Annotated in this window: 86 protein-coding genes and 1 pseudogene; 63 read left to right on the top strand and 24 right to left on the bottom strand. The window is 37.4% G+C overall.

Annotated features, from left to right (window positions below; translation table 11 throughout):
• Positions 1-111: 111 nt before the first annotated feature.
• The 3 genes and pseudogenes from TP70_RS06940 to TP70_RS06930 all read left to right on the top strand — a co-directional run.
• A pseudogene (locus tag TP70_RS06940) lies at positions 112-441 on the top strand (MetQ/NlpA family ABC transporter substrate-binding protein); the annotation flags it as partial.
• A gap of 261 nt (positions 442-702) precedes the next feature.
• On the top strand, positions 703-1,905 hold the full coding sequence (locus tag TP70_RS06935; RefSeq protein ID WP_044360566.1) for an AAA family ATPase: 1,203 nt from the start codon (positions 703-705) through the stop codon (positions 1,903-1,905).
• Entirely contained in the window at positions 1,905-2,441 is a 537-nt protein-coding gene (locus TP70_RS06930; protein ID WP_052502887.1) for a hypothetical protein, read from the top strand. Before TP70_RS06935 ends, TP70_RS06930 begins: the two co-directional genes overlap by 1 nt.
• Positions 2,442-2,515: 74 nt before the next feature.
• Here TP70_RS06930 and popT read toward each other — a convergent pair whose 3' ends face one another.
• The gene (gene popT, locus TP70_RS06925; RefSeq protein WP_044360565.1) at positions 2,516-3,364 is read right to left on the bottom strand and encodes a polyprenyl-phosphate transporter PopT; all 849 of its coding nucleotides are present in this window, start codon (positions 3,362-3,364) and stop codon (positions 2,516-2,518) included.
• 301 nt (positions 3,365-3,665) lie between these two features.
• Between popT and sufC the strand changes: the two genes are divergently transcribed.
• From sufC to TP70_RS06830, 19 genes are all read left to right on the top strand, one after another.
• The gene (sufC, locus tag TP70_RS06920; RefSeq protein ID WP_044360563.1) at positions 3,666-4,433 is read left to right on the top strand and encodes a Fe-S cluster assembly ATPase SufC; all 768 of its coding nucleotides are present in this window, start codon (positions 3,666-3,668) and stop codon (positions 4,431-4,433) included.
• A gap of 27 nt (positions 4,434-4,460) precedes the next feature.
• Positions 4,461-5,768, top strand: a complete 1,308-nt coding sequence (gene sufD / locus TP70_RS06915) for a Fe-S cluster assembly protein SufD (protein ID WP_044360562.1) — start codon at positions 4,461-4,463, stop codon at positions 5,766-5,768.
• Between the two features lie 18 nt (positions 5,769-5,786).
• Positions 5,787-7,037, top strand: coding sequence for a cysteine desulfurase (locus TP70_RS06910; RefSeq protein ID WP_169743613.1), 1,251 nt, complete (start codon positions 5,787-5,789; stop codon positions 7,035-7,037).
• Positions 7,027-7,485, top strand: a complete 459-nt coding sequence (sufU, locus tag TP70_RS06905; RefSeq protein ID WP_044360560.1) for a Fe-S cluster assembly sulfur transfer protein SufU — start codon at positions 7,027-7,029, stop codon at positions 7,483-7,485. The genes TP70_RS06910 and sufU overlap by 11 nt, the downstream gene beginning before the upstream one ends.
• A 69-nt stretch (positions 7,486-7,554) precedes the next feature.
• Positions 7,555-8,952 (top strand): Fe-S cluster assembly protein SufB, encoded by a 1,398-nt coding sequence (sufB, locus tag TP70_RS06900; RefSeq protein WP_044360559.1) that lies wholly within the window; start codon positions 7,555-7,557, stop codon positions 8,950-8,952.
• 184 nt (positions 8,953-9,136) lie between these two features.
• Entirely contained in the window at positions 9,137-9,331 is a 195-nt protein-coding gene (locus TP70_RS06895; RefSeq protein WP_044360556.1) for a hypothetical protein, read from the top strand.
• A 10-nt stretch (positions 9,332-9,341) separates the two neighbouring features.
• Complete coding sequence (locus tag TP70_RS06890; protein ID WP_044360555.1) at positions 9,342-9,635, top strand: hypothetical protein; 294 nt, start codon at positions 9,342-9,344, stop codon at positions 9,633-9,635.
• A 77-nt stretch (positions 9,636-9,712) separates the two neighbouring features.
• Complete coding sequence (locus TP70_RS06885; protein WP_044360554.1) at positions 9,713-10,909, top strand: MFS transporter; 1,197 nt, start codon at positions 9,713-9,715, stop codon at positions 10,907-10,909.
• A gap of 94 nt (positions 10,910-11,003) precedes the next feature.
• Positions 11,004-11,510 (top strand): GNAT family N-acetyltransferase, encoded by a 507-nt coding sequence (locus tag TP70_RS06880; RefSeq protein ID WP_044360553.1) that lies wholly within the window; start codon positions 11,004-11,006, stop codon positions 11,508-11,510.
• A 13-nt stretch (positions 11,511-11,523) separates the two neighbouring features.
• On the top strand, positions 11,524-12,135 hold the full coding sequence (locus TP70_RS06875) for an FMN-binding negative transcriptional regulator (RefSeq protein WP_044360552.1): 612 nt from the start codon (positions 11,524-11,526) through the stop codon (positions 12,133-12,135).
• 110 nt (positions 12,136-12,245) lie between these two features.
• Positions 12,246-13,934, top strand: a complete 1,689-nt coding sequence (locus TP70_RS11805; RefSeq protein ID WP_052502886.1) for an accessory Sec system protein Asp2 — start codon at positions 12,246-12,248, stop codon at positions 13,932-13,934.
• A 142-nt stretch (positions 13,935-14,076) separates the two neighbouring features.
• Positions 14,077-15,678, top strand: coding sequence for an accessory Sec system protein Asp2 (locus TP70_RS06865; protein ID WP_244914285.1), 1,602 nt, complete (start codon positions 14,077-14,079; stop codon positions 15,676-15,678).
• A 473-nt stretch (positions 15,679-16,151) separates the two neighbouring features.
• Positions 16,152-17,150, top strand: coding sequence for a hemolysin family protein (locus TP70_RS06860; protein WP_044360551.1), 999 nt, complete (start codon positions 16,152-16,154; stop codon positions 17,148-17,150).
• Positions 17,151-17,173: 23 nt separating this feature from the next.
• The gene (locus TP70_RS06855) at positions 17,174-18,244 is read left to right on the top strand and encodes an NAD(P)H-dependent flavin oxidoreductase (RefSeq protein ID WP_044360550.1); all 1,071 of its coding nucleotides are present in this window, start codon (positions 17,174-17,176) and stop codon (positions 18,242-18,244) included.
• Positions 18,245-18,341: 97 nt separating this feature from the next.
• Entirely contained in the window at positions 18,342-19,190 is an 849-nt protein-coding gene (locus tag TP70_RS06850) for a DUF72 domain-containing protein (protein WP_044360549.1), read from the top strand.
• A gap of 12 nt (positions 19,191-19,202) precedes the next feature.
• On the top strand, positions 19,203-20,027 hold the full coding sequence (locus TP70_RS06845) for a sulfite exporter TauE/SafE family protein (protein WP_044360548.1): 825 nt from the start codon (positions 19,203-19,205) through the stop codon (positions 20,025-20,027).
• 16 nt (positions 20,028-20,043) lie between these two features.
• Entirely contained in the window at positions 20,044-21,363 is a 1,320-nt protein-coding gene (locus TP70_RS06840; RefSeq protein ID WP_044360547.1) for a bifunctional metallophosphatase/5'-nucleotidase, read from the top strand.
• An 85-nt stretch (positions 21,364-21,448) separates the two neighbouring features.
• Positions 21,449-22,366, top strand: a complete 918-nt coding sequence (gene lipA / locus TP70_RS06835; protein WP_044360546.1) for a lipoyl synthase — start codon at positions 21,449-21,451, stop codon at positions 22,364-22,366.
• Positions 22,367-22,384: 18 nt separating this feature from the next.
• The gene (locus TP70_RS06830) at positions 22,385-22,753 is read left to right on the top strand and encodes a YutD family protein (protein ID WP_044360545.1); all 369 of its coding nucleotides are present in this window, start codon (positions 22,385-22,387) and stop codon (positions 22,751-22,753) included.
• Between the two features lie 61 nt (positions 22,754-22,814).
• Here TP70_RS06830 and TP70_RS06825 read toward each other — a convergent pair whose 3' ends face one another.
• A complete protein-coding gene (locus TP70_RS06825; RefSeq protein WP_044360543.1) occupies positions 22,815-23,081 on the bottom strand; it encodes a DUF3055 domain-containing protein in 267 nt (88 codons plus the stop codon).
• 101 nt (positions 23,082-23,182) lie between these two features.
• Here TP70_RS06825 and TP70_RS06820 point away from each other — a divergent pair, with 101 nt between their 5' ends.
• Genes TP70_RS06820 through TP70_RS06810 form a run of 3 tightly spaced genes read left to right on the top strand, consistent with a single transcriptional unit; the run spans position 23,183 to position 25,373 of the window.
• Positions 23,183-23,617 carry a DUF86 domain-containing protein gene (locus TP70_RS06820; RefSeq protein WP_044360541.1) on the top strand — a complete coding sequence of 145 codons (435 nt, stop codon included), beginning with the start codon at positions 23,183-23,185 and terminating at the stop codon, positions 23,615-23,617.
• Positions 23,618-24,403, top strand: coding sequence for a TIGR01457 family HAD-type hydrolase (locus tag TP70_RS06815; RefSeq protein WP_044360540.1), 786 nt, complete (start codon positions 23,618-23,620; stop codon positions 24,401-24,403). It begins immediately after the preceding gene.
• 4 nt (positions 24,404-24,407) lie between these two features.
• On the top strand, positions 24,408-25,373 hold the full coding sequence (locus TP70_RS06810) for a 2-hydroxyacid dehydrogenase (RefSeq protein ID WP_044360538.1): 966 nt from the start codon (positions 24,408-24,410) through the stop codon (positions 25,371-25,373).
• Between the two features lie 50 nt (positions 25,374-25,423).
• Here TP70_RS06810 and TP70_RS06805 read toward each other — a convergent pair whose 3' ends face one another.
• Complete coding sequence (locus TP70_RS06805; RefSeq protein ID WP_044360537.1) at positions 25,424-25,759, bottom strand: YuzD family protein; 336 nt, start codon at positions 25,757-25,759, stop codon at positions 25,424-25,426.
• Positions 25,760-25,862: 103 nt separating this feature from the next.
• Here TP70_RS06805 and TP70_RS06800 point away from each other — a divergent pair, with 103 nt between their 5' ends.
• Positions 25,863-26,105: a NifU family protein gene (locus TP70_RS06800; protein WP_044360536.1), complete on the top strand. Its 243-nt coding sequence runs from the start codon at positions 25,863-25,865 to the stop codon at positions 26,103-26,105.
• Between the two features lie 69 nt (positions 26,106-26,174).
• On the opposite strand, the gene TP70_RS06795 is transcribed toward TP70_RS06800, so the two are convergent.
• Positions 26,175-27,239, bottom strand: a complete 1,065-nt coding sequence (locus TP70_RS06795) for an NAD(P)/FAD-dependent oxidoreductase (RefSeq protein ID WP_044360535.1) — start codon at positions 27,237-27,239, stop codon at positions 26,175-26,177.
• A 285-nt stretch (positions 27,240-27,524) separates the two neighbouring features.
• Here TP70_RS06795 and TP70_RS06790 point away from each other — a divergent pair, with 285 nt between their 5' ends.
• The 6 genes from TP70_RS06790 to TP70_RS06765 all read left to right on the top strand — a co-directional run bounded on the left by TP70_RS06790 (position 27,525) and on the right by TP70_RS06765 (position 33,163).
• Positions 27,525-27,761 (top strand): YuzB family protein, encoded by a 237-nt coding sequence (locus tag TP70_RS06790; RefSeq protein WP_044360534.1) that lies wholly within the window; start codon positions 27,525-27,527, stop codon positions 27,759-27,761.
• Positions 27,762-27,773: 12 nt separating this feature from the next.
• Positions 27,774-28,133: a HesB/IscA family protein gene (locus TP70_RS06785; RefSeq protein WP_044360533.1), complete on the top strand. Its 360-nt coding sequence runs from the start codon at positions 27,774-27,776 to the stop codon at positions 28,131-28,133.
• 293 nt (positions 28,134-28,426) lie between these two features.
• Positions 28,427-29,629 (top strand): NAD(P)/FAD-dependent oxidoreductase, encoded by a 1,203-nt coding sequence (locus TP70_RS06780; protein ID WP_044360532.1) that lies wholly within the window; start codon positions 28,427-28,429, stop codon positions 29,627-29,629.
• Between the two features lie 162 nt (positions 29,630-29,791).
• Positions 29,792-31,273 (top strand): leucyl aminopeptidase, encoded by a 1,482-nt coding sequence (locus TP70_RS06775; RefSeq protein WP_044360531.1) that lies wholly within the window; start codon positions 29,792-29,794, stop codon positions 31,271-31,273.
• Positions 31,274-31,450: 177 nt separating this feature from the next.
• A complete protein-coding gene (locus TP70_RS06770; protein WP_044360530.1) occupies positions 31,451-32,764 on the top strand; it encodes a Na+/H+ antiporter family protein in 1,314 nt (437 codons plus the stop codon).
• Between the two features lie 24 nt (positions 32,765-32,788).
• Positions 32,789-33,163 (top strand): PaaI family thioesterase, encoded by a 375-nt coding sequence (locus tag TP70_RS06765; protein ID WP_044360528.1) that lies wholly within the window; start codon positions 32,789-32,791, stop codon positions 33,161-33,163.
• A gap of 104 nt (positions 33,164-33,267) precedes the next feature.
• Here the strand turns inward: TP70_RS06765 and TP70_RS06760 are convergent, their stop codons facing one another.
• The 8 genes from TP70_RS06760 to kapB all read right to left on the bottom strand — a co-directional run bounded on the left by TP70_RS06760 (position 33,268) and on the right by kapB (position 39,548).
• Positions 33,268-33,624 carry a Na+/H+ antiporter subunit G1 gene (locus TP70_RS06760; RefSeq protein ID WP_044360526.1) on the bottom strand — a complete coding sequence of 119 codons (357 nt, stop codon included), beginning with the start codon at positions 33,622-33,624 and terminating at the stop codon, positions 33,268-33,270.
• Complete coding sequence (locus TP70_RS06755; RefSeq protein ID WP_044360525.1) at positions 33,602-33,895, bottom strand: Na(+)/H(+) antiporter subunit F1; 294 nt, start codon at positions 33,893-33,895, stop codon at positions 33,602-33,604. The genes TP70_RS06760 and TP70_RS06755 overlap by 23 nt, the downstream gene beginning before the upstream one ends.
• A complete protein-coding gene (locus TP70_RS06750; protein ID WP_044360524.1) occupies positions 33,885-34,373 on the bottom strand; it encodes a Na+/H+ antiporter subunit E in 489 nt (162 codons plus the stop codon). The genes TP70_RS06755 and TP70_RS06750 overlap by 11 nt, the downstream gene beginning before the upstream one ends.
• A gap of 1 nt (position 34,374) precedes the next feature.
• On the bottom strand, positions 34,375-35,874 hold the full coding sequence (locus tag TP70_RS06745) for a Na+/H+ antiporter subunit D (RefSeq protein ID WP_044360523.1): 1,500 nt from the start codon (positions 35,872-35,874) through the stop codon (positions 34,375-34,377).
• Positions 35,864-36,211 carry a Na+/H+ antiporter Mnh1 subunit C gene (mnhC1, locus tag TP70_RS06740; protein WP_044360522.1) on the bottom strand — a complete coding sequence of 116 codons (348 nt, stop codon included), beginning with the start codon at positions 36,209-36,211 and terminating at the stop codon, positions 35,864-35,866. The genes TP70_RS06745 and mnhC1 overlap by 11 nt, the downstream gene beginning before the upstream one ends.
• The gene (locus TP70_RS06735) at positions 36,211-36,657 is read right to left on the bottom strand and encodes a Na(+)/H(+) antiporter subunit B (protein ID WP_103369460.1); all 447 of its coding nucleotides are present in this window, start codon (positions 36,655-36,657) and stop codon (positions 36,211-36,213) included. The genes mnhC1 and TP70_RS06735 overlap by 1 nt, the downstream gene beginning before the upstream one ends.
• Complete coding sequence (locus tag TP70_RS06730) at positions 36,620-39,037, bottom strand: Na+/H+ antiporter subunit A (protein ID WP_044360520.1); 2,418 nt, start codon at positions 39,035-39,037, stop codon at positions 36,620-36,622. The genes TP70_RS06735 and TP70_RS06730 overlap by 38 nt, the downstream gene beginning before the upstream one ends.
• Before the next feature lie 130 nt (positions 39,038-39,167).
• Positions 39,168-39,548 (bottom strand): sporulation phosphorelay system protein KapB, encoded by a 381-nt coding sequence (kapB, locus tag TP70_RS06725; RefSeq protein WP_044360519.1) that lies wholly within the window; start codon positions 39,546-39,548, stop codon positions 39,168-39,170.
• A 72-nt stretch (positions 39,549-39,620) separates the two neighbouring features.
• Between kapB and TP70_RS06720 the strand changes: the two genes are divergently transcribed.
• Positions 39,621-40,214 (top strand): peptidylprolyl isomerase, encoded by a 594-nt coding sequence (locus TP70_RS06720; RefSeq protein ID WP_044360517.1) that lies wholly within the window; start codon positions 39,621-39,623, stop codon positions 40,212-40,214.
• A 21-nt stretch (positions 40,215-40,235) separates the two neighbouring features.
• The gene (locus TP70_RS06715; protein ID WP_044360516.1) at positions 40,236-40,496 is read left to right on the top strand and encodes a DUF1871 family protein; all 261 of its coding nucleotides are present in this window, start codon (positions 40,236-40,238) and stop codon (positions 40,494-40,496) included.
• A gap of 133 nt (positions 40,497-40,629) precedes the next feature.
• Here the strand turns inward: TP70_RS06715 and ygs are convergent, their stop codons facing one another.
• Positions 40,630-41,019 (bottom strand): S1 domain-containing post-transcriptional regulator Ygs, encoded by a 390-nt coding sequence (ygs, locus tag TP70_RS06710; RefSeq protein WP_044360515.1) that lies wholly within the window; start codon positions 41,017-41,019, stop codon positions 40,630-40,632.
• 638 nt (positions 41,020-41,657) lie between these two features.
• Here ygs and pruA point away from each other — a divergent pair.
• From pruA to TP70_RS06695, 3 genes are all read left to right on the top strand, one after another.
• Entirely contained in the window at positions 41,658-43,202 is a 1,545-nt protein-coding gene (pruA, locus tag TP70_RS06705; RefSeq protein ID WP_044360514.1) for an L-glutamate gamma-semialdehyde dehydrogenase, read from the top strand.
• Between the two features lie 158 nt (positions 43,203-43,360).
• On the top strand, positions 43,361-44,563 hold the full coding sequence (locus TP70_RS06700; protein ID WP_044360513.1) for an ornithine--oxo-acid transaminase: 1,203 nt from the start codon (positions 43,361-43,363) through the stop codon (positions 44,561-44,563).
• Between the two features lie 102 nt (positions 44,564-44,665).
• Complete coding sequence (locus TP70_RS06695) at positions 44,666-45,910, top strand: Glu/Leu/Phe/Val family dehydrogenase (protein WP_044360512.1); 1,245 nt, start codon at positions 44,666-44,668, stop codon at positions 45,908-45,910.
• 274 nt (positions 45,911-46,184) lie between these two features.
• Here TP70_RS06695 and TP70_RS11800 read toward each other — a convergent pair whose 3' ends face one another.
• A complete protein-coding gene (locus TP70_RS11800) occupies positions 46,185-46,823 on the bottom strand; it encodes a Crp/Fnr family transcriptional regulator (protein ID WP_052502884.1) in 639 nt (212 codons plus the stop codon).
• 393 nt (positions 46,824-47,216) lie between these two features.
• Here TP70_RS11800 and TP70_RS12390 point away from each other — a divergent pair, with 393 nt between their 5' ends.
• Positions 47,217-47,390: a hypothetical protein gene (locus tag TP70_RS12390; protein ID WP_169743612.1), complete on the top strand. Its 174-nt coding sequence runs from the start codon at positions 47,217-47,219 to the stop codon at positions 47,388-47,390.
• 56 nt (positions 47,391-47,446) lie between these two features.
• Positions 47,447-48,085: a hypothetical protein gene (locus TP70_RS06680; protein WP_044360510.1), complete on the top strand. Its 639-nt coding sequence runs from the start codon at positions 47,447-47,449 to the stop codon at positions 48,083-48,085.
• Positions 48,086-48,170: 85 nt separating this feature from the next.
• Here the strand turns inward: TP70_RS06680 and TP70_RS06675 are convergent, their stop codons facing one another.
• The 3 genes from TP70_RS06675 to TP70_RS06665 form a co-directional block, all read right to left on the bottom strand.
• Positions 48,171-49,115 carry a glycerophosphodiester phosphodiesterase gene (locus tag TP70_RS06675; RefSeq protein ID WP_044360509.1) on the bottom strand — a complete coding sequence of 315 codons (945 nt, stop codon included), beginning with the start codon at positions 49,113-49,115 and terminating at the stop codon, positions 48,171-48,173.
• Positions 49,116-49,271: 156 nt separating this feature from the next.
• Positions 49,272-50,645: an argininosuccinate lyase gene (gene argH, locus TP70_RS06670; protein WP_044360508.1), complete on the bottom strand. Its 1,374-nt coding sequence runs from the start codon at positions 50,643-50,645 to the stop codon at positions 49,272-49,274.
• Complete coding sequence (locus TP70_RS06665) at positions 50,638-51,840, bottom strand: argininosuccinate synthase (protein ID WP_044360507.1); 1,203 nt, start codon at positions 51,838-51,840, stop codon at positions 50,638-50,640. The genes argH and TP70_RS06665 overlap by 8 nt, the downstream gene beginning before the upstream one ends.
• Before the next feature lie 192 nt (positions 51,841-52,032).
• Here TP70_RS06665 and TP70_RS06660 point away from each other — a divergent pair, with 192 nt between their 5' ends.
• From TP70_RS06660 to TP70_RS06635, 6 genes are all read left to right on the top strand, one after another.
• Positions 52,033-53,364 (top strand): glucose-6-phosphate isomerase, encoded by a 1,332-nt coding sequence (locus TP70_RS06660; RefSeq protein WP_044360505.1) that lies wholly within the window; start codon positions 52,033-52,035, stop codon positions 53,362-53,364.
• Positions 53,365-53,677: 313 nt separating this feature from the next.
• The gene (gene lepB / locus TP70_RS06655; RefSeq protein WP_044360504.1) at positions 53,678-54,256 is read left to right on the top strand and encodes a signal peptidase I; all 579 of its coding nucleotides are present in this window, start codon (positions 53,678-53,680) and stop codon (positions 54,254-54,256) included.
• A gap of 168 nt (positions 54,257-54,424) precedes the next feature.
• Positions 54,425-57,889, top strand: a complete 3,465-nt coding sequence (gene addB, locus TP70_RS06650) for a helicase-exonuclease AddAB subunit AddB (RefSeq protein WP_044360503.1) — start codon at positions 54,425-54,427, stop codon at positions 57,887-57,889.
• Positions 57,886-61,524 (top strand): helicase-exonuclease AddAB subunit AddA, encoded by a 3,639-nt coding sequence (addA, locus tag TP70_RS06645; RefSeq protein WP_044360502.1) that lies wholly within the window; start codon positions 57,886-57,888, stop codon positions 61,522-61,524. Before addB ends, addA begins: the two co-directional genes overlap by 4 nt.
• A gap of 82 nt (positions 61,525-61,606) precedes the next feature.
• Positions 61,607-62,509 carry a fumarylacetoacetate hydrolase family protein gene (locus TP70_RS06640; RefSeq protein WP_044360501.1) on the top strand — a complete coding sequence of 301 codons (903 nt, stop codon included), beginning with the start codon at positions 61,607-61,609 and terminating at the stop codon, positions 62,507-62,509.
• Between the two features lie 158 nt (positions 62,510-62,667).
• Entirely contained in the window at positions 62,668-63,057 is a 390-nt protein-coding gene (locus tag TP70_RS06635; protein ID WP_044360500.1) for a YisL family protein, read from the top strand.
• Between the two features lie 63 nt (positions 63,058-63,120).
• Here the strand turns inward: TP70_RS06635 and TP70_RS06630 are convergent, their stop codons facing one another.
• Both TP70_RS06630 and TP70_RS06625 read right to left on the bottom strand, forming a co-directional pair.
• A complete protein-coding gene (locus tag TP70_RS06630) occupies positions 63,121-64,446 on the bottom strand; it encodes a CoA-disulfide reductase (RefSeq protein ID WP_044360499.1) in 1,326 nt (441 codons plus the stop codon).
• Positions 64,447-64,471: 25 nt separating this feature from the next.
• Positions 64,472-65,290 (bottom strand): Cof-type HAD-IIB family hydrolase, encoded by an 819-nt coding sequence (locus TP70_RS06625; protein WP_044360497.1) that lies wholly within the window; start codon positions 65,288-65,290, stop codon positions 64,472-64,474.
• Between the two features lie 110 nt (positions 65,291-65,400).
• On the opposite strand from TP70_RS06625, the gene TP70_RS06620 reads away from it, so the two are divergent.
• The 6 genes from TP70_RS06620 (at position 65,401) to TP70_RS06595 (ending at position 74,497) form a co-directional block, all read left to right on the top strand.
• A complete protein-coding gene (locus TP70_RS06620; RefSeq protein ID WP_044360495.1) occupies positions 65,401-65,709 on the top strand; it encodes a metal-sulfur cluster assembly factor in 309 nt (102 codons plus the stop codon).
• Between the two features lie 188 nt (positions 65,710-65,897).
• The gene (locus TP70_RS06615; RefSeq protein WP_174221464.1) at positions 65,898-67,724 is read left to right on the top strand and encodes an acyltransferase family protein; all 1,827 of its coding nucleotides are present in this window, start codon (positions 65,898-65,900) and stop codon (positions 67,722-67,724) included.
• Between the two features lie 189 nt (positions 67,725-67,913).
• A complete protein-coding gene (clpB, locus tag TP70_RS06610) occupies positions 67,914-70,526 on the top strand; it encodes an ATP-dependent chaperone ClpB (protein WP_044360493.1) in 2,613 nt (870 codons plus the stop codon).
• Between the two features lie 261 nt (positions 70,527-70,787).
• Entirely contained in the window at positions 70,788-72,824 is a 2,037-nt protein-coding gene (locus TP70_RS06605) for a DUF1430 domain-containing protein (RefSeq protein ID WP_044360492.1), read from the top strand.
• Entirely contained in the window at positions 72,817-73,440 is a 624-nt protein-coding gene (locus tag TP70_RS06600) for an ABC transporter ATP-binding protein (protein WP_044360491.1), read from the top strand. The genes TP70_RS06605 and TP70_RS06600 overlap by 8 nt, the downstream gene beginning before the upstream one ends.
• Positions 73,441-73,603: 163 nt before the next feature.
• Positions 73,604-74,497, top strand: coding sequence for a 5'-nucleotidase, lipoprotein e(P4) family (locus TP70_RS06595; RefSeq protein WP_044360490.1), 894 nt, complete (start codon positions 73,604-73,606; stop codon positions 74,495-74,497).
• A gap of 73 nt (positions 74,498-74,570) precedes the next feature.
• Here TP70_RS06595 and TP70_RS06590 read toward each other — a convergent pair whose 3' ends face one another.
• Positions 74,571-74,765, bottom strand: a complete 195-nt coding sequence (locus tag TP70_RS06590) for a DUF2929 family protein (protein WP_044360489.1) — start codon at positions 74,763-74,765, stop codon at positions 74,571-74,573.
• A 148-nt stretch (positions 74,766-74,913) separates the two neighbouring features.
• Between TP70_RS06590 and TP70_RS06585 the strand changes: the two genes are divergently transcribed.
• Together TP70_RS06585 and fabF are read left to right on the top strand one after the other, a co-directional pair.
• Complete coding sequence (locus TP70_RS06585; RefSeq protein ID WP_044360488.1) at positions 74,914-75,855, top strand: beta-ketoacyl-ACP synthase III; 942 nt, start codon at positions 74,914-74,916, stop codon at positions 75,853-75,855.
• Positions 75,856-75,871: 16 nt separating this feature from the next.
• Entirely contained in the window at positions 75,872-77,113 is a 1,242-nt protein-coding gene (gene fabF, locus TP70_RS06580; protein ID WP_044360487.1) for a beta-ketoacyl-ACP synthase II, read from the top strand.
• A 51-nt stretch (positions 77,114-77,164) separates the two neighbouring features.
• Here the strand turns inward: fabF and TP70_RS06575 are convergent, their stop codons facing one another.
• Complete coding sequence (locus TP70_RS06575; RefSeq protein WP_044360486.1) at positions 77,165-77,542, bottom strand: DUF3899 domain-containing protein; 378 nt, start codon at positions 77,540-77,542, stop codon at positions 77,165-77,167.
• Between the two features lie 240 nt (positions 77,543-77,782).
• Between TP70_RS06575 and opp3b the strand changes: the two genes are divergently transcribed.
• The 6 genes from opp3b (at position 77,783) to TP70_RS06545 (ending at position 84,291) form a co-directional block, all read left to right on the top strand.
• Positions 77,783-78,709 (top strand): oligopeptide ABC transporter permease, encoded by a 927-nt coding sequence (gene opp3b, locus TP70_RS06570; RefSeq protein WP_044360485.1) that lies wholly within the window; start codon positions 77,783-77,785, stop codon positions 78,707-78,709.
• Positions 78,709-79,770: an oligopeptide ABC transporter permease gene (gene opp3C / locus TP70_RS06565; protein ID WP_044360484.1), complete on the top strand. Its 1,062-nt coding sequence runs from the start codon at positions 78,709-78,711 to the stop codon at positions 79,768-79,770. The genes opp3b and opp3C overlap by 1 nt, the downstream gene beginning before the upstream one ends.
• A gap of 150 nt (positions 79,771-79,920) precedes the next feature.
• Positions 79,921-80,994, top strand: a complete 1,074-nt coding sequence (locus TP70_RS06560; protein ID WP_044360483.1) for an ABC transporter ATP-binding protein — start codon at positions 79,921-79,923, stop codon at positions 80,992-80,994.
• Entirely contained in the window at positions 80,995-81,936 is a 942-nt protein-coding gene (locus TP70_RS06555) for an ABC transporter ATP-binding protein (RefSeq protein WP_044360482.1), read from the top strand.
• A gap of 22 nt (positions 81,937-81,958) precedes the next feature.
• Complete coding sequence (locus TP70_RS06550; protein WP_240627023.1) at positions 81,959-83,623, top strand: peptide ABC transporter substrate-binding protein; 1,665 nt, start codon at positions 81,959-81,961, stop codon at positions 83,621-83,623.
• A 116-nt stretch (positions 83,624-83,739) separates the two neighbouring features.
• Positions 83,740-84,291, top strand: coding sequence for a DUF4256 domain-containing protein (locus TP70_RS06545; protein WP_044360480.1), 552 nt, complete (start codon positions 83,740-83,742; stop codon positions 84,289-84,291).
• A 64-nt stretch (positions 84,292-84,355) separates the two neighbouring features.
• On the opposite strand, the gene trpS is transcribed toward TP70_RS06545, so the two are convergent.
• Entirely contained in the window at positions 84,356-85,348 is a 993-nt protein-coding gene (trpS, locus tag TP70_RS06540; RefSeq protein ID WP_044360478.1) for a tryptophan--tRNA ligase, read from the bottom strand.
• A gap of 316 nt (positions 85,349-85,664) precedes the next feature.
• Here trpS and spxA point away from each other — a divergent pair, with 316 nt between their 5' ends.
• The 4 genes from spxA to pepF all read left to right on the top strand — a co-directional run bounded on the left by spxA (position 85,665) and on the right by pepF (position 90,011).
• On the top strand, positions 85,665-86,060 hold the full coding sequence (spxA, locus tag TP70_RS06535) for a transcriptional regulator SpxA (RefSeq protein WP_044360477.1): 396 nt from the start codon (positions 85,665-85,667) through the stop codon (positions 86,058-86,060).
• A gap of 279 nt (positions 86,061-86,339) precedes the next feature.
• On the top strand, positions 86,340-87,041 hold the full coding sequence (gene mecA / locus TP70_RS06530) for an adaptor protein MecA (protein WP_044360475.1): 702 nt from the start codon (positions 86,340-86,342) through the stop codon (positions 87,039-87,041).
• A 125-nt stretch (positions 87,042-87,166) separates the two neighbouring features.
• Positions 87,167-88,123 carry a competence protein CoiA gene (locus tag TP70_RS06525; protein WP_044360473.1) on the top strand — a complete coding sequence of 319 codons (957 nt, stop codon included), beginning with the start codon at positions 87,167-87,169 and terminating at the stop codon, positions 88,121-88,123.
• A 76-nt stretch (positions 88,124-88,199) separates the two neighbouring features.
• Positions 88,200-90,011, top strand: coding sequence for an oligoendopeptidase F (gene pepF, locus TP70_RS06520; RefSeq protein ID WP_044360471.1), 1,812 nt, complete (start codon positions 88,200-88,202; stop codon positions 90,009-90,011).
• A 328-nt stretch (positions 90,012-90,339) separates the two neighbouring features.
• Here pepF and TP70_RS13045 read toward each other — a convergent pair whose 3' ends face one another.
• Positions 90,340-92,217: an LPXTG cell wall anchor domain-containing protein gene (locus tag TP70_RS13045; RefSeq protein ID WP_459348702.1), complete on the bottom strand. Its 1,878-nt coding sequence runs from the start codon at positions 92,215-92,217 to the stop codon at positions 90,340-90,342.
• A gap of 219 nt (positions 92,218-92,436) precedes the next feature.
• Complete coding sequence (locus TP70_RS06510; RefSeq protein WP_156962264.1) at positions 92,437-93,402, bottom strand: YSIRK-type signal peptide-containing protein; 966 nt, start codon at positions 93,400-93,402, stop codon at positions 92,437-92,439.
• Positions 93,403-93,520: the final 118 nt, after the last annotated feature.

Genomic DNA, 93,520 nt, shown 5'->3' with positions numbered 1-93,520 from the left:
CTCATCAATTTGCACCTCTCAGTCATTAGAGTAGTTACTCAAATTATACATTAAAATAACCCTATAGACCGACACTCTTTTTTTAGTGTCTAATCTATAGGGTCCAGTTTAGATGCGAAGTTAGATGATATTGTAGAAAATAAAAAGCATTTAGAATTTGATAATCAACAAGGTGCAGAGTTCTTACCGAAAACATATAACAACAATGAGGGCGATGCAGTGATTATGAACTCAAACTATGCGATTGATAATGGCTTGAAACCGCTGAAAGATTCTATTGCGGTTGAAGATGAATCATCACCATTTGCAAACGTGTTAGTTGTTCAAAAAGGGCATAAAGATGATCCAAAATTCCAAGCTTTAATCAAAGCATTGCAATCAGATGAAGTCCGTGACTTTATTAAAAAAGAATACGATGGTGCGGTAATTCCAGCCAAGTAAGAAAATAATTTCGAACCCTGTAAATGCAATATTTATGGGGTTTTTATACTTGATGATTAATATATCGTAGTTATAGGTTTATTTGATAATAGAATATAAAGATATTTATATGATAGTAAACTCATCGTTTAATAATAATCAAAATATCGGAAAATCCGTCTTTAAAATACCGATACATATTTAATAAGTAGATAAATGTAGTGAATTGACGAAAAATACGTTATAATATGATTAACTTAATTATGAGAAGAGGATGTCATTATGAAAGCTTTGAAAATAGTGGTAAATGGCTTGAGTAATTTTAAAAGTAAGACATTAGATGTTGATTTTATAACCAGTAAAAAAGTAAACTCCTACGAAGCAAATAATAATGTTAAGCCTTTATTTAACAGTATTTATAAGCAAAATTCAATGTCATTCGTTGGTATCAATGCCTCTGGTAAAACAACAACATTAGAGATTATTGAAAGTTTATTATCAATCTATATAGATAATGATAGTATTTCATTCCATGGTAATTTAGCGAAGAATTTCAGTGATGAATTGAAAGTGACAATGTATTTGTTAGATGAAAAAAAAGATAATATCTATTTAATCAATTCGACTATCATGAAAGAGAATAATGATAGTACCGAGCCTAAATTATATTTCTATGACGAAGATTTGTATTCGAGAAAAGTTAATAAAAGAGTAAACAGAAAAAATATTTTTAATGTTGAACTATATAATCATCTTCAGAATAGAAAAGCGTTGAACAACTCATACTTAAAAAATGAAGATTCGATTTTCTCTGCAATCTTAAATGAAAGAGAAGATAAGAGAGGTAAAGTATTTGAATTGATTAATTTAACAGACATGAATGTTTTTACATATTACATGAGCAATATGACTAATGAATCATTTATAAGGTATTTAGATCCTAGTGTCGAAATATTTAGAATTAAAGATGAAGAAAACTATAGAATAAAAAAACATACTTTACCGAAATTTGAAATTAAATTTAAAAATTCGGATTTAGTTCACACTTCAGATCTAACTGATTTAGGAGATATTTTGTCTTCAGGTACAATTAAGGGCTTAAATATATTTGCAAATGTAGTAAAAGTGCTGTTAAGAGGTGGATATTTAATAATTGATGAAATTGAAAATCATTTAAATAAGCGAATAGTCACATCTATTTTAGAGTTTTTCTTATCTGATATTAACGAAAATGGAGCAACCTTGATATTTAGTACTCATTATGTAGAAGTCTTAGATGAAATTGATAGAAGTGATAGCATATACATTTTAAACAAAGAAGAAGTTATTAAAGTGAAAAAGCTATCTGATCGGCTAGGTGAATACGATAGAGCCGATAAGAAGAAAAGTGAAATATTTTTAAGTGGAGTAGTTGATACTGTTCCTGATTACCAAAGTTACCAAAATATCAAAAAAGATATTAGTCAGTTTTTAAGGGGGAAGTAATGCGTAACAAAATTGATGATAATAATTATATTGCTCTTATATGCGAGGGAGAATGTGAGAAATATATAGTTGATAAATTACTTGATGAGAATCTGTTGTTTTTTAAAAGAGAACAACTAATTGACGAAAAAGTACTAGGGGGTGAATTTAGGAATGCTAATAAATTCACACAAAAGTACCTCACTTTAAAGTATGAAAACAAAATAACGATTATTTTGGTAGTCGACAAGCACTATCAACTTAAAATAAAGAAGATGTTCTCACGCAATATTGATAAGCAAATTTGTGTCATAACTCGTCCTGAAATTGAAATGTTGATGATTCTGGCTATGGATAAATACAAAGATTATCAAAAAGTTAAAAGCTCACAGAAACCCTCATCGTTTATGAATCATCTTACCAAACAAAATGTTAAGACTATAAAGTTTGTGGAAAACTTTTACAACGAGCATAATTTAGTGGATGCTATAAAACAATATCATCATATTAGACCTGATAAATCTCAATATTCATTGTATAACCTGTTGAAACATTAAAAAAATTTGAAAGAAAAAGCAGTATGGCAAGTGACTAATTAAAGTCGCCTGATCATACTGCTTTTGTTTGTTGCTTATGCTTCAGTGTAGCGTCCTAACACATAACTAATGATGAATCCAATCACGAGTGTCACAAACGACACGACTGCTGTAAGTATGTTTGTTGGTAGGCCTGGGAACACTGAGAAGAGTGACCCGATAACGAGACCGAGAATAGCTGCGTACGTCATATACGTATAATGTTCTAGTAAGTACGTTATGAGTTTACTTGCCACGAGGAATCCAACAACGATGCCAAGTCCAACTGTAATAATGACAGGTAAAGCTTGGAAGTTAAAGCGCACGATTTCTGAAATACTGTATGTTACAGTGCTATAAACACCAAACAGTAACAAAATAAATGAGCCAGAAATACCAGGCAGTAACATTGCACTTGAAGCACAAATACCTGCAACAAAAAATTTAATTAACATCGGTAATGACAAGTCGATGTATGATGGGGCACCGTGTGCAGAGTCGCCTTTAAAGAATGCCATCACAGCTAGAAATACAATTGCTGCTACCATGATTGCCCAGTGTTTTGCTGTATACGTTTGTTTAACTTTTGAGATGCGTACTAAAAATGGAATAATCCCTAGTATTAAACCGAAGAAGAAAAACATCGTTGGCATTGGATGTTCTGCTAATAAATAATTAATAACACTGCTTAAACCGCCGATTGCAAGACCCATGCCAATAACAATAGGTAATAAGAAGGCGATACTTTTCTTGAAATTTTTAGAGAAGACACCACTCACAGATGCGATAAAGTCATCATAAATCCCTAATAATAGGGCGATTGTCCCGCCACTCACACCTGGGATAAGGTCACTAATACCCATGGCAAAGCCGCGTGAAATGTTTGAAAGTTTAAATTTAGACATAAAAGCGAATCCTTTCTTGTAAGTCACTATATCATAACATAATAATGCCATAATGGTTATGTGATAATCATAGGACTTAAGACCGATTGAGAACAGGACGTCACTTATTATCAATAACATTTCTTAAATTGGATTTATTCGCGAATCGTTTGGTGCGCTGAACTGCAATCTTAAATGGTTTATAAAACAGATAGTTTCAGTTATAATAAGGCTTGTACATTCGAAAAATGATTTTGACGTTAGATTAAAATTATTATAAACTAGTATGAGGAATCAAACATTTACTTTGGAGGGAATATCAATGCCATCAGTATTAGAAATTAAAGATTTACACGTATCTATTGACGATAAAGAAATCTTAAAAGGTGTTAACTTAACAATTAACACTGGTGAAATACATGCAATCATGGGACCAAACGGTACAGGTAAGTCAACGTTATCTTCTGCAATTATGGGACATCCATCATTTGAAATTACTAAAGGAGAAGTATTATTAGATGGTGTGAACGTTCTAGAATTAGAAGTTGATGAGCGTGCCAAAGCAGGTCTTTTCCTTGCAATGCAATACCCATCAGAAATCACAGGTGTAACAAATGCCGACTTCTTACGTTCAGCAATCAATGCACAACGCGAAGAAGGTCAAGAAATCAACTTAATGCAATTCATCAAGAAGTTAGACAAACAAATGGACTTCTTAGAAATGGATAAAGATATGGCACAACGTTACTTAAACGAAGGCTTCTCAGGTGGGGAAAAGAAACGTAACGAAATCTTACAATTAATGATGTTACAACCTAAATTCGCAATCCTTGATGAAATTGACTCAGGTCTTGATATCGATGCGTTGAAAGTCGTATCAAAAGGGATTAACGAAATGCGCGGCGAAGAATTCGGTTCATTAATTATCACGCACTATCAACGTCTTTTAAACTACATTACACCTGACCACGTACACGTAATGTACAACGGTATTGTTGTAAAATCAGGTGGCGCAGAATTAGCGAAACGTCTTGAAGAAGAAGGTTACGAGTGGGTTAAAGAAGAATACGAAGCGTTAGAAGCGAAGTAATAATCATCAATATAGGAGGAAATAATTATGACGACTGAAACATTAAATATTTCTGAAGCGCAACTTGTTGATTATTCACAGGCTCAAAACGAACCTTCTTGGATGACAACGCTACGAAAAGAAGCGTTAGCGCAAGCTGAGTCTTTAGAAATGCCAAAACCAGATAAAACAAAAATCGATAAATGGGATTTCGATTCATTCAAACAACATCACACAGCTGGTGTGGCGTTTGAAAATCTTAACGACTTGCCATCAGAAATTGATCGCATTATCAACGTTGAAAATACAGAAAATCTCATTATTCAACATAACAACGCATTAGCTTTCACAAAAGTGAATGAACAAGCACAAAAAGATGGTGTGATTATTGAACACATCAGTGAAGCGTTGAAAAATCACAGCGAGCTTGTTGAAAAATATTATATGAAAGACGCTGTAACAGTAGATGAGCATCGTTTAACGGCTTTACACACAGCGTTAATGAATGGTGGCGTATTCGTTTACGTACCTAAAAATGTTGTTGTAGCAGACCCAATCCAATATGTTGTGTTACATGACGATGAAAATGCAAGCTTCTTCAACCACGTATTAATCGTGACAGAAGAAAGTGCTGAACTTACTTACGTTGAAAACTATCTTTCAACAACGAGTGGGGAAGGCAACCAAATCAACATTATTTCAGAAGTGATTGCAGCACCAAATGCGAAAGTATCATATGGTTCTGTAGACTTTTTAGATAAAGGTTTCACAGGTTACATCATTCGTCGTGGTGTAACAGCAGCAGATGCATCAATCAACTGGTCACTTGGTTTAATGAACGAAGGAGACCAAATCATTGATAATACAACAAACTTAATTGGTGACCGTTCAACATCAGACTTGAAGTCAGTTGTAGTCGGTCGTGGCGATCAAACAATCAACTTAACATCTAAAATCGTACAATACGGTAAAGAAACAGATGGTTACATCTTAAAACACGGTGTAATGAAAGAAAACGCATCGTCAATCTTTAACGGTATCGGTCACATTAAACACGGTGGTAAAGGCTCAGCAGCGAACCAATCATCTCGTGTGTTAATGTTGTCAGAAAATGCACGTGGAGATGCAAACCCAATTCTATTAATTGATGAAGATGATGTAGAAGCAGGTCACGCAGCATCAGTCGGTCGTGTAGATCCGGAACAACTTTACTATTTGATGAGTCGTGGTATTTCTCAAGAAGAAGCGGAGCGCTTAGTTATCCACGGTTTCTTAGATCCAGTTGTTCGTGAATTACCAATTGAAGATGTACAACGTCAATTGCGCGAAGTAATCGAACTTAAAGTCGGTAAATAACATTACTTAGAAAGGTCTGTGATAGCAGTGGCTGATTCACAATTCGATGTAAAATCAATCATACAAGACTTTCCAATCTTAAAACAGCAAGTGAACGGCAAACGCCTTGCTTATTTGGATTCTACGGCAACAAGCCAAAAGCCAAAACAAGTGATAGCGGCGTTAGACGACTACTATGAACGCTATAACTCTAATGTGCATCGCGGTGTGCATACACTCGGTTCATTAGCAACAGATGGATATGAAGGTGCGCGAGAAACCGTTCGTCGCTTTATCCATGCACGTTACTTTGAAGAAATTGTGTTCACACGTGGCACAACAGCGGCGATAAACCTTGTCGCACATAGTTACGGTGATGCCAATATTGAAGCGGGTGATGAAATTGTCGTAACAGAAATGGAACACCATGCGAATATTGTCCCTTGGCAACAATTAGCCAAACGTAAAGGCGCAACGTTAAAGTTCATTCCGATGACAGATGACGGAGAACTCACACTTGAAGCAGTCAAAGCAACAATTACAGACAAGACGAAGATTGTTGCTGTTGCACACGTATCGAATGTTTTAGGGACAATCAATGATGTGAAAGCAATTGCCGAAGTGGCGCATGCACACGGTGCGATTATTTCTGTAGATGGTGCACAATCAGCACCACATATGAAAATTGATGTTCAAGATCTCGATGTGGACTTCTATAGTTTTAGTGGTCATAAAATGCTTGGTCCAACAGGTGTTGGTGTGCTATATGGTAAACGCCAATATTTACAAGATATGGAACCCATTGAATTTGGTGGCGATATGATTGACTTTGTCGGACTTTATGAAAGTACATGGACAGATTTACCAACGAAGTTTGAAGCAGGAACACCACTCATTGCACAGGCGATTGGTTTGCAAGCAGCAATTGAGTACCTTGAAGCAATCGGATTTGATGCAATTCATGAACATGAGCAAGCACTGACACAATATGCATATGAGCAATTGTCACAAGTTGAAGGAATTACAATTTATGGTCCTTCAGCAGACAAACGTGCAGGTGTCATTACATTCAATATGGATGGCGTGCACCCACATGATGTTGCGACAGCACTTGATACAGAAGGTGTTGCTGTACGTGCAGGACACCACTGCGCACAACCGCTAATGAAATGGTTGAATGTATCATCTACAGCACGTGCGAGCTTCTATATTTACAATACAAAAGAAGACGTTGATCAACTCGTCGAAGGATTGAAGAAAACGAAGGAGTTTTTCTCATATGAATTTTAATAACTTAGACCAATTGTATCGTTCTGTGATTATGGATCACTACAAAAATCCTCGTAACAAAGGTGTTATTGAAGATGGTACGATGACGGTAGATATGAATAACCCAACATGTGGTGACCGCATTCATTTAACATTCGATATTGTAGATGGCATTGTGCACGATGCAAAATTCGAAGGTGAAGGTTGTTCAATTTCAATGTCAAGTGCATCAATGATGACAGAAGCGATTAAAGGACGCAGTCTCAAAGAAGCGATGCAAATGAGTCAAGAGTTCACAAAAATGATGCTTGGTGAAGATTACACAATCACTGAGGAAATGGGAGATATTGAAGCACTGCAAGGTGTGTCACAATTCCCAGCACGTATCAAATGTGCAACACTGGCGTGGAAAGCATTGGAAAAAGGAACTGTTGAAAAAGAAGGTAAAGGCACGACAGAAGAAGAATAAGTGTCTATGAAGTGATATAAAGTGTGCTGAGGCATACAAGATGTTAAGAATATAGAGGAGTGATGATTGATGGCTAAAAAAGCACCTGATGTGGGCGATTACAAATACGGTTTCCATGATGAAGACGTATCAATTTTTAGATCAGAACGCGGCTTGACAGAAAATATTGTACGTGAAATCTCAAATATGAAAGGTGAGCCGGAATGGATGTTAAACTTCCGACTCAAAGCATTGAAATTATTCTACAAAATGCCAATGCCACAATGGGGCGGCGACTTGTCAGAATTAGACTTTGACGATATCACATACTATGTTAAGCCATCAGAACGTTCAGAGCGTTCATGGGATGAAGTACCTGAAGAAATCAAACGTACATTTGATAAGTTAGGTATTCCTGAAGCAGAGCAAAAATATCTAGCAGGTGTTTCTGCACAGTACGAATCAGAAGTTGTTTATCACAACATGGAAAAAGACCTTGAAGAAAAAGGAATTATTTTCAAAGATACAGATACAGCATTAAAAGAAAACGAAGACTTATTTAAAGAGTACTTCGCATCTGTTATTCCAGCAGCAGACAACAAGTTCGCTGCATTGAACTCAGCAGTTTGGTCAGGTGGTTCATTCATCTACGTACCAAAAAATGTGAAGTTAGATACACCATTACAAGCATATTTCCGTATCAACTCTGAAAACATGGGGCAATTCGAACGTACGTTGATCATTGCGGATGAAGGTTCATCTGTAAACTACGTTGAAGGTTGTACAGCACCTGTTTATACGACAAACTCATTACACTCAGCAGTCGTTGAAATCATCGTACACAAAGATGCACATGTACGTTATACAACGATTCAAAACTGGGCAAACAACGTTTATAACCTTGTAACAAAACGTACACTCGTTCATGCCAACGGTAATATGGAATGGGTTGACGGTAACATGGGTTCTAAACTAACAATGAAATACCCAGCATGTGTCCTTGTAGGTGAAGGTGCGAAAGGTAGTACATTATCAATCGCATTTGCAGGTAAAGGACAAGTTCAAGATGCGGGTGCAAAAATGATTCATAAAGCACCAAACACATCTTCAACAATCGTATCAAAATCAATTTCAAAAGATGGCGGTAAAGTGGTATACCGCGGTATTGTACATTTCGGAGGTAAAGCGAAAGGCGCACGTTCTAACATCGAATGTGATACATTGATTCTCGACAACGAATCAACATCAGATACAATCCCTTACAACGAAATCTTTAATGACAACATTTCATTAGAGCATGAAGCGAAAGTTTCTAAAGTATCAGAAGAACAACTCTTCTACTTGATGTCACGTGGTATTTCTGAAGAAGAAGCGACAGAAATGATCGTAATGGGCTTTATCGAGCCATTCACAAAAGAATTACCAATGGAATACGCGGTAGAAATGAACCGTTTAATCAAATTTGAAATGGAAGGGTCTATCGGATAGGCTTTATATGAGTGGTATCAAGCAATTTAAGTACTTACTTGAATGGTTTGATACCATTTTTGATACCGTTTTTTAAGATTCTCTCTTCCTAGTTATGTGGGGAAGTGTTTTGTCAGAAGGTAAAAATTTTTTGCAACAGTAAAATGTACATATTATTATAGACTTACAATGTGAGGGGATCGTTATGAAAAATGTATTGAAGACAGTCGCTAAAGCATATATGATTTCTGGAGATATGAATGGTTACAATGGCATCAAAAAAAATAAAGACAGAAAAACGTATAAAGCGTCAAATGATGATAGATATAGAGTTGCTGAAGATTGGACAAATATAGGTGTAGACATCCAAAATGCCTTAGATTTTTACTCTAGAAGATAGGGATTAAAAGATGTCTCGTAAAAAAGTTTTAAATGATGTTAAAGTACTAGATCAAAAGTTGGAAAATGCAGACAATACAGAAGAACGTCAAAAAATTATTGCAAGAGAAATCTTTTTAACTAGAAGTGGCCCTTTACCAGATCCTGAATATTTTCATAGATATGAAAAAGTATTGCCAGGTTCAGCACTAAATAAGATTATGGCGTTTTCAAATATGATTAAAAGCATGAGTTTTATCACAATTATATGTGATAAAATTCGTGCTTTTTTGCGTTTATATAATTTGAATATTGCAAAAATATAATAACTACGAAATAATGGTTTTATATAAATAATGTGGGAGATTTATATTTACTAAATATTTTTTAAGGGGACATTATGATGATTAATAAAAACTATACGTTATTATTTTTAGCGTCTTGTGTGTCGACGTTAGGGGCGTCTATGACATATATTGCGCTGTATTGGTATTATTTTGAACAGACAACAGTGACTTCCCTGACGTTGTTAACGACAGCAACGTTTTTGGCGGGATTTGTATTTAATTTATTTTTAACGCCAATTTGCGATAAATACGATCCAAAATTATTGATGCGAACAACGATGCTGATTCGTTGTATTTTATTACTTTCTGTAGGTTTGGCAATGTATTTTTTCGACATCAGTATTTATTATATGGTAGCTATGATGATCTTGTTAGTTGCGTTGGAATCTGTTTATGACCCATCATCGATAAAAATAATTACAAGAATTGTAAAAGAAGATGACTATGTGACAGCTAATTCTTGGATTTCGATACTCGATCGTATGGGGTTTTTAATGGGCATGCTATTAGGTGGTATCATTATTGCGCTTATTGATATTGAAATGATTTTGTTCATTGAAGCGATTTCGTTTTTTATTGGCTTTATTTTACTTTACTTTGTTCAAGAAACATATAAGGTAAATGAAGCACAAACAGAAGAAGCAGATAACTATTTTGTACTTTGGAAAAATGGGATTACGTATATTTTTCGAACTAAATGGTTGTTATGGATTGCTGTCATTGCAATCGCTGCGAATTTGGCGATAACGCCTACTGTTACGTTATTAATTCCATATACTTCTGAAATTTTGCATGGTCAGTCTTTTCATTATTCAATTTTAGAAGTTTCTAGTATTTTAGGCGGTATGATGATGGCATATGTGATTGGTAAGTTTAAAATGCAGCAACTGTTTCGCTGGTTTGTTATAGCTGCTTTACTACAAAGCATGTGTATCATTTTCTTAAGTTTTAATCGTACGATCGGTATTGCAATTGTATTACTATTTTTATTAGGTACGTTTATTTCATTATTCAATGTGCCGTTTACGACGATTTTACAGAAATATGTTCCTAATTCTTATCTTGGAAGAGTTAGAGGCGGGATGATCGCTTTATCAACAAGTTTATCGAGTATTGGATATGCTTTTTCAGGGATTATTTCAGAAAAAGTAGGGATTGTACAAGCGATACTGATTTATGGCGTGTTAGGGATGGTAGTGATTGTGGGGATGGCATTACTGAAGCCATTTAAATATGCATCCATTGATAAATAACTTTTAGTAATGTAAACTGATTTTACATTTTATATACTGATAATTCAGACAAAAAATCCTAATACAAATTATAAAGAGAAAGGTGTGTAAACAAATGATCAGAACATGCACGAAACAAGACCTTGAGGCGTTACAGAAGATTTCTCGTCAAGCATTTGATGAGACATTCGGGCCTTACAATAAAAAAGAACATATGGATCAGCATTTGGCGACAGCTTATACATTTGAAAAGTTAACAAATGAATTGGACAACCCGAATTCATATTTTTATTTTATTTATGCAGAAAATGAATTGGCAGGTTATTTAAAGTTAAACACTTTTGATGCGCAGACGGAACCATATGATGATACACATTTAGAAATTGAACGTATTTACATTTTGAAGCAGTTCCATAAACAAGGACTAGGCGCGCAATTATACCAACAAGCAGTTGACCTTGCAAAATCACTAGGTTGCCAATATATTTGGCTTGGTGTATGGGAACATAATGATAACGCTATTGGATTTTATCAAAAAAATGGTTTTGAAAAAGTAGGGGCACATACATTTTATATGGGAGACGATCCACAAACGGATTATATTATGAAGAAGGCATTGTAAGGGGGACATTGCGATGTATATTCCAAAATATTATCAGATGACAGATTATGAAGAAATCAAAAAGTTTATGCGTGCACATCCTTTTGCCACACTTGTTACGATGAACGGCGTGAAACCTATTGCGACACACATCCCTGTGATGGTAGAAGAACGAGAAGATGGCTTGTATCTATTGGGACATTTAGCAAAAAGAAATGAACAAGTTAAAACACTCCATGAAAATGATCAAGTTTTAACCATTTTTCGTGGACCACATGACTATATTTCATCGACATGGTATGCGGAAGAAGATGTACCGACTTGGGATTATCAAAGTGTGCACACATACGGGACAAGTAGAATTTTAAGTTTTGATGAATTAGCGACTGCGTTGGAAAAGTTGCTCGATTATTATGAAGGGCATAAAGAGAATGGTGCAACTTGGGATCGTTTATCTGAACAAACGAAAAAACAAATCCATGGCATTCAAGGGTTTGAAGTGAAAGTAACAGAAATTGAAGCGGCATATAAATTGAGTCAAACACGCAGTGAACAAGATAAAGACAATATTGCCAATCAATTGATACAGACAGGGAATGATGACGCCGTAAGACTCGCAGATGAAATTAAAAGGCAGTATGAATAAACAAGAGATATGTATTATTAATATTTTAGTTTACTAATTTAATGATTATATTGTTTGTAGTGCGGTTTTTAATTATACTTGAATAAAGTATATTGCCGAGGTGTGAGTTGATGACAATAAATATTGCGACAATAGGTTCATTTATAACGAATGACAATTTTAACTCAAGATTTAATCCTTACTACAAGCAATTTTTTAATGTGGTTGCGCAAGAAACTTATGCACCTATTACGAATGACGAAATGAGCTGTGATTTCTTTAATCAATTGAAAGACAAGCAGCCAAAGTATTTAATATTAGACTTTTTGTTAGATGTTTTTCATTGTTGGCGGAATGATAGTTCGAACTTTGATAGGTATTTTGAGCATTGGAAAATATCCGTACAGCAATTAATGACCTTTTTAAAAAATGAAATGTCTGACTGTCATGTCATTTTAGTTCAAGGGCATTTGCCGGATACATTTATAGATGGTAGTTCAATGACGACGTATTGTGAGGAAAATAATATCGCTCAATTGAATATTGAAAAAATGAATAAGCAGTGGGAGACGTTGAACAGGTATTTTTGTGAGCAATGTGATGTTGAAGTATTGAATTTAACAACAAATTATCAATTAGATAAAATGTACATGACAACAACACATGGTTTTCATTTTGAAACGAAATTTTACAATAGCTTTTTAAATCAACTGATCTCAATGACATATCAAAGACCCGTTATGGATGTGAATCAAGCTCTTACAACGCAAAGAATTTATTTGAACGAAGATTATGAATTGCTACAGACAAAACAAGTTGAAGTTGTATTGAACTCTGACGAGAATATAATCAAACTTGCAAGAGAAGGTCAAAAAGAAAAGAATGACGTGTATCGACTTTATAAAACATTATTAAAAAATGATTATATGTTACATGCGCATGAAAATGGTGTTTCCAAGTTGTATCAGCGTCGCTATGTTGATGAATTATGGGATCGAAATGATTTGAATAGGGTTGGGGATGTATATTATACGTTGGATGAACCTATAAATGCTAAAGACGGTAAAGCGATAAAAAACAAAAAGCTGATTGTCATTTTTCCGTGTATGCCGAAATGGGAAAATTTCTTCAATCCTAGTATCACGGAGAGAATGTTTAATAAATTCTACAATGGTATTGAAAGTAAGCTCACTAAAAATGTCTATACGATGCGTATTATGGATTTAAATGTGACCTATGGATCTCATTTCATAAATACTGACAACAATGAAACATTAGAACGAGATATTAGTCATGCAATTATTGAAGTGAAGGAGAAGTTAAATCTTCAAGATAATGATATCGTGTTATATGGTGCCTCGAAAGGTGGTACGGGGGCATTGTATTATGGTGCGAAGTTAGATTTGAAATGCTTGGCAGTTGATCCAATCATTCATCTTGGACAGTACAATGAAAATGACACGCATTTTCTCAGAGGTATGAGAACGGTGGATTTGAGCGATCAAATCAATGCGTACTTAAGCCAAGGTTCAAAGTTAGAAAAATATATTATCGGCTCAGAAAATATCGCGTTTAATTTTAAATACATTTCAAAAATAACAGGTACAAATGTTACTAGATTGAATAAAAAGGATGAAAAAATCAAGATACATTCAGATGTTTCACGCAATACTGTGATGGAAGCTTTGATGTTTTTGAATAAGATGTTATTAAACAAGAGATTGTTTACTGCAGTATTTTACCTTTCGGGTATGGAAAAAAAGCTTAGATACTTAAAAGGAGTGGCTTTATTATATAAAACCATGACGAAGATTAAATAAGCGTGCGAGGCAGATTTTTTACTATACTAATCGTTTATATATTTTTAAGCAAGTAGTATTATATTTTATTAATTAACTTATTTGGTTGTTTATGGTGCATGCTTTAATTATAATTGAATAAAATAAAAATCAGAGGTAAACAATGATGACAATTAATATTGCAACAATGGGATCTTTTATAACAAACGATAATTTTAATACGTCATACAATCCATATTACAAACAATTTTTTAATGTATTAGAAGAGATACAAAAGCCATTTGTTGAACACCGTGATAAAGTGGCGCTTTTCAAACAATTAAAAGATAAAAATCCACAATATTTCGTGCTTGATTTTTCGTTAGATATTCTTCACTGTTGGCGTCACGGTCATCAAAAGTTTGATGATTATTTTGAAGTATGGAAAGAATCTGTACAGCAATTAATTCATTTTTTGACAAATGAGTTACCAAACTGTCGCGTTATTTTAATTCAAGGCCGTTTTGTGGATACATTTAGAGACGGTACAACGATAATTGATTACTGTGAACAACAAGGGTTAAGACCATTAAACATTACTGAGATGAATGTGCAATGGCATACACTTAATAAGTATTTTGTTGAGCAACGTGATACGGACGTTATCGATATTACACAAGCGAACTATCGACTAGACAAAATAAATATGACAGCACCTGATGATTTCCATTATGAAAAGAGATTTTATAATCACTTTTTAAATAAACTTATATCACTCACTTATGAAAATAAAGTGATTGATATCACACAAGAAAAAACGATTCAAAAAATCTATTTAAATGATGATTATGAACTATTGCAAACGAAACAAATTGAGGTTGTTATCGGTTCTGATACGAACTTAATTCAACTCGCTAGAAAAAATGATAAAGCATATCAACTTTATAAAAATTTATTAAAGAATGACTATATTTTATATTTTCATAAAGATGGTATTTCGAAGTTATATAAACGTCGCTTTGTTAATGAATTGTGGCAAAGAAAAGATTTGAATCAAGTGGGGGATATTTTCTACACGTTAGATCATCCTAAAGATAGAAAAGATAATACGAGCATATCTGATAAAAAACTCATTGTTATTTTTTCATGTATGCCAGGCTCAGACACATACGACAGTCATTTAATTGGTGATAGAATGTTCAAGAAGTTATTTGACAGCATTGAACGAAGTCTTGTCAAAAATGTCTATACGATGCGCATCATGGATTTAAATCTGTCACACGGTTCTCATTTTATCAACTCGGTCAATTATCAGTCGATGTCACAAGATATAAGTGATGCGATTATTGAAGTAAAAGAAAAGCTAAATCTTCATGATAACGATATTGTACTTTATGGTGTTTCAAAAGGCGGGACAGGCGCACTATACTATGGTGCAAAGTTAGATTTGAAATGTTTAGCGGTGGATCCGATTATTAATCTCGGTGAATATAACAGAAAAGATGTTCATTTTCTGAGAGATTTGAGACAGGTCGATGTGAGTGATGATATTAATGCGTTTTTAAGTCAAGGGTCACATTATGAGAAGTACGTGATTGGTTCAGAAAATGTGCCATTTAATTATGAACATATTTGTAAAATTATTGGGGCAAACGTCGTTAAAATCAATAAAAAAGATAGCCATATTCAAACACATCCAGATGTTTCACCAAACACAATACCTGAACAGTTAATGTTATTGAATAAAATGTTGTTGGATATGAAATTTATGATGGTTAATATATAGGTATGATCAATAATGACTAGACGTGGACACATTTTTCGGTGCGTGTTAACGTCTAATTTTTTGGTTCTGGGATATACGGAAAATCACTAAATGGCAGTAGGTGACTAGAAGTGAAAATGCGTTTTAGTAAACTTTGCGAGCACTACAGAAGCCTTAGTTTCTCCGTAGCGTCCCTACAAGACTGATTAGATATGTGGCATACTTGCAAAGTGTAGGCACATATCAAACTGCTACTCTTAATAAGCCGAATGAAAACTGTAGTGTATACACTAAGATTCTAATCTACTCAAACTCTAAGCGCTTTTGTCCCAACCTCGAACCTGTTGCTTGCTTTTCAGATAGACATATTAGAAAATATAAGTGTGATGCTTCAATTTTAAAGGTTGGGGCTTTTTTTATCTATAAAGGAATTGAAAACATAATTCAAAAGCACTTGTAGTAGTAAGTGTATTTTTGATGAGGAGGATTGCTTAGTGATCATTGCGATCATTTTATTAATCTTTGTGTCATTTTTCTTTTCAGGAAGTGAGACAGCGCTGACGGCAGCGAACAAAGTCAAGTTGAAAGCAGAAGCGGATAATGGCAACACGAAAGCTGCAAAACTCTTAAAGTTATTAGAAAAACCGAGTGAGTTTATTACGACGATTTTAATTGGTAACAATATCGCCAACATCTTATTGCCAACTTTGGTAACGATTCTTGCGGTTGATATGGGCATCAATGTCGGTGTCGCATCAGCGGTTTTAACGGTTGTTATTATTATGTTTGCCGAAGTGATTCCGAAGTCGATTGCGGCGACATTTGCAGATGCGATTGCACGACTTGTATTTCCAATCATTCGATTTTTTGTGATCATTTTTAAGCCGATAACCGTTATTTTGAATGCGATTACGGATGGTTTGACACGCTTTTTGTCTAAAGGACGTGAAGTGGAAAAAATGTCGAAAGAAGAAGTGCGAACGATGGTTGCGATTGCAGGGACGGAAGGTGCCTTTAATGAGATGGAGCGCAACCGAATTCAAGGTGTTATGGACTTTGATCGTTTGAAGATTGATGATGTCAATAATACGCCACGTGTCAATGTGACGTCGTTGTCGGTGGAGGATACGTATGATGAAGTGTATGATGTTGTGATGAATCATCCGTATACACGTTATCCGGTTTATGAAGGGGATATCGATAATGTGGTCGGTGTGTTCCATTCTAAATATTTGTTGGCATGGAGTAAAACACCGGATAAAACGTTAATGGATTTCTGCTCGGAGCCGTTATTTGTGTATGAACATAATCGCGCGGAATGGGTGTTACGTAAAATGACGATTACACGTAAACATATGGCGATTGTTCTTGATGAATATGGTGGTACGGATGCGATTGTTACGCATGAAGATTTAATTGAAGAAATGTTAGGTATGGAAATTGAAGATGAGTTGGATCGTGAAGAACGTGAAAAGCTAAATCTAATTCGTTAACGATACATAAAGGGGATGATATGATGTGGTATCAAACGGAAGTAACAGAAAAATGTGGTATTCAGTTTCCAATCATTCAAGCAGGGATGGCTGGTTCAACAACACCTGAACTTGTCGCAAATGTTTCTGAAATGGGCGGTCTTGGGACGATTGGTGCAGGTTATATGTCACCTGAACGTTTAGATGAAGAAATTCAACAAGTGAAGCGTTTGACGTCTAAACCTTTTGCGGTGAATTTATTTGTACCAGAATCGTTTGATTACACTGAAGCGGCGGTGGATGACATGAATGATCACCTGCAATCGTATCGAGAAGTGTTAGGGCTTGAAACACCCAAACCCGCTGCGCATGATGAAGACGTTTTCAAGAGGCAAATTGATGTCGTGATAGCGCATGAAGTACCGGTATGTAGTTTTACATTTGGTGTGCCATCCACTGAGATAGTGACACGCCTTACCGCAGCTGGGACAGTGTTAATTGGTAGTGCAACAACTGTAGCGGAAGCCCAAGCTGTGGCACATGCTGGTTTGGATATGGTTGTCGCACAAGGCAGTGAAGCAGGCGGTCACCGTGCAGCTTTTCAACAGGAAGGTACGACATCACTTGTTGGAACGATGACGCTTGTTCCGCAAATAGTAGACAGTGTGACGATTCCAGTTATTGCAGCGGGCGGTATTATGGATGGACGCGGCTGGGTTGCAAGTCATGTGTTAGGTGCTGCTGGTGTTCAACTTGGGACAGCGTTTTTAACGACGAAAGAGAGTGCCATGAAGCCAGTTCAAAAACAAGCAATTTTGAATAGTGTTGAGACAGATACAGTCGTAACAAAAGTTCTGAGTGGGAAAGCGGCGCGAGGGCTTCGTAACCCATTGATTGACGACTTGGAAAATGTGAACGATAAGGTGTTACCATATCCGATTCAAAATGATCTAACGAAACAGATTCGTGCAACAGCAGCACAAGCAGGCAATGTGGATTGGACGCATACATGGAGCGGTCAAGGCGCACGATTGGCACGAGAGACTGAAGTAAAACAATTCATACATCAATTTATAACAGAGGCGCAACTACAAGTAGACAGGCTCAACGTGTAGTTGTGCCTGCTTGTTATTGCACACAAAACGAACGACTGTTAGGTGTATAAAGATGTGTGATAAGATGGATGTGCTAAAATAGAAAGGAAGACATAGAATGATAGAAATTGGCCTGACAGGGTGGGGCGACCATGACAGTTTGTATGAAGATATGCAAAGAAAAGCGGATAAGCTCAAAACATATGCCAGTCATTTTCCAATTGTGGAACTTGATGCGTCGTACTATGCGATTCAGCCTGAGCGAAATATGGTCAAATGGGTGAAAGAAACACCCGACCGTTTTAAGTTTATCGTGAAAATTCATCAAGCATTGACGTTACATGCAGATTATCATGATTTTGCTGATTCTATAGACCAACTTTTTAAAGATTTTCGCTTAATGTTGACACCGTTGATTGGAGCGGATAAGTTGGCGATGGTGTTAGTGCAGTTTCCACCTTGGTTTGATTGTACAACGCCAAATATTAATTATATTCGTTATGTACGTGCACAATTGGAAGACGTGCCTGTTTGTATCGAATTTCGTCATCGTTCGTGGTTTGAAGAAGATATGAAGGAACATACATTGGCATTCCTAACTGACAATGGACTCATTCATTCTGTATGCGATGAACCGCAAGTCGGGGAAGGCTGTGTGCCTTTTGTTAACCGTATTACGCATGCAACAGGGTTTGTTCGTCTACATGGCCGTAATGTGCATGGTTGGACGAAAAAAGATATGACAGATCAAGAATGGCGTGATGTACGTTATTTATATCAATACAACGATGAGGAATTGACAACATTGGCAAATCAAATACGCATTCTTGAACATAAAGCAGAGAAGATTTATGTGATTTTCAATAATAACTCTGGTGGGCATGCGGCACAAAATGCCAAAACGTTACAAAAGTTTTTAGGTATTGATTATGAAGGATTGGCACCACAACAGTTAAAGTTATTTTAAGGAGACGTAATTATGAGTGTCATTATTTTAATTTTAGTAGGCTTTTTATCTGCTGTTATCGGTTCGATTGTCGGTATCGGTGGTGGGATTATTATTGTTCCGACATTAATTTATTTTGGTGTGACACTCGATGTGCTACAAGGGATTACACCACAAACGGCTATCGGGACATCGTCGATTATTTTGATTGTGACGGGTTTATCTTCAAGTCTTGGCTATTTAAAACAAAAGCAAGTTGATGTGAGAAACGGAATGATTTTCTTAGTCGGTATTATTCCAGGGGCATTGATTGGTGCGTATTTAAGTCAATTTTTAACATTGCATTCATTTAATCGCTATTTCGGTATCTTTTTAATTTTTATTGCGATTTTATTAATGATTCGTCATAAAATTCCACCGATTCAAGCGTTTCAACAAGAACGTTATATGAAAACTTTTACAGATGCGCATGGTGAAACGTATCGTTATGGTGTTGTGCCAGTCGTTGCGATTACACTGTCCTTTTTAATCGGTGTAACGTCTGGATTGTTTGGCATTGGTGGCGGTGCATTGATGACACCATTAATGTTACTCGTCTTCCGTTTTCCACCACACGTTGCAGTCGGGACGAGTATGATGATGATCTTTTTCTCGAGTATTACCGGTTCAGTCGGACATATCGTGCTCGGTCATGTTGTGTGGGGCTATAGCATTATTTTAATTATCGCAAGTTGGTTTGGTGCACGACTTGGTGTGAGAATCAATCGAACAGTTAAATCGGACACGGTGGTGCTTATTTTAAGAATTGTCATGTTAGTATTAGGTATTTATTTAATTACAAGATCATTTTTTAGTTAAAGGAAGGTGCATATCGATGCGTGTAACACTTTACCATACGAATGATATACATAGTCATCTTGATGCGTTCGCAAGCATTTCTGCGTACATGGCGAAACACCGTCCTCAGCTTGATCATCCTTCATTGTACGTCGATATAGGCGACCACGTGGACTTGTCATTGCCTGTTACTGAAGGAACGCTCGGCAAACGAAATGTACAGCTACTGAATGAGGCACAATGCGATATTGTGACAATTGGGAATAATGAAGGGATGACCATTTCTCATGAAGCGTTGAATGCGCTATACGATGAAGCGAACTTTACGGTAACGTGTGCGAATGTTTTTGATGAAGCGGGTAACTTACCGAATCACTTCGTTCAATCACATATTAGAGATGTTGCTGGTGTGCGTTTTCTCTTTGTCGGTGTGACAGCGGCTTTTACACCGTTTTATCGTGCATTAGATTGGGTTGTAACAGATCCACTCGCAGCGATTCAAGATGAAGTACAGCAACATGCAGGGGCATATGACGTCTTAATTGTGTTAAGTCACGCAGGCATCTTTTTCGATGAACAGTTGTGCGAAGTTTTGCCAGAAGCGGATGTAATATTTGGTGCACATACGCATCATCATTTTTTAGAAGGTAAAATGGAAAATGGTGTGTTAATGGCAGCTGCTGGAAAATACGGTCACTTTTTAGGTGAAGTGACGTTGGACATTGAAGATAAAAAGGTAGTCGCTAAAAAAGCAACGTTACATGCGTTGGAGACACTTCCTAAAGTAGAAACGAACTTTGAACAAGAAGGACGAACATTGCTTAATGAAGCGATTGTATCCGAGCCGATGACATTGCAGCGTGAGACGAACTTTATTACGCATGCAACGTATCAACTTGCGCAAAGTGTCCATGAGTTTACAGGTGCGGATTGTACAATTATTAACGCTGGTTTAATGGTTAAAGGGTATGAAAATAAGATATTGACAGAATATGATATTCATCAAATGTTACCGCATCCGATTAATACGGTACGCGCTAAAGTTTCTGGTCGCACGCTGAAAGAAATTTTGATAACAGCACGAGAACAGACGTATATGTATGAGCGGGCACAAGGTTTAGGTTTTAGAGGCGATATTTTCGGTGGTTATATTATATACAATGCTGGTTACATCGCATCGAGCAATCGCTATTTTGTGCAAGGTGAAGAGATTGACGATGAGCGAACGTATTTGCTTGGAACGATTGACATGTACACCTTTGGTCGCTATTTTCCAATGTTAAAAGGGCAGCCGATGGATTATTTGATGCCACAATTTTTACGCGATATTTTTAAAGCGCATTTACAGCGTTTGTAAAACATAAGCCAACTACATTTTATTTTTGTATAAAGTCCGTTATAATAAATAAAGAGTTAAATTTCACAGGAGGGTATCCGCTGCTATGGCTACAAAAAATGAAGAAATTTTACGCAAACCAGATTGGTTGAAAATAAAGTTAAACACCAACGAGAACTACACCGGTCTTAAGAAGATGATGCGTGAGAAGAACTTGCATACGGTATGTGAAGAAGCGAAATGTCCAAATATCCATGAATGTTGGGGTGCACGTCGTACAGCGACATTTATGATTTTAGGTGATGTTTGTACGCGTGCTTGTCGTTTCTGCGCGGTTAAAACAGGTTTACCGAACGAATTAGACTTGGGTGAACCAGAACGTGTGGCTGAGTCTGTTGAGATGATGAACTTGAAACACGTTGTTATTACAGCTGTTGCACGTGACGACTTGAAAGATGCAGGTTCAAACGTCTATGCTGAAACGGTGCGCAAAGTGCGTGAACGCAATCCATTTACAACGATTGAGATTTTACCGTCTGATATGGGTGGCGATTACGAAGCGTTGAAAACTTTAATGGCAGCACGTCCAGATATTTTAAACCACAATATCGAAACAGTACGTCGCTTGTCACCGAGAGTACGTGCGCGTGCGACATATGATCGTACACTTGAATTTTTACGCCGTTCTAAAGAGTTACAACCAGATATTCCGACAAAATCTAGTATCATGGTTGGTCTTGGTGAAACAATTGAAGAAATTCACGAAACGATGGATGATTTACGTGCGAACGATGTTGATATTTTAACAATCGGTCAATATTTACAACCGTCACGTAAACATTTAAAAGTTCAAAAATATTACACACCATTAGAATTCGGTAAGTTGCGCAAAGTTGCGATGGAAAAAGGCTTCAAACATTGCCAAGCTGGCCCATTAGTACGTAGTTCATACCATGCTGATGAGCAAGTAAATGAAGCGGCTAAAGCGAAACAACGTCTTGGTGATGAACAGCTTAATTCATAATTATTAGGTGATGCAAGGATGATCAAGGTAGGCAATCACTATTTCGAATTGATTGAATCATATCGAGATGGTTTTAACGAAGAAGATTTTATTGCACGCTATTCAGAAATACTTGATAAATATGATTTTGTCGTGGGCGATTACGGCTACGATCAATTACGACTGAAAGGTTTTTATCGAGATTCATATAAAAAGGCGGATTTTAACAAGCGTTTTTCTACAATTCAAGATTACTTATTAGAGTACTGTAATTTTGGTTGTGCCTATTTTATTGTTCGTCGCTTGTCAAAACAAGAAGTCGACCAACATCTAACAACAGAAGATGTTAATATTGATGAAGTAGACAAATTAAAAGACGTTAAAATTCAGCCAACCATTCAAAGTTAGTGAACGCACAACACCCTTTATACAGGAGATGATGAACATCTTTTGTATAAAGGGTGTTTTTTTAAACGATGACGTCACGCAAATATTCAGTAATTTCTTTACCTTCTGCTTCATTGACACCAAGAATATATGCGATGTAGCCTTCTTCTTCTAAGTCGTCTGTGCCGATAATACCGAATTTGTTTGTTTGCGTATTGAGCACGAGTGTTTTTCCGTAATGGCGGTCTGTTTGAAGTAAAACTAAATCATAGCGACTTTCTTCACCGATAAAGCCTACGAAACGAATTTGCGACGGTTCTATATCATCATACAAAAACATATCTATCATTATGTAGTGACTCCTTTAAAAATCCATTTATAGTCAGTATAGCGAGAAATGAAGTCCTATGCAAAATTGTGATATGATAGAAAAGAATAGGGGTGACGTGTATGTATTTTGTAAACAAAGAACAATTATCTAAAAAGCTCACATACTTACAACAATTAACGGAAGATTATGAATCAGTAAAAGCCAATCACTACGCATTTGAACGTGTTGCACAGATGTTGATTGAATCATCTGTTGATATCGGCAATATGATTATTGATGCGTTTATTTTACGTGACCCTGGCAATTACAAAGATGTCGTTGATATTTTGGCATTGGAGGGCGCAATTTCTGAAGAGACGAAAGCTGTTTTGCATGAAACAATTGATGTACGTCGTCAATTTGTACATCTTTATGACGAATTAGACAGCACAACGTTAATACCATTGTTTGATCGTGCCGTACCATATTATCAACAATTCATTAAAGAAGTGTTACATTTTTTAGAACATGAAAATGTACCTGTAACAGCATTTGGCAAAGGAGCGCAACAATAGATGAAAACTTACAAAGCATATTTAATAGATTTAGACGGTACGTTATACAGAGGAAGTCAACCGATTGAAGGGGCTGCTGAGTTTATTGCAGGATTGAACCGTTATGACATTCCACATTTATATGTGACAAACAACTCAACGAAATCGCCTGAAGATGTTGTTGAGAAGTTAACGGCTATCGGTATTGAGGCACGCCCTGCGGAAGTCGTGACTTCAGCAATGGCAACAGCTGATTATATTAGCAGTGAAAAGCCGGGCGCAACAGTATATATGATCGGTGATACAGGTCTAAAAACAGCGTTAACAGATGCTGGTTTAACGGTAAAAGATGACATCGAGGTAGATTATGTCGTTGTAGGTTTGGATGAACAAATCAACTATGAAAAGTTAACGAAAGCAACGTTAGCAGTGCAACGTGGTGCGACTTTTATTTCAACAAATAAAGACCCGTCTATTCCGAAAGAACAAGGCTTTTTACCGGGAAATGGTTCTTTAACAAGTGTTGTAACGGTATCTTCAAAAACTGAGCCGATTTTTATCGGTAAACCTGAAACGCCAATTATGCAAAAAGCATTAGACTTGTTGCAGTTGGACAAAGCAGATGTTGCGATGATTGGTGATTTATACGATACGGACATTATGTCAGGCATTAACATTGGTATCGACACCATTCATGTTCAAACAGGTGTTACATCGAAAGAAGAAGCATTAGCGAAAGATGTACCGCCAACATATAGTATTGAAAATTTAACAGTATTATTGGAAGAAATAGAAAAAGGGCAGTGATGATATGGAAAAGATTTTAGTAGCACGCCGTATACCAGAAAAATTTAAGCAGCGATTAGAATTAATAGGCGAAGTAGAAATGTGGGATCATCACTTAACACCGATGCCACGTGAAAAATTTTTAGAGGCAGCAGCGGATAAAACAATTTTACTCGTGACATTGAGTGAAAAAATTGACCGTGCGTTGTTCGAGCAAGCACCGCATCTTAAAATTGTGGCAAATATGGCAGTCGGCTATGACAATATTGATTTGATTGAAGCGGAACAGCGTGAAGTGGTCATTTCAAATACACCACATGTGTTATCAGAAACAACGGCTGAACTAGGATTTTCGTTAATGATGGCGGCGTCACGCCGTTTATCTGAAGCGATTGACTATGTTCGAGAAGGTAAATGGGAAAGCTGGGGCCCTTATTTACTCGCAGGAAAAGATATTTACCGTGCGAAAGTAGGTATCTATGGTATGGGTGAGATTGGTAGAGCGTTGGCCCGTCGTTTGAAAGGTTTTAATGCAGATATTTTGTATCACAATCGTTCACGCAATACGAAAGCAGAACATGAGCTTGGCGCATTTTATACATCATTCGAGACGTTAGTTCGTGAAAGTGACTTTATTGTATGTACCGCACCATCTACGCCTGAGACACAAAATAAATTTAACAAAGATGTTTTCAAAATGATGCGAAACGACGCTATTTTTGTCAATATCGGGCGTGGCGACATTGTCGTGGAAGAAGAGTTGGTAGAGGCGTTAGAAACAGGCGAAATTGCTGGCTGTGCATTGGACGTTGTTCGTGATGAGCCAATTCGTATGGACCATCCATTGTTGAAACTACCAAATGCGATCATTACACCACATATTGGCAGTGCGACAGTGTTAACACGCGATCAAATGATTCAAGCGTGTGTATTAAATATTGAAGATGTCGTACAAGGCAAACCTGCACGTAACCAGGTTTTTGCTAAATAAAGAATTGAAGACGCTAAAATCTTAAAAAGCAAGATTTTAGCGTCTGTTATTTATTGTGCAGAATCTGTTACGCCAAATGTTTCTGTCATATAGCGTTTAAGTGGTTTGAGTTGAATATAACCATCCGCAACATACGCATCGTTCATTGTAATCAGTGGATAAAAAAGTTCATCGTTATGAATTTGTTCTATAAATTGTTCATCATGATCTGTTAAATTGTCGACATCGTGTTGAATATCAATATAAGTGAAAACAAAATCGAGTTCTGGATATTTTTTTGGTAGTAACGTCTGTAACCAATCAAACGTGTTACGAGCGCTCGGCGCATTCACACAACTTGCACATACCGTTTCTGCACCGTATACGACTACACTTACTTTCGTCATTTAAAGTCCCCCTTAGTTATTACAATAGATTTTCAATACCATTTCTATTATAATAAGAAAAAGATAGATTATGAACCATTTAACTTGAAAGGAGGCATTCTATATGCCAACTGAAGATACAACAATGTATGATCAAGTAGCAGAGGTCATTGAAAAGTTACGTCCATTTTTATTACGTGACGGTGGTGACTGTGCATTAGTTGACGTTGAAGATGGAATTGTGAAACTTCAATTGTTAGGTGCTTGCGGAACATGCCCAAGTAGCACGATTACGTTAAAAGCGGGTATCGAGCGTGCACTTGTGGAAGAAGTACCAGGTGTCATTGAGGTAGAACAAGTATTTTAATAAAGTGAATCGAGCATAATAGATAGTGAAAGCCTGTGGCGTGTTTGTTGCCCCAGGCTTTCATGTATGTTAACCGTTATGATGTTTGTAGAGCCATAGCACGCCTGATTTTAAAATCGAAGCGAGACGTCCGGTAACAGTGGTATCCATCAGATACGCAAAACCTTTCTTTTCGCCCAATGCGCCTAAGAAACCTTGAATTTTGATTTCCGGCATTTTTTCAGGAAGTGGTTTGCCTTGCCATATTGTTTTTAAAACATCGGCAATTTGATCCGCTTGTTCTTCAGCAAGTTGCGCACTCGGTGCAAAAGGTAAGTTTGCGCAATCACCAACGACATACACATTTGGGTAGGTTGGAATTTGATGATATTGATTGACCATGACACGATTGCTACGGCTGAGATCTACTGGTAAGTTACGGACAAGTGAAACAGGTTGAATCCCCGCTGTCCAAACGATTAAATCATGCTCATTTTTTGTATCTTTATTGTAAAGTGTCCCTGGTTCCACTTTCACAATATTAGAATTTGGCACAATGGTAACGTCATGTTGATCAAACCATTTTTTGACATAATTGCTTAGTTTTTCAGGAAATTGATTAAGAATGCGATCACCACGGTCATACAAGAAAATTTCAAGGTCATCACGACTCTCACGCAAAGCACTTGCTAGCTCAATGCCACTCAAACCAGCACCCACAATGCCGACTTGTGCGCCGCTCGGCAATTCAGAAATATCATGATACGTTTTACGGGCAGATGCCAACGTTTGAATACTATATGTATGCGTCTTGGCACCTGGCACGTTATGATATTTATCTTCACATCCAAGACCTATGACAAGCTCATCATAATCGACACGTGTCTGTCCAACCGAAACGATTTGGCTGTCGAGATCAATATTTGTGATTTCGCCGTAAACAGTGTTAATACGTTCATCTTTAGGAAAGTTGACACGCACTTCTTTGTCGGACTTTGACCCCGCAGCCAATGCATAGAACTCTGTTTTTAAACCATGATATGGCATACGGTCAATTAACGTGACACGATAATTGTCTGGCAGTGCCTCAGGTAATATTTTAGATAAAATACGCATATTACCGTATCCGCCACCTAATAAAACTAAACTTTTCATCTCTGGACTCCCCTTTAACCATGAAGATTTGAGTGATTGTTGTACATATTCAATGCCCCTTTATATATACAAAAAATCACTCTGAATAACATAAAAGTTTGATAATTGTTCATATTTAATTATAGACTTTTTTTGAAGGGCTTACAATGATAGGAAGGCAGACATTGACGGTAATTTTACAACATGTGAAACAGGAGCTGATCCCCAAGTCGTTATGAGCCGTAACATAGCACGTTGGTATAAACTTTGCTATAATGACATCATTAAATTTAAAGAAGGTGTAAGATGAATCCGATTGTCGAGTTTTGTATTTCAAATTTAGCGAGAGGTTCACAAGCAGTATTTGAAATACTAGATAAAGATCCAAATGTTGATGTATTAGACTATGGATGTTTGCAAAATTGTGGTGTCTGCAGTTCAGGGCTCTATGCACTCGTCAATGGCGACCTTGTAGAAGGTAATACATCTGATGAATTGTTACAAAATATTTATGCACATATAGAAGAAACGTGGTTATTTTAAGGAGGATTTCAAATGTCTACAGTAACATTAACTGAAGCGGCAGCGTATGAAGTGAAAGATATGTTGAAACAAAATGATATGCCAGACGGTTACTTGAAAGTCAAAGTCAACGGTGGGGGTTGTACAGGTCTTACTTACGGCATGACGGCGGAAGCAGAGCCGGGCGAACAAGATGAAGTGCTTGAATTTTACGGCTTAAAAGTACTCGTTGATCCAGAAGATGCGCCAATTTTAAACGGGACAACGATTGACTTTAAACAATCATTAATGGGTGGCGGTTTCCAAATCGATAATCCAAATGCCATCGCATCATGTGGTTGTGGTAGTTCTTTCCGCACTGACAAAGTTGCAGGTACACCTGAAGAGTGTTAGTGGTCCCTTAATCATTGAAATATATAAGCTAAAATTGATGTCTAGGAATGATCAAATGGTTGGTTATTCCTTTTTTGATTTTGAAGCGCTTACATCAAATGCTTTTTTGATAGATTTATACGATATAATATCGCTATTAAATAAGAAAGAAATTGCGTGAAAGCTTGAATTCACGTATAAAAAAATATAAACTAATAAGTGACTAACTTTTGACAATTTGTGTACTGTTTTAAAAATGTGGGTATACAGTATCAAATGTATTAATAATATTATGAAGGAACAGGTGAAGTAGAATGGCAGAACGTAAAAAAGTACTCGTTTTAGGTGCTGGATATGCAGGCTTGCAAACTGTTGCAAAACTCCAAAAACAACTTTCAGAAGAAGATGCGCAAATTACATTAATTAACAAAAATGATTACCACTATGAGGCGACTTGGTTACACGAAGCGTCAGCTGGTACATTGAACTATGAGGATGTTTTATATCCGATTGCAAGTGTTCTTAAAAAACATGTTAAATTTGTAAAAGCTGAAGTGACTAAAATTGATCGCAATGCGAAAAAAGTTGAAACAACAAATGGTATTTTCGACTTTGATATTTTAGTTGTTGGATTAGGTTTTGAATCAGAAACATTCGGTATTGAAGGTATGAAAGAACATGCTTTCCAAATTGAAAATGTAAATACAGCACGTCAAATTTCTCGTCATATTGAAGATAAATTTGCAAACTATGCTGCTTCAAAAACAAAAGATAACAAAGATTTAGCCATCTTAGTAGGTGGCGCAGGCTTCACAGGTGTTGAATTCTTAGGTGAATTAACAGACCGTATTCCTGAATTAGCAAATAAATATGGCGTTGATCAAAGCAAAGTGAAAATCACTTGTGTTGAAGCAGCACCAAAAATGTTACCAATGTTCTCAGATGAGTTGGTAAACCACGCGGTAAGCTACTTAGAAGAACGCGGTGTTGAGTTCAAAGTAGGTACACCAATCGTTGCGGCAAACGAAAAAGGTTTCGTTGTTAAAGTTGACGACAAAGAACAACAATTAGAAGCGAATACAGTTGTTTGGGCTGCAGGTGTACGTGGTAGCCACTTAATGGAAAAATCATTCGAAGGCGTGAAACGTGGTCGTATCGTTACAAAACAAGATTTAACAATCGATGGTTACGATGATATTTTCGTAATTGGTGATGTATCTGCATTCATCCCAGAAGGCGCTGACCGTCCACTACCAACGACTGCACAACTTGCAATGCAACAAGGTGAAAAAACAGCAACAAATATTAAACATATCTTAAAAGGTGAACCAACTGAAAACTTCACATATGCTGACCGTGGTACAGTATGTTCTTTAGGTCGTCATGATGGTGTAGGTGTTGTATTTGGTCGTGAAATCACTGGTAAAAAAGCAGCATTTATGAAACGTGTTGTTGACACACGTGCTGTTTTCAAAATTGGTGGTTTAGGTTTAGCTTACAAAAAAGGTAAATTCTAATAACGTATAAATAAGTTAGTGTCACATGTTGAGCGACGCTTACACATAAATGGAGTGCATACATCACGTATGTGCTCTGTTTTTGTAAATACGCATATATAGAGTCGTAGTTATATTATTTGTTACAATAAAGACAATAGTGATGAAAGGGGCAAGAAAGATATGGTTAAAGAAACAGAACAAACAATCATTCATGTGATTGGTGTGCCGGATCAGTTCAATCAGTATGTGGATGGGGCGATTGCTGATGAGGCGTTACTTGAAGCACTCCAAACATTAAAAACAAAGAAATTTATTAAAGGACATGTTGGGGCAGTCTCTCACGTACCAGTCACTTTAAACGATGAACACCATACAGTTGTCACTGTCGGTCTCGGTAATCATAATCAGCGACAACAGCGTGATTATTTAAAAATATGGGGAACGCTATTTCAATATTTACAACGTGAACGCTTCACACATATTAAATTATATGCGAAGACATTTCTTGCAAAGACGATTGATGCAGCAGCGATTTTTCAAATGATGGGTTTACAATTAGAACAAGCGACGTATGAATTTGATAATTATCGTTCAGATAAAAAAGCGCCATTTGAATTGGAGATTGAATGGACATCTCAAGAAGACAGTGACGCATATGAACATGCTGTGGCAGCAGGGCAGAAATTAGGGCGTGCGATTAACTATGCGCGTACGTTAGGCAATATGCCACCTAATATTTTAACGCCAAATTATTTAGCGACATTAGTCCAACAGCATTTTGAAGAAACATTGGTTGAAGTAGATGTGAAAGATGACAAAGCATTGCAACAAGAAGGTTTCGGCTTAATTCATGCAGTGGGGAAAGGGTCTGTGAATCCACCACGTTTGATTACGTTGAAATACGACGGCGATCCTGACAACACAGAAAATATGATTGCACTCGTCGGCAAAGGGATTACATATGATTCTGGTGGTTATTCCATTAAGTCTAAAACCGGCATGCCAACGATGAAATTTGATATGTGCGGGGCAGCGAACGTCATTGGTATGGTGGATGCTATTGCCAACTTGCATTTAAAGGTGAACGTGGTTGCTGTAATTGCGGCTGCAGAAAATATGATTGCGAACAATGCAATGAAGCCTGATGATGTGTTTACAGCATTAAGTGGCGAAACGGTAGAAGTTCCGAATACGGATGCAGAAGGACGCTTAGTGTTGGCTGATGCGTCGTACTATGCAAATCAGTTTGCACCAAACTTGATCATTGATTTTGCGACATTAACAGGTGCAGCGATTGTGGCACTTGGTGAAGATAAAGCAGCGATTTTCAATAAAAATGTTGATCACAAGTTATTGCAAAGTTTATTAGATACAGCGCAACAAGTGGATGAAGCGGTGTATGAATTACCAATTACAGATACAGAACGTCGTAATATTAAAACATCTGATGTGGCGGATTTAACGAATCACGTCAATGCACATGGTAAAGCCTTATTCGCAGCAGCATTCGTCACGCATTTTAGTGGCGAAACACCACATTTGCATGTTGATATTGCAGGTCCCGCAACGACAACGAAGTCTTCGTACAAAGGACCAAAAGGACCAACGGGTTATATGATTCCAACAATCGTGAATTGGATGATGACACAATACCATCAGTAAATGATATACGTTAGAAAACAAGGAGGCACAAGTTTCTTTGTTTTCTTTCTTTTATAGTGTAAATATTTTCAAAATATTTGTCATAATTTTAAAACAACATGTTGACTAAATGAGAGACACTTGTTATATTGTACACACAATACTTTAACTCGATAATGAACTAAAGGAGCGGACGGAATGAATGCAGTATTAATTGCAGTATTACTAATGATTATTTTATGTTTATGTCGATTAAACGTTGTCATTAGTTTATTTATTAGTGCGCTGATGGGTGGCATTATTGCAGGTCTATCAGTAGAAAAAACGATTTCGGTGTTTACCTCTAATATCGTAGACGGTGCAGAAGTAGCATTGAGTTACGCATTACTAGGAGGATTTGCAGCACTGATCTCATACAGTGGTATTACAGATTATCTTGTACAAAAGGTTATTCGTGCAATTCGTGCGGAAGATACGAAAGTGTCTCGTATTAAAGTGAAAAGTGTTATCATCTTGAGTTTATTAGTGCTCAGCGTGATGAGTCAAAACGTAATACCCGTCCATATTGCGTTTATTCCGATTGTAATTCCACCATTACTCAGCTTATTTAATGAATTGAAAATGGACCGTCGTCTTATCGCAATCATCATTGGCTTTGGGCTTTGTTTCCCATACGTGCTGTTACCATTTGGTTTCGGTCACATTTTCCAAGAGATCATTCAAAAGGGATTTGAAAAAGCACAACACCCAATTGAATTCTCAATGATTTGGAAGGCTATGTTGATTCCGGCAAGTGGTTATGTCATCGGGCTTGTTTTAGCAATGATCTATTATCGCAAGCCACGTGAATATAGAGCGATTGATACAACAAATGAAGTCAAAACAGCAGAATTAAAACCATATGTTCTCGTTGTAACAGTAATTGCGATTTTAGCGACATTTATCGTACAAACAGTCATTGATTCGATGATTTTCGGTGCATTAGCAGGGGTGCTCGTCTTTTTCTTATCCGGTGCTTATGCATGGCGTAAGTTAGATGACCAGTTTGTAGACGGTATTAAAATTATGGCGTACATTGGCGTTGTTATTTTAACAGCCAATGGTTTTGCAGGTGTTATGAATGAAACAGGCGACGTTCAAAAGCTTGTCGAAGGTCTAACAACGATTGCAGGAGATAACAAATTTATTAGTGTTGTATTGATGTATGTGATTGGTTTAATTGTAACATTAGGCATTGGATCATCATTTGCGACGATTCCAATTATTTCTGCACTATTTATCCCGTTTGGTGAATCAATCGGTTTGAGTACTATGGCATTAATTGCCTTAATCGGTACAGCCAGTGCGCTAGGCGATTCAGGATCACCAGCCAGTGATTCGACACTTGGACCAACAGCTGGTTTGAACATTGACGGTCAGCACGATCACATTCGTGACACGTGTATCCCGAACTTTGTATTTTATAATATTCCGCTCATTATTATGGGGACAATTGCAGCACTTGTATTATAATACAGAGTGAAAGTAGGGAGTATGATGACAAACTTAGTAGAACTGTTAGAAATGCAAGTTATAGCGCAACGTACAGGTTACATTAAAATGTCAATGCCCGTAAGCGATCGTGTGAAACAACCGTTTGGCTATTTACACGGTGGGGCAACCATGGCATTAGGTGAAACGGCATGTTCAATCGGTTCGGCCAATTTAGTAGATACAACAAAAGAAATTCCTGTCGGCTTAGAAATGAATACGAACCATATGAAGTCAGCAACAGATGGATATGTGTATGCTGAAGCAACGATTTTACATCAAGGGCGCACAACACACGTATGGGATATTCGTATCACAGATGATAAAGGGGCATTAATTAGTGTGATGCGTGGCACATTGCTCATTAAAACACGTAAATAAATAACAACAATTAAGTGGAATGGCTTAACGGCTGTTCCGCTTTTTTGTGCATAATAAAAAGCGCACAATCAACTCACATTGACTGTACGCTTTGATAAATGTGCTTATAGCTTCGTGCCATCAAGGTCTTTTTTCACTTCATCTAGTTTTAAACGTTTAGAAGCAGGTGTTTTCAAGTTGTAGGCTGCTTTTAATACCATGTGACTGGCGATAGGGCCGGTAATAAATACGAACACAATCCCAATCAATAGGTGGAAGTTTACGTAGCCTTCTTTACCGATAAAGTAAATAAATGTACCTGTGAGCAATAACATCGTACCGAGTGTCGCCGCTTTACCGGCAGCATGTGCACGTGAATACACATCGTCTAAGCGCAACATACCGATAGCAGCAAGTGCGCTAAATAAGGCACCTGTAATAACAAGGATGAGGCCGATACTAATCACGATTGTTTCTGTCATGTTCAATCACCTCTCCTTTATCCATAAATTTAGCGAATACGGCTGTACCTAGGAAGGCAAGAATCCCAATAAGAAGAATCGTTACAATCATATAACGTGTGCCTAAAATAATAGAGAACAAGCCGATGACTGCCATCAGTTGTATCCCAATCGCATCTAATGCGACAACGCGGTCAGGCAAAGATGGTCCCATAATTACGCGTACGAGAATTGCTAAAATGGAGAGTACGACAATCACGAGTGCAATAATAATAAAGATATCATAGTTCATCGTATTCACCGACCTCTCTTACAGCTTTTTCGAGTGACCCTTTAATTGCTGCGACTTCTTCTTCTTTTGTAGAGAAGTCTAAGCAATGGATGTATAAACGTTTCATGTCGTCATTGACCCCAATCACGACCGTACCAGGTGTTAAAGTGATGAGGTTGGAAAGTAGGGCAACTTCCCATTTGTATTTCAAGTCTGTTTCATATACAAAGAATGCTGATTCATTTTTAATCTGAGGTTGAAGAATAATACGCAATACGCCGATATTCGCTTTGATTAATTCTGAAATAAAAACGAATACAAGTTTCACAACGTTATACAGTGTTACAACATAAAAGCGACCAGGTAACAGTTTACGCATAAGGAACACAAGCCCCATAGCGAATAAGTAGCCGAGAACGAAAGAGTTCATCGTGTAACTGCCTGATAAAAATAACCAAAAGATCGCAAGTGCTAAGTTTACAACGATTTGTACTGCCATATTACTTCACCTCCAATACACTATTAATATAACTATCTGGTTGATAGAACGACTTCGCAGCTTCAGCAACGATTGGATAAAGTTCTCCAGCGAATAAACCGAATGCGACAGTAATAACAACAGCTAGGATAGACACGGCAAGTAATCCTCTGTGATGTAAGTGTGGATTAAAGACATAGCCATAACTTTTACCGAAAAAGCCGTTTAAGAAAATGTTAATAACTGAATACAGAACGACTAGGCTTGAAAGCAATACGATAATCCCACTCACGTAGAAGCCACGTTCAAATGTTGCTTGAACGATGTATAACTTACCATAGAAACCACTGAATGGCGGAATCCCGGCTAAGCTTAACGCCGCAATAAAGTATGTCCAACCAAGCACAGGATAGTGATGGATCAAGCCACCAAAGTCACGTAAATCTGTTGTTTTTGTAATTTTATACATAATCCCAATGAGGAAGAACAGTGCTGCTTTCACAAGCATGTCGTGTAATGTATAGTAAATCGCACCGACAATACCTGTTTCGTTCATCATTGCCACACCGACTAAGATAACGCCGACTGCAATCATAATGTTGTATAAAATAATACGTTTTGTATCTCTAAAGCCGACAGCACCGACACAACCGAAAATAATTGTCAGTAGCGCAAGTGCTAAAATCGTGTAATGCGAGAATGTCAACGTATCATGGAAGAACAAGCTCATCGTACGTGCAATCGCGTATACACCTACTTTTGTAAGCAATGCACCGAAGAATGCGATAATCGCAAATGGCGGTGCATAATAAGCGCCTGGTAACCATACATACATTGGGAATGCACCGGCTTTTGTTGCGAATACAAAGATGAACAAAATAAAGACGATGCTGACAAGACCCGGATGTGATTGATACACTGAATCAAGTTTGACACTAATGTCCGCCATGTTTAACGTCCCAACAACGGAGTACAAAATACCGACTGCAATGACGAAAAATGCAGAGGATACGACGTTCACAAGTAAGTATTTAACACTTTCTTGAAGCTGAATTTTTGTACCACCAATCACCATTAAACCGTATGATGCCATTAAAAAGACTTCAAAAAAGACGAATAAGTTGAAAATATCGCCTGTAATAAAGGCACCATTGATACCAGTTAACATGAACATCACTGTGAAATAGTAATAATACGTTTCACGATGAAGCCCAATCGACTGATATGAAAATAAAATAATCAAGATTGTAATAATAACACTTGTTGTAACGAGTAATGCACTGAATAAGTCCAAGACAAACACAATGCTGTAAGGTGCTTTCCACGATCCGAGTTCAAGTACAATTGGATGACCTGCTTGCCATACGTTATAAAGATTCAGCAATGCAAAGCCCAGTGTCACGAGTGCACCCGTTAACGCCACGTAGCGTTTAATGAAAGGGCGTAAACCGATAAATAATAAAGAAATGGCTGTAATCACTGGCACAACAAGTACCATGACGAGTAAGTTCTCATTCATCATCTTCTTGTGGCACCCCTTTCATACGTTCTACGTTATCTGTGCCCAGCTCTTTATAGCTTCTAAATGCTAGTACTAAAAAGAATGCTGTCACGGCGAATGAAATAACAATCGCTGTTAAAATCAATGCTTGTGGAATAGGATCGACATAGTTACTCACGCCTTCTTCATAAATCGGCACATTCCCTGTCTTTAATCCACCCATTGTTAAAATAAATAAGTTTGCGGCATGTGATAATAAAGCTGTTCCAATAATAATTCTGATTAAACTTTTAGACAGAATGAGGTAAACGCTAATAGAAGTTAAAAAGCCACAAACAAGAATCAATACTATTTCCATTACTCATTCTCTCCAATCGTTAGAATTATCGTCAATACCGTTCCGACTACGACAAGCAATACACCTGTATCGAATATAACAGCCGTATGCAAATGCATAGGTGCTAATAGTGGAAGCGGAATATCAAATGACGTATGTGTAAAAAAGTTCTTACCATAGGTCCAACTTAACATTGGCGCACTTACACAAAATGTTAGGCCTAATCCAATGAGTTTTTTGAAATCCCATGGAAAAACTTTACGTAGCGTCTTTACATCAAATGCAACTGCGATAATAACGAGTGAACTCGAAACGAGCAGTCCACCGATAAAGCCGCCACCCGGTGTATAATGTCCAGCTAGAAAGAGTGAGAAGCCGAACATCATGATAAGGAAAAAGATAATAAGTGCTGAATACTGCGAAATCAAATCATTTTTTTGCCTGTTCAATCTTCTCCACCCTTTCATAACCATTTTTGTGTTTCGCACGTAATTTAATTAACGTGTAAATACCCATACCTGCAATACCGAGTACAGATGACTCGAATAATGTATCGAGACCACGGAAGTCTACTAAAATAACGTTAACCATGTTTTTACCTTGTGCTAAGTCGTAAACATGTTCTTTATAAAAACTACTAATCGAATCAAAATGACGGTTGCCGTATGCAATTAAACCGAGAATCGTTACTACTGCACCGACACCAATAGAAACGATGATGTTTCCAATTTTATAAGAAGTTGTTTCATTATAACGACTCATATTTGGTAAATGATAGAAACATAATAAGAACAATGCTGTTGAAATGGTCTCAACGACGAATTGCGTCAATGCTAAGTCTGGTGCGTTGAAGAAAATGAAAAAGATCGCCATTGAATAACCGACTGCACTTAACATGATAATGCTGAACAAACGCGAACGTGCAAACATAATCATTGTTGCAGCGACAATAATCGTAATAACAGAAATCATTTCGTACAGACGAACCGGTGATACTTTCACAAAATCAAACGTAAATGGTACGAATACCAACGTTACGAATGTAATTAAAATCATCATTGAGAAAATAATGACTAAGTTATTACGAATAAAACCTGTCATGTACGTGCGTGTAATTTGTGTCGCATAGTAAGGCGTGTAACGACCTGTTTGATCGTACCAGTGGTTTAACGTTAAAGCTTTTGGCAATTTGCGTAAAACCGGGACCCAGTATTTGAAAGTTACTAATAACACAGCACCAACAATATAAATGATTAAAGTCGCAAAAAATGCTGGCGTGAAACCGTGCCACATATGGAATTCCGCATGAACAGTATCCACATTTGCGATTGCTTTCGCTGCCGGCTCTACAAATGGTGCTGATACAAGACTAGGGAATAATCCGATTGCAATAACTAAAATAGCTAAAATCGTTGGCGAAATATTCATCAAGATTGACGATTCGTGCGCTTTATGTGGTAGTGCATCTGGTTTGTATTCACCAAGGAAGATTTCCGAGATGAATTTGAATGAATAAACAAACGTAAACATACTACCAACAATCGCAACGATAGGTAACAATAAGCCAACAGTATTTAAGCTGAAAATACCTGCTTCTGTTACAGTCAACATAGCTTCTAAAAATTGCTCTTTCGATAAGAAACCGTTAAATGGTGGAACACCAGCCATACTTAACGCGGTAATAATCGACAATGTGAATGAAATCGGCATAATCGTCATAAGACCGCCTAATTTTTTAATATCACGTGTTCCTGTTGCATGGTCAACGGCACCAGTAATCATAAATAGCGCACCTTTAAACGTTGCGTGGTTAATCAAGTGGAAAATCGCCGCGCTGAATGCAGCAAGATAAAGTTGACTTTCCGCACCTTCAAAATGATAACTCACCGCACCGATACCGAGCATCGACATGATCATACCGAGCTGAGAAACAGTTGAAAAGGCAAGAATTCCTTTTAAATCTTGTTGTTTCGTTGCATTCAATGAACCCCAGAAGAGGGTAACGAGACCGAATGCTGTGACCGTCCAAATCCAACCTTGTGATACTGCAAAGATAGGTGTTAGACGGGCGATTAAATAAATCCCTGCTTTAACCATCGTTGCTGAGTGCAAATACGCACTGACGGGTGTTGGTGCTTCCATCGCATCAGGTAACCAAATGTAAAATGGAAACTGTGCGGATTTTGTCATCGCACCAAGAATAATAAATACCATCGCTAATACGAAAAATGGCGATGATTGGATACTTGAGACGTTTTCAATGATTTCTCGAATGCGCCATGTACCAGCAGCTTGATGAAGTAAGATAAAACCACCGAGTAGTGATAAGCCACCAAAAACAGTGATCATCATAGATTTCATCGCACCGTAGCGTGATTTTTCTTTATGACGCCAGAATGAGATGAGTAAGAAACTAGAGAATGATGTGAGCTCCCAGAAGAAGTAGAGTACTAAAAGGTTATCTGAAAGAACCACACCAAGCATCGCACTCATAAAAATTAATAGGTAACAGTAGAAGTTACCGAGTTGCTCTTGTTGACTTAAATAACTTATAGAATAGAGTACGACTAGGCTACCAATACCTGTTATTAATAAACTGAATAAAAGGCTGAGCCCATCTACATAAATGTCAAAGTTCATACCGATTTGTGGCATCCATGCAGCGGACTGTTCTGTATAATGTCCGGACATAGTAGGTTTGATATACGATAAAAAGTATATAAACAACACAAAAGGAATCGGTAACACAAACCATCCTAAATGTATGCGTTTATAGAAGCGATACAAAATAGGAATGAGCAGTGCAAATATCAGCGGTAAGAGAACCGCAATATGTAACCAACTCATAAATTGTCCTCCCTTAAAAAATAATACGATATGCTTATTATACATGATTATGAATAGTGTGAAAAACATGACCCATCGCATTCGTACGCATGTTCAAGTCACTTTTAAATAAGAAGAAATGTATTCATTTTTATTTAAAAGACACTTTATATTGTCGCCCATAATCAACTTTCAAATTTTCAAGACATTGTAAAGCTGTACGCGTATATGGCGTATCTGTTTGATGCAGTTCAGTCTCTAACGCTGTTAATGCTTGCTGCAACGAATCCGTATAGTCTTGACGTTCGCCGTCGAAAGGCTTTAACTTACTTTGTGACGTATAGCGTTTCTCATAGAGACTTAATGCTTTGCGCTCATGAAAGAACACACCTTCCACTTCATTTGGACTATGTAAGTCACCTTGTTTCGGATGTTTAATGACTTGAACGACCTTTACTAACGTTTGATCGCTCGTATCATCAACGACCTCAACAACATAGACACCTGTTTTATGTGCAAAACGATAAAGCATGTTAATTCCATCCTTTCTCAAATGTGTTAAAATAATAAGTATATTTAATTTTATCATGAATGGAGCATTAAAATGACAAACTACCCGCAATTGACAAAAGAAATACAAGATAACGAAATCAAAGTAGTTATGCATACAAATAAAGGGGATATGACATTAAAATTATTCCCCGACATCGCACCAAAAACTGTAAAAAACTTCGTGGAGCTTTCTAAAAAAGGTTACTACGATGGCGTGACATTCCACCGTGTCATCAATGACTTTATGATTCAAGGTGGCGACCCAACAGCAACGGGCATGGGTGGCGAAAGCATTTACGGTGGCCCGTTTGAAGACGAGTTCTCAATGCAAGCGTTCAATATTTATGGTGCCTTATCAATGGCGAATGCCGGCCCAGGTACAAACGGTTCACAATTCTTTATCGTACAAATGAAAGACATTCCAGCACAAATGGCAGATCAATTAGAAGCCGGTGGCTGGCCAAAAGAAATCGCCGAAGCATACCGTGAAAAAGGCGGCACACCTTGGTTAGATCAAAAGCATACGGTATTCGGTCAATTAATTGAAGGTGAAGACACATTAGAAGACATTGCCAACGTACGTGTAGGTGCACAAGACAAGCCAATGTACGACGTTGTCATCGAATCTATCGATATTGAAGAATAAGCATAGTAAGGAGCGTGCATCATGGCAAACAATGAATTGAACATCCAATTATATCAACTGTTGGCAGCATGGAATCCTATGCACTTTGACGACCCGACATTAGGCGATGCAGAAGTGTATGAGATGATGGATGCCGTGCATCAGTTTGGAGAGCCCATTGCGATTGCAGAAGCATTCCAACAGATTTTTCAGTTTTCGTTTGAAGTGACGCTTCCAAAAGATGCATGCTTACAAAAAGCAACAGAAGCGGTTCAATTACAACAAACATGCCAAGTAAATTAATAAGCAACCCTAGACATAGTGACATGCTGTGCCTAGGGTTTTATCTTAACTTCATTAATATTTGTTCAGGAGCGCAACGCTAAAAAATAAACCTAGATACGCCTCATTGGCACCTAGGTTTTTTATGTACGTGTTACTTAGATGTATCTTCAATTCGTTTCTTAGATTGTTCCACCCAAGTTGGCAACCGTTCTGCTAAAGATTGAAACCCGTATTTCTCAGTTTCTTTAATCTCATCCAATACTGAACGTTTCACTTTTTTACGCTCATAATTTTTAAAATAATCATTGTCCCTTAGTGATAAATTTAACTTACCGGTCTCATCAATAGAAAGAATTTTTGCTTTGACAATCTGACCGGGTGTTAAAAGCTTTTTTAAATTATGGACATAATCATCCATGACTTCAGATATATGAATTAAGCCTTCAGTATTGTCAGGGGTTTCAACAAAAGCGCCGTAGGGTTGAATACCAGTCACACGCACCTTGATATGTTGACCGACACGATACTGTTTCTTCAACATGCATAACCCCTTATATGATTGAAATTTAACAACTTCATAATAGCATATTTCTGAAAATTATCCTAATTATACAGCATATAAAATTAATAAAAACAGCAGAGATTACGTCAAAAAAGGCTATAATTTTAGGTCATATTCGTAATTCTTGCTGTCGAATATTAAGGATATGAACATTTTGAAAAAGAACGGGCTGCGACACAAGGAAAATCATCCTAAATAATTAGGGGAAAGCACTAATTGGCAGTAGGTGTCTGAAGTGAAAATGTGTTTAAAAAAACTTTTTCACTTCTAGTCACCCTTGCCGGGGCGGGACAACGAAAACTTTTTGTAAAAATGAGCTTTCTGTCCCGCTCCAAAAAAATTGAAACACGATAGAAATGAATGCTAATGGATTTTTTATAAAATAAAGCTTGTTATAGTTGCAATTTTGTCCAAATTATGGCTATAATGCTTGTAAATGAAAGCGCTTTTATATGATGGATATTATTATGTAATAAGTACCTGTGTCGACTGTAAAAATAGTCTAAAAGTATTTGTGTTAGATAATTCTGTAAAAACTGAAAAATCTTTTACAAATGATGGTACTTTATGTCATGATAAGTATAAAGCTTTCTCAAAAAACAAAGGAGGATTTTTGAATGATTCCATACAAACATGAACCATTTACAGATTTCACAAAAGAGGAGAACCGTAAAGCTTATTTTCGCGCCCTTGAAAAAGTGGAAAGTGAATTAGGTCAAACGTATCCACTCATTATTGGAGGAGAACGTGTATACACTGACGATACAACGCGTGTGTATAATCCATCAAATAGAGAAGAAACAATTGGCTATGTTTCTAAAGCGTCAAAAGAACATGCAGAAAAAGCCCTAGAAGCAGCGAAAGAAGCGTTTAAAACTTGGAGAAATGTTGATCCGAAAGTACGTGCTAATGTATTATTCCGTGCAGCTGCGATTACGAGAAAACGTAAGCACGAATTTTCAGCGTTGTTATCTAAAGAAGGCGGTAAACCTTGGAAAGAAGCGGATGCTGATACAGCAGAAGCAATTGACTTCATGGAATACTATGGTCGACAAATGCTTGAATTGAAAGATGGTAAAGCAGTGAACAGTCGTCCTGGTGAATACAACCAATTTGATTACTTGCCAGTAGGTGTGAGTGTTGTTATTTCACCATGGAACTTTGCTTATGCGATTATGGCGGGTACAACAGTTGCACCAGTTGTAACGGGGAACACAGTTTTATTAAAACCATCATCGAATACACCGATTATTTCATACAAATTTATGGAAGTGCTTGAAGAAGCAGGATTACCAAAAGGGGTTGTAAACTGGATCCCAGGTTCATCAAGCGAAATTGGTGACTTCTTAATCGAAAATAAAGATGTTGGCTTAATTTCATTTACAGGTTCTAAAAATGTAGGTAAAGAAATTATTCAAAAAGCGGCTGTTATTCAAGAAGGTCAAAACCACATCAAACGTGTTATCGCTGAAATGGGTGGTAAAGATGCCCTTGTAGTAGATAGTGAAGCAGATTTACAAGTTGCGACAGATGCTATCGTATACTCAGCATTTGGCTTCTCTGGACAAAAATGTTCAGCATGCTCACGCGTTATTGCGCACCAAGATATTTATGATGAATTATTAGAGCGTGTTAAATCAGAAACTGAAAAAATTAAAGTAGGTAACGCTGCTGAACCAGATACGTATGTCGGTCCAGTCATCGACCAAAAATCTTTAGACAAAATCAAAAAATACATTGAAATTGGTAAAGAAGAAGGTCGCTTAGTGACAGGTGGTAACGTCGACGAATCAACAGGTAACTTTGTATACCCAACAATTTTTGCTGACTTAGATCCTAACTCTCGTATTATGCAAGAAGAAATCTTCGGACCAGTCATCGGCTTCACAAAAGTAAAAGACTTTGATGAAGCGATTCAAGTTGCTAATGATACAGAGTATGGTTTAACAGGTGGCGTTATTTCAAATAACAGAATGAAATTAGAACAAGCACGCCGTGACTTCATGGTTGGTAACTTATACTTCAACCGTGGTTGTACAGGTGCCGTTGTTGGCTACCAACCATTCGGTGGCTTCAAAATGTCAGGTACAGACTCAAAAGCAGGTGGCCCAGACTACTTAGTACTTCACATGCAAGGTCGCACAGTTTCTGAGCACTTATAAGATAAGCGTGTAGCCAGTAATACAGGCTATATGGAGAGAATGAAAGTAGGGTATGTCTTTACAGAATGATTGAAACGAATCGATAATGTAGACGTTTTTGAACTGTGAACGATATACCCTATGTTTATATAAATATTGAGTTGAAGGGGAGAAGACGCGTGACAAACAAATCAGAATCTATTATTGAATTGACAAACCATTATGGGGCACATAACTATTTACCACTACCAATCGTTATTTCTGAAGCGGAAGGTGTGTGGGTAAAAGACCCTGAAGGTAAAAAATATATGGATATGCTTGCTGCTTATTCAGCAGTGAACCAAGGGCATCGCCATCCTAAAATCGTTCAAGCACTTAAAGATCAAGCGGACAAAGTGACACTTGTTTCTCGTGCATTTCATAGTGACAACTTAGGCGAGTGGTACGAAAAAATTTGTAAGCTTGCTGGTAAAGAAAAAGCATTACCAATGAATACAGGTGCAGAAGCCGTTGAAACAGCGCTTAAAGCGGCACGTCGTTGGGCGTATGAAGTAAAAGGTATTAAGCCAAATGAAGCGGAAATTATCGCAATGGTTGGTAACTTCCACGGTCGTACAATGGCACCCGTATCAATTTCATCTGAAAAAGAATATCAACGTGGCTATGGTCCATTATTAGAAGGTTTCCAAAATGTGCCATTTGGCGATATTGAAAGCTTGAAAGCAACAATTAATAAAAATACTGCTGCTGTATTAATAGAGCCGATTCAAGGGGAAGCAGGAATCAACATTCCACCTGAAGGTTACTTGAAACAAGTGCGTGAACTATGTGATGAACATAACGTGCTATTTATTGCTGACGAAATTCAAGCAGGTTTAGGTCGTACAGGTAAGTTATTTGCAACTGACTGGGACGATGTAAAACCAGATGTTTATATTTTAGGTAAAGCACTCGGCGGCGGCGTATTCCCAATTTCTGTTGTATTGGCAGACAAAGAAGTGTTAGATGTCTTTACACCAGGCTCACACGGTTCAACATTCGGTGGTAACCCATTGGCATGTGCGGCTTCAATTGCGGCATTAGATGTGATTGTTGAAGAAGACTTACCAGGTCGTTCTCAAGAGCTTGGCGAGTACTTTAAAAATGCGTTGCTTGAAATTGAACATCCAGCGATTAAAGAAGTGCGTGGTCGCGGTTTATTTATCGGCGTGGAGTTACATGAAAATGCACGTCCATACTGTGAAAAATTGAAAGAAGAAGGCATTTTATGTAAAGAAACGCATGATACTGTCATTCGATTTGCACCGCCATTGGTCATTACAAAAGAAGAGCTAGATTATGCAATCGAAAAAGTGAAAAAGGTATTTTCACAATCAAAATAATCATCTAAAACCTTAGAGACAAAAGGCTTTAAAAAAGAATGGCATATGTTACAATACTCATGTAAGCGAAAACAAAAGTAGGAAAAAGAGGCGAGATGGATCATGTCTGAAAAAAATAATCTAGTGACGTCAACACAAGGAATCATTAAAGAAGCGATGCATAAGTTAGGCTTTGATGATGGAATGTACGAGTTAATCAAAGAACCGTTAAGATTTTTAACAGTTCGTATTCCAGTAAGAATGGATGATGGAACAGTTAAAACTTTTACTGGGTACCGCGCGCAACATAATGATGCTGTTGGACCAACAAAAGGTGGGGTACGTTTCCACCCGGATGTAGATGAAGATGAAGTTAAAGCATTGTCTATGTGGATGACGTTAAAATGTGGTATCGTTGACCTTCCATACGGTGGAGGTAAAGGGGGCATTGTTTGTGACCCACGTCAAATGAGTATTCATGAAGTAGAACGCTTATCACGTGGTTACGTTCGTGCGATTTCACAAATTGTAGGACCAACAAAAGATATCCCAGCACCAGATGTTTTTACAAACTCTCAAATCATGGCTTGGATGATGGATGAATACAGCCAAATGGATGCATTTAATTCTCCAGGTTTCATTACAGGTAAACCGATTGTACTTGGTGGTTCACAAGGTCGTGACCGTTCGACAGCACTTGGTGTTGTTATCGCGATCGAAGAAGCAGCAAAACGCCGTGGCAAAACAATCAAAGATTCACACATCGTTATTCAAGGATTTGGTAACGCAGGTAGCTTTTTAGCGAAATTCTTGTATGATGCAGGTGCGAAGATTGTCGGTATTTCTGATGCTTACGGTGCCTTACACGATCCAGAAGGTTTAGATATTGATTACCTATTAGATCGTCGTGATAGTTTCGGTACTGTAACGAACTTGTTTGAAGATACAATTTCTAACAAAGAATTATTTGAACTTGATTGTGATATTTTAGTGCCAGCAGCGATTTCAAACCAAATTACAGCGGATAATGCACATGATATTAAAGCTGAAATTGTTGTAGAAGCAGCGAATGGCCCAACAACACCAGAAGCAACAAAAATCTTAACAGAACGCGGTATTTTATTAGTGCCAGACGTTCTTGCAAGTGCGGGTGGTGTAACAGTATCTTACTTCGAATGGGTTCAAAATAACACAGGTTATTACTGGACAGAAGAAGAAGTTAACGAAAAGTTACGTGAAAAACTTGTAACAGCATTCGATACGATTTATAGCTTATCAGAGAATCGTAAAATCGATATGCGTCTTGCAGCGTATATCGTGGGTATTAAACGTACAGCTGAAGCGGCAAGATACCGTGGCTGGGCATAATATATAGAACCAAAAAACAGAGACGACAAACATGGGCGCCTCTGTTTTTTTACGCTTCATTGATTATTTTGTTGTAAATATCAGGGTAGTTTGTGAATACCCCTGTGACACCGTAGTCATTTAAGCGTTGGTATATTTTAAAATCATTATTTAAAGTATGCGGTTACTCTATAATAACAATATTTTCTATTTGATAAATTCATTGTGTATGGCAATGTTTTGGAATTTTAAATCTAGGTACAATGACCTTCCATAATTTTAACTTAAATGAGGGTTAAAAGGTTTTGCATATAAAACCGTTACAACCTTCACAAGGGATTATATTCTTTATTTTTTCAAGATCCAATATTTTTAAATAATGAGAAGACGTATCTAAAATATTTTTCTCTTTTAATTGCTTCATAATTCTAGCGACATTTTCTCTGGTAGTTCCACAAAAATGAGCTAGCTCTTCTTGGGTAATTTTAATTTTTATGATGATTACATCATCTTTGATTTCTCTAAATGTATTACATAGTCTAACAAATATAGATAGTAATCTACATACTTTGTCTTTAGTTAACATATCCCTAATAAACATGTCCTTTTTTTTATTTTCTAAAGTAAGCAATTTGGTATATTGCGTAAAAAGACTAGAATTTTTTCTAATAGTATCTATTGGAATTTTATAGAATACTACTTCTGATTTTCCACGAAAGTACTTATTGTTATCGCAAAAGAATAAATTATTTGGGCTTATTATTTTATATATCAAAGTCGTACCATCTATATTATCTTGATAGATATATAAAATACCTTTTTCTAAAAGATATAAATAATTTTCAAAATCGTCTTCTAAATAATCCCCTTTTCCTAATTTGTTTTTCGTACCATTTTGTTTGATGAAATCTTTGATTATTACTGATTTATTCATAAAATAATCACCCCTTTGAAAAAAGTATAACATTTATAGTTGGTTATGTAACATATGTTACATACTATTTAAGGTTTTTACGTTAAAATAAAAGGTGCTCAATAGTTATGGTTTCTAATGGGGGCGTGTGCCCTTTTTCCAAAAGAGTTTGTAATAGGTAATTTGAAGGAACAATCTTATCAAGACGTTTTTCATCAGAATAGTGAATCACTTATATTTATTACACAATCGCCTCAAAAAGGGAGAATTTGTATTGATGGATGTAACTTTAGGGATTACTGTGCTGGTTGCTACTTAAAAGGGACTTTAGGACTAACAAAAATCAGCGAATAATTATTTTGGGTGAATTAGTGGTAAAAAATTAGTTCAAAAAATATAAAGGGAGTAAAAAATATGAATAGAAACATAATAACTTTAGTAATTGCTGCGATTTTCTTAATATCAGGCTTAGTATTTGTCATTAAAGAAGAATGGATTTTTGCAACAGCGTTCATAGTAATAGGTGTTATCTATTTATTAAAAATGATTAAAATGCGTGGATCTAACGATGACGATTCATCTGAATAATTTAAGTGTTTGGTATGACATAAAAAATTAACTAAATTATTAAATGAGGGATTCTAGTGAAAAAAATCGTTATCCCAATACTATTTATAGCTATGATAATTTTTGAAGTCTCACCTTTAAAAGGGTTTTTAATTGATCAATTAATAGAACATAAGGTATTGGATTTACGTTCTTGGTTAAACTATCTTAGTCTCACGTTAACTTTTTCAATCATATTACTTCCTTTGCAGAATACACTCTATAACATTATAAATAAAATGAACTTTGTCAATAAAGTTTTTATAGAAAATGAAAATAAAATGAATGAAGAAGTAATGGAAGCTATTAGCAAAGTGAAAATGCCTACAAAGAAAAGAATATTTTTTATCTTGCTAATGAATGTAATAGCATTTGGCTTTTTTATTAGCGTTATTGCAGAGTTTAAATTGAATATATCAGATAGTGTGTTTCTTCCTATCAAAATTGTATTTTTGCTTTCTGCATACTTTTTTATATACAGATTTTTTAAACAAAAAATAAATAATTCTATTTTGAATATTTTAATATCTTTCTTCTTTTTGATTGTGCTTTTTCTGTATGTAAAGAAGGAAGTTATACTGTTTATAATAATACAAAATGTAATACTTTATATCTTTAGACTGCTGGTAAAAAGAAAAAACTTAATAATAAATGATTATAGTGAGGTTAGTGAATAGAGTAATATTAGTATTGCAATTGGATAATGATCCTTTGTTATAGAACCAAAAAACAGAGACGCCGAACGTGGGCGCCTCTGTTTTTTTACGATTCATTGGTAATTTTATTGTAAATATCAGGGTAGTTTGTGAATACCCCTGTGACACCATAGTCATTTAAGCGTTTCATAGATTCAGCATCATTGACGGTATAAGGATGAATGTGGAAACCGTGTTGGCGTAACTGTTGTGTATTTTCGGCAGTTAAGTCTTTATAGTCAGGTCCTACACCGATTGCATAGCTACTTATGTAAGCCAGGTCGTTATCATCGTATTGTTGTAATTCACCGATGTCCATCAACTGAACGAGTGGAACATTAGGATTCAACTTGTGTAATTTCAATAAACTTTCTTGAGAAAAAGATTGAATAACGACTTTGCCTTTATTCAGATGATTTTTCTTATCTAATCCATGTTTTTTAAGCGTTGCTAACAATTTTTCTTCCATACGTGGATAAACATCCGGTGATTTCGTTTCGATATAGTAGTTTGCTTTTGTACCATAACGGCTGAAGATTTCATCTAATGTCGGCACTTGTTGGCCAACGTAATTTTGATTTTGTTGCTTAGGGTGTGCGTCATTAAACCATGAACCTGCATCCAGTTGTTTTAATTCGGCAAGTGTATAATCACTTACACGTCCTGTGCTATTTGTTGTGCGATCCACTGTTTCATCGTGCATTGCAACTAAATGCCCATCTTTCGTTACTTGAAGATCAATTTCTAAATAATCGGCACCCATTTCATTTAAACTTTTATCATATGCGACAAATGTATGCTCGGGTGCATAACCACTTGCGCCACGATGGCCAATATTGACATGTGCTTTGTTAAGGATATTTTGATGACTTGGAGAAAGGGGAGATGCTTGATGATGATTATGCGCACTTTGCATCGAACCTGCTTGGGTAAAATTCGAAGTGATAAATGGGGATGCTAACAGTGAAGCAGTTAGTCCAGCTGATACAAGAATTTTTGAAGAATATTTCATTAAAAATGCCTCCTTATAATGGTAATACATTTTTAAGTTAAAAAAATCCACCAAAATATGCAAGCGATTTCATAAAAACTTTATATTCTTCATATAGGCTTAATAAAAGAGGATAGCACCTTATAATTGAAATAAGGCGACTATCCTCTACAGCCATTATAAATATTGTTTCGCAACTTCAATTTGATGTTTTACTGCGTCTTGTCCTGTAGCACCATAACTTTTACGACGTTTAACCGCTTCATCCGGTTGTAAAAATGTATAAATATCTTCTTCAATTTCCGATGCTTGTGCTTGATAAACGTCTAACGGTACATCGAGTAAATACATATTGTTTTGAATTGACCACAATACGAGTTTGCCGACAATTTCATGGGCATCTCTAAACGGAATGCCTTTCATGACAAGGTAGTCTGCAAGTTCGGTTGCATTTGAAAAGTCTTGACGCACAGTTGTAGCTAATCTGTCTGTGTTTACAGTCATACTTGCTAACATACCTTCAAAGATTTTTAATGAACCTTTTAGTGTATGAACTGCATCGAACAAACCTTCTTTATCTTCTTGCATATCTTTGTTATAAGCAAGTGGGAGCCCTTTTAACGTCATTAACATGCTCATTAAATGACCTGTTGTACGACCGACTTTCCCACGAATTAATTCTGCCATATCTGGATTTTTCTTCTGTGGCATAATAGATGAACCAGTTGAGAAAGCATCTGATAAAGTAACAAACTTTGCTTCTTCAGATGACCAGAAAATAATCTCTTCAGCGAAACGAGAGAGGTGGACCATCGTTAAGCTAATATTATGCAATGTTTCAACGATGTAGTCACGATCACTTACTGCATCTAAGCTGTTTTCATAAATGCCACCAAAGCCAAGTAAAGCTTGTGTTTCATGACGATCAATCGGATATGTTGTACCACTTAATGCAGCAGCGCCTAAAGGGGATAAGTCAATACGTTTTAATGCATCTGTAAATCTTGACTTATCACGTTCTAACATCCAGAAATATGTCATCACATGATGTGCGAATGAAATGGGCTGTGCACGTTGTAGATGTGTGTAACCTGGCATAATTGTATCAACATGCTGTTCTGCTAAATTTAGAATGGTTTGTTGGAAAGATGCAATACTTGTGATAATATTTTGAACTTCTTTCTTTGTATATAAATGCATATCCGTTGCAACTTGGTCATTACGACTACGCCCTGTATGCAACTTACCGCCGACAGCACCGATACGTTGAATCAGTTCATGTTCAATGTTTAAATGAATGTCTTCTAGTGACTCTTGTAAAGGCACTTTATTGTCGTGAATATCTTGTTGAATGACTTTAAGTTCTGAAATAATCGTTGAAGCCTCGTCTTGTGTCAAAATGCCTTGATTTGCAAGCATTGTGGCATGGGCGATACTTCCTTGAACATCTTCATCAACTAAATTTTTATCGAAGTGGATAGATGCATTAAACGCATCTACCCAATCTTCAGGTTTTTCTTCAAATCTACCGCCCCATGCTTTTTTACTCATCTGCATAACCTCCGTGTAACATTGCATTGACTTGTGTTGGTAAACCGAAAATGTCGATAAAGCCAACTGCTGATTGTTGATTGAATGCATCTTCTTTTGTATATGTTGCTAATTTTTCATTGTAAAGTGTGTAGTCAGATTTTCTACCATTGACAACCGCATGACCTTTGAAAAGTTTCACACGTACGTCGCCTGTTACATATTTTTGTGTATGGTCAATAAACACTTTTAATGCATCTGTTAGTGGAGAGAACCATAAGCCGTTATACACAAGTTCAGCTAATTGTTTCTCTGCGACAGGTTTAAAGTGTGCAACGTCTTTTGATAACGTAATCGTTTCTAAACCTTTATGCGCTTTTAAAATAACTTCTGCACCTGGCACTTCGTAAACTTCTCTTGATTTAATACCAACAAGTCTGTTTTCAATATGGTCGATACGGCCAATACCGTGTTTTCCAGCTAAGTCATTTAAATATAAAATTAAATCATCGAGTTCAAATGCTTTGCCATCAATATGTGTTGGAAGGCCTTCAGTGAACGTTAAAATAATTTCATCTGGTGTATCTGGTGTGTCTTCTAATTCTTTCGTTAAATCGAATGCGTCTGCTGGTGGTGCCACATACGGATCTTCTAACACACCACATTCATTTGCACGGCCCCATAAGTTTTGGTCGATTGAGTAAGGAGAGTCTTTGCCAATCGGTACTGGGATATTATGCTTCTTCGCATAATCAAGCTCTTCTTCACGGCTCCAACCCCATTCTCTTACGGGTGCAATTACTTTTAAGCTTGGATCTAATGCTTTAATTGCGACTTCAAAACGTACTTGGTCATTCCCTTTACCTGTACAACCGTGTGCAATTGCGACCGCATTCGTTTCATGCGCGATTTCGACAAGTTTTTTTGAAATCAAAGGTCGTGATAAAGCAGAAACGAGTGGATACGTTTGTTCATACATTAAATTCCCTTTGATGGCATAGCCAACGTATTCCTCTGCAAATTCTTTTGTTGCGTCAATGACATGTGATTCAACGGCACCCATGTCTAACGCCTTTTGATAGACAACGTCTAAATCTTTTCCTTCACCAACGTCTAAGCAACATGCAACAACATCATAACCTTGTTCGATTAACCATTGCACTGCCACGCTTGTATCTAAACCACCTGAATATGCTAATACTACCTTCTCTTTCATAAAACTGTCACCTCTGTGTTTAATTGATTTTGCTTAAGTCATATATTAGCACGTTGTGTTTTAATATGCAAGTATTTTTATAAATATACATAATAGATTAGCGCAATTTTTCGGACTATTTAACTTTATTGAATTTATAAATATATGTTAGTAAAATAAACATGAGTTCAGTTAAATTAGGAGGCAAAGTGCATGACACATATCCAGTTTGATTATAAAAAGGCATTACAATTTTTCGGACAACATGAATTAGCGCAACAACAAGATCAAGTAAAACTGATTCATCGCACAATCCATGAAGGAACAGGTGCTGGTAGCGACTTTTTAGGATGGGTTGATTTACCAGTTGATTATGATAAAGCAGAATTCGATCGCATTTTAGCTGCTGCTGAAGAGATTAAAGCACATTCAGATGTGTTAGTTGTGATCGGTATCGGTGGTTCATATTTAGGTGCACGTTCTGCGATTGAAATGTTAACACCTGCATTCAAGAAAAACAGTGACTTACCAGAAATTATTTTCGCAGGTCACCATCTTTCTTCATCTTATACACAGGAGTTAATCGACTACTTAGACGGTAAAGATTTCTCTGTAAATGTGATTTCTAAATCTGGTACTACAACAGAACCAGCTGTCGCATTCCGTTTATTCAAGCAATTATTAGAAGAAAAATATGGTAAAGAAGAAGCCGTTAAGCGTATTTTCGCAACGACTGATAAAGAAAAAGGTGCATTGAAACAACTTGCCACAAATGAAGGCTATGCATCATTTGTTGTGCCGGATGATGTCGGTGGTCGTTTCTCTGTATTAACTGCTGTTGGTTTATTACCGATTGCCGTTGCAGGTATCGATATTCAAGCAATGATGGCAGGTGCAGCGAAAGCACGTGAAGAGCTTGCATCAGACGACTTGGAACAAAACATTGCGTACCAATATGCATCAATCCGTAATGTTTTATACAACAAAGGTTATACAACAGAAATGTTAATCAACTATGAACCATCATTACAATATTTCAATGAATGGTGGAAACAATTATTTGGTGAATCTGAAGGTAAAGACTTGAAAGGGATTTATCCATCAAGTGCCAACTTTACAACTGACTTGCATTCATTAGGTCAATACGTTCAAGAAGGACGTCGTTTCTTATTTGAAACAGTGTTAAAAGTTGAATCACCAAAACATAACATTACGATTGAAGAAGATGCAGATGATTTAGATGGCTTGAACTATTTAGCTGGTAAAACAGTAGATGAAGTCAATACGAAAGCGTTTGAAGGTACTTTATTAGCACATACAGATGGTGGTGTACCAAACTTAGTCATCACATTACCGAAATTAGATGCTGAAACATACGGTTATCTTGTATACTTCTTTGAATTAGCCGTTGCAATGAGTGGTTACCAATTAGGCGTAAACCCATTTAACCAACCAGGTGTCGAAGCATACAAACAAAACATGTTCGCATTGCTTGGTAAACCAGGATACGAAGATAAGAAAAAAGACTTAGAAGCACGTTTATAATATTATAGAAGCCATATGTCACACACGTTATCTTTATACAGGATAGCGTGTGTTTTTTATACTCATTCGAGGTTTGGACATTATTTGTTGATTTCCCAAAGTGCAATTTCCATTGAAGTCCCAATCCTTTTTGGCATAGAAAACATTAACGTATCGTTCTCTTTTTATGATAAGATGAAAAGTACAGTTCACGTCGAATTTCAGTGGGATGCATAGTTTATGTCAGACAGTCTGTTGAGATAAAAACATCGTAAAGTGTATTAATGCCACGATAACTACGTCCCAATTTTTAATAATTAAAGAGGTGTCAAAAGTGAGAAAAGAAACAATGGAATGGATTATTTCGATAGGCCTAGCGCTTCTCATTGTTGGATTGTTGTATACGTTCATTATTAAGCCATACAATGTACAAGGTGACTCGATGCATCCAACATTAAAAGACGGCGATCGTTTAATCGTGAATAAAATTGGTAAAACATTAGGTCATCTAGATAATGGGAATGTCATTGTTTTCCATGCGGACGAAAATAACGACTATGTTAAACGTATTATCGGTAAGCCGGGTGATCATGTGGAATACAAAAATGATCAGCTCTATTTAAATGGTAAAAAGATGGATGAACCGTATCTTGCCTATAATTTAAAACATAAATCATATGATGAAATCACAGGACCTGTGAACTCTCAAACGTTACCAGGTAGTGACGGTAAATATAAAATACCGGAAGATAAATACTTAGTGTTAGGGGACAATCGTGAAGTTAGTAAAGATAGTCGTACAATTGGTTTGATTGATAAAGATCAAATCGTTGGTAAAGTATCATTACGATTCTGGCCTGTAAGTGACTTCAAAGTAAACTTTAACCCTGATCATACAGAAGACCAGTCATAGGTCGATTATCATAAGTCTAGTAAGTGGCATGTTGCTGTTTACTAGGCTTTTTTTATTGGATTATCTGTCCTTTTAAATTTATTTTACAAAGTGGTTGAAACGGTTTGGTTATTATCAGCGACCATATATAATAGAAGTAATATTAATTTATGAGTGAGGGGGAGTCGTATGTTTCGTGCATTGATAGGAAGAGCGGGCACTGGTAAAAGCACAGCGATGATGAATGAAATCAAAGATAAAATACATAATCCACCTTTGGGCGACCCGATTATTGTTGTGACGCCGATGCAAGGAACGTATTTATATGAGCAAGCGTTTGTTAATGATTCAGCGCTGAAGGGAAGTTTGCGTGCAGAAGTACTCCACTTTGAAAGGTTAAGTTATCGTGTTTTTCAAGAAGTAGGAGGCGTGCATGAAACACGTTTGTCATCTACATCTATAGAGATGATGATTTACAACATTTTACAAGATGTACGTAAACAGTTGAAGTTATATCAATCGCAAGTGAAGTATTTAGGTTTTAGCACAAAAGTACGTGAACAACTACAAGACTTTGAAAAGTATGCGGTGACGCCAGAAATTGTAGCAGATAGTGCGGAAAATAATCAGCTACCGAAACGAACACAAGATAAGCTGCATGATATGAGTTTAATCTATAAAAAGTTACAAGAACGTATGGGATCAGATTATTTAACGGGAGAAGGTCTCATGCAGCGTTTTATTTCGCTGATTCCTAAGTCGGATTGGCTACGTCGTGCGGATGTGTATATTGATGGTTTTCACAACTTTTCAACCCAAGAATATCTCGTCATTGAAGCGCTTGTAAAACACGCCAAGTCCGTAACGGTATTGCTGACAACAAACGGTGACATGGATGCATTGAGTATGTTTCGTAAGCCGTCTGAGGTGTTGGCACATCTTAATGATATTGCGACGCAGACAGGCAAAGCATTAAATATTGAACGTTTTAATGATGTGCAGCGTTTTAAACAGCAAAGTCTGCTGGCGTTAGCGTCGGAATTCGATGCGTTACAACCTCAAGCAACCCATGTGGACGATGGAGCGGTACGTATATTTGAAGCGACATCTATGCGTGAAGAAGTGAATGAAGTGGCACGTCAAATTATTGCAGATGTTCGTGATAATAAATATCGTTATCGGGATATTGCGATTTTGTATCGTGACCCGAATTATGTTTATTTGTTAGAAGCAATTTTAGCGCAATATGATATTCCATATAACATAGATGTGAAGAAGTCGATGGTCCATCATCCGATTATGGAAATGTTTGTGAGTATGATAGAAGTTTTGAAAACGAATTGGCAATTTGAACCGATGATGCGTTTATTTAAAACAGGTGTATTAACCCAACAGTTTCCGAATAGTCGTTATTTAACAGATTTACTTGAAAACTATGCGATGGAACGAGGCATATACGGGAAGCGTTGGCTGGAAGATAAATATTTCCAAGTGGATAGCTTTACGAAAATGGGCATTAAACGTCATAAAGCACTCTCTGAATCAGAAGCCGATACATTTCAACGTGTTATTTCAATGAAGGAACACGTGGTCAAACAATTATTTCAATTGGAACAAAAGCTTAATACGGGAAAACATGCAGAGGCATATGCGACGGCATTTTATGAAGTCCTTGAAATGTTTGAACTCCCATCACAGTTGATGACGCGCCGAGACATGTTAGAAACGCAAGGGCATCATGAACAAGCAGAGGCAGTTGATCAAATCTGGCGTGGTTTTATACGCATTTTAGATGAGATTGTCGCGGTGTTTGGTCAACAAGAGATGGAATACACACGCTTTTTAGAGTTACTAGATGTTGGATTAAATGGACTTGAATTTTCAATGATTCCGCAAACGATTGACCAAGTGACGATTGGAACGATGGATTTGGCGAAGGTCGACAACAAGTGCCACGTCTATATGATAGGGATGAATGACGGTGTGCTGCCGCAAGCGATTAACAGTACGAGTTTAATATCCGATGAGGAGAAAAAGACGTTTGAAGCATATACGGGCATGCAGTTAAGTCCGACAGCAGATATTCTACAAATGGACGAAGCGTTCGTTGGCTATTTTGCGATGACACGTGCATGCGAACGTTTAACGCTAACATATAGTTTGATGGACAGCAGTGGTTCGGAAAAAGAAGCGAGTCCGTATATTAGCGATGTGCAAAGTATTTTGCCAGCTGTTGAAACGCAAAATATTGCACAGTTGAATGCACAAGATGCCATGCGACGTATGGTGCATCCACATCAAACGAAAGTACATTTATTCGAGTCATTGCGTGCATGGTTAGATGGGCAACCGATTGCGGATAGTTGGTTTGTTGCTTATGACACATTGTATAAAGACCCTGCATTAAGTGATGGCATGGCGCATTTGGCGACTGCATTAGATTATCGCAACGAGACGGTGCAACTTGATCAACCATTAACGTATGCACTTTATGGTAAGACAATCAATGCCAGCGTGTCACGTTTTGAAGGCTACAATAGTTGTCCGTTTAAGCATTATGCATCACACGGTTTGAAGTTAAACGAACGTACAAAGTATGAATTGCAGAATTTTGATCTCGGAACGATTTTCCATGATGTATTACGTTATATTGCTGACAAAGTGGATGGCAATTTCCAAAAGCTGACACCGAAACAAATTCAGTCATTGACGCAAGAAGCATTAGATGAGCATTTACCAAAAGTACAGTTTAACTTGTTGAATGCGACGTCATATTATCGCTACTTATCAAAACGTATTGGTGAGATTGTACAAGCGACATTGCAGGCGTTACGTCATCAGTCTGAACATTCGCAGTTCCGTCCAATTGCGTTTGAAAAGTCTTTTCGCCAAAAAGCTAAGTCGGATGAGTTGTTCGCGCAACCTTTACAAACAGAGCAAGGCATCCCAATTAATATTCGTGGGCAAATCGACCGCATTGACGTCTATAACAAAAATGGCAAAAGTTTTATTAATATTATCGACTATAAATCATCAAAACAAAGTGCGGAGTTAGACCTGAAGAAAGTCTATTATGGTTTACAAATGCAAATGATGACGTATATGGATATTGCGTTACAAAATAAAGAACGCCTTGGACTGGTTGATGATGTTAAGCCGGGTGGATTTTTGTATATGCATGTTCATAAGTTCAAAGATAAAAAGCGTGCATGGGATACAGTTAATGAAGATGATTATGAAGAGACATTTTTAAAATCATACAAATTAAACGGTTTGGTCAATAGTGACGAAGATGTTGTAGATGCCTATGATCGCCGAATAGAAGGCGGTTTTAGTTCTGATATTGTACCTGTCGCATTGAAGAAAAATGGTGACTTTTACGCATACAGTAAAGTCACAGATGAACAAACGATTCACCGCCTTATCCAGCGCAACAGAGATAACTTTGTGCATACTGCATCACAAATTATGGATGGACATACAGAAGTAGCACCATTGAAATATGACAATACATTGCCGTGTCGTTTTTGTCAGTATCAATCAGTATGTCATGTTGATAGCTTGATCGATAGTGCAAAATATCGACATGTGGATGAAAGCATTAAACCATTGAAGTTATTAGCGACAACGGAAGAAGAGGAGGAGACACGATGATTCCAACAAAACCGAAAGACGTACAGTGGACAGATGCGCAATGGGAAAGTATTTATGCGAAAAATCAAGATGTGCTCGTTGCTGCAGCGGCGGGTTCGGGTAAGACAGCGGTCTTAGTTGAACGTATTATTCAGCGTATTTTACGTGACAAAATCGATGTCGATCGTTTGCTCGTTGTGACGTTTACGAACGCCAGTGCACGTGAAATGAAGCACCGTATTGAAGCACGTATTCAACAAGCGTCGTTAGAAGATCCAAGTAATGAGCATTTGAAAAATCAACGTGCTAAAATCCACCAAGCACAAATATCCACGTTGCATAGTTTTTGTTTGAAGTTGATTCAACAGCATTATGATCAACTGGACATCGATCCAAACTTTCGTACAGCAAGTGATGTTGAAAATGTATTGTTACTAGAACAAGTAGTGGATGAAGTGTTTGAAGCACATTATGAAACGTTGGATCCGCAGTTTGTGACGTTAACAGAACAGTTATCGTCCGATAGAAATGACGATGCCATTAGAAATATCATAAAAAAACTTTATTATTTTAGTGTCGCCAATCCACACCCGGAACAGTGGCTGGATCGTTTAAACCAACCGTATGAAGATGTCACATCGCAACAGAATTATACGGCGATATTAGATCAATATATTCAATTGTATTTAGACGCAGCACAAGATGCAGTCGAACAAGCATATGCGCAGATTGAATTAATTGATCATAAGGGTAAGCATGTAGCGTTTATTAACAAACATCGTGACGCTTTACGTGAAGCACTATCAGAAAAAATGATAGATAAGTCGAAAGTGCGTGCGATTAAGTTTGAGCGAATGCCGTCAAAACCGAAAGACATGAAAGATGATCCATATGCAGAGGGAATGTATGAAGCATTCAAAGCGAATTATGACCGCTACAAAAAATTTATGGAGACCGTTCAATCAGAATTAATCAGTCGTGATGTTGAGACACTACAGCAGGAACTTACAGATTTAGCACCACGTGTTGCATACTTAGCAAAGTTGACGAAAGATGTGATGGCACAATTTTCAGCGGCAAAACGTGTACGTAATATTATAGACTTTGGAGATTATGAACATTTAGCACTTCGTATTCTATTAAATGAGGATGGCACACCTTCTCCAATTGCAGAGACGTATCGCGCACAATTTGAAGAAATACTGGTCGATGAGTATCAAGATACGAACCGTGTACAAGAAGCAATTATCGGAAGTATTAAAAGAGGCGATGCATCAAACGGCAATTTATTTATGGTAGGCGATGTGAAACAGTCGATTTATAAATTCCGTCAAGCAGACCCAAGTTTGTTTATTGGAAAATACGAAGCGTTTAACCAGCCAGATGATTTGAGTGGGAAACGTATTGATTTGTCACAAAACTTCCGTTCACGCAAAGAAGTGTTGGCAACGACGAACTATTTGTTCAAACATATGATGGATCCTACTGTTGGAGAAATCGACTATGATGCAGCAGCAAGCTTGTATTCAGGTGCGCCGTTTGATGATGTCTCCTATCCCGTTCATTTAACAGTGCTGTTGAAAGACCAAAAGCAAGATATGGATAAAGGCGAGCAAGAAGCGCATTTGATTGCGCAACAAGTGCAAGCAATTCTTGAAACGAAGCAAGTATATGATATTAAAACAAAAACGTATCGACCTGCAACGTATAAAGACATCGTTATATTAGAGGCAACGATGTCGAATGCACGCAACATTCAACAAGTGTTCAAAGATTATAATTTGCCGTTGTTTGCGAAAAGTAAGCAAGGTTATTTTGAACAAACGGAAGTGCGTTTGATGTTGTCATTTTTAAGAGCAATCGACAATCCGTTACAAGATATTTATCTCGTTGGATTGATGCGTTCAGTGATTTATCAATTTACGGAAGATGAATTGGCAAAAATACGTGTAGGTGCGCCAAATGAATATTACTTCTATCAATCGATTCAACAATATATAGACTTACCAGAAGCAGACACTGAATTACGTCAGAAGCTGGTTGATTTTATAGCACAACTTGAAAGTTATCGCCGTTATAGTCAAACGCATCCGGTGTATCAGTTGATTGACAAGTTGTTCAATGATCATTACATTACACAGTATTTTAGTGGGTTAGTCGGTGGTAAAGGACGTCGTGCCAACTTACATGGTTTATTTAACAAAGCCATTGAGTTCGACAACTCGAGCTATCGTGGTTTATTCCAATTTATTCGTTTTATTGACGAGATGATTGACCGCGGTAAAGACTTTGGTGAAGAGAATGTTATTGGACCGAATGATGATGTGGTTCGATTAATGACCGTGCATAGTAGTAAAGGGTTAGAGTTCCCATTTGTTATTTATTCGGGACTAAGTCGAAAGTTTAACAAAGATGACTTGAAACAACCAGTCGTACTCAACCAACATGCAGGATTAGGCTTACAATATTATGATGAAGAGCGCGGTTTGTTTTATCCGTCACTCATTTCTAAAAGCATTGAGCTTATGAATCAAAAAGAATTAATATCAGAGGAAATGCGGTTAATTTATGTGGCGCTTACACGTGCGAAAGAACATCTTTACTTAATTGGCACGGTCGATAATGAAGAAGCGTTAGATAAGTTAACGGCTTGGTCGGTCAGCGATAATCGCCTTGGTACGATTGAACGATTTACAGCGCAAAATCCGTTTCAACTGATTTATAGTGTGTTGAGTAAACATCAAGCAACGCACTTGGCAAAGCAACAACAGTTTGCGACATCAGTTGAATTGTTGCCAGATTATCTCAAACCAACTGTACAGATTGAACAAGTAGACGCCCAAGATATCATACCGGTTGAAGATGATGCACAGGCAGTCCAAACACCGTCACTTGCTATGTTAAAAGAGCGCCTTGCAAACGATGTGTTAGATCAAAGAACTGCGAATCAAATTAAGGAACGTTTGCTGTTTAAATATCCATATGAAGCGGCGGAAAAACAACCGTCCAAACAATCGGTGTCTGAGTTAAAGCGTCAGTTAGAGACTGAACAAGCCGACACAAACTATGAACGTGTACGCCAGTATCGACTTGGTGCTGTCACGTATGATCGTCCAACTTTTATGCAAGAACAACATCGAACGGCAGCAGAAGTTGGGACGCTGATGCACACAGTGATGCAACATTTACCATTTAAAAAAGAACGTTTAACAGAACCTGAGTTGTATGCTTATTTTGATCAGTTAGTTGACCGTGCAATCATTGATAAAGAAGCCATTCGCGATATTAACGTTGAAGAAGTGAAGCGCTTTGTAAATAGTGATTTGTATTTACGTATTGCGAACAGTGACGCTATTTATCGAGAATTACCGTTTATTGTGAATCAAAATGCTGTAGAACCAACGGACAAAGAGGATACGATTATTCAAGGGATGATCGACTTAGTTTTTGAAGAAGCAGGTCAGTATTATTTTGTGGATTATAAGACAGATGTATTCGTTCGCCGTAGAGGTATGACTGACGAAGAAATTGGCCAACAATTAAAAGAAAAATATCGTATTCAAATGACATATTATCAAAAGGCGCTAGAAGTGATATTAAAACAACCTGTATCAGGCTCATTATATTTCTTTAAATTTGGAGAGATTACAATTTAGTCAAGATAATGACAAAAATTTGTGATTTATCTAAAACTTTCGTTATAATGGCTATAAGATATACGTTAGGAGCTGATAGTGAATGAAATTCTTATCATTCAACCACAATGGTGAAACATCATATGGTGTTAAGGTAAAGCGAGAAGAAGCGGCATGGGATTTAAGAAAAGTATTCGCTGATTTCGGCGATGCAGCATTCCAACCGAAAACATTATTAGAAGGATTACAGCACAATCAAACGTTAGAGTTTCAAGAGCAAGTAAGAAAAGCGGTTGTTGCAGCTGAAGAAAGTGGTCGTGCAGCTGAGTACAAAGTGCAATATGCAGATATTGAATTTTTACCACCCGTCACACCACCGAATAACGTAATCGCATTTGGTCGTAACTATAAAGCACACGCTGAAGAGTTAGATCACGATGTTGAACGCTTATATGTGTTTACAAAAGCAGCTTCATCATTAACAGGTGACGAAGCAACAATTCCAAATCATAAAGACATTACAGATGCATTGGATTATGAAGGTGAGCTAGGTGTCGTAATCGGTAAGTCAGGCGAGAAAATCCCGAAAGGCTTAGCGTTAGACTACGTGTATGGTTATACAATCATCAACGATATTACAGACCGTACAGCGCAAAAAGCGCATGATCAAGCGTTCTTGTCAAAAAGCTTAACAGGTGGCTGCCCAATGGGTCCTTATATCGTAACGAAAGATGAGTTACCAACACCTGAGAACGTAAATATCGTGACAAAAGTAAATAATGAAATTCGTCAAGACGGCAACACGTCACAAATGATTTTGAAAATTGATGAATTGATTGAAGAAATTTCAAAATATGTTGCGTTACATCCGGGGGACATCATTGCGACAGGTACACCAGCAGGCGTTGGTGCAGGTATGAACCCACCGAAGTTTTTACAACCGGGCGATGAAGTGAAAGTGACAATTGATAATATCGGTACATTAACAACATTTATTGAAAAATAATAATAGAGATGTGAGAAGCTGTAGTTTGATGACTATGGCTTCTCATTTTTTTGTGCTAAAAATCGAATAAACACGTAAAATTTCAAGCAATCCAATGCCTGGATGAAAAGGGATATGTTATGATATGTAGGGCAATTTATAAAAGGAGGATATATCGAATGGTACTTATTAATTTACACATTATTAGTTTTGTTATGCTGTTGATATTGTTCTTTGCAACATATGAAAACTTTTCTAATAAACAAGGACCGACACCATTATTCAAACCATTGCACATGACATTACGTTTGTTTATGATTTTCGTATTGGTGACAGGTTTTTGGTTGATCGCCAAAGCATTTACAAGTGCAGATGCAAGTCATATGTTACTGACATTAAAAATGGTCGGTGGACTGGGCATCATTGGTTTAATGGAAGTAACCATTGCACGTAAAAAGAAACAAGCATCAAGCAGAAAATTGTTTATTTGGACATGGATTATCGTCGTGATTACAGCGGTTCTTGGGACAATCTTACCTTGGGGACCAATCACAGCATTATTCCATTAATATTAAAGCGTCAAGATTTGGATACCGCTGAATGGTTTCCAAGCCTTGACGCTTTTTCCTTTTTTATGGACGTGCTTTATAACCCAGCATATTGATCAAATCTTTTGGATGACTGTAAGGTGGGGCATAAGCAACTTCAAATTCAGTTAAGTCATCTATCGTTGCTCGGTGCATCATCGCCATAGATAAGACATCAATACGTTTATCAACGCCAGTTTTACCAACGGCCGCTGCACGGAGTAAACGTCTTGTTTGTTTGTCATAGTACGCACGTAGATGAACAGGCGTATTGTTAGGATAGTAACCCGCATGCGTGCCGTTTTCAACTTCCACCATTGCATAATCGAAATGTTTAAGATCTCCAAGCGCGACACCTGTACTTGCAAGCGTGTAATCAAAAAATTTAACGATACTTGCGCCTACAAAGCCTTGGAATGTGACATCTTTGCTGCCAGCGATTTGTTCAGCAACCACACTCGCACCACGATGTGCGCCCCAAGCAAGTGGCACGTGTGCAGGTAAGTCAACGTGACGATAATGATTCGTTGCAATGTCGCCCACCGCATAGACATTTGGAATATTCGTTTGAAAACGGTCATTCACTGGAATATAGCCTTTTTCATCTATTGTAATGCCGGATGATTGTAAAAACTCAGAGTTCGGCTGTACACCAACACCTGCAATAATCATGTCATAATCTTCAACAGCACCTGATTTAAATGTAACGGTATGTCCATTAATAGCGGTTACTTCTTCATTTAAACGATACGGAATATGACGTGCTTCAAGTTCAGATAAAATGGCGGCGTTCATATCTTGATCCATCAATTTATTAATGGCTTCTGAACGATGAATCAATGTAGGGGATAAGCCACGTTCATACATATTTTCTAATAGTTCTAAGCTGACATAACCAGCACCGATGAGTAACACACGTTGCACATTGTTGGATGTGATATAGTTTTCAATCGCATCCGTATCTTCCATATTACGCAATGTGAAAAGATGTGGTGCATTAAAGTCAAGGCGTCTTGCACGTGCACCGGGGCTCAAAACTAAAATGTCGTAATGATCTTCAATCGTATTGCCTGTTGTATGATCTTTCACTTCAATGATTTGTTGTTCGGTATCGACACGCACAACTTCATGTTGCAGTTTAACCGTAATATTTTTCTTCTCTTTAAACTTTTCAGGTGTCATCGGTAATAATTGGTCACGTGATGACACGACATTTCCAAGATAATAAGGCAGGCCACAGTTCGCAAAGCTCATATGGCGGTCTTTCTCATAAACAGTAATGTCGCTTTCTGGATCGAGACGGCGAATTTGGCTTGCGCTCGTTGCACCACCTGCGACTGCACCGACGACGATGATTTTTTGTTGTGACATGTTACGTCCTCCTTAAATGGATTATTTATTTAGGTATATTTAATTGAAAGAAGTCGTTCAAATACACACCGATACCGTCTTCATTATTAGATAGCGTGGTATCATTGGCAATATATTTTAAGTCATAAATGGCATTCCCCATTGCAATACCGTGTTTGGCATATTTAATCATTTCAAGATCATTGTCTTCATCGCCAAAAGCAATAATTTCATTGCGTTCGATGCCGAGATGTTTACGCACAATGTCAATGCCGACTGCTTTACTAATGCCACGTTTGACAATTTCAATGACAGGGAATGGTGCGCCCCAACGTCTATGCTCAATGTTTTCAGCATAGAAGCGTGTTAATACTTGTTTGACACGTGGAATCATTGTTTCTTCGGCTTCTACTAATAAACTCGTTGGATCTTCATGAAGCAATGTTTCTAAGTCACCCACTTGAATATTTGGATTGCCCATACTAAAACCATCGAAAAGACGGTTATCCGGACGATCAATATACACTTGATCACCGACTTCCGCAATTAAGTTTTGAATGTCCATTTTTTTCAACGTTTCAATAATACTTGTTGCAATACCTTCATCTAATCTTTCATGATACGTCGGAAAGTCAGGATTTGTAGGGTGATGAATAAACGCCCCGTTGAAGTTGACAATCGGTGTATCCATATCAAGTTGATCGTAATATAGCTTACTTGCACGATACGGTCTTCCCGTTGCAATCATTAATGCGTGCCCATCTTCTTGTAATTTTTTTAGCACGCGAAATGTATAGTCAGAGATTTCCTTGTTGTCGTTTAATAATGTGCCATCTAAGTCTAAGCAAATCAAATGTTTTTTCATAGTATTCTCCTAAATTCTATTGTTCAGTGTATGAATATCATAGCATTTTATTGTAGAAATGTAATGATTTTGATATATTGATAGTAGTCATAAAAAAAGAGGTGAAAGGCATGGAAGAAGCATTAAAAGATAGTATTCTAGGTGCATTAGAGAACGTAATCGACCCTGAGTTGGGTATCGATATCGTCAATCTTGGCCTTGTTTATAAAGTTGATTTGAATGATGATGGTTTATGTACTGTAGAGATGACTTTAACATCAATCGGTTGCCCAATGGGACCGCAAATTGTAGACCAAGTTAAAACAGCATTGGGAGAACTGCCTGAAATTAAAGAAACAGAAGTGAACATTGTATGGAATCCACCATGGAATAAAGATATGATGTCACGTTACGCTAAAATCGCATTAGGTGTAAGCTAATCGAGAGACTATAAAAATAAGAGATATGATCTTGTCTCTTATTTAATAGAAAGAAATAGACGTCATAGAGAAGGACTGAACTTTGATGAAGAGTTTCAGTCCTTTTTAATAAGCTTGTCCGTCGGGGGTATATTGCGAAACTTGACGAATACAGGTAAAATTTATGTGATATTAACTATGAAGAGAGAATGATAAGTATGTGGAACTTCACGAAACAACCGCATAAACAACTCGCGACACGTTACATGCCAGGACTCGATGGGTTACGTGCTATTGCTGTGTTAGCAGTCATTATTTATCACTTTAATCCGCAATGGCTGCCGGGTGGCTTTTTAGGTGTGGATACGTTTTTTGTTATTTCAGGCTACCTCATCACCAGTTTGTTACTAACGGAGTATCACAATACACAACGTATTGACTTAGTGTCTTTCTGGGTAAGACGTTTAAAGCGACTTTTACCAGCAGTCATTTTTTTAATTATGTCAGTCCTTATTTTAACGCTTATAATGGCACCTTCAGAAATTAAACCTGTGCGCAGTGATGCGTTTGCAGCTTTATTTTATGTCAGCAACTGGTGGTACATTTTCCAAGATGTTGATTATTTTGCACAATTTGAAGTTGCGCCGTTAAAGCATTTATGGTCATTGGCAATTGAAGAACAATTTTATTTATTTTTTCCACTCGTTTTACTTAGTTTGCTCTATTTTGTAAAACGTGTCAAACCAATTTTATATACAATGATAGCACTGATTGTCATTTCAATAGTAACAATGGGCGTGTTGTACGACCCTCAAGGTAATGTTGCACGTGTTTATTTTGGTACAGATACACGACTACAAACAATGTTACTCGGTGTTGTCCTTGCCTTTATATGGCCAGCATTTAAATTACGTGCGCAGACGGCAATTCAAGCTAAACTCATGATTGACGGAATTGGTATTGCTGCGTTAGTCGGTTTGCTGTTCTGCTTTCGCTATGTCAGTGAATCACACAATGGCCTGTATTACGGTGGGTTTGGCTTGATTAGCATTTTAACATTGGCAATTATCGCGAGTGCTGTTATGCCGAGTGGGGCATTTGCGAAACTGTTAGGCAATCCGTTGTTTCTATATATCGGTTCAAGATCATACAGTTTATATTTATGGCATTATCCAATTATCGTATTGATACATCATCATTTTGTACAAGGGCAAATTCCAATGTTTGTTTATGTCGTGGAAGGGGCTTTGATGCTCTTCATGGCAGAATTCTCATATCGCTTTATTGAAACGCCATTCCGTCGTTCAGGTTTTAAAATATTCGATTTCCGACATTTGAAACACTGGCAGTCACTTAATGTCAAACGTGCATGGTTAGCTATTCTATTATTGTTACCATCTGCGCTTATTTTATCTGGTGTATTTAACGGTTTATCAAAAGAAAAAACACATACAACAGCAATTAATACAGATGATATGGATAAGTATTTTACCGTACCGGCACCACTCGGCTCAATGAAAGTGGACGGATTCCAAGTTCAAGGTCAAGCATCTCCGTACGCACATTGGAAACCTCTGTTAATCGGTGATTCCGTAATGGTCGATATCGGCGATACATTTAAAGAACAAGTGCCGAATGCAAGCATTAATGGACTCATTGGACGTCAACTTGTGCAGGCCATTCCACTTGTTCGTGAAAGTTATCCTGACTACAAAGATAAAGACGATGTTGTGGTGTTGGAGCTTGGAACGAATGGTGACTTTACAGAAGATCAATTAAATACGTTGTTAGATCTTTTTGGAAAAGCACAAGTTTATCTCGTCAACACAAGCGTACCACGTGATTATCAGCCACATGTCAATGCATTGTTCAAAAAAGCAGCGCAAGACCGCGACAATGTATACCTTGTTGACTGGCATGCCCGTGCACAAGGACATACAGACTATTTTGCACCAGACGGTATTCATTTAGAAGCGGAAGGTGTCAAAGCACTGATTGATGAAATGATCAAAACGATGAAACAAAATATGAAATAATTTTTAAGGAGCTGGACGGAAATCTTCTATTATATAGAGATTTCTAGTCGGCTCTTTTTAGTTTGTAATTCATACAATATGACATTGTTTTATTGTTGATTTTTAACAACATGCGCGTTATAATATATTTAAGGTCAAAGAAAGTCAAAGTCAAACAAGACCTATTATGAAATAAAGGAGTGAATCATTTTGGATATTAATCAGATGACGCATTCTATTCAAGGTGCTTTACAAAAAGCAATAGAAGCTACACAAACTTATAAATTAACGAACATAGAAGTTGAAGCCGTGCTAAAAGCGGTACTTGAAACACCGGATAGTTTATTTAAAACAATTTTAGAACGTGCAGAAGTAGATACGAATGCACTCGCAAAAGCATACGATAAAAAGCTGACACAATATCCGAAAGTGTCAGGTGAAAATGTGCAGTACGGACAATATTTATCACCGAAAACAAACACATTATTTAACAAAGCAGAACATTATATGAAAGAATATGATGACCAGTTTATTTCAATGGAACATATCTTACGTGCCGCAATGGACGTAGACGATACAACGGCATCATTCGTAAAGTATAAAGAACAAGTGATTGAAGAAATTATTAAAAAAGTAAGAGGAGGAAACCATGTGACAACTCAAAATCCTGAAGTAAATTATGAAGCATTATCAAAATACGGTCGAGATTTAGTCGAAGAAGTACGTAAAGGAAACATGGATCCAGTCATTGGACGTGACGAAGAAATTCGCAACACGATTCGCATTTTAAGCCGTAAAACTAAAAACAACCCAGTACTAATCGGGGAACCAGGTGTCGGTAAAACAGCGATAGTTGAAGGCTTAGCACAACGTATCGTGAAAAAAGATGTACCTGATTCATTACTCGACAAAACTGTATTTGAACTTGACTTAAGCGCATTAGTAGCCGGGGCAAAATACCGCGGTGAATTTGAAGAGCGCCTTAAAGCCGTGTTAAAAGAAGTAAAAGATTCAAATGGTCGTATTTTATTATTTATAGATGAAATTCATATGTTAGTAGGTGCCGGTAAAACAGACGGTGCAATGGACGCAGGTAACATGTTAAAACCAATGTTAGCACGTGGTGAACTGCACTGCATCGGTGCGACAACATTAAATGAATATCGTGAATATATTGAGAAAGACTCTGCATTAGAACGTCGTTTCCAAAAAGTGAACGTCAAAGAACCAAGCATTGACGATACCATTTCAATTTTGCGTGGTTTGAAAGAACGTTATGAAGTCCATCACGGTGTACGCATTCAAGACCGTGCGTTAGTAGCAGCAGCAGAGTTATCCGATCGCTACATTACAGATCGTTTCCTACCAGACAAAGCGATTGACCTTGTAGACCAAGCGTCGGCAACGATTCGTACGGAAATGGGTTCAAACCCAACAGAATTAGACCAAGCAAACCGACGTGTGATGCAGCTTGAAATTGAAGAAAATGCGTTGAAAAAAGAATCTGACGAAGCAAGCCGCGTACGTCTTCAAGAGCTACAAGAAGAACTTGCAGAAGAAAAAGAAAAACAAGCACAGCTACAAGCACGTGTCGAACAAGAAAAAGAAAAAATTGCGAAAGTCCAAGAAAAACGTGCAGAATTAGATGAAAGTCGTAAAGCATTGGAAGACGCTGAAAACAACTATGACCTTGAAACAGCAGCAGTCTTACAACACGGTAAAATACCACAACTTGAAAAAGAATTAAAAGAATTAGAAGCCGCTTTCCAAGAAACACAAGGCGAAGAGAGTGACCACATTATTCGTGAAGTTGTGACAGACGAAGAAATCGGTGAAATTGTCAGCCAATGGACAGGCATTCCAGTGTCGAAACTTGTCGAAACAGAAAGAGAAAAACTATTGAACTTGGCAGATATTTTACATCAGAGAGTCGTTGGTCAAGACCGTGCTGTCGACCTTGTATCTGATGCAGTCGTTCGTGCAAGAGCAGGCATTAAAGACCCGAACCGTCCAATCGGCTCATTCTTATTTCTAGGCCCAACAGGAGTCGGTAAAACAGAACTTGCGAAATCATTAGCGTCAACATTATTCGATTCTGAAAAACATATGATTCGCATTGATATGAGTGAGTATATGGAGAAACATGCTGTATCACGACTTATCGGTGCACCTCCAGGCTATGTAGGACATGATGAAGGCGGTCAATTAACAGAAGCGGTTAGACGTAATCCATACTCTGTTATTTTGTTAGATGAAGTCGAAAAAGCACATACAGATGTCTTCAACGTCTTATTACAAATTTTAGACGAAGGTCGTTTAACAGATTCAAAAGGACGTAGCGTCGACTTTAAAAATACAATCATCATTATGACAAGCAACATCGGTTCTCAAATCTTGCTTGAAAATGTAAAAAATGAAGGTGTGATCACTGAAGAAACTGAAAAAGCAGTGATGCAAAGTTTAAATGCTTACTTCAAACCAGAAATTTTAAACCGTATGGATGACATTGTTTTATTCCGTCCACTCTCTGTGGATGACATGCAAATGATTATCGATAAAATTTTAACAAACTTAAACATGCGATTAATGGATCAACGTATCACATTAGACTTAACAGACGAAGCGAAAAAATGGATGGGCGAAACAGCCTATGAACCAGAATATGGTGCACGTCCATTGAAACGTTTTGTACAACGTCATGTTGAAACACCATTGGCACGTTTGATGATTAAAGATAACTTACCAGAAGGCACACACGTGCATGGTTATTTACAAGATAGTACCATTCAATTTGATATTGAGAAACTAACTGAAACAGAATAATAGTAAAAAGGCGTATGCGTAAGTCGTGTACGTCTTTTTTACTTTTTTGATAAAGTAAATATTTATTACGAAAATTTCAATAGTATATTTGTAATTTTTAAACACTAATAACTATTTAGTGGTATAAATGTTATATAAATATTTTTTTAAACTTATATTTTAACTTGACTTTAAAATTGAAATAAATATACAATCTCTTTAGAAAGCGCTTTCTAAAAGTTTTTTGTATTAAAAAATACTTCAATTCGGAGGAAAGTTATTTTGAAAAAGATTATTCTTTTTTTGTGCGTGGCGATTTCGTTAACATTAAGTTTAATAGTGATAGACTCAGCCAAGTCATTATCTTTTTATAGTCATGTTGAGAAAGACAGTCAAAAGATTAACTTTTATTTTGATACTGTACCTAAAAAACACGATAAAGAGGCATGGTCCTATTTTACATATCTCTCAAAGAAATACAATGTCGAAATAACAAAAGTTACATATGTCAATGATTATAAAATATTGCTTAATACTACAGACAATCAGTTAAAGAAAGAAGCAGACAAAAATAAAAATTTAAATATCTTTGATAGTGGACTTGATATTAAAGTTTTTTCTTTGAATAAGTCAAACCTTTCTATAGAGGGAATCTATTATTTAAAAGGGAATGAAAAAGATGTCCAGCAGGTAATTACGCTCATAAATCAAGATGTGGGTTTAACAGACGTTATGAATGCTTCATTTTTGGATGTTTTGTCCTTAGATTTATTCAGTATATCTTTAACGGTGTTTTTAATCCTACTGCTATTCGCTGTCTTGTTGCATGATTTATTGAATCAAAAAGAACAATTAAAGATTCTCTATGATTTAGGATATCGAAAAGCTCAAATTATAAAATTTGTAATTCAAAATTTATCTAAATATATATGGGTATATGCTTTAGCTACTATTATATTAACACTTTTAGTTTATATCATAATATACAAAGACGCATATATTCATATCGCATTATTAATTATCATATTGATAGAGACGCTATTACTTGTATTGTTGTATAGCTTTATCACGATAATCGTGCAGTTATTTGTGATGCGTTACGCTAAAAATGGTCGTAGTTATAGTAAATATATGTTAATAGCTATGTATATGGTAATTTCAGTAATTGCGATTGTATTGGTTACAATCTCAACGACGCAAATTATTTCTAATGATAAAGACTATCAAAAACAAAAAATATCTATAAAACACTGGAATTTTACTAAAGACCATTATGGAACAATCGTTCATCACGTAGGTCAATTAAAGAGTGATGATATTGACAAAGCAGTCAATATTAAAATGAAGTCTTATTTTTTAAGTGATGAAAATAACGGTTTTATTGTAGATATGGAAAATTTTATTAATGATGGTCACTACTTATATGAATATAATGAAGAAAAAAATGCCGACATTGAACCAGATGGAAAAACAGTAATCATTGATGAAAATTATCTAAGAAAGCATCCTAAGAAAACGATTCAAGGTGATAATGTTATAGAGCATTTAAAGAAAGACAGCAAAATTCAAAATATACTCGTTCCTGTAAAGTTCAAACAATACAAAAAAGATATTATAGAAAACTTTAAAGAAAACTTTACTTTTCATAAAAATATAGGGCATAAGCGGAAAGATATTGATCCATCTCTGGATATCAATATTATATGGGTAAAAAACGATGTTGACTACTTCACATATAATGCTGAGATTGGTGGTACTAAAAATACAATCTTAGCGCCTATTGCTATTGTTGAAACAGGCAATATTGATCCGCTAAATTATCAACATTATTTTTCAACGGCTTATTATTTTAAAAGTCATTTAGATGATCCATATGAGACAATACATGAGGGTTTGAAGAAACACAAACTTGATGGCGTGATTCAAAGTGCATATGCCGTTTACGATACGAAGGTAGATATTGTAAAAGAATTGAAAGCAGAAATATACAAATACACAGGGTTGGCTTTGTTAACAAGTATTACGTTCATTATTACAACGTTAACGTTTATTCAAATTTACTTTAAGTCATATCAGTTCCAAATTTTTCTCAAACGTTCATTGGGCTACAGTTACTGGTCGATTCACAAGTGGATGTTGTTGTTCCTAGTCATGTTGCATGTATTGATGGGATCACTACTATTAACAAGTCACAACATCATTGCGATTTCGGTTTTTGCGTCGATTACATTGATAGAAGCTTTATCTGTGGCATTTACGTTTATAAAATTGAATCGTGAAAATGTCAATCTCGTGTTAAAGGGGAAGAAAGATGATTAATTTACAAAATATTAATAAATCGTTCGGTAATAAGCGCATTTTAGAAAATTTTGATTTGACGATTGAACAAGGTGATTTTGTCGTTATTCATGGTGCGAGTGGGAAAGGGAAATCGACGTTGCTCAATATTATCGGTTTGTTGGAAAATCCGGACTCAGGCACGATTACGTTTAAAGGACAAACGATTCATAAAGAAAAAGATAAGCTGTCCTTCAAACGAGATGATATTGCGTATGTGTATCAACATTATGGGTTATTGGAAAATGAGTCGATTTTAAAAAATTTAACATTGCCTTTGAATGTGGATAAAAAAGATCAAGCACGTATTCAAGACGTAATGGCACGTGTAGGATTAGCCGATATGCCATTAAAAACAAAAGTTTATACGTGTAGTGGTGGTGAGCAACAGCGACTCGCGATTGCACGTGCGATTTTGAAACAGCCGAGTGTGATTATTGCGGATGAGCCAACAGGTAATTTGGATGATCATAATAGTGACACGATTATTTCATTGTTCAAAGAGTTGAATGCGTCGGGTGTGACGGTTGTATTAGCGACGCATGAACCTGCCTATTTTGACATTGGTAATAAAGAAATTAATTTAAATGACGTTTAACATACATTACGCTCAAAAGTTAGAAATGGTACTAATTTTTGGGCGTTTTTTTACAAAATTTATTACACGAAAGTCATTCAATATAATTATGTTATAATAACAAACGAGCAATGAATATAAAATTATTAATTGCTAAAAACAAATACATATAAGGGTGATGCACATGAATCCATGGACAAAAACGTCAGCGGTATTATTGGCATTAGGGGTTGCGACAACATCTGTGCCACAAAATGCTTTGGCTGGCAATGATGTACCGCAACAGGAAGTGACACAACAATCGACAGATGATGCTGCAATGGCACAATTAGCGGCACAAAATATGATGAGTGTTGCTTGGTATCAAAATTCTGCTGAAGCGAAGGCGCTGTATGCACAAGGTTATAATGCAGCGAAGGAAGCGTTAGATGAGCATATTCAAAAGCATAAAGGTGGCAAGAAAATTGCTATTGCTTTGGATATTGATGAAACAGTACTTGATAACTCACCGTATCAAGCATATAGCACGTTAAATGGGACGTCATTCCCAGAAGGTTGGCATGAGTGGGTACAAACAGCACAGGCCAAACCGGTGTATGGTGCAAAAGATTTCTTAACATATGCGGATCAACATGATGTAGAGATTTTCTATGTATCAGATCGTTCGCATGAACAAGATCTCAATGCGACGGTAAAAAATCTGAAAAAAGAAGGTTTACCTCAAGCGAATAAAGCACATGTCTTATTGAAAAAAGAAGGGGAGCATGGCAAGTCAGAACGCAGAGATCATATTAGAATGAACTATCGTCTTGTTCAGTTGTTTGGTGATAATCTGTTAGACTTTGATGAGCCAAAAGCGGCGACGGCTGAAGCACGCGACACTTTTGTGAAACAACACGAAGATGACTTCGGTAGCAAATATATTATCTTCCCAAATCCAATGTATGGTAGTTGGGAAGCGACGTTATATGACAATGATTACAGTATAAGTCCAGAACAAAAATTACAGCTACGTGAATCGTCAGTAACTTATTTTGATCCGGCGACAAAACAGTTAAAGCAACATGATATGCAATAAATAAATTTTGTATGTGCATATAAAATAAAGCCATTGCGTCGTTTTGAGCGTCGCAATGGCTTATTTAATCATGTTAATGTGATTCGCTTGATTGATGCGTTGTTGATGATCCGACTGCATCTAAAATTAAGATAATGACGAAAAGAATAGCAGCTAATGCGATAGGTGTCACAAGGTTAAGTGGGCCACCGCCTTGCAAACTATTCAATACGAAGTTCACCATCTCAAATAATAAAACAGCCCAGACAAACGTAATAATATACTTCATGTTGTTACGCCTCCAATTTCGCTGATAGTTTCATTATAAAACGCTTTTATACAATTGTATAGTGTAACAAAGTGTATGACTTGTCAATTTTTAGTACCTTGTGTTAAATTAATACCTGGTATTAAAAAATTAAAGAAGGTGTTCCACCATGAATGTAGGAATTAAAGGATTTGGCGCTTATGTCCCAGAACGTGTTGTAGATAACAGCTATTTTGAAGCATATCTCGATACGTCAGACGAATGGATTTCACAAATGACGGGAATTAAAGAACGTCGCTGGGCGGATAAAAATCAAGATACATCTCATCTTGCATACGAAGCGAGTGTGAGAGCAATTGAAGATGCGGGTATCAAACCGGAAGACGTGGATATGGTTATCGTTGCGACTTCAACTGGGGATCATCGTTTTCCAACGGTTGCGAATATGTTACAAGAGCGTTTAGGCTTAACGAAAGTTGCGTCTATGGACCAATTAGCAGCATGTACAGGCTTTATGTATGGCATTGTGACTGCGAGAGCGTTTATACTATCAGGAGATTATAAAAATATTTTAGTCGTCGGTGCGGATAAACTCTCAAAAATTACGGATTTGAACGACCGTGGTACAGCGATTTTATTCGGTGATGGTGCGGGCGCAGCTATTATTGGCGAAGTGTCCGGCAACCGTGGTATTCTAAGTTATGAAGTCGGTTCGGATGGTATTGGTGGCAAATATTTATACCAAGAACAAGAAACAGACTTAATCCGTATGAATGGACGCGAAGTATTTAAATTTGCGGTACGTGTGATGGGAGATTCATCGACACGTGTTGTGGAAAAGGCTGGTTTGACGCCAGATGATGTGGATATGTTTATTCCTCATCAAGCGAATATTCGTATTATGGAGTCAGCACGTCAACGCCTCGGCTTGCCGAAAGAAAAAATGAGTGTCTCAGTAGATAAATACGGGAATACATCTGCGGCATCTATTCCTTTAAGTATTGGACAGGAACTTGAAAATGGTCGTATAAAAGATGACGATATTTTAGTACTCGTAGGATTTGGCGGTGGGCTCACTTGGGGCTCAGTCGTGATTCGATGGGGTAAATAATAGAGGAGGAAATCCAATGACAAAGAAACAACGTGTTGTAGTAACGGGATTAGGTGCATTATCACCTATTGGTAATGACGTTCCTACAATGTGGCGCAACGCATTAAACGGTGTCAATGGAATTAATGATATTACACGCATTGATACAGAACCATATCAGGTACATATTGCTGGAGAATTAAAAGATTTTGATATAGAGGAACATATTCCTAAAAAAGAAGCGCGTAAAATGGCGCGTTTTACACAATATGCGGTTGTTGCTGCACGTGAAGCAGTGGCAGATGCGAAGTTAGATATTAACGAATCAAATGCGGATCGTATCGGTGTTTGGATTGGTTCAGGTATCGGTGGTATGGAAACATTTGAAGATGCGTTTGAACAATTGAAAAAACGTGGTCCGAGACGTGTTAGTCCGTTTTTCGTACCGATGCTTATTCCGGATATGGCTTCTGGACAAGTATCAATTGATTTAGGTGCAAAAGGGCCGAATGGTTCAACAGTTACTGCATGTGCAACGGCAACGAACTCTATCGGTGAAGCGTTCAAATTTATTGAGCGTGGCGATGCCGATGCTATGATTGCTGGTGGGACGGAAGCGCCTATTACGCATATGTCGATTGCAGGCTTCAGCGCAAGTCGTGCATTATCAACGAACAACGATGTTGAAACGGCATGTCGTCCATTCCAAGAAGGTCGTGATGGCTTTGTAATGGGTGAAGGATCAGGTGTGATTGTGCTTGAGTCTTTAGAATCAGCACAAGCACGTGGTGCACACATTTATGCTGAAGTTGTTGGCTATGCGTCATCAGGTGATGCACATCATATTACAGCACCAGCACCAGAAGGAGAAGGCGGTGCACGTGCGATGAAAGCAGCGTTGGATGATGCGAACATTTCGCCAGAAGACGTACAATATTTGAATGCGCACGGTACAAGTACGCCAGTCGGTGATTTATTTGAAATTCAAGCGATTAAAAAGACGTTTGGCGATGCTGCAAAATCATTGAAAATCAGCTCTACAAAGTCTATGACAGGACACTTATTAGGTGCGACTGGTGGGATTGAAGCCATTTTCTCTGTATTATCTATTCGTGATGGTAAAATTGCGCCGACGATTCATGCGCATACACCAGACCCTGAGATTGATTTAGATATTACACCGAATGAAGCGGTTGACCATGACATTACCTATGCGATGAGTAATAGTTTAGGTTTTGGTGGTCACAACGCAGTATTAGTATTTAAAAAATATGAATAAACGATATAACAAAAGCCCGTACTCAGTTAAAAGTGCGGGCTTTTGTTGTGCCTATAGTAAAAAGGCGAGAATGATTGATAGGACAAAATAGCCGGTGTTAACAAGCAATGCAGGCTTAATCCACGGTTGGACAACGTATTGTTCACGTTTCGGTGATTTTGGATTGTAAAAGTCATCTTCTTCATACATTTGGCGATTCTTTTTACGCATCAGTTGATAGCGGAATTTACGAAAACCGTAACTCGTCACGTCAAAAATACCTTCTTGTATGAGTAGCAAAGTAAACAGAAAGATGCTGATAATCAGTGATAACGAAAAAAATGTATTAATCAAATAATGCCAAGTATGTGCCCCAGTGAGCCACAATATTAAAGTAGCAACAGGTGTAATTAAAATGTATAGTAGTGTATTAAAATTCAAAAACTTCATGTTTATCTCCTTGTACGTATGTATTATTTTGTAGTTTAACTATTTGTAATCATCATTAATTTGAAATTTTTATCAGAAAACTTTAATAGCTTAGAACATGATTATTATAGCATTTTTTACAGTTGAATAAATTTATAGTTCAAAAACATATTGATTATAAAAATGCAAAAGTCTATAATGGCATTAATATTTCTGAAAATTTAGAAGGGAATGTTAATTGAACAGAGGGGGAGAATACATATGCTTAAATATACGCTTAAGCGGTTGGTGTATATGGTGATTTCGCTATTCATTATTATTACAATCACCTTTTTCTTAATGAAGTTAATGCCCGGATCACCATTCAACGATGAAAAATTGAGTGAAGATCAAAAAATCATGTTGAATGAGAAATACGGCTTGAATGATCCGTTACCTGTGCAATATGCAAATTACATGAAGAACGTCGTATCGGGAGACTTTGGGAACTCGTTCCAATATGACGGTCAACCTGTATGGGAACTCATTCAACCACGACTCGTTCCATCATTTCAAATGGGCTTATTTGCGATGGCGATTGGTGTTGTGCTCGGTGTGATATTAGGTGTTGCCGCAGCGACAAGGCAAAACACCTGGGTCGACTATTTAGCGACACTTATATCGGTTATTGCCATTTCAGTGCCATCATTCGTATTGGCAGTCTTACTACAATATGTTTTCGCAGTGAAGTTGCAATGGTTTCCAGTTGCTGGTTGGGAAGGTATTTCAACGGCAATCTTGCCATCGTTGGCATTGTCAGCCGTCGTTTTAGCAACAGTTGCACGATACATTCGAGCTGAAATGATCGAAGTGTTGAGTTCAGATTATATTTTATTGGCGCGAGCAAAGGGGAACTCAACTTATGCGGTGTTATTCAAACACGCACTACGCAATGCATTGATTCCAGTTGTTACAATTCTTGTACCAATGCTAGCGAGTATTTTAACAGGGACACTGACGATTGAAAATATTTTCGGTGTGCCAGGACTTGGGGATCAATTCGTACGCTCGATTACAACGAATGATTTCTCTGTGATTATGGCGATTACGTTGCTATTTAGTACATTGTTCATCGTATCCATTTTTATAGTGGACGTATTATACGGCTTGATTGATCCACGTATTCGTGTACAAGGGGGTAAAAAATAATGACGAAAGACTTACATCATTTACCAAAAGACGATCCGTCAAGCGCAACAATGGCGCAAACGACGGGTGTCATGCACGAAGACTTTGTACGAACAGGTGAACCGGATCTTAATCAACAAGCGTTACAACGTGAAGGTCGCACGTTCTGGCAAGACGCATGGACGCAGTTGACACATAATAAATTAGCTGTTGTAGGGATGATTGGACTGATTATTATTTTACTTTTTGCTTTAATTGGTCCGATGTTAAACAGTCACGGTTTTGCAGAACAAGATGTGGAACGTCGTAACTTACCACCAAAAGTGGCAGTGCTTGATAAGATACCATTTTTACCGTTTGACGGTTCAGGTGTCGACGGCAATGCTTATGAACAAGCAAATGTGAAAGAAAACTTCTGGTTCGGAACGGATCAACTCGGACGTGACTTATGGACACGTACATGGCAAGGGGCACAAGTCTCATTGTTTATCGGTTTCGTTGCAGCCGTGTTGGATATTTTTATCGGTGTGATTTACGGTGCAATTTCCGGTTATTTCGGCGGGCGTGTTGATGATATTATGCAACGTATTATTGAAATTATTTCATCTATTCCAACTTTAATTGTGGTTATCTTATTCGTTTTAATTTTTGAACCATCGATTTGGACGATTATTTTGGCGATGACTATTACCGGCTGGATTGGCATGAGTCGTGTCGTACGTGGAGAATTTTTAAAATTGAAAAATCAAGAGTTTGTACTTGCTTCACGTACACTTGGAACATCAGATTTAAAGTTAATATTTAAGCATATCTTACCGAATACACTAGGTGCGATTATCGTAACATCTATGTTTACTGTACCGAATGCGATTTTCTTCGAGGCATTTTTAAGCTTTATCGGTATCGGTGTACCAGCACCGCAAACATCACTCGGTTCACTTGTTAATGAAGGGCGAGCGATGTTACTTATCCACCCACATGAATTGTTTATTCCAGCAGTCGTGCTAAGTTTATTAATTTTATTCTTCTATCTATTTAGCGATGGTCTGCGCGATGCATTTGACCCTAAGATGCGTAAATAAAGGAACATTTATAAACGAGGTTGTGAAAGGAGCACTTAGAATTTAAGCAGAAACCAAGCAGTGCGCAAAATTGTTTTTCAAATTTTGCTGAATTGCGAAGTGCTAATGAAAATTCTGCTCCTCGAACACTGATAAAAGGAGGAAGGTACCATGACTGAACATATTTTAGAAGTGAAGGACCTGCATGTTTCCTTTGATATTACGGCAGGGGAAGTGCAAGCAGTGCGTGGTGTAGATTTTTATTTAAATAAAGGGGAAACACTGGCGATTGTAGGAGAATCTGGTTCGGGAAAGTCTGTCACAACGAAGGCAATCACAAAGCTTTTCCAAGGACCGACTGGACGAATTAAAAAAGGACAAATTATTTTCGATGGCGAAGATTTGACGCAAAAGCCTGAAAAAGAATTGATGAAGTTGCGTGGGAAAGAAATTTCGATGATTTTCCAAGATCCGATGACGTCGTTGAATCCAACGATGAAGATTGGTAAACAAGTGATGGAGCCAATTATTAAACATATCGGGTTGAGTAAAGCAGAGGCGAAAAAGCGTGCAATTGAGTTGTTGAAATTGGTTGGGTTAAAAAATGTGGAAGAACGTTTCAATGCATATCCACACCAATTTTCAGGTGGACAACGTCAGCGTATCGTTATCGCTTTAGCGTTAGCATGTGAGCCGAAGATTTTAATTGCGGATGAACCGACGACAGCGCTAGACATAACGATGCAAGCGCAAATTTTAGATTTGATGAAAGAGTTACAACAAAAAATTGATACCGCGATTATTTTTATTACACACGACCTAGGTGTTGTTGCGAATGTAGCGGATCGTGTGGCAGTGATGTATGGTGGTCAGATGATTGAAACGGGTAATGTCGATGAGATTTTCTATGACCCACGTCATCCATATACATGGGGCTTGTTATCTTCTATGCCTGACTTGGAAACGGAAGGCGATACAGAGTTGTTAGCCATTCCTGGGACGCCACCTGACTTAGTGCATCCGCCGAAAGGAGACGCTTTTGCGCCACGAAGTAATTATGCGTTGGCGATTGACTTTAAAGAAGCACCACCATGGTTTGGTGTGTCACCAACACATTATGTGCGTTCTTGGTTACTAGATGCGCGTGCGCCGCATGTTGAGCCACCAGAAATTGTGAAGCGTAAGCAGCGTCATATGCCGCATAATTTCGACAAACCAGAACGTGTAGAAAGGGTGTCGTTTTAAATGGGAAACAGGGAGAAACTGGTAGAAGTACAAAATTTAAAACAATATTTTAATGCAGGTAAAGCGAATGAAGTACGCGCGATTAATGATATTTCGTTCAGCATTTATAAAGGGGAAACATTCGGACTCGTTGGCGAATCAGGTTCAGGTAAATCGACGACGGGGAAAGCCATTATCAAATTAAATGATGTGACAGATGGCAAGGTGCTATACGAAGGGGTTAACATACAAGAAATTAAAAACCGTAAAGAATTATTGAAGTTTAATAAAAAGATTCAAATGATTTTCCAAGATCCGTACGCGTCACTCAATCCACGATTAAAAGTAATGGACATTGTCGCAGAAGGGATTGACATTCATGGACTTGCGAAAGATCGTCGTGATCGCAAAAAGCGTGTATACGACTTGTTAGAAACAGTCGGCTTACGTAAAAGTCATGCCAACCGTTACCCACATGAATTTTCAGGCGGTCAACGTCAACGTATCGGTATTGCGCGTGCTTTAGCGGTAGAACCGGAATTTATTATTGCGGATGAACCGATTTCTGCACTCGATGTATCGATTCAAGCACAAGTCGTGAATTTAATGCAAAAATTAAAGCGAGAACGCAATATTACATTTTTATTTATTGCACATGATTTATCCATGGTTAAGTACATATCAGATCGTATTGCGGTCATGCATTTAGGACGTATTGTCGAGATTGGGACAGCAGATCACATTTATAACAACCCTGTGCATCCATATACGCAATCATTATTATCAGCTGTACCGCAACCGGATCCGGATTCAGAGCGTACACGTAAAAGGATTACGTACACACATGATGCGAGTCAAAACGATGCGCGTTCATTACAAGAAGTGGCACCAGATCATTATGTGTTTGCGACAGATGAAGAGTTAGTACAGTTTCAAGCGGCATACAACAAGAACCATGCTTAAATTTGTGAAAGGGGAATGTCAAGTGAAGACTAGGAGAACATTGAAATTATTCACGCCAATCTTGGCAGCTGCACTCGTCTTATCGGCATGTGGCAGTGGCGAAGGGGTTTATGATGATAAAGGGCAAGTCTTTCGTAAAGTAATTCCACAAGACATGTCGTCATTAGATACGGCGAAAGTCACGGACACAGTAAGTTTTGATAAGTTCAATCAAGTGTATGAAGGCTTGTACGTGTTGGATGGCAATGATAAAGCACAACCTGGCGTTGCGAAAGGGGAACCGAAAATATCTGAAGATGGCAAAACGTGGACAGTTCAATTGCGAGATAATGCGAAATGGTCGAACGGCGATCCAGTAACGGCACACGACTTTGTTTTCGCATGGCAACGTGTTGTCGATCCAGATACCGCATCAGAATATGCGTACATTATGTATGATTTGAAAAATGCCGAAGAAATTAATGCTGGTGAGAAGAAACCAGAAACACTCGGCGTGAAAGCGTTAGACGATAAAACATTACAATTTGAATTAACGAAGCCACTTCCGTATTATAAAGAAATGTTAGCGTTCGGTACGTTTTTACCTCAAAATGAAAAAGTTGTTAAAAAGCATGGTGAGCGTTATGGTACAAAAGCGGACAAGGCTGTTTACAATGGGCCATTTACAGTGAAAGAATGGGCTGTAGAAGACAAAATTCTATTAGAGAAAAATGACAAATATTGGGATAAAGATGTTGTGAAGTTAGACAAGGTTAATTACAAAATCTTAAAAGACGGACAAGCAGGTGCATCTTTGTATGATACGAATTCAGTCGATGATACATTAATTGCATCAGAGCAAGTTGAAAAGTATAAAGATAGTCCGGCATTGAAGAAACGTTTATTAGCGTCGACTTTTTACTTGAAGTTAAACCAAGGCACAGTGCCTGCATTTAAAAATAAAGATATGCGTTTAGCCTTGGCAAAAGCCGTTAATAAGAAATCGTATGTTGATTCTGTATTGAACAATGGTTCGGCACCAAGTGATGGCTTTACATCAAAAGGAACAGCGAAAGCACCAGACGATTCAGACTTTGCGGATCAAATTGATTCACCGCTCGTGTACAATCCTGAAGAAGCGAAAGCACATTATGAAAAAGCAAAACAAGCTTTAGGTGAAGATTCGTTTACGTTTAAGTTAAACACGGAAGATACACCAGCATCTAAAATTTCAGCTGAATTTATTAAAGCACAAATTGAAGAAAATTTACCGGGTGTAACGATTAAAATTCAACAGTTACCGTTTAAACAACGTATTGCACGTGAACAAAGCGAAAACTATGATATTTCACTCTCTGGTTGGGGACCTGACTATCCAGACCCATTGACGTTTTTAAATATTATGACGACGGGGAATTCATCAAACAACACAGGTTGGGGCAATAAAGCGTTTGACCAAATGTTGAAAGACGCGAATGGTCCGTTACTCCAAAAAGAACAAGAACGTAATCAAACGTTGATTGATGCGGAAACACTTTTATTAAATGACGCACCGATTGCGCCAATTTATCAAAAAGGGGAAGCGCATTTAACGAATCCGCAAGTGAAAAACTTGCAGTATCATAATATTGGTGGCGATACGACGTTGAAATACACGTATATCGACAAGAGTATTGATCGCGAAACGGGTAAAAAGAAAGAGAAATAACGTAATAGAGTTGGAGAACTAAGTGTTTCAAGCACTTGGTCTCCAGCTCTTTTTTCATTCGCTAAATGGGATAAATCTTGTTATGATGAATGCACCAAAGATAAAGGAGTAGATGTATGGCAACTTTAACGCAAGAACAAAAAGAGACGTTGATTGCAACGTTAAAGGCAAGATTTGAAAAATATCCAGAACGACATGAAGACATCACTTGGGAAGCTGTTGAACAGACGTTACAAGCAGCATCAGATGATAAGCTGTGGACTTTAAATGAAATGGAACGTACGGAAGGTGAGCCGGATGTTATCGGTACGGAAGATGGGGCGTATCTATTTGTAGACTGTTCAGCTGAAAGTCCAAAAGGGCGTAGAAGTGTTTGTTATGATCAAGCGGCATTAGAATCGCGTAAAAAGCATAAGCCGGAAACGAGTGCGATTGCGTTGGCTGAAGCGATGGGGATTACGTTATTAACAGAAGCGCAATATCGTCATTTACAAACGCTAGGCACGTTTGATAAGAAAACATCGAGTTGGATTGTAACGCCTGACAATATTCGTGACTTAGGTGGTGCGTTGTTCTGTGACTATCGTTACGGCACTGTGTTCACGTATCATAACGGTGCAGAGTCGTATTATGCGGCAAGAGGTTTTCGAGGAATGCTTAAAATTTAATCGCATGCAAAAGAGAGGAAATCCGTCGCACCGTGACAGATGTCCTCTCTTTTTGCTTTATAGATTATTTATTTTTACGTCCTAAGCCCATCGCTTTTTCCATTTTTTTCAATGTTTTAAATGAGGCGCGCTGTGCTTTATCGCGACCTTCATCTAAAATGGCATCTAGGCGTTCAGATTCATAGAAATGATTGAACTTTTCTTGGAAGTCGATTAAGAATTTTTCAACGATGTCAGCAAGGTCACCTTTGAAAGCGCCATAGCCTTGACCTTCATATTGCGCTTCTAAATCAGCAATCGGTGTGTCTGTTAAGCTTGAGTAAATTGTAAGCAAGTTTGAAATACCCGGTTTGTTTTCTTTATCGTATTTAATAATACCGTCTGAGTCTGTCACTGCACTTTTAATTTTTTTAGCAGCAAGACGTGGTTCATCTAGTAATGAAATAAAGTTCTTTTGGTTATCATCACTCTTACTCATTTTCTTCGTCGGATCTTGCAAGCTCATGACACGACCACCGACTTTAGGCATATGCACATCTGGTTTAACAAGAACATCATTGTAACGACTGTTGAAACGGTCAACAAGGTTACGTGTTAACTCGATATGTTGTTTTTGGTCATCGCCCACTGGCACGATGTCTGTGTTATATAAAACAATGTCCGCAGCCATCAATGGTGGGTATGTGAGTAAGCCTGCTGGAATACCGTCATTTTGTTTTTGCGCTTTGTCTTTGAACTGTGTCATACGCTCCAGTTCGCCAACAGATGAGATAGTTGTCAGCATCCAACCTGCTTGTACGTGTGCAGGAACTTCAGATTGAATGAACAATGTAACTTTCTCTGGGTTTAAACCTGATGCAAGATAAATGGCAGCAAGTTTACGCGTTTGTTCACGTAACTTGAGACGATCTTGTGGCACTGTAATCGCATGTTGGTCTACAATGCAGAAATAACATTGATAGTCGTCTTGAATATCAGCGAATTGTTTAAGCGCACCGATATAGTTACCGATTGTTGGGATACCACTTGGCTGGATACCGGAAAATAAAGTTTTCATAAATATAATGCCTACTTTCTGTCATGGATATTCTTTTTCCTATTATAACAGTATTTTATTTGTTTGTAATTTGTGATAAGCTATAAATACCAATTGATTAGACAAGTTTATACGACTAAAGTCTGATTATTTGAATAAAAATTTTTTAATTGTTGTTTTCTCATTTAATTTTAATGTTGGGCACATATAATATAATCATAACGTTAGAAGACAAGGGCTTAAGATTTTTTAACGTATTGACCTTATATTGTGCAGTCAATAGATGAAACGTTAAAACTAAATGAATTTAATTCATTAAACTAGGAGAGTGAGATGTATGGTAACATTATTTACTTCACCAAGTTGCACATCTTGCCGTAAAGCGAAAGCATGGTTACAAGAACATGACATTCCGTATACGGAGCGAAATATTTTCTCTGAGCATTTAACATTAGATGAAATCAAAGAGATACTTAAAATGACTGAAGATGGAACAGATGAGATTATCTCAACACGTTCTAAAACATATCAAAAGTTGAACGTTGATATCGATTCATTACCACTTCAAGACTTATACACAATCATCCAAGACAACCCAGGAATCTTACGTCGTCCAATCATCCTAGACGAGAAAAGATTACAAGTTGGGTACAACGAAGATGAGATTCGCCGTTTCCTACCACGCAAAGTGCGTACGTTCCAATTACTTGAAGCACAACGTATGGTAGATTAACTCAATTTTTAAGACACTTTTTTAATTTAAATACTCCACTATTCATGGTAGATTGCGTCCGTGAATAGACCCGAAACAGTGCGTCGCATGCGTGCTGTTTTTTGTTATATTTTTTACCTTGTTGTACGCAAGCAATATCATTTCGATTTGCATGCAATATGTTATAATGTGGGTAACAAAAGTAACATAGCATTTGAAAAGAAACAAAAAAATTGTATTTATGAAGATGATTTCATACAATGAGATTACGATTCATCAACTGTAAGGGAGTGTGATGATATGAGAATAGAACGTATTGATGATATGACAGTGAAACTATTTATCACATACTCAGATATTGAAGCACGTGGTTTCAGACGCGAAGATTTGTGGACGAACCGTAAACGTGGCGAAGAATTTTTCTGGTCTGTGATGGAAGAAGTCAACGAAGAAGAAGACTTTGTTGCAGAAGGGCCTTTATGGATTCAAGTGCATGCATTTGAAAAAGGTGTAGAAGTAACGATTTCAAAATCTAAAAACGATCCAGAGATGGGCATGTCAGATGATATAAACGCTTTTGATGAAATAGACAATCATTTAAGCGACCTATTGTCACAATCATTCAGAGACAATGAAGCAACTGAAGATAAAAGCACGACGAAAAATAAAACATCACAAAAGAGCGTATCAAGTGGTCATGTGCCACTCACACAAACAGCTATCTTTAAGTTTGATGATTTAGAATCAGTGATTGCGTATGCACATCGCAACGATCAACAATTGACGAACTTTGAAGACTTACTATATATGTTAGACGAACAATACTATTATGTGGTGCATTTTGATACACGTGTCACAGAAGATGAGATTCATGACTTTTATAGTCAAATGTTAGAGTTTGCGTCAATGAGTGATAAGACGGAACTATATCTCAACGACTACGGTAAAATTGTGATGAGTTATAATGTGACAGAACAAGTCAAACGTTATTTTGCATTATAAATGATTAAGATAAGAACGCACATTGCTGACTTTATTAAGTTGGGTGATGTGCTTTTTTGCGTTGTTATAGATGAGAGAGAAGTAATGAGGTGTGATGGTACGTGTTATAAGTTGAGGTGATTGTTATGCTAACAGCTTATAACGAGCAGCAGGAACGTGTTTTAGCACAACATGCTGAGAAAGCGACGTGTTATTTTTGTCCAGTATGTCATGAACGAATGATTTTGAAAAAGGGGTGTCGCAACATAGCACATTTTGCACATCCACGTCAAAGTACGCATCAAGGTGTTGGAGAGAGTGCGTTACATCATCGACTTAAGTTACGTTTGTTTCACATGTTATCTATACAATATCCAAATGTTCAATTAGAGCCGTATTTATCCGAGATTCAACAAATTCCAGATATTGTTGTAGGTCAGTATGCGATTGAGATTCAGTTAAGCGCAATCCCTGTTCAACAGATGATCAAACGGACAGAAGGATTAGCGCAGGTAGGTTATCACGTTATATGGCTATCACTATTGCCGAAATATCGTCGAGGTGTCTACTATTTCAACCAACTGCAACAGGCGTGTATTGCGCCTGACCGACACGTCATGTATGCGATTCATCCAACGAATTGTCGTTTATATCGTTTGAGCAATGTCATGAGTATCACAGCGCGTCAGTTTGTGGCAGATTGTGCACGACTAGATGATACACAGTTGCTGACAGATTATGAGACAGACCTGCCAGTAGTTACGACAGTTCGTAAACTTTCAACGGTACGTATCCTGCAATATTTAAGGCATTGTCGCCATAAAGATACCGTGCATGAGCCGACATTGTCGATCATATATCGTATGCAGTTGACGGAAACACAAGTCATTCAGTACACGGGTTATATTTTCCCAGAACAAATATATGTGACGACGCATCCGGTTTTATGGCAGCTGAAAGTATTCGAGGCATTGACGTATCAACGAGATCCATATACTGCACTACAAAGGTGTATCAAGTTGCGTTATTTTGCGACAGGTGGGGTGTCTCGACAACAACTGATCAAACAATTAGTTGAACGTTATAAAAAAATTTTAAAATGATAAGTCTATCATGTGCTTTTTTTAACCGAAAATGAGAAAATAGTATTAATTATCTCATAATTTAAGGAGGAAAAGTATGACAAATCAAAGAACACGAGAAGAACAAGAGCAAAAGTTTCCAAACCACACATGGGATTTAACGACAATTTTTAAAGATGATGCAGCTTGGGAAGCGGCATTTGATAAAGTAGCAAGCCGTATTGGTGAAGAGGAACAATTTAAAGGGCATTTAGGCGACAGTGCTGAGACGTTGTACGCTGCCTTGCAATTACAAGATGAGATCGAAGCAGATTTAGAATCTGTATACGTTTATGCACATTTGAAGCAGGACCAAGATACAGGGAATGCACATTATACAGGTTTAGAGTCACGCGCACATCAATTGATCATTCGTTTCAGTTCGGCGTGGAGCTTTTTAGTGCCTGAATTGCTACAAATTGATGAGGCGAAGATTCAATCATTTTTAGAGGAACATGACGGCTTGAAACATTACGCTTTCGCATTAGAAATGATTAACCATCAACGTCCACACGTATTAGATGCGGACAAAGAAAAGTTATTGACGGAAGCACAAGATGCGTTATCAACACCACGCAATGTTTTCAGTATGTTTGACAATGCGGATTTAACATTTGAGGACGTGATGGATAAAGACGGTAATAAGCACCCGTTAACACAAGGGACGTTTATTAAGTATTTAGAGTCAGACGATCGTCAATTACGTCAATCTGCCTATGAGAACGTTTATAAGGCGTATGGTGCGTACAACAATACGTTAAGTGCGACATTGGCAGGGGAAGTGAAGAAACACGTTTTCAACGCACGCTCACACAACTACAAAACAGCACGTGAACAAGCATTGAGTAATAACTACATACCTGAAGCGGTATATGATAACTTAGTTAAAACAGTGCATCAATATTTACCGTTATTGCACAGATATACAGAACTACGTAAAAAATTACTCGGTATTGATGACTTGAAAATGTATGATATGTATACGCCACTTGTAAAAGATATTCAATTCGATATGCCGTATGAAGAAGCAGTTGAATGGATGTTAAAAGGTTTAGCGCCTATGGGTGAGACGTACTTGAATGTATTAAAAGAAGGCTTAGACAATGGCTGGGTTGACGTGTATGAAAATAAAGGTAAACGTTCAGGTGCTTATTCTTCAGGTGCACATCAAACGAATCCGTTTATTTTGTTGAACTGGTCAGATACGGTGTCAGATTTATTTACACTTGTACATGAGTTTGGTCATTCGGCACATAGCTATTTCAGTCGTCAAAATCAATCATCAACGTATAGTGGTTATTCAATTTTCGTAGCGGAAGTCGCGTCAACGTGTAACGAAGCGTTATTAAGTCATTATATGGAACAACATTTAGATGATAAGCGTCGTTTATTGTTGTTGAACCAAGAATTAGAACGTTTCAGAGCGACGTTATTCCGTCAAACAATGTTTGCAGAATTTGAACATAAAATTCACGAGATTGAAGAAGCGGGCGAGCCGTTAACAGCACAACGTATGAATGAAGAATATGCGGCATTGAATCGTTTATACTTTGGCGATGTTGTTGAAACAGATGAACATATCAGCAAAGAATGGTCACGCATTCCACATTTCTATATGAATTACTATGTATATCAATATGCGACAGGTTATAGTGCGGCACAAAGTTTAAGCCATCAAATTTTAACGGAAGGCGAACCGGCCGTAGAAAGATACATTAATGAATTCTTGAAAAAAGGTAGCTCAAACTACCCAATTGAGTTGTTGAAAAATGCGGGTGTCGATATGACAACACCACAACCAATTGAAGATGCATTACACGTATTTGAACAAAAATTAGACGCTTTTGAAGCGCTAATGAATCGTTTATAAAATGAATTCGTTTACAATATGACGAATTTGTGAAAAAGTTAATTTTTGCAAGTTAAAGGGTTGAAACCTATGATTCAGCATGATATATTATGTGCATGAAATTAATCACATAACAAACATACCCCTTTGTTTGAAGTGAAAAATTTCTCCCATCCCCTTTGTTTAGCGCCGTGTTAGAGCACGGCGTTTTTTTTATGCCTTTTTTTAGATTTTCCTAACAGACAACCGATTATGGAATATATAAGTGAATAAACAGAAGCACAGAAAGAGAGGCAATCAACGAAATGACTGCCTCTCTATTTTACGGGAGTATATGAATGTAATAGGATTATTTTTCGTCTTGTTTTCTACGACGTTGTCCAACTAAGAATAGTGAGCCAAGCGCTGCAAATAATGAGCCAATCAATGTGCCATTATTTGTTGCATTACCTGTGTCTGGTAAACCTTTGCCAGGGTGTCCTTCACCGTGGTTACCTGGTTTATCACCATTTGAGTTATCGTCTGAATCTTTGCCAGTATCAGAGTCACTGTCCGAGTCCGAATCGCTATCAGAGTCTGAGTCACTATCAGAGTCAGAGTCGCTGTCCGAGTCCGAATCGCTATCAGAGTCCGAATCACTATCAGAGTCTGAATCGCTGTCAGAGTCTGAGTCGCTATCGGCATCTGAGTCGCTGTCCGAGTCCGAATCGCTATCAGAGTCCGAATCGCTATCAGAGTCCGAATCGCTATCAGAGTCTGAGTCACTATCAGAGTCCGAATCACTGTCTGCATCCGAGTCGCTGTCCGAGTCTGAATCGCTGTCAGAGTCCGAGTCGCTGTCAGAGTCCGAATCACTGTCAGAATCAGAATCGCTATCGGCATCTGAGTCACTGTCAGAATCCGAGTCGCTATCGGCATCTGAGTCACTGTCAGAATCAGAATCGCTGTCAGAATCAGAATCGCTATCAGAGTCAGAATCACTATCAGAGTCAGAATCACTATCAGAATCCGAGTCGCTATCAGAGTCCGAGTCGCTATCCGCATCAGAATCGCTATCAGAATCAGAATCGCTATCAGAGTCAGAATCACTGTCTGCATCAGAATCGCTGTCCGAGTCACTGTCCGCATCAGAATCACTATCTGCATCCGAGTCGCTGTCAGAATCCGAGTCACTGTCAGAGTCAGAATCACTATCAGAGTCGGAATCGCTATCAGAGTCAGAATCACTATCAGAATCAGAGTCGCTATCTGCGTCGGAGTCACTGTCCGAGTCGCTATCCGCATCGGAGTCACTATCTGCGTCAGAATCACTGTCAGAATCCGAGTCGCTGTCAGAATCCGAATCGCTGTCAGAGTCCGAGTCACTGTCGCTGTCGGCATCTGAATCACTATCTGCATCCGAGTCGCTATCTGCATCTGAATCACTATCTGCATCCGAGTCGCTATCGGCGTCAGAATCACTATCCGCATCCGAGTCGCTGTCCGCATCTGAGTCACTATCTGCATCAGAATCTGCGTCAGAATCGCTTTCATCTGGATCAGGGAAGTCTGGTTGTTCAGGTAATTCAGGATTTACTTCAAATTCTTCTTCAATATGGGCGCGTACATAACCGATATCTACTAAATTATCTATTGGACCTCTAAATGATGTATTCTCTTTTTTGTAATATGGCAACATCATTCGAGCACCTAAATCAATTTTATTAAAAGGATTGTCGCCAATAGCAGCATCAGCTATATTATGAGTCATAGTTATAATATAGCTGCTCTCAAAGTCTGATAATACCAATTCTATATCACCAAGCGAAGCATCTCTATGATTATATGAATATGTTCCATTTTCTAAGTCAATTTGGCTATCCTTTATAACTTCATCTGTTACATCTTCTAGTTGATTAGATAATTCTGTAATGCTGTTATTTGATATAGTTTTTGCTTTAGGTAATTTATAAACTGTTAAACTACTTAATGCATCTTTGTCAATTAATACTGATGAACGTGAATGAACTCTTGCATTTGGATCTATATCGTTTGGGTCATTTGTAGGATAGCTATAATGATCTGGATTACCATTAGAGATTAACACATTAAAAGATTTACCTTTTATGTCTAGATCAACGATACTGTTGTTATTATCTACCTTTAAGTTAAGAGCGTCCGGATTTACTTGTAAAAAACTTTTAACTTTTTTATTATCAGGATCATATTCATCTAACACCATTCTCATACCTGCTTTGTCTAAATAGGTTTGCGAATACCCATTCCAAGAAGTATTGTTATATGAATATAAACTTTCTTCATATTGAATAGTTACATCATATGAAATAGATTTAGTTCCAATTATATGTGTCAATTTTTTGAAGGCCATTTTCAGTGACTTTATTACGGTCTACATAGTCTTTGCCATTAAAAATCATACTAAATGAGCCTAAATCTTTAATTGTATCTAAAAATTGATACGTAATTTTTTTGTTTGGTTATCGAAATTGACTGCGCGTGCAACTTCAACTTTTGGGTCTGACTCAAGGTAAAATGAGGGAAGTTGTACTTTGACGTTATTGGCATAGTTGCCATTTAAGTCTGTAAGACTGTCGTGTTGAAATGTGAAATAGTCTCCAGCTTTAGCATTAGATACTTTTGCTTTTACTTCGTATTCTGAAGGCTTTAATCCTTTATTTGATCTACTTGCTTCATAATCAGAACCATCATATAACTCATTTTCACCAAGAAACTTACTTAATTCATTTAAGTAATCTTTCTTAGAAGCTGAAGGGTTTTCTTTATAATAGTTGAGTTTGAAATTCTCTATAGCATCATGTACTTTTTTTTGGTTACCATAATCCACGACATCTTCAATTTTGTTGTCTTTCACGTTAATTGAAACATCAGAGATTTTGTTATCTACATTGTTTTTCAACTCAGGTTGTTGTGTCGCTTTTGTCGTATTTTCTGTTGTTGATGCATTGTTTGATGTAGTTTGAGTAGGCTCGTTTGCGGGTGTATTTGCTTCAGTAGTAGTTTTTTCAGGTGTTGTTTCTTCAGCTACAAGTTGTGCTTCTTTTGGTGTTGTCTCTGCGACAGCTGGTTGTGGTGCTTCAGCTTCTGTTGTTTCAGCAGGTTGCTCTGGAGTTTCTGCTGGTACTTCATCAGATGTTTCTTCTGCTACATTTTCATTAGCTACTGCTGTGTTTTCAGTTGGAGCTGGCTGTTCGTCAGCGGTTGCGACATTTTCAGTATTTTGAACCGTAGTTTCAGGAGCTGGTTCAGTTACTTCTGATGCCTCTGCTGTTTGTGATACACCTAAGAATAGTAAAGTTGTCAACAGGGCAGAACCTGTACCATACGACAACTTACGAATACTAAATACTTGCTGCTTGCGGTCATACTTCTTGTATTGTTGATAATTTTTCATACTCACTATCCTTCCTCTTTGTTATTAAGCATTTGTTTTGTCTAATTCTCATTTAACAATAAATATATTATCGAATGTACATTGTTTTTTTTTTTTTTTTTTTGAAATAATATTTAAA

The organism is Staphylococcus microti (assembly GCF_000934465.1).
In the GTDB taxonomy this organism is placed as follows: domain Bacteria; phylum Bacillota; class Bacilli; order Staphylococcales; family Staphylococcaceae; genus Staphylococcus; species Staphylococcus microti.
The sequence above is the reverse complement of the archived record's forward strand: the minus strand, read 5'-3'. Positions and strand labels throughout refer to the sequence as shown.

Coding starts and splice junctions, on each gene's coding strand:
- TP70_RS06935 (WP_044360566.1), top strand. CDS start 703: ATGAAAGCTTTGAAAATAGTGGTAAATGGCTTGAGTAATTTTAAAAGT.
- TP70_RS06930 (WP_052502887.1), top strand. CDS start 1,905: ATGCGTAACAAAATTGATGATAATAATTATATTGCTCTTATATGCGAG.
- popT (WP_044360565.1), bottom strand. CDS start 3,364: ATGTCTAAATTTAAACTTTCAAACATTTCACGCGGCTTTGCCATGGGT.
- sufC (WP_044360563.1), top strand. CDS start 3,666: ATGCCATCAGTATTAGAAATTAAAGATTTACACGTATCTATTGACGAT.
- sufD (WP_044360562.1), top strand. CDS start 4,461: ATGACGACTGAAACATTAAATATTTCTGAAGCGCAACTTGTTGATTAT.
- sufU (WP_044360560.1), top strand. CDS start 7,027: ATGAATTTTAATAACTTAGACCAATTGTATCGTTCTGTGATTATGGAT.
- sufB (WP_044360559.1), top strand. CDS start 7,555: ATGGCTAAAAAAGCACCTGATGTGGGCGATTACAAATACGGTTTCCAT.
- TP70_RS06895 (WP_044360556.1), top strand. CDS start 9,137: ATGAAAAATGTATTGAAGACAGTCGCTAAAGCATATATGATTTCTGGA.
- TP70_RS06890 (WP_044360555.1), top strand. CDS start 9,342: ATGTCTCGTAAAAAAGTTTTAAATGATGTTAAAGTACTAGATCAAAAG.
- TP70_RS06885 (WP_044360554.1), top strand. CDS start 9,713: ATGATTAATAAAAACTATACGTTATTATTTTTAGCGTCTTGTGTGTCG.
- TP70_RS06880 (WP_044360553.1), top strand. CDS start 11,004: ATGATCAGAACATGCACGAAACAAGACCTTGAGGCGTTACAGAAGATT.
- TP70_RS06875 (WP_044360552.1), top strand. CDS start 11,524: ATGTATATTCCAAAATATTATCAGATGACAGATTATGAAGAAATCAAA.
- TP70_RS11805 (WP_052502886.1), top strand. CDS start 12,246: ATGACAATAAATATTGCGACAATAGGTTCATTTATAACGAATGACAAT.
- TP70_RS06865 (WP_244914285.1), top strand. CDS start 14,077: ATGATGACAATTAATATTGCAACAATGGGATCTTTTATAACAAACGAT.
- TP70_RS06855 (WP_044360550.1), top strand. CDS start 17,174: ATGTGGTATCAAACGGAAGTAACAGAAAAATGTGGTATTCAGTTTCCA.
- TP70_RS06850 (WP_044360549.1), top strand. CDS start 18,342: ATGATAGAAATTGGCCTGACAGGGTGGGGCGACCATGACAGTTTGTAT.
- TP70_RS06845 (WP_044360548.1), top strand. CDS start 19,203: ATGAGTGTCATTATTTTAATTTTAGTAGGCTTTTTATCTGCTGTTATC.
- TP70_RS06840 (WP_044360547.1), top strand. CDS start 20,044: ATGCGTGTAACACTTTACCATACGAATGATATACATAGTCATCTTGAT.
- lipA (WP_044360546.1), top strand. CDS start 21,449: ATGGCTACAAAAAATGAAGAAATTTTACGCAAACCAGATTGGTTGAAA.
- TP70_RS06830 (WP_044360545.1), top strand. CDS start 22,385: ATGATCAAGGTAGGCAATCACTATTTCGAATTGATTGAATCATATCGA.
- TP70_RS06825 (WP_044360543.1), bottom strand. CDS start 23,081: ATGATAGATATGTTTTTGTATGATGATATAGAACCGTCGCAAATTCGT.
- TP70_RS06820 (WP_044360541.1), top strand. CDS start 23,183: ATGTATTTTGTAAACAAAGAACAATTATCTAAAAAGCTCACATACTTA.
- TP70_RS06815 (WP_044360540.1), top strand. CDS start 23,618: ATGAAAACTTACAAAGCATATTTAATAGATTTAGACGGTACGTTATAC.
- TP70_RS06810 (WP_044360538.1), top strand. CDS start 24,408: ATGGAAAAGATTTTAGTAGCACGCCGTATACCAGAAAAATTTAAGCAG.
- TP70_RS06805 (WP_044360537.1), bottom strand. CDS start 25,759: ATGACGAAAGTAAGTGTAGTCGTATACGGTGCAGAAACGGTATGTGCA.
- TP70_RS06800 (WP_044360536.1), top strand. CDS start 25,863: ATGCCAACTGAAGATACAACAATGTATGATCAAGTAGCAGAGGTCATT.
- TP70_RS06795 (WP_044360535.1), bottom strand. CDS start 27,239: ATGAAAAGTTTAGTTTTATTAGGTGGCGGATACGGTAATATGCGTATT.
- TP70_RS06790 (WP_044360534.1), top strand. CDS start 27,525: ATGAATCCGATTGTCGAGTTTTGTATTTCAAATTTAGCGAGAGGTTCA.
- TP70_RS06785 (WP_044360533.1), top strand. CDS start 27,774: ATGTCTACAGTAACATTAACTGAAGCGGCAGCGTATGAAGTGAAAGAT.
- TP70_RS06780 (WP_044360532.1), top strand. CDS start 28,427: ATGGCAGAACGTAAAAAAGTACTCGTTTTAGGTGCTGGATATGCAGGC.
- TP70_RS06775 (WP_044360531.1), top strand. CDS start 29,792: ATGGTTAAAGAAACAGAACAAACAATCATTCATGTGATTGGTGTGCCG.
- TP70_RS06770 (WP_044360530.1), top strand. CDS start 31,451: ATGAATGCAGTATTAATTGCAGTATTACTAATGATTATTTTATGTTTA.
- TP70_RS06765 (WP_044360528.1), top strand. CDS start 32,789: ATGACAAACTTAGTAGAACTGTTAGAAATGCAAGTTATAGCGCAACGT.
- TP70_RS06760 (WP_044360526.1), bottom strand. CDS start 33,624: ATGACAGAAACAATCGTGATTAGTATCGGCCTCATCCTTGTTATTACA.
- TP70_RS06755 (WP_044360525.1), bottom strand. CDS start 33,895: ATGAACTATGATATCTTTATTATTATTGCACTCGTGATTGTCGTACTC.
- TP70_RS06750 (WP_044360524.1), bottom strand. CDS start 34,373: ATGGCAGTACAAATCGTTGTAAACTTAGCACTTGCGATCTTTTGGTTA.
- TP70_RS06745 (WP_044360523.1), bottom strand. CDS start 35,874: ATGATGAATGAGAACTTACTCGTCATGGTACTTGTTGTGCCAGTGATT.
- mnhC1 (WP_044360522.1), bottom strand. CDS start 36,211: ATGGAAATAGTATTGATTCTTGTTTGTGGCTTTTTAACTTCTATTAGC.
- TP70_RS06735 (WP_103369460.1), bottom strand. CDS start 36,657: ATGAAAGGGTGGAGAAGATTGAACAGGCAAAAAAATGATTTGATTTCG.
- TP70_RS06730 (WP_044360520.1), bottom strand. CDS start 39,037: ATGAGTTGGTTACATATTGCGGTTCTCTTACCGCTGATATTTGCACTG.
- kapB (WP_044360519.1), bottom strand. CDS start 39,548: ATGCTTTATCGTTTTGCACATAAAACAGGTGTCTATGTTGTTGAGGTC.
- TP70_RS06720 (WP_044360517.1), top strand. CDS start 39,621: ATGACAAACTACCCGCAATTGACAAAAGAAATACAAGATAACGAAATC.
- TP70_RS06715 (WP_044360516.1), top strand. CDS start 40,236: ATGGCAAACAATGAATTGAACATCCAATTATATCAACTGTTGGCAGCA.
- ygs (WP_044360515.1), bottom strand. CDS start 41,019: ATGTTGAAGAAACAGTATCGTGTCGGTCAACATATCAAGGTGCGTGTG.
- pruA (WP_044360514.1), top strand. CDS start 41,658: ATGATTCCATACAAACATGAACCATTTACAGATTTCACAAAAGAGGAG.
- TP70_RS06695 (WP_044360512.1), top strand. CDS start 44,666: ATGTCTGAAAAAAATAATCTAGTGACGTCAACACAAGGAATCATTAAA.
- TP70_RS11800 (WP_052502884.1), bottom strand. CDS start 46,823: ATGAATAAATCAGTAATAATCAAAGATTTCATCAAACAAAATGGTACG.
- TP70_RS12390 (WP_169743612.1), top strand. CDS start 47,217: ATGAATAGAAACATAATAACTTTAGTAATTGCTGCGATTTTCTTAATA.
- TP70_RS06675 (WP_044360509.1), bottom strand. CDS start 49,115: ATGAAATATTCTTCAAAAATTCTTGTATCAGCTGGACTAACTGCTTCA.
- argH (WP_044360508.1), bottom strand. CDS start 50,645: ATGAGTAAAAAAGCATGGGGCGGTAGATTTGAAGAAAAACCTGAAGAT.
- TP70_RS06665 (WP_044360507.1), bottom strand. CDS start 51,840: ATGAAAGAGAAGGTAGTATTAGCATATTCAGGTGGTTTAGATACAAGC.
- TP70_RS06660 (WP_044360505.1), top strand. CDS start 52,033: ATGACACATATCCAGTTTGATTATAAAAAGGCATTACAATTTTTCGGA.
- addB (WP_044360503.1), top strand. CDS start 54,425: ATGTTTCGTGCATTGATAGGAAGAGCGGGCACTGGTAAAAGCACAGCG.
- addA (WP_044360502.1), top strand. CDS start 57,886: ATGATTCCAACAAAACCGAAAGACGTACAGTGGACAGATGCGCAATGG.
- TP70_RS06640 (WP_044360501.1), top strand. CDS start 61,607: ATGAAATTCTTATCATTCAACCACAATGGTGAAACATCATATGGTGTT.
- TP70_RS06635 (WP_044360500.1), top strand. CDS start 62,668: ATGGTACTTATTAATTTACACATTATTAGTTTTGTTATGCTGTTGATA.
- TP70_RS06630 (WP_044360499.1), bottom strand. CDS start 64,446: ATGTCACAACAAAAAATCATCGTCGTCGGTGCAGTCGCAGGTGGTGCA.
- TP70_RS06625 (WP_044360497.1), bottom strand. CDS start 65,290: ATGAAAAAACATTTGATTTGCTTAGACTTAGATGGCACATTATTAAAC.
- TP70_RS06620 (WP_044360495.1), top strand. CDS start 65,401: ATGGAAGAAGCATTAAAAGATAGTATTCTAGGTGCATTAGAGAACGTA.
- TP70_RS06615 (WP_174221464.1), top strand. CDS start 65,898: ATGATAAGTATGTGGAACTTCACGAAACAACCGCATAAACAACTCGCG.
- TP70_RS06600 (WP_044360491.1), top strand. CDS start 72,817: ATGATTAATTTACAAAATATTAATAAATCGTTCGGTAATAAGCGCATT.
- TP70_RS06595 (WP_044360490.1), top strand. CDS start 73,604: ATGAATCCATGGACAAAAACGTCAGCGGTATTATTGGCATTAGGGGTT.
- TP70_RS06590 (WP_044360489.1), bottom strand. CDS start 74,765: ATGAAGTATATTATTACGTTTGTCTGGGCTGTTTTATTATTTGAGATG.
- TP70_RS06585 (WP_044360488.1), top strand. CDS start 74,914: ATGAATGTAGGAATTAAAGGATTTGGCGCTTATGTCCCAGAACGTGTT.
- fabF (WP_044360487.1), top strand. CDS start 75,872: ATGACAAAGAAACAACGTGTTGTAGTAACGGGATTAGGTGCATTATCA.
- TP70_RS06575 (WP_044360486.1), bottom strand. CDS start 77,542: ATGAAGTTTTTGAATTTTAATACACTACTATACATTTTAATTACACCT.
- opp3b (WP_044360485.1), top strand. CDS start 77,783: ATGCTTAAATATACGCTTAAGCGGTTGGTGTATATGGTGATTTCGCTA.
- opp3C (WP_044360484.1), top strand. CDS start 78,709: ATGACGAAAGACTTACATCATTTACCAAAAGACGATCCGTCAAGCGCA.
- TP70_RS06560 (WP_044360483.1), top strand. CDS start 79,921: ATGACTGAACATATTTTAGAAGTGAAGGACCTGCATGTTTCCTTTGAT.
- TP70_RS06555 (WP_044360482.1), top strand. CDS start 80,995: ATGGGAAACAGGGAGAAACTGGTAGAAGTACAAAATTTAAAACAATAT.
- TP70_RS06545 (WP_044360480.1), top strand. CDS start 83,740: ATGGCAACTTTAACGCAAGAACAAAAAGAGACGTTGATTGCAACGTTA.
- trpS (WP_044360478.1), bottom strand. CDS start 85,348: ATGAAAACTTTATTTTCCGGTATCCAGCCAAGTGGTATCCCAACAATC.
- spxA (WP_044360477.1), top strand. CDS start 85,665: ATGGTAACATTATTTACTTCACCAAGTTGCACATCTTGCCGTAAAGCG.
- mecA (WP_044360475.1), top strand. CDS start 86,340: ATGAGAATAGAACGTATTGATGATATGACAGTGAAACTATTTATCACA.
- TP70_RS06525 (WP_044360473.1), top strand. CDS start 87,167: ATGCTAACAGCTTATAACGAGCAGCAGGAACGTGTTTTAGCACAACAT.
- pepF (WP_044360471.1), top strand. CDS start 88,200: ATGACAAATCAAAGAACACGAGAAGAACAAGAGCAAAAGTTTCCAAAC.
- TP70_RS13045 (WP_459348702.1), bottom strand. CDS start 92,217: ATGAGAATGGTGTTAGATGAATATGATCCTGATAATAAAAAAGTTAAA.
- TP70_RS06510 (WP_156962264.1), bottom strand. CDS start 93,402: ATGAAAAATTATCAACAATACAAGAAGTATGACCGCAAGCAGCAAGTA.